Below are 112,195 nucleotides of genomic sequence, written 5' to 3'. Positions count from 1 at the left end.
GATGTCGTACCCGACAGCCCAGACGCTACAATATGGCGGGACTCTGGCGCAAGAGTCCGCGTCCGTGCGTCCACATGTTCCGGTATTTATGCATTGTAATTGGAGTTTTCCACGGCACCGGAATGCTACGGATTGCTTTATCCTGCACTGCAGGAAAGGCCTTTTTAGGCGTGTTGACACGGTCCAAAGCCAGCATAGAATGCCTGTCACGTGCCGCCCCGAAAAGGCGGCACGTTTTGTTTTCGCAAGACCGGCTGTGCCGCGTTCGCACCAATGCACGCTATGTGGCCGGTCTCTAACCGTCAGTGATGGCCATGACCAACAGCGCCCCGTCGCATCTGCTTCCCGTATTCGCGAGAGTCGATCTCGGTTTCGAACGCGGCGAAGGCGCGTGGCTGATCTCAACGTCGGGCGAGCGCTATCTCGACTTCACCTCGGGCGTGGCGGTGAATGCGCTCGGCCACTGCCATCCGCATCTGGTCGCAGCCTTGCAGGAGCAGGCCACCAAGCTCTGGCACATGTCGAACCTGTTCCGGAGCCCGGACGGCGACAAGCTCGCAGCAAGGCTGTGCGAGCAGACCTTTGCCGATCTGGTGTTCTTCTGTAATTCCGGCGCGGAAGCGATGGAATGCGCGATCAAGGTCGCGCGCCGCTATCACGCCGCCAAGGGCCATTCCGATCGTTATCGTATCGTCACCTTCGAGGGCGCCTTCCACGGCCGCACGCTGGGCACGCTGGCGGCTACGGGATCTGCCAAATATCTGGAAGGTTTCGGTCCGCCGCTGGATGGCTTCGACCAGGTCGCGCATGGCGATCTCGAGGCGGTCAAGAAGGCGATCGGGCCGCAGACCGCCGCCATCCTGATCGAGCCGGTGCAGGGCGAGGGCGGCGTGCGCAGCGCGCCGCATGCGTTCTACAAGGCGCTCCGCCAATTGTGCGACGACAAGGGCCTGCTGCTGATCTTCGACGAGGTGCAGACCGGCATGGGCCGCACCGGCGATCTGTTTGCCTATAAGCGCCTCGGCGTCACCCCCGACATCATGTCGCTGGCAAAAGCGCTCGGCGGCGGCTTTCCGATCGGCGCCTGCCTTGCCACGGCAGAGGCGGCGTCCGGCATGACGCCGGGCTCGCACGGCTCGACCTTCGGCGGCAACCCGCTGGCGATCGCCTCCGCCAACGCGGTGCTCGACGTGATGCTCAAGCCCGGCTTCTTCGACCACGTGCAGAAAGTGTCGCTGCTCTTGAAACAGAAGCTCGCTTCCGTGGCCGATCGCTATCCTGCCGTGCTCGCGGAAGTGCGCGGCGAAGGGCTTTTGATCGGCGTCAAGGCCGTGGTGCCCTCGGGCGATCTCGTCGCCGCGCTGCGCGACCAGAAGCTGCTGACCGTCGGCGCCGGCGACAATGTCGTGCGCTTTCTCGCGCCCCTGATCGTTTCCGAAGCCGAGATCGAGCAGTCCGTCCAAAGCCTCGAGCGCGCCTGCATCGCGCTGTCGGGCGACAAGAAGAAGGCGGCGGGGTGATGAGCAAGTCCCTACGTCACTTCCTCGATATCAGCGAGCTGCCGCCGAAGGAACTGCGCAACATGCTGGACCTGAGCGTCGCCATGAAGGCGAAGCTGAAGGCGCATGAGAAGAACAGGAAGCCGCTCGAGGGCAAGACGCTGGCGATGATCTTCGAACGGCCGTCGACCCGCACCCGGGTCTCGTTCGACGTCGGCATGCGCCAGCTCGGCGGCGAGGCCATTATGCTGACCGGCGCGGAAATGCAGCTAGGCCGCGGCGAGACCATCGCCGATACCGCGCGCGTGCTGTCGCGTTACGTCGATGCGATCATGATCCGCATCCTCAACCACGATGCGCTGCTGGAGCTTGCCGCCAACGCCACCGTGCCCGTCATCAACGGGCTGACCCGGCGCTCGCATCCCTGCCAGGTGATGGCTGACCTGATGACGTTCGAGGAGCATCGCGGCTCGATCGAGGGCCGCACCGTGGCCTGGACCGGCGACGACAACAACGTGCTGGCGTCATGGGCGCATGCCGCGGAGCGTTTGAAGTTCAAACTGAACGTGGCGACCCCGCCGCAGCTCGCGCCGAACAAGGCGATGAAGGACTGGATCAAGGCGACGCAGGCGCCGATCGTGCTCGGCAACGACCCGGAAGCCGCCGTCGCGGGCGCCGACTGCGTCGTGACCGACACCTGGGTGTCGATGGGCGATAAGGACGGCGAGCATCGCCACAACGTGCTCAAGCCCTATCAGGTCAACGCCCAACTGATGTCGCTGGCCAAGCCCGACGCGCTGTTCATGCACTGCCTGCCCGCCCATCGCGGTGAGGAGGTCACCGACGAGGTGATCGACGGCCCGCAATCGGTGGTGTTCGACGAAGCCGAAAACCGCCTGCATGCGCAAAAGGGCATTCTGGCCTGGTGTTTTAACGAAGTGGCGTAGGGACTGACCTTACGGTTTGCGTTCCCCGGACGCTGCGCAGCGCGAAGCGGTGCGCTGCAGAGCCGGGGTCCACGTTGATGCGCACAAATGGGTCCCGGCTCTGCGGAGCAGCGTTGCACGCTGCACCGGGTCCGGGACACGGGTACCCCTTTCGATTCACTCCTTCCGACCCCAGATAGGCGCGATGACATCACAATCCCCCGACATCAAAATCACGATCGAAGCGCCGATCCGCGCGCCATCGGCGGTTCCCATCGACGATGCGGCGTTGCCGTTCGAGGTCAATACGCTCGACCTGCGCGGGCGGCTGACCCGGCTCGGCCCGGCGCTCGACGACATCCTGACCAAGCACGATTACCCGGCGCCGGTCTGCAAGCTGCTCGGCGAGGCCATCGTGCTGGCGACGCTGCTCGGCTCGTCGCTGAAGTTCGACGGCCGCTTCATCCTGCAGACCCAGACCGACGGCCCGGTATCGTTCCTGATCGTGGATTTCCAGCTGCCGGATCGGCTGCGCGCCTATGCGCGCTTCGATGCGACGCGGCTGAAAGACGGGCAGGATTCCGGCGCGCTGCTCGGCAACGGTCATCTGGCGATGACCATCGACCAGGGCGCGGACATGAGCCGCTATCAAGGCCTGGTGGCGCTGGAAGGCGGCAATCTCGAAGACGCCGCGCATGAATACTTTCTGCGCTCCGAACAGATCCCGACCCGCGTGCGGCTTGCAGTCGGCGAGGAGTGGCGCGGCAGCGGCGACGGCCCGAAACACCGCTGGCGCGCCGGCGGCATGCTGCTGCAATTCCTGCCTCAGGCGCCGGAGCGGGCGCGGCAGGCCGACCTCCATCCCGGCGATGCGCCGGAAGGCGCCGTGACGCATGCGGTGGCCGAAGACGACGCCTGGGTCGAAGGCCAGTCGCTGATCTCGACCGTCGAGGATGTCGAACTGCTCGATCCGGATTTGTCGGGCGAGCGCTTATTGTATCGCCTGTTCCACGAACGCGGCGTGCGCGTGTTCGCGCCGTTAGCCCTGCGCGCGCAATGCTCCTGCTCGCGCGACGCGGTGTCGTCGATGCTGAAAAGCTTCCAGCCGCAGGACCGCGCGGAAATGGTCAAGGACGGCAAGGTGGTGGTGACCTGCGAGTTCTGCTCGTCGATCTATGAGTTCACGCCGGATGAAGCGGGTGTGGAATAGTACTTTTGTCATTCTCTCCTCGTCATTGCGAGCTCCGCTCGCAATGACGGTTGAGTGCGACAAAACAACCCGACGGGCAAATCAGTTCTGATTTACGGAAATTCTGTCAAGCAGAGAATTTCTGCAAATCAAAAATATTTCTGTTGCCGGCCGACCCAAATCAGTGCGCATCTACCGCCATCCCGTCCCACTCAGAGGGCGTCGGCCGTCGTCACGGACGTTGGGCGGGTTGCGGTGGACGCTGGTTCACGCCTGACGACGGCGTGGATGAGCGTACGGCAAAACCGTGTGGTCCTGGCGCCCGTTGCAGGCGTCAAGCCGTCGGCTAGGCGCAAGCTGAACCGGTGGTGACGGAGTCAACCAAGAACTCGTCTCCGGGGAGATCACGGCATAAGCCGTAAAGCCATTGCGCAGGGAAGGCCGGGTGTTCTCCGCTGCCCTGTATGCTCGTGTGCAGCCTACTTAGTGCAAACCGCACACGGGACCGCGGGTGCAGCGCGCACCCGGTCTTCCCTGCGCCCTCTATTTGAAGGGCGGGAAGTTGCTGGCAAAGCTCGGGCGCAATGCGTCGCGAGAACGTCGAGGTGTGTGTCTCACCCACAATTGTCGTCACCCGCGAAGGCGGGTGACCCAGTATTCCAGAGACCGCAATGATTGAACCGAGAAGCCGCGGCGTACTGGATCCCCCGCTTTCGCGGAGGATGACAGCAATGTGTGGCGCTATACCATCCCCGTCATTGCGAGCGCAGCGAAGCAATCCATGCCCCAGCGAGCCGAGCTATAGATTGCTTCGCTGCGCTCGCAATGACGGCGAGGACATGCGCCCCCTAATTCAACACCCGCTTGTTATCCGGGCTATCCAGCGAAAATGTCGGCACGTCGATCTCGAATTTCTCGCCGCTTTCGTTGACCATCTGATAGCGCCCGGTCATGAAGCCGGACGCGGTGGGGAGCGGTACGCCGGAGGTGTATTCGAAGCGTTCGCCGGGGGCCAGCACCGGCTGCTCGCCCACCACGCCTTCGCCGCGGACTTCCTGCTTGCGGCCGGTGGCGTCGGTGATGATCCAGTGCCGCGTCCGCAACTGCACCGTCTCGTTGCCGGAATTGGTGATGACGATCGTGTAGGACCAGAAATACTGGCCCTTATCGACCGACGAGCGCTCCGGCATGAAGTTCGGTTCGACGGTGACTTCGATCAGACGGGTGACGGCGCGGTACATGGTGAAAAGCTTCCAGAATCCTGTGGCGCAGCATAGCGAAGAAAGGCGGTGGAACCAATCGCCGGGCGGCCGGCGGGGCGGGCTGTTGAGCTATTCCATCCTCGTTTCAACATAGTTTCGCCCTAAGGCGCACCCGCGCGGTTCCGACCCCCGTATCTTGCTTGTATTGCATGCTTGCGGGCCGATATTATCCTTACGGCCGTGCAATTTGCTTGGATTCGCTGCCAAAACGGTGCCCGATGTCGTCCATTGCCGATCAGATTGCCGGACCGTCCGCGAGTGACGCCGCGGCCACCTCCGCGCCGGCGATCACGCTGCCCGCGGCCGGCGAGCGTGAATTGCGGCTCGATCTGTTTCGCGGGCTGGCGCTGTGGCTGATCTTCATCGATCATCTGCCGCCGAATATCCTGACCTGGTTCACGATCCGCAATTACGGCTTTTCCGACGCCACCGAGATCTTCATTTTCATCTCCGGCTATACCGCGGCGTTCGTGTATGGCCGCGCGATGCTGGAATCCGGCTTCGTGATCGCCACCGCGCGCATCATGCGGCGGGTCTGGCAGATCTACGTGGCGCACGTGTTCCTGTTCACGATCTTCCTGGCGGAGATTTCCTACGTCGCCACCAATTTCAACAACCCGCTGTATTCGGAAGAAATGGGGATCATGGATTTCCTCAAGCAGCCGGATGTCACGATCATCCAGGCCTTGCTGCTGAGATTCCGCCCCGTCAACATGGACGTGCTGCCGCTCTATATCGTGCTGATGCTGTTCCTGCCCGTCATCCTGTGGCTGATGAAGTGGCGGCCCGACGTCTCGCTGGGGCTGTCGGTGGCGCTCTACGCGGCGACCTGGCAGTTCGATCTGTACCTGTCGGCCTATCCGAACGGCACCTGGTTCTTCAATCCGTTCGCGTGGCAATTGCTGTTTACGTTCGGCGCCTGGTGCGCGCTCGGCGGCGCGGTGCGGATGTCGGCGATACTCTCCTCGCCGATCACAATGTGGATCTGCTTTGCCTATCTGCTGGCCGCCTTCTTCGTCACGCTGACCTGGCATCTCCCGCAGTTGAATTTCTTGATGCCGAAGCGCCTCGAACAGTGGATGTACCCGATCAGCAAGACCGATCTGGATGTGCTGCGCTTCGCGCACTTCCTGGCGCTGGCGGCGATCACGGTGCGCTTCCTGCGCAAGGACTGGCCGGGGTTGAAATCGCCCTGGCTGCGACCATTGATCCTGTGCGGGCAGCATTCGCTTGAGATATTCTGCCTCGGCGTCTTCCTCGCCTTTGCGGGGCATTTCGTGCTGGCCGAAATCTCCGGTGGAGCGGGCCTGCACTTCCTGATCAGCGTCGTCGGAATCCTCATCATGTCCGGCATGGCGTGGGTCATTTCGTGGTACAAGAATTCCGCCGACAAGAACGCGAAGAAAAAAGGCGCTGTTGGCAACGCCGATATGGCGGGAGGGGGCTGATGAAGTCCAACCCGGTGATGATCCTGGGCCTGACCTTGATTGCCGGCTTGCTGGCCGTGGCCCCCGTGCGCGCCGAGGAGGCCCCCGCCAATTGCGAGGTTCCGGCCTATCTGCTGACGTCCGAGAGCAAGCTGCCCAAGGTCGAGACGGCCATTGCGGGCGACCGCCGGCTGGAAATTCTGGTGGTGGGCAGCCGGTCGTCGAGCATCCCGTCGTCCGAAGCCAGCGCCTATCCCGGCCGGCTGCAGGCGATGTTGAAGGAGGCGCTGCCGAAGGTCGCCGTGAACGTATCCGTAGAACTACAGGTCAAGAAGACGGCCGAAGAGGTCGCTGGCGGACTTGTTAAGCTGGTCGAGCTAAAGAAGCCTACTTTGGTTATCTGGCAGACCGGCACCTACGATGCTATTCGATCGATCGATCCCGATGATTTCCGCGCCGGTGTCGAAGATGGCGTTGCTGCGTTGCAGAAGGCGGGGGTCGACGTGATCCTGATGAATCTGCAATACAGCCCGCGTACTGAAACGATGATTTCCGCGCCGCCCTACCTGGATAATATGCGCGTGGTGGCGCAGCAGCACGACATTCCCTTGTTCGACCGCTTCGCCATGATGCGGCATTGGAGCGACGCCGGAGATTTCGACCTGTCCAGCACCTCGCATGGCCCTGACCTGGCCAAGCGGGTGCACGATTGCCTCGGCCGCGCGCTGTCGAAATTCGTGATCGACGCGGCGCATGTGAACCCGGCCCAGCAGAATTGAGGAACTAGCGTAAATGAGTCGTTACTGCCCTTTTTCCCCGTCTGCATCGCTGGCAGCGTTCGCCATCGCGGCGACGGTGCTGCTGATGCCGGCGTCCGTTTTGCCGGTGCAGGCGCAGGCGACCCAGACCGCCCAGCAGGCGACGTTATCCGACACGGCCAAAGCTGAAGCCGCCAAACCGCCGGCGGCGCCGACCACGGGTGCGGGCAGCGTGGCGGCCGCCGAGCCGTCCGGTCCGGCGGCGCAGAGGAGCGTCACCGGCAAGGCGATCGACAAGGCCAAGGAAGTCGCGAAATCGGCCGCCGACATTTTCAGCCGCGTTCCCTGCCTGCCGCCGAAGGGTGGCGCCAAGAAGATGGGATCGCTGCCGCGTGTCGCGGGCAAGCTCGCCGCGGGCGAGCCGGTGGTGATCATCGCGTTCGGATCGTCGTCGACCGCGGGTTTTGGCGCGAGCTCGCCGGAATTCAACTATCCCAACCGCCTCGCGGCGCAGCTGCACCGGCAGTACCCGACCGCCGACATCACCGTGATCAATCGCGGCCAGGGCGGCGAGGACGCGCCTGAAATGATGAAGCGGCTGCAGACCTCGGTCATCGACATGCATCCGGACCTGGTGATCTGGCAGGTCGGCACCAACGCCGTGCTGCGCAATCTCGATCCGGCAGAGACCATCAAGCTGGTGGAAGACGGTGTCGCGCGCATTCAGGCGACCGGCGCCGATCTGGTGCTGATCGATCCGCAATATTCGCCGCGCGTCAACGAACGCGCGGAGAGCGCGGGCAAGATGATCAATTTGCTCAACAAGGTTGCCGAACTGCGCAAGGTCGGCATCTTCCCGCGCTTCGAGGTGATGCGCGACTGGCACGAGAAGCAGGCGATCCCGATGGACAATTTCGTCATCGCCGACGGCCTGCACATGAGCGACTGGGGCTACGCCTGCTTCGCACAACTGCTCGGCGACGACATCATCCGCTCGGTCGGCCAGATCAAGCTCGGTGTCAACGTGCCGTCGGACGTGCGGACCTACCGGCCGATGTGATTACTGTCGCGGCTACACACCGCTGTCGTCCCGGCCTTGAGCCGGGACCCATACGCCGCGGCCGTGCGGCTAAAAGGCAGTGATCGACGACTTCCCTAACTCACAAGGCCTTGTGGTTATGGGTCCCGGCTCAAGGCCGGGACGACACCTGTTGTGTGGCTACGTGTGCAGCTAGCTCACGCCTTCTCCAGCGCCTGCACAAAATCCTCGATCAGGTCATCCGCATGCTCGAGCCCGGCGGAGAAGCGAACAAAACCCTCGCTGATGCCGAGTTCGGCGCGCGCCTCCGGCGTCAGCCGCTGATGTGTCGTGGTCGCCGGATGGGTGACGAGGCTCTTGGCGTCGCCGAGATTGTTCGAGATCCGCGAGATCTGCAGCGCGTTGAGGCAGCGGAACGCGGCCTGCTTGCCGCCCTTGACCTCGAACCCGACCAGCGTCGAGCCGGCGCGCATCTGCCGCTTCACCAGTTCGGCCTGCGGATGGTCGGCACGGCCGGGATAGATCAGCCGCGAGACCTTCGGATGGTTCGCCAGCGCGTCGGCGACCTTGCCGGCGGTCTCGGTCTGCGCGCGCACCCGCACCGCCAGCGTCTCCAGGCCCTTGAGCAGGGTCCAGGCGTTGAACGGCGAGAGCGACGGGCCGGTATGGCGCATGAAGTTATGGAGGTGCTCGGCGACGAACGCTTCCGAGGACAGGATGATGCCGCCGAGGCAGCGGCCCTGGCCGTCGATGTGCTTGGTGGCGGAGTAGACGACGACGTCGGCGCCGAGCGAAAGCGGGCTCTGCCAGATCGGCGTGGCGAACACATTGTCCACGATCAGCCGTGCGCCGCCACTGTGCGCGATCTCGGCAATCGCCGGGATGTCGAGCACGTCGAGCGTCGGATTGGTCGGGCTCTCCAGGAAGAAGGACTTGGTGTTCGGCCGCAACGCGCGCTGCCACTGGTCGAGATCAAGACCGTCGACCAGCGTCGTCTCGATCCCGTAACGCGGCAGGAGATCCTGCACCACGTAAAGGCAGGAGCCGAACAGGGCTTTCGAAGCGACCACGTGGTCGCCGGCCCGGAGCGGTGCGAGGATCGCGGTCGTCACCGCGGCCATGCCGGTCGCGGTCGAGCGCGCGGCTTCCGCGCCCTCGAGCAGCATCATGCGGCGCTCGAACATCTCAATCGTCGGATTGGAATAGCGCGAATAGATGAAGCCCGGCTCCTCGCCCTTGAATCGGGCCTCGCACTGCTCCGAGGTGTCGTAGACGTAGCCTTGGGTGAGGAACAGCGCCTCGGACGTCTCGCCGAATTGGGAGCGAAGCGTGCCGCCATGGACAAGGCGGGTTTCGGGACGAAAACGCTTGGTAGAACCAGTCTCAGACATGTGACCTCCGTCGTGACCACCATTGAAAATGGTCACAAAAAACCGGCCTGGAAAAATTTCCACAGGCCGGGATCACACGTGTCCCCGGCCTGTTTAGCGACTTATTTAACGTGGCTGCAAGCCGGCCGGCTCAAATCACCACGGGATAAGTCATGCTGATATTCCCTCGCGCCCTTTTCGTCAAGCCGGCCATCGGATAACCCCTAAATGCCCATATTTATGAGGTTTGGATGACATTTGGGTCACCCTTCCGGGCCCCTTGAGGACCGCCGTGCCGTTTACGCTTCCGCCCGACGCCAACGGAATTCTGCCCGACCGCATGATCGCGGCGATGGCGGATGCGGGCCTGATCCTGCCGGCCTATCCCTTTGTCGAGAGCCAGATCCAGCCCGCCAGCCTCGATCTTCGCCTCGGCGACATCGCCTACCGGGTGCGCGCGAGCTTCCTCCCGGGGCCGGGTGCGACGGTCGCCGAGCGTATCGACGAGCTGAAACTGCACGAGATCGACCTCACTGACGGCGCGGTGCTGGAAACCAATTGCGTCTATATCGTGCCGCTGCTGGAGAGCCTCGCGCTGCCGCCGGAGATCGTCGCCGCCGCCAACCCGAAGAGCTCGACCGGACGGCTCGACGTCTTCACCCGCGTGATCGCGGACGGTACCCGCCGCTTCGACATGATCGGCGCCGGCTACCACGGGCCGCTCTATGCCGAGATCAGCCCGAAGACGTTTCCGGTGCTGCTGCGCGAGGGATCGCGGCTGTCACAAGTGCGCTTTCGCACCGGCGACGCCATCCTCAACGCGGACGAACTCGACGCGCTGCATGAGGCCGAGCGGCTGGTCGATATCGACGATGCCGATCTTGCCAATGGCGTGGCGCTGAGCGTCGATCTGAGCGGCGCGAATTCCGGCGGCTTTGTCGGCTACCGCGCCAAGCGCCACACCGGCGTGGTCGATGTCGACCGCCGCGGCGGCTATGCGGTCGATGAATTCTGGGAGCCGATCGCGGCGCGCCCGGACGGCAGCCTGATCCTCGATCCCGGCGAGTTCTATATTTTGGCCTCGAAAGAGGCGGTGCAAATCCCGCCGGATTATGCCGCCGAGATGGTGCCGTTCGACCCTCTGGTCGGCGAATTCCGCGTGCATTATGCCGGCTTCTTCGATCCCGGCTTCGGCTATGCCGGCGCCGGCGGGCAGGGCTCTCGCGCGGTGCTGGAAGTGCGCTCGCGCGAGGTGCCGTTCATCCTCGAGCACGGCCAGATCGTCGGCCGCCTGGTCTACGAAAAAATGCTGGCGCGGCCCCATGCCATGTACGGCCAGCGCATCGGCTCGAACTATCAGGCGCAGGGCCTGAAGCTGAGCAAGCATTTCAGGGTGTAGCCTCGTTCTCCGTCATTGCGAGCGCAGCGAAGCAATCCATAGGGCGGCATAACGGACGGGTGGATTGCTTCGCTGGCGCTCGCAATGACGGCTGATATATGCTCGCCCCTCAACAAGAAAATCGGCGCGGGAGAGAGCATGTCCGAAGAGCAATCGCAGCAAGCGCAATGGGCGAAGTGGCGCAGCATCGCTGATCTCTATCATGCGTTTTTCACCGGCCTCGTTCTCACGGTCGTCTCCCGCCGCGGCACGGCGGACGCCGCCGAATTCGTGTTCCGGGTGTTTCGCCGGCAGCAGCAGGAACGCTTCCTGCCGGGGCTGGAAAAACTCGGGCTCAGCCATCTGCCGCCGGCGGTCGCGGCTGCGCAGTATCACTATCTCTCCAACTGGATCGGCGGCGTCCATGTCGAATACATGTACGAGACCGATCGCAAGGCCTGGATCCGTTATCCGCCGCCGCGCTGGATCTGGCGGGGCACCGCGATCTGCGGCGTGCCCGGTGAAGTGTCGCGCGCGATGCTGCGGGGCTGGCACGGCAATAACGGCGTGGCGCTCGGCAATCTCAATCTCGGCTTCGTCTGCACCAAGCAAAGCGTCGACGGCCAGGACGGCCTCGAAGGCTATTACTGCGAATACGATCATCCGCTCGACCTAGATGCGCGGATGGTGTTCGCGCGGCATCTCGAAGCGCCGCGCTTCGATCCCGCCACCGCGCCGGCATTGCCTGTTGCAAGCTGGCCGAAGCCGCGGTTGGAAAAGGCCCATCGCAACTACGCGATGGAATATGTGAAGACCGCGGCTCCCGTGATGGTGCAATGCTTCGGCCCGGAGGATGCCCGATATCTGTTGCACCTCACCGGCAAGCTGATCGGCATGCAATATTTCGACGAGATCGCGCAAAACCTTGGGGCGAGCCGCGGCGGCGCGAGGGAATTTGCAGGCTTCCTGCGTGCGCTGTTCGAGGCGCAGGATGATGCGGTTGAGATCAGCGAGTCCGACGGCACGTTCGAAATCCGGCAGCAGAGCTGGAAGCTGATGGCCGACGTCGGCGATTATCACCCGGTCTGCGCCAGCGTGCTGCAGGGATTGTTCGAGGGCCTGGCGGCCGGCTGCGGCCGCCATATTCCCGTGCATTTGAAGCCGCCAACCGGTGGAAAGGCACCGTTCGTCTGGTCGATCGGCTAGAGGAGTGCGCCCGCCTGCAATCGCGCAGGCCCCCATTGCGTTTCGCGCACGCGGAATCAGCGCCTGCCGTGCTAGGAAACAGCTCGGCGCAGCGAGATAGTGCGCCCAAAATATTGAATGGGCGCGCGACCTTAAGGTTGCCTTTCGCGCGCGGGAGCAGAAATGTCCGATATCGGCGTTGCCGAAATTCCCGTCGACGAGGAAGAACGCCCGCTGCCGCCACCGCCGCCGCCGGCGAAGAACGCGCTGGTCGACGGTCCGATCCTGCGCACGCTGCTGTGGCTCGCCTGGCCCAACGTCATTGCGCTATCGGCCGGTACCTGTGTGGTGATCGCCGAGACCTCCTATATCGGCCGGCTCGGGGTGGAATCGCTGGCCGCGATGGCGTTGGTATTTCCCTGCGTGATCCTGACCATGACGATGTCGGGCGGCGCCATGGGCGGCGGCGTCGCGTCCGCGATCGCGCGCGCGCTCGGCGCTGGTGATACCGAGCGGGCGTCGGTGCTCGCCGCGCACGCCTTGCTGATCGGCCTCTGCTTCGGGCTCGTCTTCATGCTGGGTATGCTGATCTTCGGTCCGAAGCTGCTTGAATTGCTGGGCGGCCGCGGCAACGTGCTGACGCAGGCGATCGGCTACACGCAGATATTTTTCGGCGGCGCCGTCGTGCCATGGCTGATGAACACGATGGCCGGCATTCTGCGCGGCACCGGCAACATGAAATTGCCCTCGCTGCTGATGCTCATTTCCGCCGTCTGCCAGATCATCCTTGGCGGCACGCTCGGTCTCGGCCTCGGCCCGATCCCGCAATTCGGCATGCGCGGCGTCGCCGCCGGTTCGCTGATCGCTTACCTGATCAGTATCTCCGTGATGTCGTGGTATCTGTTTTCCGGCCGCGCGCGCATCGTTCCCAGGATCGTCGGCCTGCGGATTCGCTGGGCGATGTTCATCGACATTCTCAAGGTCGGCGCCATCGCCTGCTTCTCGCCGCTGCAATCGGTGCTGACGATCAGCATCTTCACCTACATGCTGGCGGGTTTCGGCACCGAGATCCTGGCCGGTTACGGTATCGGCGCGCGGCTCGAATTCATGCTGACGTCGATCGCGTTCGCGGTCGGCATCGCGACGGTGCCGATGGTCGGCATGGCGATCGGTGCGAAGCGCATCGCGCGGGCCCGCAGGATCTGCTGGATCGCGGGCGGCGTGGCCTTTGTCGGGGTCGGCGCGTTGGCGACCTTGATCGCGATCTTCCCCGACATCTGGGTCAATCTCTTCACCGACAATGCGGGCGTTCGCGCCGCAAGCCGGCAGTACCTGTCTACGGCGGCGCCGATGTATGCCTTCCTCGGCCTGGCCACGACCTGCTATTTTTCATCGCAGGGCGCGGCCAAGGTGCTTGGCCCCGTGCTGGCGCAGACCGCGCGGCTGGTGTTCATCGGCATCGGCGGCTGGTGGCTGTCGACGCACAACGCCACCGCCACGGACTTCTTCATGCTGACGGCCGCATCGATGATGCTGCTCGGCCTGCTGTCCTGCCTCAGCGTGATCCTGACGCGGTGGGGACCGAAGCGCGTTCCCCTTGCCAAGGCTCGCCCGGCGCTGTCGTAGCTCAGCGCCGCCGATGCCGCCGGCTGTGACGGCCGCCGCCCGCGTTGGCCATGCGCATCAGCTGCGGGATCATGCTCATCATCTCGCTGCCGCCGGCGCCGCCGAGCATGCCCATGATGTCGCCGCCGCCCATGCCGCCCATGTTGACGCCATAGCCGTGGGCCATGCCGCTGCCATAGCCGCCATAGCTGCCACCGTAGCCGCCGGGGATTCCACCGCCGCCCATCATGCCGCCGAAACCACCGCCGCCACCTTCCATCATGCGGCCCATCATCGGCCCCACGGTCTGCATCATCATGCCGAAGCGGCGCTTGCCCATCTTCGCCTTCATCATTTCCAGCATCGGCGCCATCTGCGTCATCATGTCGTCGCCGCCACCTCCACCGCCACCAAACCCGGCGAATTGCGCCTTCGCCGGCATCGTCGTCAGGGCAAACAGCAGCAACAGCGTGGCCGCCTGACACACAACCTTGTCAGCTCCAGTCATGGTTCGACCTCCCAATGCGCCGCGGCCCGCGGGGGCGGTGCCATCCGGGCGCAACTGGTGACACTAGGAAAGGGCGAACTACTGATCTGTGCGAAAGATCACGGTGCTCGGCGTCGGGCGGTGAACTCGGTATTGACACGCCAGCTCGCGCCGTTGTCCGCGGAGATCTTACCACGCCACAGGAACGAGTTCGGTGTGATCTCGGAAAAACTCCAACGCATCAATTGGCCGTCCGGCCGCGTGCCGTGCTGCACGATGTCACGGCCTTCAGCACGGCCGATCATCTGCAGGAAACTTCGCGCCACCGGATCGGTCCACTGGATGCGCCAGGCATCGATGTCAGGATCGTAGACCCGCAGCGTCGTGCCGTAGGAATTGATTTTCAACGTGGCGTCGCCGTGTCGCGCTTCGCCGCGCGGCGGCACGATCCAGACATCCTGGATTGCGCGGCCCTCCAGCGCCCAGCCGAAATGCCACTCACCGGCGCGGCGGCGCTCGCGGCCGTCGTCGGCAAATTGCCTGACGTCGAGATCCCAGGAGCCGACAAAACGTCCGTAGAGATCCATCTTGCCGGCGCGGTCGGTTGAGGGACCGACCGCGCCGAGCGCTTCGAGAAACGCGGAAATCATGCCGCGGCTTTCCCAAGCGCGTTCTGCATCGCCAGCGCCGCCTGATCCATTTGCGCATTCATGTAGGGCGCGATTTCATTCGGCAGCACGTCGACGGTCCAGGCCAGCCGGCTGCGGCCGTCGCCTTCAGCGGTCACCTGCACCGAGGCGCTGTGCTGTTTGATCCGTTCGCTGATGACAGCATAAACCAGCCGCCGCCGCGCATCGTCGCAATCGACCAGCAGTTCGCGCGCCACCGTTCCGTTGGAGAACGTCACGATCCGCGCGTCGCCGTCGAGGCGGGTGTCGAGCACGAAGCCGGGCACCAGCCGCGTATGCAACGCGCCGAAATCGCGCACCGCGTCCCAGACGTCATTGGGATTGGCGTCGATGATGATGTCCTTGTGGATGGAAGCCATGTGATTCCTTTCGAAGCTCATCTGTAGGGTGGGCAAAGCGAAGCGTGCCCACCATCACGACCGTGCTCTCGAAGGTGGGCACGCTTCGCTTTGCCCACCCTACGATCCGCGACTACGTGCAAACCGCCTCGACGTTGTTGCCGTCAGGGTCGATCAAAAACGCCGCGTAGTAGGTCGGGCTGTAATCCGCCCGTGCACCCGCGCCGCCATTGTCGCGGCCGCCGGCCTTCAGGCCCTCGGCGTGGAATTGCTTGATCGCGGCATGGTCGGCCGCGCGGAAAGCGACATGGGCGCCAGTGCCGGCGGCACCCTTGTGCAGATGCAGCCAGAGCGCGGGTTGGTCCTTGGGCCCAAAACCCGCGCCGGAATCATCGCGCGAGCACAGCACAAAGCCGAGGGGCGCGAGCGCTGCCGTATAGAAACGCACGCTGGCGTCGAGATTTCCGACGCGTAATCCGATGTGGTCGTACATTGCTGTTCTCCAGTCAAAACCGCGCGGGAATGCCGCGCAACCTGGAGAAACCCTAGCTAGTTGAGGGCAAGCCGTTCTTGGAGAATCTTGCGCTTCCCGCGCGAGGCCTGGCGGAACCGGAGCGGCGAGGCGCCGGCGGCGCGGTGGAACGTGCGCACGAAATTGGAGAGATCGCCGAAGCCGACGTCATAGGCGATATCGGTTATCGGGCTGTCGTCATCGGCCAGCCGCCGCGCCGCATGGCGCAGCCGCGAGCGCAGCAGATATTGGTGCGGGGTGACGCCGAGCACGTCGGAGAACAGCCGCAGGAAATGGAACGGGCTGATGCCAGCTTGCCCTGCGGCATCTTCCAGGTCGATTTCGCGGTGCGAATTGGCGTCGATCCACAGCGCGGTTTCCACCGCACGGCGGCGGTCGCGGGCGGCATCGGGACCAGCCTTGCGCGGCTTGCCGGAGACCACCTCGACAAAGCGGCTGGCGAACACCTGCCCGATCTCGTCGAGGCCGATGTCGCTGTTGCCATCTGCCGCCGCCTGCGCCAGTTCGCCGAGCACCATCAGTTCCGGCAGCGGCGGCGCCGAGCCGATCTGCCAGATATCCCTGGCTTCGCTGATCGCATCGACCAATTCCGGGCCTAAGAAGAACGACAGGCACTCGTCGCCGCACACGTGGTCATGGGTGCAGGTATATTCGTCGCCGGGATGGCCGATCAGCACCGATCCCGCCACCAGTTCACTGAACTTGCCGCGGCAGTGCAGGCCGAAACTGCCCTTGCGGACATAGGAAATCGAGTGGCAGCGGTGCTGCTCGGCAAAAGGCCTATCGCCGGGTCCCGCGCTGCAGCGGAAGTCGGACACCGAAATCGATTTGCGTTCCAGAAGCGTGGTCGCGGTCATCCCGTAAATTTAGGTAGGCGGGCGTGGCGGCGCAACCGGCAGCAGCACGTCGAACAGGGTCTTGCTGGCGGTCGGATGGGTGCCCTCGATCGACAGCAGCCGGCGCTTGGAGATGGCGCCGCCGTTCGGCGAGATCTTGTCGGCATAGTGCCCGGCCTCGAGCACGCGATGGCAGGGCACGATGATCATGAAGGGGTTGCGGGCAATCGCCTGCGCCACCGAATACACCGCGCCCGAGGCGCGCAACGCACTGGCGACATCGGCATAAATGCGGGTCTCGCCGCGCGGGATGGTGCGCGCGAGCTGATAGACGCGCTGGTTGAAGGCGGGAATGCCGGTCATGTCGAGCGCGACATCGGAAAGGTCGCTAGGCGCGCCGCGCAGCAACGCCACGATGCCTTCGATCGCGCTTGTGACATTCTCCGGAGGGCGAAGTTCGCGGGCGTCGGGATAAAGCTGGAACAGCCGCCGTCTGGTGTCGATCTCGCGGGCTTCCGGGAGCTGCACGCCCATAACGCCGAGATCGCCCCATGCGATCCCGCACCGGCCGATTCCCGTGTCAAAAATGCTGTAGCCCCGCCCCGCCATACGCCACCAACCCCGGCAGGATCATAACACCGTCATCAAAGCGCGCATCTGGAATCTTTGTAACCCGTTAAGGGCCTGGGACGGGGAGGCGCGGGTACCGCTTGGCGGAACGCCCGGGGTCGGCTAATCAGGGGGAGCGCAAAAGCGTTCGCGGGCGTAGTTCAATGGTAGAACGGCAGCTTCCCAAGCTGCATACGAGGGTTCGATTCCCTTCGCCCGCTCCAATTCATTGCCTTTTGCCATCGCCATTGGTGAAATTTTCAATGTATTTCAGAATGTCGCAAGGCTGGTTGCGTTTGGTTTTCTGGGCACTTATTGCGGGGCTCTTACAGATAGAGGTGGCAAGCGGCCAGCCTGCACCAGCGACCATCGATCCATTCAATAATCGCCACGCCCTGGTCATCGGTAATGGAGCGTATCGGAGTTCGCCGCTTAAAAATCCGGTGAACGATGCAACCGACATGGCGGCCGCTTTGCGGAGTGTGGGCTTCAAGGTCACGTTGGGCAATAATCTCGACATTCGGCAGATGCGGCTGACGATCCAGCAGTTCGTCGATGCACTGCCGACTGGAGCGGCTGCGTTTGTCTTCTACGCCGGACACGGCGTTCAGCATGGCGGTCAGAACTATTTGCTGCCGGTCGACGCAGTAGGTCAGGTTTCTGCACCTCGCGATTTGGACAGGGTCGCGATCACCGTCAGCGATTTGCTTCGCGATCTTGAGGGGGCCAAGCCTGCCATAACGGTCATTTTCCTCGATGCGTGCAGGGATTCGCCGTTTTCCGCGATAGCCGGGATAGAGTCGGGCTTGGCGCGAACCGTGCCTCGTGCATCAAAAGGCACGGATCAGGGAAAATCGGCCGGAGATGCACGAGCGAATCTGGAAGGGGTTCTGATTTCATATTCGACCGCTCCGAATTCTGTGGCCGCCGACGGGTCCGGTCGAAACAGCCCGTATACGACGTACCTCAAGAAATACATCGCTAGCCCGAACACAACATTAGAGACCATTCTGAAGTCGACTCGTTCGGGAGTTACAAAAGACAGTCAGGGCAGGCAGACGCCCTGGTATGAATCGTCGATCAACGGTGATTTTTTCCCTGCTGGCAGTGATCAAATTTCCATCGAAGCGCTTGTTGGCATGTTCCTGCCGGACAGGGATCAGAACTTCGTTCAAGGCGCGACCTACATGATGGCATGGGATCCGGCCGTCCGTTCCCCCATCAAATGGCATCATGCCGGGCTCAAGACTGGCTCGAACCTCAACGATGTAAAATTGGAAACCATGTCCTCGAGTTGGACTGCACCATTCAGTCGTACGGGCGACGTTATCATCACGGTGGACGGGGAACCCACGCACACCGTTCTTGAAAGGACGCGGAAGCCAGTGAGGTGGAAGGTCACCCTACTCGGAGCAAGAAACGGGGCCTTGGTCGTTGGTCTAGACAACAATGTTTGGTCGCAGGAGTTTGGCGGCTTTGGCGGCAGACAATTTTTGTCGGAAGACAAGACTTGCCGAAAAGAGACGTCGACTGTCTATGCTGTTAACTTGCAAGGCAAAATTCCCGCATGGTTGGGCGAGAGTCGGTCCTGCGGTTCGGCGGGATGCGGATACGACTATCAGCTCTTTACCGACCGGAGGGACAAGAGCCATTTTGGCTGTCGCTGACCGGGTTTGCGCAATCGCTACGGTCAAAAGTTCCTCCCAGGCTGATACGAGGGTTGGATTCGCTTCGCCCACACGGTCTGTTACCACCCTATCTTTCCCCACCAATCCCGCGTACAACCGCCCCGTCGCAAGACGATGGCGCTGAACCTTAGAATGGACTGCGGGCAGACCCGGGGGCAGTACCCGGCGCCTCCACCTTAGCAGCTTGAGCTTAAAGGTCTCATTTCGGTGAGATCGATTCTGCCGCAAGGCAAGATCCCAGGGCTGCTATGGCGGGGGCGAACCAGGATCGATGGTCGCAAAGAAGTTCTGAATTGTGCTCGGCATGATACCGCCGTTATCGGGTCAAAAACCTAAATGCAAACGATAACGTTGCATTGAACGAAGTGCGCCTCGCGGCGTAACCTGTTCGGGGTTGGTCCACCTGGCAACAGAACGGCCATGGCCGCGTCAACCTTCGGGTTGGCGCGGCTTTTATTTGTGAAACGGCCTCGTGCTGTGCGCGAGTACAATCACAACGGTTATCGTGCTAGATTGCCGCGCCGCAAAGACGAAGGTGAACGCGTTGTCCCAGGCCATCGCTTCCGACGACACCTCCAAAAGCCTGCTCATGATCGCCGCCGGCGGTCTGCTGTCGGGCCTGTTGACGCCGCTAACGCCGCAACTGATCGACAAGTTCACCGGCGGTTCCGGCAATCTGCGCATGGCACTGGTGGCGGTGCCGTTTGCGGTGCTCGTCTTCTTCGTGGTCCGGCGCTGCAGCGCCAATCCGGTTTGGGCGGCGCTGCTGGCCGGCATTGTCACCATGGTCGCTTTTGTCTGCGCGGTGAACGCCGCAATCTTCATCGATGCGCAGGCCTATGGCGCCTCCAAGATCATGCGCAACGTGCTGGCGGGCCTTGCCGGCGGTTTCGTCGGCTCCGGCTTGATGGCGCTGGCGATCGCGCTGCTGCCGGCCGGGCCGCGCGATCCGGCGTTATGGATGCGGATGCTGCTGACGGGCACGCTGGCCGGCACGCTGATGGCCGTTGACAGCGCGCTCGATCTCGATCTCACCTCGGTGCTGTATCCGGTGTGGCAGGTGGCGGTCGCGGTGCGGCTGGCGATGGTGCTGCAGCGAGGGAAGTCGGGCTGACGAGGTTGCCGGCTTACGGCGAGATCGTCAGCACCGCCTTCATGTTGGGATGGAAGCGGCAGTAATATTCGACCGTGCCGGCTTTCTTCAGCACCGACGTCACGGTCTTCTTCGGCGGCATGGCGACATCGAAATCGCCGTTTCGCGCGGTGGCGGTGTGGGCGAAGATATCCTTGTTGATCCATTCGATGGTGTCGCCGACCCTGGCGGTTACCTGCGCCGGCGACACCACGAGATTGTCCATCACGATCTGGATGGTTGCGGCATGCGCCGGGACGGCGATGGCGCCCGATAGCAGGGCGGTCACGATGAGAAACGTGCGTCTCGGCAGCATGGCAGTCTCCCTTACTTCAGGCCGGCGGCGACGTGTTCAGCATGCTGCTGGTGGCCCTGAAACAGCTTCAGGCCGGTCTGCAGCAGGCTCTTCAGTTCGGCATTGCTGGCTGACGGGATCAACAGTGTCTCCAGCGCGCCATTGACCGCCTTGTGGTAGGCAATCTCGTTGGCGATATAGGCCTTGTCGTAGTCGGCGCCTTTTAGTTTGCCGAGTTCGGCCAGCTTGTCCGCGGCCTGCTTCGAGAGCGTCTTGCTGGTGTCGTTGTCCTCGGGCGTCACCTTCAGCTTCTTGACGAGGTCGAGCGCCTGCTTGTTCACGGCTTCATGGTCGCGCACCATGCCTTCCGCGAACGCCTTGACGTCCTTGTTGCTGGCCTTGGTGATGGCTTGTTTGCCGGCGGCGACGTCGATGACGCCTGCGGTGTAGGCGATATGCGCGATCTGCGGGTCGGTGGGCTTTGCGCCCTGCGCCAGTGCGGCGCCGCCCAAAAGGCTCAATGCGGCAATCGCCGCGCTCAATCGAACGAACATGGTGTGACACTCCTGTGGCGCCGACGCGAGCGGCCGGCTTTCAAGTTGATTGCACAGGAGTTGGATGGCGCCGGTAGCCGGAGGTTCCCGAAAAAATCAGATCAAGCCGAGCCGGTTCAGCACCGCCTCGGTGAGCCGTTCGCAGCGCCTGCCGGCAAACGGAAACGCGTCCATCACGACAGGGCCGATCTTCTTCTCGACATTGTCGCGCAGCATGACGCGGGCGCGATGCAGCCTCGTCTTCACGGTCACCGGATTGAGCCCCAGAATCTCGGCGGTCTCCTCGACATTCATGCCCTCGATCACCCGGGTGATGAAGACGAGCCGGAACGGTTCCGGCAGTTCGTCGATGGCATGTTCGACGACATGCTGAATTTCACGTTGGGCCATGGATTTTTCCGGGTCGTCAGCGGCCGCGCGGGGAAACTGGATGATCTGGGCTTCAAGCGTGCCCTGCGGCAATGACGACAGCTCCACGCCCGGCCGCTGCCGGCGCAATCGTCCCAGCGCCTCGTTCATGGCAATTCGCGCCAGCCAGGTCGCCAGGCTGGAATCGCCACGAAAATTCTCCAGATGCGTGAAGGCACGGACGTAAGTCTCCTGCACGACGTCCTCGGCCTCGCCGTCGTTGCGCAGGATGCCACGGGCGAGCCGGTAGAGCCGGCGGTTGTTCGCCTGCATAATGGCGCGCGCCGCGGTCTCGTCGCGCGCCAGCACCCGGCGGACCAGGTCGAGGTCACCAGTGTCGACCGGCGGAATATGAGGCGTGTGGGCCTGACGCATGATGGTTCCACCAATAGCATTGTATTGGGGTTGGATGCGGCAAGGCGGAAGAGGTTCCCGAGAAATTTCGCGGCGGAAACTAGTTGCGGGCACCAGCCGGATCCCGCCCCGGATCGGGAACGCGAGCGGCGCGGAGCAGCAGCCACATCAAATGGCCCATCTGGCGCTCTTCCACCTTGGCGGTATCGGTTTGGTGAACCACGACGAGATCGTTGCCGGGATCGATGATGATGAACTGGCCAAAATTTCCGTCGGCCCAGAATCCGCCGGGCGACAGGTTCATGATCTCGACGCGCCGGTCCGGAAATCCGGTCCACCACATGTAGCCGTAGCCTGAACCAAGCTGCGTTCTGGAGGATGCCGTCGTACTCTCCTTGACCCATGAGGCTGGCACAGGGGACGCGTCGCGCCAGCGTCCGGAACGCAGGAACAACAACCCGAACCGTGCGAGGTCCCGCGCGCTCATGTGGAATGGGTAGGCACTGTGCGCGGAAACCTCGCTCTTGAGGTGGCGACCGTCCTGCGGCCGGTAATCCTGCATGCCGATGGGATCGCCAATGCGCCGCTGGAAGTTTGCGAAAATCGATGTCCCGACAGCGCGCTCATAGATCGTGCCGAGTACGTTGAAGTCCCAGTTGTTGTAGTACCAGAACGTCCCAGGCGGATGGCTTCCGCGGGCGGGCCTGCGCCTGACCTGGCTCGCCATCTCGTAGGCGGCAGGATGATAGACGCCGGATCGCGACTGCAGCAATTGCCGGACCGTCGCCAGTTTCTCGGCGTCGGTGAGGGCGGGCGAGTTATCGTCAATGCCGAGCGACTCCAGCGTGGCGTTGAGGTCGATCTGGCCTGCCGCCACGGCGATGCCGATCAGGGCGCTCAAGAGACTCTTGCGCACCGAATAGAGTTGCAACCGGCGCTCGATATCGCCCCAGCTATCGATGATGCGTCCGTGCTGCACGACAACGAAGCTTGCCGTGCCGATCGATTGCGAATAGGCCCGCGCTTGCGCCAACACCTGAACGTCCCAGCCGGCCTGCTCCGGGGGCGTCCGGTCCCATTCGCGGCCTGGCCAGACTGTGGCGTCGGATGCCGCCAACAACGGGGGGCAGCGCAGCGCCAGACAGGCGAGCGGCGCGGCCAGAACGCTGCGGCGGCTAAACGACAAGATGTTCTCCAGCGACCTCTTCGGCTCAAGGCTTCTGGCCGGTGCCGCGCTCGTGGTCAATGGCATGGTGGACGCGACTGCCCCGTATCATCGGAGCAGTCGCGTTGTGTCGCTCACGCCCCCGCCGGCACCTGATCGAGGAAGCCGGTGATGCTGCGGATGCGGCCGTCGCTGAGCACGGCGAAATCCGTACCCTTGATCGGGCTGTCGGCGCCGTCGGGGCCGAGGCCCCAACAGAAGCGGACGTGGTCGCCGTACCCGTTGGGCTCGCCGATCAGCTTGAATTTGCAATCCGGAAACCGCTGCTGAACGCCTGCGATCAGCGCATCGACACCGTCATGGCCGTCACCGCTCATCAAGGGGTCGACATAGCGGGCGTCTTTGGCCCAGTTTTGGCTAAGGATCTCGCGGCGGCGGGCCGGGGTTCGCTCGTTCGACAGATCGATGTAACTGGCGGCAATGGTCTTCGGGTCGGTCATGGGGCTCTCCTTCGTTGGCGCCGAATGGATCGGCTGACCTGTTATCGAAGGTTCGCGCGCGTGTTTCGATTACCTCGGAGGTCAAGGAAACGCGGTCAATGAGATACGGATCAAGGAAAGATGTGGCGCGAGGGCAGGCAAGCCCTCGCGCCGCGAAAAATCACTTCGCCGCAACCACCATGATCTCGACGTTGTATTGCGGGGACGCCAATTTGGCCTCGACCGTGGCGCGCGCCGGGGTGTTGCCCGCCGAGACCCAGCCGTCCCACACCGCATTCATTTCCGGGAAGGTTTTCATGTCGGTGATGTAGATCGTGGCCGACAGAAGCTTCGACTTGTCGGTGCCGGCTTTGGCGAGATGGCCGTCAATGGTCTTGAGCACGTCCTGCGTCTGCTTGGTCACGCTTTCGCCGGCTGCATTGTTGGCGACGACGCCCGCGAGATAGACGGTGTTGCCGTGGACGACGACCTGGCTCATGCGCGGGCCGGTTTCGAAACGCTGGACTGACATGGTGTTCTCCGTTTTTTAAAGTGGCGCGCCTCCTTAGCGCGCCGGGGCGCGATCGGCTACTGCGTTCTGCTCAGGGGAGCGTCCGCAAATTGCCGCGCACCGCCGCGAGGCAGCTATTTTTCGAACGCGTCATACACCAGCGCCTTGAAGGCCGGGGTGATGCGTGAGCGCTCCAGCTGGGTCTGCTCCATGAGGATGTAGACCATGTCCAGTTTGGGATCGACGCCGAAATATGTTCCGCTGCCGCTGTCCCATTTCAGCTCGCCGATCGAGCCTGCCGGTGGCGGCTTTGCATTTCCCGGTTCCACGCGAACCGCAAGGCCATAACCGTAACCAAAACCATCGCCGGGAAAATAATAGTAGTCGCGTCCGACGCCGGAGCCCGGTCCGATCTGGTCTGACGTCATCTGCTTGAACGCGGTCGGGCTGAGATACTGCTTGCCGTCGAGCTTTCCGCCGCCCAGCAGCATTTGCGCAAATCGCGCGTAATCCGTGATGGTCGAGAGCAGGCCGCCGCCGCCTGACTCCCATTCGGGGTGCCTGCGCCGTTCCTCCCCCGACATCCGCAGGACGGTATCGCCCGGCAGCGGCTCGGCCATGCGCGCCGCTTCAGCCGCCCCCTGCAGCACGAACTTCGTGCTGGTCATGCCAAGCGGATCGAGGATGCGCTCCTTCAGGAACTGATACAGCGATTTGCCGGAGACGATTTCGATGACGCGCCCGAGAACGTCGGTGGAATGGCCGTAGCGCCAGAGTGTGCCGGGCTGCCTCGCCAAAGGCAGGCGGGCAATGCGCTCGGCAAACTCCGCGTTGTTGAAATGTCCCTCAAGGATGTCGGCGTCCGTATAGGCCTTCATGATCAATTCGCTGCCGATGTATTCATAGGTGATGCCGGACGTATGCCGGAGCAGGTCCTCGATCGTCACCGGCCGGATCGGCGGCACGAGCTGCAGGACCGGGTTGCCGTCGCTCGGTTTGAATTCCACGCCGACTTTCGTGTCGGCAAATGCCGGAATGTACCTGGACACCGGATCGGCCAGCGCCAGTTTTCCTTCGTCGATCAGCATCATTGCCGCCACGCTGGTGATCGGCTTGGTCATGGAATGGATGGCAAAGATCGTGTCCGGCGTCATCGGCAGCTTGGTGGCGACGTCCCGAACGCCAAAGCTCTTGAGATAGACCGGCTTGCCATGTTGCTGGATCAATATCACCGCGCCGGGAAGCTTCCCGGTCGCTACTTCGTTTTCAAAGAATTGCGACACGCGTTCGAGTTTGGCGGGCGAGGGCGCCGGCGCGGCGGCGTTGCCCTGGGCGCGAGCGGGTACGCCACTCCCAACCATCACCGCCGCTGCGATGGACAGCGCCCATATGATCTTCGGCATCATGGCAAGTATTCCCCACGCAAGTAGGCCAGAACGGCCGCAGCAGCTGCTTCGATCGCCCAAGTATTCTGCTATTCTGCGGCCTTGTCAGCCGGCCGCCTTCGCCGCCGCGCGTCCCGCATTCCGCCCCGAAAACAGACACCCGCCGAGGAACGTGCCCTCCAGCGAGCGATAGCCGTGCACGCCGCCGCCGCCGAAACCGGCGGCCTCGCCGGCGGCGTACAGCCCCTTGATGATTTCGCCGCCCGTGCCGAACACGCGCGAGTCCAGATCGGTCTCGAAGCCGCCCAGCGTCTTGCGGGTCAGGATGTTGAGTTTCACCGCGATCAGCGGGCCATGCTCGGGGTCGAGGATGCGATGCGGTTTGGCGGTGCGGATCAGCTTGTCGCCGATATAGCGCCGCGCATTGTGGATGTTCATCACCTGCGCATCCTTGACGTAAGCGTTCGTCATCTCGCGGTCGCGCGCCTCGATCTGGCGCTTGATGTGATCGAGCTGCAGCAGATTGTCGCCACTGAGCGCGTTCATGGCGCTGACGAGGTCGGCGAGATTATCGCGCACGATGAAGTCGGCGCCTTTTTGCTTGAACGCTTCCACCGGCGCCGGCGCGCCCTTGTTGGTGGCGCGCTTGATGGTCATGCGCCAGCTCTTGCCCGTGAGGTCAGGGTTCTGTTCCGAGCCTGACAGCGCGAACTCCTTCTTGATGATGCTCTGGGTCAGGATGAACCAGGAATAATCGTAACCCGTCGACATGATGTAGTGCAGCTGGCCGAGCGTGTCGGAGCCGGGAAATAGCGGCGCGGGCAGCCGTCTTCCCGTGGCGTCGAACCACAGCGATGACGGGCCGGGCAGGATGCGGATGCCGTGGCGCGGCCAGATCGGCGACCAGTTCCTGATACCCTCGACGTAATGCCACATCCGGTCGCGGTTGATCAGCCGCGCACCGGCTGCCTCGGTGATCCCGATCATCCTGCCGTCGACATGTTCGGGCACGCCGGAGATCATGAATTTCGGCGGTTCACCGAGGCGCTTCGGCCAGTTCTGGCGGACCAGATCATGATTGCCGCCGATGCCGCCTGAGGCAATGATCACCGCCTGGGCGCGAAAGCTGAAATCGCCGGTGACCTGGCGCGAACTGCTCTGGCCGCGTTCGACATTGGTGGGTTCGAGGATCGACCCGCTGACACCCTCGACCGTGCCGTTGGTGATATTGAGCGCATCGACGCGGTGGCGGAACTTGAAAGTCAGCCGGCCGCTCTTCTGCGCCTCGCGAGCCCGCCGCTCGAACGGCTCGACGATGCCCGGGCCGGTGCCCCAGGTGACGTGAAAGCGCGGCACCGAATTGCCGTGCCCCATCGCGTCATAGCCGCCGCGTTCGGCCCAGCCGACCACGGGAAAAATACGGTGGCCCATCGCACGCAGCCAGTCGCGCTTTTCGCCGGCGGCGAAGCCAACATAGGCTTCCGCCCATTTCTTCGGCCAGTAGTCCTCCTCGCGGTCGAAGCCGGCCGTACCGTTCCAGTCTTGCAGCGCGAGATCAAAACTGTCCTTGATGCCGAGCCGGCGCTGTTCGGGGCTGTCGACCAGGAACAGGCCGCCGAACGACCAGAATGCCTGACCGCCAAGGCTTTGTTCGCCCTCCTGGTCGATCACGATGACGCGCTTGCCGGCGTCGGCGATTTCGCATGCCGCGACCAGCCCGGCCAGTCCGCCGCCGACCACGATTACGTCTGCGTCTTCTGCCATCACGTCCTCCCCAACCCGAATTGATTCAAACCACGGGATCCAATGCGGTCAACGGCAAATGCCGCTTGCCTGTGGCGAAGCTACCACCGTGAAAACGTTAACTTGTTCCAGTTTGGGACCTTTTCGCGCATCGGGTGCAGCGCCACTGCAACACTTAATTTGAATTTGTTTTGAGCGGCTCCAGCCGCCTAGACAAAATCACGGTCTCGAACGACGCTCGCGAAGTCTTGCATCACTAAGACAATCAGATTCGGGTTCGACGTTTCAGGACTGGGGCTGGGAAATGAAGCTGGTGACGGGGTTGCTTGCGGCGGTGCTGCTGCTGGCAGGGGTTGTGTCGAGCCAGGCGGTGGTCCGGATTGCCGATGATCGCGGCGGCCGGATCGGTACCTATGTCGATAAGTACCAGGGCCTGCGGAGTTCCGGCGAGATGGTCATCATCGACGGGCTGTGCGCGTCGGCCTGCACCATCGTTCTCGGCGCCGTTCCCCACGACAAGATCTGCGTCACCTCGCACGCCAATCTCGGTTTCCATGCCGCTTGGGATTTCGGCGCCAACGGCCGGGCGATCACCAACGCCGAAGCCACCCAGATGCTCTATTCGATGTACCCGACGCCAATCCGGCGCTGGATCGCCCAGCGCGGCGGCTTGACCCAGCGCATGATCTTCCTGCGCGGCAAGCAATTGCAGGCGATGTTCAAGCCCTGCTATCTCGACGCCCAGGCCTCCGCGATCAAGCCAGCGTCTCGCTGAAATAGCAGATATTCCTCCGCATGACGTGATCGGCCGCGCGGCCATGGCGCTTGCCTGGCCCTGGAACTGGCCCTATCTGAACCCCATGGTTCAGCCGATTTCCACCCAGCATGGGATGATCGCGGCACCCCGGCCGCAGGGCGGGGTGGCGTCCGCGATCGTCTGGGGCGCCGCCAGCCTCGGCGGGCTGGCCGTATGCGGCGCCGCAGCGCTCTGGTTCCACTACGGGACCACGGTGTTTTTTGAAATGATCGCCGCCGGTATTTCAGCCTGCTTCTGATCCGGACATAGGGAATTTTTTACATGGACCGGAGCATCCGACCGCTGGTGATTGTCGCATCCTTTGCCGTCAGCCTGCTGGTTGGCCTCCTGATCATGCTGTGGGCGCTCGGTGGTCTGCGCACCGTCACGGCGCCGGCCGCGATCGGTGGGCCGTTTCAACTGACCGACCAGGCCGGCCAGACCGTGACCGACAAGGATCTCAAGGGCCGGCCGACGCTGATCTTCTTCGGCTTCACCCATTGCCCCGATGTGTGCCCGACCGCGCTGTTCGAGATCTCCGAAGTGCTGAAGGCGATGGGCAAGGACGCCGACCGGGTCAACGCCTTTTTCGTCTCGGTTGATCCGGAGCGCGACACCGCGGCCGCGATGAAGGAATATCTCTCCAGCTTCGACCCGCATCTGAAGGGCCTGACCGGCAACCCCGAGGCGGTGGCCAAGGTGCTGTCGGCCTACCGGGTTTATTCCAAGAAGGTCCCGCTCAAGGACGGCGACTACACCATGGACCATACTGCGCTGATCTATTTGATGGATCGCGACGGCCGCTTCGTCTCGCCGTTCAACCTGAAGCGGACGCCCCAGGAAGCTGCGACCGATCTGAAGAAATACCTCTGAGCCGTACCAGAGCCCCGCAAAACGGCCTCGCATCGGATGCCGGATGGTCTATAAGGCCATCCAATTCCACAACAAAACGCCGGCAATGCCCCACCAGCCAGCCTTGTTACAAAGCGCCAGATTGCCAAAATCGGTCCGCAGCCTGCTGACCGGGTTGACGATCGCGGCTGCGCTGGCCGCCATGCTGCCCGGTGAGGCGTCCGCACAAACCGCGCCGCGGCCTGCGGTCGAGGCGGCGCCGCAGGCGGTGCCAGGCTTCTGGGACCCGAGGCGGCGTCCGGACCGGCCTGATTTGTCGCGCCTGACCGTGATCCGGTTCCTGACCGAAACCGACTATCCGCCGTTCAACTTCACCGGTCCCGACGGCAATCCGGCCGGCTTCAACGTCGATCTGGCGCGCGCGCTGTGCGACGAGATCAAGGTCACCTGCACCATCCAGATGCGCCGGTTCGAGACCCTGATCGACGCCATCACCAGCAACCGCGGCGACGCCATCATCGCGTCGATGGCGGTGACGCCGCAATTGCGCGCCCGCATCGATTTCACCGACCCCTATTACCGCGCGCCGGCGCGCTTCGTGTCGCGGCGCGACGCCGTGATGCCGGAGGTGCGTCCCGAATATCTCGAAGGCAAGAAAATCGGCGCCATCGCCGGCACTTCGCATGAGGCCTATCTGAAGGCGATGTTCACCGACGCCGAGATCAAATCGTACCCCAATGACGAGGCGCTGCGGCTGGCTTTGCGGCGGAGCGAGGTCGACTTCATCTTCGGCGACGCGATCGCGCTGGCGTTCTGGATCAACGGCACCGATTCAGGCGAATGCTGCGCCTTCTCGGGCGGGCCGTTCGTCGAGAGCCGCTATTTCGGCGAGGGCATCGGCATCGCGGTCCGCAAGGGCAACGATCTGCTGCGGCAGTCGCTTAACTGGGCGCTGTTCCGGCTCTGGGAAAAAGGCCGCTATACGGATTTGTGGCTGCGTTATTTCTCGATCAGTCCGTTCTGACGCTGGATTTGGATTCGTAGGGTGGGCAAAGGCGCGCTTGCGCCGTGCCCACCATCTTACTCGCTGAACGTTGTGGTGGGCACGCTTCGCTTTGCCCACCCTACGAGTCTATAATACCAAGCCCGTTTCCCGGCCCTTCGGAGAAAGCTCGTCTAAATGTCCACCATCGACCCTGCCGCCAGCCCGAGCGATTTGCGCGCGCTCGCCGAACAATCCAACGCCTGGCCGTTCGAGCAGGCGAAAGCGATTGTCGCGCGGCTGAAAAAGAGCCCGAAGGACGAGGTGCTGTTCGAGACCGGTTACGGCCCGTCGGGGCTGCCGCATATCGGCACCTTCGGCGAGGTCGCGCGCACCACCATGGTGCGCCATGCCTTTCGCGTGCTGACCGAGGACAAGATCAAGACGCGGCTGCTGGCGTTCTCCGACGACATGGACGGCTTGCGCAAGGTGCCGGACAATGTCCCCAATCGCGACATGATGGCGGCTCATCTCGGCAAGCCGCTGACGCGCGTGCCGGATCCGTTCTCGAACGAACACCCTTCGTTCGGCGCCGCCAACAACGCGCGCCTGCGCGCGTTCCTCGATCATTTCGGCTTCGACTACGAGTTTGCAAGCTCGACCGACTATTACACATCGGGCCGCTTCGACGCGACGCTGCTCAAGATGCTCGCCGCCTATGACAAGGTGATGGCGATCATCCTGCCGACGCTGGGGCCGGACCGGCGCGCGACCTATTCGCCGTTCCTGCCCATCAGCAAGACGTCAGGCGTCGTGCTGCAGGTGCCGATGATCCGTCGCGATATCGCCGCCGGCACGATCACCTATGTCGACCCGGACAGCGGCGAAGAGGTCGAAACCCCGGTCACGGGCGGCAATGTGAAGTGTCAGTGGAAGGCCGACTGGGCGATGCGCTGGGTCGCGCTCGGCGTCGACTACGAGATGGCCGGCAAGGATCTGATCGACTCGGTGAAGCTCTCGGGCCAGATCACCCGGGCGCTCGGCGCCACGCCACCGGAAGGCTTCAACTACGAACTGTTTCTCGATGAACAGGGCCAGAAGATTTCCAAGTCGAAGGGCAACGGCCTCACCATCGACGAATGGCTGCGCTATGCGTCGCCGGAATCGCTGTCGCTGTTCATGTACCGCGAGCCGAAGGCGGCGAAGCGGCTGCATTTCGACGTGATCCCGCGCAACGTCGATGACTACCAGCAATTCCTCGACGGCTTGCCGCGGCAGGATGCCAAGCAGCAGCTCCAAAATCCGGTCTGGCACATCCATGCCGGCCAGCCGCCGAAGGCCGACATGCCGGTCACGTTCCAGCTGTTGCTGACGCTGGTGTCGTCGTCGAATGCGGAGAACGCCGAAACGCTGTGGGGTTTTATTGGACGTTATCGTCCCGGCGTGACGCCGCAGACGCATCCGAAGCTCGACGCGCTGGTCGGCTACGCCATCAATTATTATCGCGACTTCGTGGCGCCGACCAAAAAATTCCGCGAGCCGACCGATGGCGAGCGGGTGGCGCTGCAGGATCTGCGCGACGCGCTGTCGCAATTGCCGGCGACGTCGACGGCGGAAGAGATCCAGAACGTGGTCTACGAAATCGGCCGCCGCGAGCCGTTCCTCGATCTCGTCAAGAAGGGCAAGGACGGCAGGCCGGGCGTCTCGCTCGACTGGTTCAACATGCTCTATCAGGTGCTGCTCGGTCAGGAAAAAGGCCCGCGCTTCGGCTCGTTCGTCGCGGTGTACGGTCTGGCCAATGCGGTGGCGATGATCGACGGCGCGCTGGCGCGGAGTGCGTAGCCCCGATGTCGTCCCGGACTAGTGCGCAATTGCGCACGGGGGGCCGGGACCCATACGCCGCGGCCGATGTTGTTGAAAAAGGAAGATAACGACCTGCGTGCAAAAACAATTATCGCTGGTGGTTATGGGTCCCGGCCTTCGCCGGGACGACGATAGAGTTGGGCTTCGTAACGTATCATCTCACTGTGACCGCGAACCGCAAATCCAGATGGCAGGCCCGCCGCAATTTCAACCGCGGCCTGCACCGAATTGCGCTAGACTATCCGCCATCAAGCCTCCGTGGAGAGGCGGGCAACATTGGGAGCAGACGCATGCAGTTCAGGGTTTCGCCGGACTTGCGCAATGATACCAGCGCCGACGAATGGCAGGCGCGGGTCGATCTGGCGGCCGCGCATCGTCTCGCCTTCAACCAGGGTTTTTCCGAAGGCATCTTCAACCATCTGACCTACACGGTGCCGGGCCGCAGCGACCGCTACTACCAGATCCCGTTCGGCATGCATTGGTCCGAGGTCACGGCCTCGTCCTTCATGGAAGTCGGCATCGACGACGGTGAGGTCAAGCGCGGCGAGGGCGAGGTCGAGCGCTCCTGCTATTGCATCCACGCCCCGATCCACAAGGCGCTGCCGCAGGCCAAAGCGGTGTTTCACACCCACATGCCCTATGCCAGCGCGCTGACGCGCCTCGATGACCCGCGCATCAAGGAGATCGGCCAGACCGAGGTCGGGCTGTCAGGCGCCATCGCCTATGACGACGAATATACCGGCCCGGCCGTCGATCCCGCCGAAGGCGCCCGCCTGGCGAAGGTGATCGGCGACAAGCAGGTGCTGTTCATGGCCAATCACGGCATCTCGACGGTCGGTGCGACCGTCGCCGACGCTTACGACATGCTCTATTACGTCGAGCGCGCCGCGCAGGTGCAGATCTACGCGATGTGGACCGGGCAGAGGCTGAAGCAGCTTCCCGCGCCCGTGGTTGAGAAGACCCAGCGCGAATACAAGGACGAGCGTCTCTACAAGGGACCGACGCCAGCACAGCGGCACTTCGATGCGTTGAAGCGAATGCTTGATCGCAAAGAGCCAGATTACGCGACGTAGTTCGGAGCAGGCGTAGGGTGGGCAAAGGCGCTCTTGCGCCGTGCCCACCATCTACATTCGTGATCTTGTTTGGTGGGCACGCTTCGCTTTGCCCACCCTACAATCGTCAATCCGCAGCAGCCCGCACCGCATCCGCAAACGCGTGCCACACTTCCGGTCGCCAGCTTCCATTCGCCGCGCCTGATGTGGATGGCAAAATCCAGATCCTGGTGTCGGCGATCCGCTCAGCCTGCTCGCCGTAATCGCGCTTGCCGCCGAGAAATCCCTGTCCGGCCGCCTTGCTCGTGAACGCCAGGAATTTTGGCCGGAATGCCGCAATTGAATTGCTCAGGCGAGATCTCGCATCGAGTCGGAGTTCGGATACCGGGATCTGGTGATCCATTCCCGAGTGCGTCTTCACGAGATCAGTGAGGCCGATCCGGTGCTGCAGCAGATCGCGGTACTGGTGCGGCTGCAGCAGCGTCGGCGTCAGCCCGATCTCGTAAAGAATTTTCCAGAACTTGTTCTGCTTGTGCGCGTAGTAGGCCCTTGCTTTGGCTGATGCCGTCCCTGCAGCCATCCCGCACAGAACGATGTGAAGGGAATCTTCCAGCACATCCTGCAGGACATCCGGAGCCGGGGACAAACCTACTGGCTCGCCCACACGATCCGCGCGATCCATTCGACGTCGTCGGCGTCGAGCGCGCGGTCGGCCTGCGCCGGGTTCAGCGATTGCAGCTCCAGCGTCCTGGTGGTGCGGCGCTTCAATTCCTTCACCAACACCTCGCCATCGCTGGTCTTCAACACCACGCGGTCGCCGCGCCGGATCGGTGTGCCCGGCGAGACCACGATGATGTCGCCGTCGCGGTAGGCGGGCTTCATCGAGTCGCCGGATATTTCCAGCGCGTAGGCGTGCTCGTCGCCCGCGGCGGGCAGCGCCACCTCATCCCAGCCCTTGCCGGCGGGAAAACCGCTGTCGTCGAAATGGCCGCTGCTGCCGGCTTGGGCGAGGCCGAGCATCGGCACCGATTGCTGGCTGCGCGCGCCATCGCCGATCAGCTGCACAAACGTGTCGATCGAGGAATTGGTGGCGGCCAGCGCCTTGGAAACCGATTCGGTCGAGGGCCAGCGTTCGCGGCCGTCGCCCGTAATGCGTTTGGATTTGTTGAAGGTGGTCGGGTCGAGGCCGGAGCGCTTGGCAAGGCCCGAGGGCGACAGCCCGGCGCGCTCGGCGAGCCGGTCGAGCGCGGTCCAGACCTGGCCGTGGGTGAGAATGCGGGCTTTGGTTGGCTTGGCCATGGGATCACTCAACGTCGTGTTTAGGAATTATTACCTGAAACGCGGGATTTCCGCAAATTCCAGGCTGGCCGGACGGCGCGGCGGCGCTTGAGTTCAGCCCCAGCCGCCTTTACGGTCTGCGCCGACCCGGAATCCCGGGAAAAATCCCAAGAGACTCAACGACAAACAGGGAATGCCGGCGAGTGCCCACGATCTACAAAATCAGCCCCGCCTCGGCCTGGCGCGAGGCCGAGCGGCAAGGCGTCTATCGGGGCAGCGCGGACGATCTGCGCGACGGCTACATCCATTTTTCCACAGCGTCCCAGGTCGCCGAGACCGCGCGGAAACATTATTTCGGCCAGACCGGGCTGTTCTTGATCGCGGTCGACGCCGATGCGCTGGGCGACAGCCTGCGCTGGGAACCCTCGCGCAACGACGAATTGTTCCCACATCTCTATGGCGAACTCGATCTCGGCGCCGTCACCGCCATCCTCGACATGCGGGCGCGGTCCGACGGCCATCATGACATTCCGGAGCTTGCGCCGTGATCCGCGCCTTCGACGCCTTTTCACTGCCGCTGCTGCGCTGGTTCGATCCGGAGGATGCGCATCGCATGGCCATCCAGGGCCTGCGGCTGCTGCCGCCGATCCGCTCAAAGCCGGATGATTCGAAGCTGGCGGTGCGCGCCTTCGGCCTGAACTTTCCCAATCCGATCGGGATGGCCGCGGGTTTCGACAAGAGCGCGGAAGCGCCCGACGCGCTGCTGCGGCTGGGATTTGGATTCGTCGAGATCGGCTCGGTGACGCCCAAACCGCAAGTCGGCAATCCGCGGCCGCGGCTGTTCCGGATGGAACGCGACGAGGCCGTGATCAACCGGATGGGTTTCAACAATGACGGGGCGGAGATCGTGCTGCGGCGGCTCGCCTCGCGCGCGCATCTTTCCGGCATCGTCGGCGTCAATGTCGGGGCCAACAAGGATTCGGCCGACCGCACCGCCGATTACGTCAAGCTGATCGAGACCTTTGCGCCGGTCGCGAGCTATTTCACCGTCAACGTCTCCTCGCCGAACACGCCGGGCCTGCGCAATCTGCAGCAATCGGCAGCCCTCGACGATCTCCTCGCCCGGGTGATCGATGCGCGCGAGCGGGTGCGCAAGAATGCCGGCGATTCCCCGGTGCTGCTCAAGATCGCGCCGGATTTGAGTCTGGCCGAACTCGACGATGTCGTGCACATCGCGCGCTCGCGCCGGGTGGACGGCATGGTCGTGGCCAACACCACGCTGGCACGGCCCTCGAGCTTGCGCGAATCCGGCCGGGCCAAGGAGCAGGGTGGCCTGTCGGGACGGCCGCTGTTCCGGCTGTCGACGCGGATGGTGGCGGAAACCTATGTGCGTGCCGAAGGCGCCTTCCCGCTGATCGGGGTCGGCGGCATCGACAGCGGAGGTGCCGCGCTGACCAAAATCCGCGCCGGCGCCAGCCTGATCCAGCTTTATTCATCGCTGATCTACAAGGGCCTCGGGCTGGTCGAGGACATCAAGAACGATCTGTCCTCGACCTTGCTGCGCACGGGGCGCGATTCGCTTGCGGAAATCGTCGGCGCCGATGCCGCGACCATCACCGCCGAGGAATGGCCTGTGCAGTGATCTTCCCCTCTCCCCTTGTGGGAGAGGGTGGCTTCGCGAAGCGAAGACGGGTGAGGGGTTCTCTCCTCACGGTAAGATTTCAAGATGTGGATAGAGACCCCTCATCCGGCGCTTCGCGCCACCTTCTCCCGCAAGGGGAGAAGGGAAGAAAGAATTCACGCCCCAAACGACTTCTTCAACAGCGCCGGATAACGCAGCGCCTCAAGCCCGCCGCGGGCGGCGTAATGCACCAATAGCGCGCCCCACAGTCCGGCATTGCCGAACGATCGCAGCGCCAGCCACGCGCCCAGGAATATCGCAAGCGACAGCAGCATCAGGTTGCGCATGTCGCGCGCCCAGGTGGCGCCGATATAGACCCCGTCAAAGGCAAAGGCGAACACGCCGAGCAGCGGCGCGAAGATCACGAACGGCAGATAATCGCGCGCGATGCGCCGCACGTCGGCGCTCGCCGTCATGATGTCGATCAGGGAAGGACCGAACAGGGCGAAGACGGCGGCGACGGCGAGCGCAAAGCCAAAGCCCCAGATCACGACCAGTTTGACCGCACCGGCGAATCCGCTTCTGTCGCGCCCGCCATAGGCGCGGCCGCAGAGCTGTTCGGCGGCGTTGGCAAGGCCGTCGAGGAAGAAGGCGCTGATCATCAGGAAATTGTTCAACACCGCATTGGCTGCCAGCGTCAGGTCGCCGGCGCGGGCGCCCTGCGCGGTGAAGAACAGGAAGGCTGCGATCAACGCCGCGGTGCGAATCAGGATGTCACGATTGACCGCCAATAGCCGCATCAGCTTTGTGCGGTCGAACAGCGTCGCGCGCAAGATGGCCGGTTGCCCACGGGAAAGGCGCCGCGCGATAAGTATGCCGAGCAGGAGCCCGGCCGCTTCCGCGATCACGGCCGCGATCGCCGCGCCGGCAATGCCGAAGTCGAGCACCAGCACCAAAAGCGCGGTGGCTGCCGCATTGATCAGGTTGATGGTGATCTGCGTGCCGAGCGCCAGTTTGGCGCGGGCCTGTCCGATCAGCCAGCCCAGCATGACATAATTGCCGAGCGCCAGCGGCGCCGACCATATCCGAATCGTGAAATAGGTTTTCGCCGCGCGCGTAACGCCTTCGCTGCCGCCCATCGCCTCCAGCAGGAGGCTGGCGAGCGGGATCTGCAGCAGGATGAGCGCGGCGCCGACCAGCGCGGCGGCGATGAATCCGCGCAGCAGGATGGCGCGTAGTTCCTGCGTGTCGCCGGCGCCGAGCGCCTGCGCGGTAAACGCCACCGTGCTCATGCGCAGGAATCCGAACAGCCAGAACAGGCAGTCGAACAGCACGGAGGCGACCGCCACGCCGCCGAGCAGCGTGGCGTCACCGAGCCGGCCGATCGCCGTGGTCGAGACGATGCCGATCAGCGGCGTCGTCAGGTTCGCGATCATCGCGGGACCCGCGATGGCAAATACCTGCGCCGTCGTGACTTTCGAGGGAGCGGCCGGCGAATGCATGGCTAGAGCTCAACGACCATGCCGTCGAGGAGATTTAGCGCCCGCGCGGGCTGCCGAACAGCCGCGACAACAGCCAGACCGGAATCACGATCACGGCGCCGAGCAGGAAGTAGCGCCACAACCAGTTGACGGCGTCAAAGCCGAGATCCCAGAGCCGCTGGAACAGCATGCGGATGCTTTGCAGGATGTTCCAGGGATCGAAGCCGACAGCGGCGAGCACCACGCCGACCAGAACCGACAGCAGGATCAACCGGAATGCCACCGCCAGCGGCGAGCCGCCGAGAAAGCGGTTCAGGCCGTCATTGCTGGCCGGCAAATCCCTGACGTCGTTGGGCATCGATCTCTCCTGCGGGTCACGCCCGCGCATTGTAGCGTTTTCGAGCGAAGTGGATACCGGTTCGCGTGAAGAAAACGCGTCAAAACAAGAATCCACTACCGCGGACAGCAGATGGGGAACCCATCTCAGTGCGTCAATGGCTGGCCGGATTAAGGCGCGGTAATGCCGGTCTCGCTCTTCAGCATCCGCTCCAGCGTTTCCAGCCGGTCGGCCTCGCGCGGCGGCTTGTCCCAGCGCAGCCGGCTGATGCGCGGAAACCGCATCGCGACGCCGGATTTATGCCGCGGCGAGCGCGCCAGCCCCTCGAAGGCGACCTCCAGCACCAGACCCTGGTCGGGCTCGTGCACGACGTGGCGCACGGGCCCGAATTTTTCGGTGGTGTTGCGGCGGACGAAACGGTCGATCTGCAGCAATTCCTCGTCGGTGAAGCCGAAATAGGCCTTGCCGACCGGCACCAGCTGTTCGCCGTCCTCGCCCGAGGTCCAGACGCCGAACGTGTAGTCCGAATAATAGGACGAGCGCTTGCCGTGGCCGCGCTGCGCATACATCAGCACGGCGTCGATCAGATGCGGGTCGCGTTTCCACTTCCACCATTGGCCCTTGGGGCGGCCCGGCAGATAGGCGGCGTCGCGGCGTTTCAGCATCACGCCTTCGACGGCGTCGGCATCCTCGCCGGCGCCGGCTTGGGCCGGATCGGCGCGCGCCGCGGTGAGCTGATCCCAACTGTCGAAAGCCACCGTCGGCGACAGATCAATCCTGGCATCGTCGAGCTTCTTGATGAATGCCTCCAGCCGCGCGCGGCGTTCGATGAACGGCAGCTCGCGCAAATCGTTCTCGTCGTCGCCGAGCAGGTCATAGGCGCGCAAATGGATCGGATACTCCTTGATCAGTTTTGGCGAGACGACCTTGCGGTTCAGGCGCTGCTGCAGCACGTTGAACGTCTGCACGCGGCCCTCGCGCAGCACCAGCAACTCGCCGTCGATGGCGAAACTTGAAGATCCTTGCAGATGCAGCGATGGAACGAGGTCCGGAAAACTCCCGGTGATGTCCTCACCCGTGCGCGAATAGAGCCGCGCCTGGATGTGGCCGCGCTCGTCGCGGCCGCTCACCGCCTGCACGCGGATGCCGTCCCATTTCCATTCCGCGATGAAGTCGGCGGGGTCGAGGTTGGCAAAATCCGCATCCTCGATCGCATGCGCCAGCATCACAGGGCGGAACGGTGTCGGATCGCGATTGACCGGTTTCTCGCTGCGCCCCTCCAGCCAAGCGAACAGGTCGAGATAGGGCGGGCTCAATCCCGGCCACATCAGCTCGACGTCGTGGGCGTCCTTGTCCCCGAGATTGGCCGCGGCGGTCTTGGCGAGCCGCGCCGAAATGCCGATCCGCATCGCGCCGGTAACCAGCTTTAGCAGCGCCCAGCGGCCGGTCTCGTCGAGCTCATCGAGCCAGCGCGCGAGCTGTCTTGGAAGCTCGGTCTTGCCGAGGGTGCGCAGCGTGGTGACGACTTCGGACAGCGTGGGAGGGGGAGGGTTGTTGTGGCCGATCGTCTTCTCCCCTCCCTCCACGCGCAAAGCGCGTGGCGGGGAGGGGTCGGGGGTGGGGGGTGGTGCGGCAATCGCAGATGCAGCGGTTCTTGCGGAGACACCCCCCACCCCCGACCCCTCCCCGCCGCTTCGCGGGGGGAGGGGGGAAGATCTATCGTGACTGGCCGAGACCTTCGGCCACATCAACGCCACCGTCTCGGAGAGATCGCCGACATAATCGTAGGACAGGCCGAACAGCACGGGATCGGCACGGTCGGTGATCAGGTCGCGGATCAGGCCGGGCTTGGCGTGCTTGAACGACAGCGCGCCGGTCAGCGCCGCCAGCGCATAGCCGCGGTCGGGATCATCAGTCTCGCGAAAATACGCCGTGAGCAGCCGCAGCTTGTTGTTGCGGCCGGGCTCATAGGCGAGGCGGTCCAGCAATTCGGCGAAGCGGTTCATGCCTCGGCCTCGTTGGCTGGCGGCGGCTCGTGCTCGTCCTCGTCGCCGTAGCCGACCAGATCGAGCGGCCGCGCGGCGAGGCCCTTGGTCTTGCACCAATGCACCAGCGCGTCTTCCTGGCCGTGGGTGACCCAGATCTCGCCGGCACCGGTGGCCTCAATCGTCGCGGTCAGCCCGTCCCAGTCGGCGTGATCGGAAATCACCAGCGGCAGTTCGATGCCGCGCTGGCGGGCACGGGCCCGCACCCGCATCCAGCCCGAGGCAAACGCCGTGACCGGATCGGGGAAGCGCCGCGTCCAGATGTCAGAGGTGGCCGACGGCGGCGCCAGCGTGATGGTGCCGGCGAGGTCCGCCTTCTTAACGCCCTTGGCCGGACGCAGCTCGCCGAGCGCAACGCCGCGGCTCTGATAATAGTGCGTGATCGCTTCCATCGCGCCATGCAGGTAGATCGGCGCGTCGTAGCCGGCCTCGCGCAGCAGCGCGATCACGCGCTGCGCCTTGCCGAGCGAGTAGGCGCCGACCAGATGAGCTCGCTCCGGGAACAGCGTCACGGAAGCCAATAGCTTCTTCACTTCATCGGCCGCGTTGCCATGGCGAAACACCGGCAGGCCGAACGTCGCCTCGGTGATGAAGACGTCGCATGGCACCACTTCGAACGGCGTGCAGGTGGGATCCGAAGCGTCCTTGTAGTCACCCGAGGCGACGATGCAGGTGTCCTTGCAGGTGACGGCAATCTGCGCCGAGCCCAGCACGTGGCCGGCGGGATGGAATTTGATCTTGACGTCGCCGAGCCGGAGTTCCTCGCCATAGGCGATCGCCTGCGTGGAGCCTGCGAAATTATCGCCATAGCGCAGCCGCATCATGTCGAGCGTCTCTTGCGTCGCCAGAACCGCGCCATGGCCGGGACGGGCGTGGTCGGAATGGCCGTGGGTGATCACGGCGCGCTCGACGGACCGGACCGGATCGATATGGAAGCCACCGGGCTTGCAGCACAAACCGGCGGGAGCTGGCAGCAGGATGTCTTGTGGACGCATCTTGGTTATATAGGGCGCATTGCCCCGATTTATACCTGCCCCATAGAGCCCATGCCCACGCGAATATTCCTGACCTCCGGCGATCTGATGGCCGATCGCCGTTATGATTTTGCGCGCGACCTGCAAATGAAGGGCGATCTGCCCGGCGCCGCCGACCTGCTGCTGCAGGCGACGGATCTGGCGCCGAACTTCGTCACGGCCTGGTTCACGCTCGGCGATATCAGAGAAACGCTCGGCGAGCGCGATGCGGCGGTCGCGGCGTTTCGCAAGGCGTGGGACGGTGATCGCGATGATCGTCATGGCGCCCGCCTGCGGCTGATGCGGCTCGGCGCCGAACCATTGGCCGCAATGCCGCAAGGCTATGTGCAGGTGCTGTTCGACCAATACGCGCGGCGGTTCAACGCCGCGCTGGTGGACGATCTCGGTTATCGCGGCCCGGACCTGCTGTTCAAGGCGGTGTTGTCGGTGCGCGCGGCCGCCCGCAAGCCTGCCTTCTTCAAGCGCGCCATCGATCTCGGCTGCGGCACCGGGCTCGTTGCCACGGCCTTCGCCAGGGAGGTCGATCATTTCATCGGCATCGATCTGTCGCCGCGCATGATCGAGCAGGCCCGTGCGACCGGCTCGTATGCGGAGCTTGAAGTCGGCGACATCGTGCAAGGTCTGCGCGTGAGGCCTGACAGCAGCGCCGATCTCATCCTGGCCGCCGACGTGATGATCTATGTCGCCGATCTCGCGCCGGTGCTGGCGGAATCAAGCCGCGTGCTGGCCGCCGGCGGCCTGTTCGCCTTCACGACCGAGACGCATGCCGGCGAAGGCGTCATTCTCGGCGCAGGCCTGCGCTATGCCCACGCAGCGGCTCATGTGCGCGAAGCGGTGGAAGCGGCCGGCCTCACATTGTCGTTGCTCGAAACTCGCTCGGCGCGCACCGAGGACAACCTGCCCGTGCCGGGCCTGGTGGCGGTCGCGACCACGGGCTGACTGCACTGTTCGGCCCGTGAAGCTTGCCCGCGCGGGCAGGCTGGACAAACCGGCGAGGATATACCAATCTGGTCATACCAGATTGGTAGGATCAGATGAGCGTGCCTCAGCAAGCAAGCGAAGGATCGCGAGCGGTCAAGCGGACCATCGAGTTCATTCGCCATCACCGATTGCAGAAGGGCGACCGGTTGCCGTCGGAGCGCGAGCTGTCGGATCGCTTTGGCGTCACCCGCAGCTCGGTGCGGGAAGCGCTGGCGGTGCTTGACGCGCTGCGGCTGACCGAGCGCCGGCCGAAGTCCGGCATTTTCCTGCGCAACGCGCTCGAAGACAGCGGGCTCGACTCCCTGGTCATCCAGGCCAATCTGGATCTGCCGTTTGACGAACGCACCATGCGCGATGTGAGCGAGGCCCGCGTCATATTTGAAACCCATGCGATCCGCCTCGCATGCGCGCGCAGGACGGATGCCGATCTCAACAGGTTGCGCGAGTTGGTCGCCAATTATTCCAGTCGGGTGCAGGCTGAACTCAACGTCGCCAATGAAGATGTCGAGTTTCACCTGGCAATGGCTGCGGCCAGCCAGAACGCCATCATCGTCCGAACGCTGACGCCTTTGTTTCTGATGAGCTTTCAGTGGCGGCAGAAGTATTTCTCGTCCCCGGTCATTCGCCGCCGCTCACTGGCCGATCATCAGGAGTTCGTCGCCACCATTGCCGACAGGGACGAAACCCGGGCGGCGGCTCTGGTGCAAAAGCATGTCCATTCCGCATTCGACGAAGTTCGGGCAATGGCGGAAGGAAACGAGCAGCCGGAATCTCACAACCAATGAGAAGGCCGGGACGAGTAAGTTGCCGGGAGTACCGGCTCACGCAGCGCAAGTCGAAGCCAATTTCGATCCGCACAACCTGAATGACAGATCGCTGCATTCAGGCATCGACAACAACCAATGAAGAACAACAGATGGGAGAAACAACAATGAAAAACAAGCAAACACGCCGTGAGTTCGGCGCCACCGCGCTATCCGCCCTCGCGGCTTCCGTATTGCCCGCCCCGTTCGTCTGGGCGGCCGAGAAGAAATACGATCCGGGCGCGAGCGATACCGAAATCAAGCTCGGACAGACCGTGCCGCATTCCGGTCCCGGCTCGCTCTATGGCGTGCTCGGCCGGGTCGGCGAAGCCTATTTCCAGATGCTGAACGAAAAGGGCGGCATCAACGGCCGCAAGGTGAAATTCCTCACCATGGACGACGGCTACAGCGCGCCGAAATGCGTGGAAGCGACGCGGCGGCTGGTGGAGAATGACGAAGTGCTGGCGCTGTTCGGCTCGCTCGGCACCGCGCCGCAGACCGCCGTGCACAAATACCTCAACAACAAAGGCGTGCCGCAGCTGATGCTCAACACCGGCGCCTCGAAATGGAACGATCCGAAGAACTTCAAATGGACCATGGCCGGCCTGCCGCTCTATCCGACCGAGGCGCGCATTCTCGCCAAATACGTCGTGGCGACGAAGCCGAATGCCAAAATCGGCATTCTCTACCAGAACGACGATTTCGGCCGCGATTTCCTGGCGCCGTTCAAGAAGGTTCTGGAGGAAGCCGGCGGCACCGCCAAGGTGATCATGGAGCAGAGCTACGATCTGACCGAGCCGACCATCGATTCGCAGTTGATCAATCTATCGAAGTCGGGCGCGGACGCTTTCTACAACATCTCGACCGGCAAGGCTTCGTCGCAGTCGATCCGCAAGGTGGTCGAGCTCGGCTGGAAGCCGCTGCAATTGCTGTCGGCGGGATCGACCGGACGTTCGATCCTCAGCGCCGCCGGTTTCGAGAACGCCACCGGCATCGTGGCCATCCGCTACGCCAAGGAAGTCGGCGTGCCGCGCTGGGAAAACGATCCAGACGTGATGGCGTTCGAGGCGCTGCGCAAGAAATATCTGCCCAATGTCGATCCCGACAACACCATCGCCTTCGCCGGCTACGGCCAGGTGGCGTCGATGGCGGAAATCCTGCGCCGCTGCGGCGACGATCTCACCCGCGCCAATGTGCTGAAACAAGCGACGACACTGGCCGGCTTCCACTCGCCGTATTTCCTCGACGGCGTCAATTTCAGCTACACGCCGGAGGACTACACGCCGATGAAGACGCTCTTCATCTCGCAGTTCAACGGCAAGGACTGGGATATTTCCGACAAGCCGGTGACGGAGTAGGTCTCTCTCAACTCGTCATGCCCGGGCTTGTCCCGGGCATCCACGGCTTTTATGAACGCAAGGTAAGAAAGACGTGGATGGCCGGGACAAGCCCGGCCATGACGACGGGGGCAATCCGACCTCTCCCCGCAAGCGGGGCGAGGTTGATACCCCTCGACGTGGCGGCCCTGACGGCTTAGTTCTTGTTTTGTGCCGCCCCGAATCCTGAGCCTCACACCGGCCGAGCCGGCCGCGCTGCTGCCCGACCGCTTCCTTCAATGGTTCGCGTCGCGCGGCTGGTCGCCGCGTGAACATCAGCTGGAATTGCTAGCGAAGGCGCGGGACGATCGCTCGGCGCTGCTGATCGCGCCGACCGGCGCCGGCAAGACGCTGGCGGGATTTCTGCCGACGCTGGTGGAACTGAGTGCTCTGTCATCCGCGATGCGTTCTTCTCCCCTCCACCCGCGAAGCGGCGGGGTCCGAGGCGAGCGAAGCTCGCTCTCGGGGTCGGGGGTGGGGGGTGTCTCCGCGAATTCTGCTGTCCATTTTGACACCGAAGCTGCCGCACTACCCCCCACCCCCGACCCCTCCCCGCCACGCGCTTCGCGCGCGGGGGGAGGGGAGAAGAGCGAGCTTGGCGCGGCACCATTTGCACGAAGCGCCGTCATCTCCACCGGCCGTGGGGTCAAGCGCACCGGCGGCCTGCACACCCTTTACATCTCGCCCTTGAAGGCGCTCGCGGTCGATATCGCGCGCAATTTGGAGACGCCGATCGCCGAGATGGGCCTCCCGATCAAGGTCGAGACCCGCACCGGCGATACGCCGGTGTCGCGCCGGCAGCGGCAGCGCCGCTATCCGCCCGATATTCTGCTGACCACGCCCGAACAACTGGCGCTGCTGTTGTCCTCCGACGACGCGCCGTTCCTGTTCGGTTCGTTGAAGCGCATCGTGCTCGACGAATTGCACGCGCTGGTCACCTCCAAGCGCGGCGATCTGTTGTCGCTGGGACTGGCGCGGCTGTGGCGGCTGGCGCCCGAGATGCGCGGCATCGGATTGTCGGCGACGGTCGCCGAGCCGGAATCCTTGGCGCGGTTTTTAGTGCCGCAGCGCGACCGCCAGATAGAAGCCGCCGACATTGTCGTTGCCGGCGGCGCCGCGGCGCCCGTGGTCGAGATGCTCGACACCAGGGAGCGCCTGCCCTGGGCGGGGCACAGCGCCCGCCATGCGATGGCTGAAATGTACGAGCTGATCAAGCGCAACAAGACCACGCTGGTGTTCGTCAACACCCGCAGCCAGGCCGAAATGCTGTTCCAGGATTTCTGGCGCATGAACGACGACGGCCTGGCGATTGCGCTGCATCACGGTTCGCTCGACGTCGCGCAGCGTCGCAAGGTCGAGGACGCAATGGCGGCCGGCAAACTGCGCGGCGTGGTCTGCACCTCCTCGCTCGACCTCGGCATCGACTGGGGCGACATCGACCTCGTGATCAATGTCGGCGCGCCCAAGGGGTCCTCGCGGCTGATGCAGCGGATCGGCCGCGCCAACCATCGATTGGACGAACCCTCGCGCGCGGTGCTGGTGCCGGCCAACCGCTTCGAGGTGCTGGAATGCGCAGTTGCGATCGATGCCATCGCGGAGAATGCGCAGGATACCCCGCCGCTGCGGATCGGCGCGCTCGACGTGCTGGCGCAGCACGTGCTGGGATGCGCCTGCGGCGAGCCGTTTCTCTCCGATGAGCTCTATGAAGAGGTGCTGACGTCGGCGCCTTACTCTGGTTTGTCGCGCACCGATTTCGACGACGTGGTCGATTTCGTCGCCACCGGCGGCTACGCGCTGAAAACCTATGAGCGCTTTGCGCGCATCAAGCAGGACAAGCAAGGCCGCTGGCGCGTCGCCAATCCCCGTGTGCGGCAGAGCTATCGCCTCAATGTCGGCACCATCGTCGAAGAACCGATGCTGAAAGTGCGTCTGGTGCGTTCGCGCGGCGGCGGTGCCGGTTCGACCGGCGCACTTGGACGCGGCGGGCGGATGCTCGGCGAAGTCGAAGAATATTTCATCGAAGGGCTGGTGGTCGGCGACACCTTTGCCTTTGGCGGCGAAGTGGTGCGCTACGAGGCGTTGGCCGAAGATCAAGTCTACGTGTCCCGCGCCAACGATAAAGATGCAAAAGTGCCGTCCTATGCGGGCGGCAAGTTTCCGCTGTCGACTTATCTCGCCGAACGCGTCCGCAAGCTGCTCGACGACAAGCGCGCCTGGAACGCGCTGCCGGATCAGGTGCGTGACTGGCTGTCGCTGCAACGGCATTTTTCGCGCGTGCCGGCGGTGCGGGAACTCTTGGTGGAAACCTTCCCGCGCGGCAACAAGCATTATCTGATCTGCTATCCCTTCGAGGGGCGGCTGGCGCACCAGACGCTCGGCATGTTGCTGACGCGGCGGATGGAGCGGGCGCGGGTGCGGCCGCTCGGCTTTGTCGCCAATGAATATGCGGTCGCGGTGTGGGGGCTTGGCGACATGTCGTTCATGATCCGCCAGGGCAAGCTCGACCTCAACGCGCTGTTCGATCCGGACATGCTGGGCGACGATCTCGAGGCGTGGCTCGCCGAATCCGCGCTGATGAAGCGGACCTTCCGCACCTGTGCGGTGATCTCAGGCCTGATCGCGCGGCGCTTCACCGGCGAGGAGAAGTCCCGCCGCCAGGTGTTGTTCTCGACCGATTTGATCTACGACGTCTTGCGCAAGCACCAGGCCGACCATGTGCTGCTGCGCGCCGCGCGCGCCGATGCCGCCACCGGACTGCTCGATCTCAAGCGGCTCGGTGATATGCTGTCGCGTATTCAGGGCCGAATCATCCATCGGGAACTCGACCGTGTTTCGCCGCTCGCGGTGCCGGTGATGCTGGAAATCGGCCGCGAGTCAGTCTATGGCGAAGCGGCCGACGAGTTGCTGGCGGAAGCCGCAGAGGAACTGGTCAAGGAAGCGACGGGATAGAACGTGACGGCAGCGGCGCAAGCTTCGGACGATGATCAAATGGCGCGGCTTTCGAAAGTTTCGATCGCAGATGTGAGCTTCCTCGCCGATCTCTCCGGCGCGTTGTTCTGGCAGGAACAGCGCCTGCTGGTCGTTTCCGACCTGCATCTGGAAAAAGGCTCCAGCTTCGCCGCGCGCGGCGTGCTGCTGCCGCCTTACGACACGGTGGCGACGCTGAGCCGGCTTGCCGCCGTGATCGCGCGGCACGACCCGCGCATGGTGATTGCGCTCGGCGACAGTTTTCATGATCGCGATGCGCATGAGCGGCTGTCGGTGCCCGACCGCGAGGCGCTGTCAGCGATGCAGGCGCGGCGCGACTGGATCTGGATTGCGGGCAATCACGATCCGGCGTTGCCGTCCGATCTCGGCGGTGTTGTCGCCAATGAAGTCGCGATCGGCAACATCACGTTCCGCCATGAGCCCACGGGCGCGTCAGGTGAAATCGCCGGCCATCTGCATCCCAAGGCCCGAATCGCCACCCGCGGCCGTGCGATGGAGCGGCGCTGCTTTGCTTGCGACGGCGAGCGCGCGGTAATGCCGGCGTTCGGCGCCTATACCGGCGGCCTCAGCATCCGCGATCCGGCGTTTGCAAAGATCTTCCAGACACCGGGCCTGATGGCGCATGTGCTCGGCGACAACAGGCTGCACGCGATCGCAGCGTCGCGGTGTTATTGAGCGGACGACGCTGCTGCTGTCGCTCTGTGACCGCTTCCTCGTTTCCTGTGAAGTGAACCGCGAGACGCGGCAAACTGTTCATGCGAATTCACGACAGCGAATCGTAGCTCACCTTCGATACGAGCCAACTTACCTTTTCGTAATGCGGTTGACACGTTCGTGATTTCGGCAGTCGCGGATTTGAAATCGTGAGTCAGCGCTAATTCACTATGTGGTGAGCCATTGTTGATTGGCGCAACGGCTCTGCACCAAGCATCGACAGCCGCACATGGATTTGCTGCCTTTCGCCGCCGCTTAACGAGGATTCTTGGTGCTGACTCCAAGTGCGTCGGCGAGGTCCATCGACTGCATCGAAAAACGCATAAGACCTAAGCGGGAGAGCGGGCTTGTCCCGCCGAGACAACAGGTCGATTACAAAATCAAGGCGAGCTGAGACTCGCTTAACCATGGAGCAAATACCATGAACTACAAAACACTCGTTGCCGCATCCTTGATGTCGATCGCTCTGACATCCGCAGCGACGTCCGCGGCATTTGCGCAGTGCACGGACTGCGCAATGTATCCAGAACGCGATTACCTGAACAAAGGCGTCCCAACCCCCGCCAGCAAGATGATGGCGGAGCCGGGCGGCGCAGCAGCTGCGAGCACTGCGAATTTTGAAAACGGTGCGTACAATGCACGGGCCGGAGCCAAGGTGGCTGGAACGCAGCGCCGCCACCCCCACGACGCGAACGCTTCCATGGCCGGGGGTTTTGCGCCGGCCGGTGCCCCCTCGCAGCGGGTGTACCTCAAGAACCTGCACGACTCCGGATACAATCCTGCCAGCGACGTCGATGGCGCCGGCAACATGAAAGTAAACTGATCTCGACGCACCAAAGAAAGCCGGGGTTACGACCCCGGTTTTCGCGTTATTGAGCGAACAAGGTTTTCACTGGCTACGCCGCCTTCGCCTGCACCGTATTGCAAAACTCCGCCAGCCGATCGGCGAGCCGCAACGTGGCGGGGCTGGCATCCGGTGCGGCGACCAGCGCGACTTCGGTGCGGTCGATCGGCGCAAAACCGTCTTTCGCCGTCAGCACGCGATGGTCGGCCTGGATCGCCATCTCGGACAGAATGCTCAGCCCCATGCCGGCGGCAACCGCGGCCTGGATGCCGGAGAGACTGGAGGACGTGTAGGCCATGTGCCAGGCGCGGCCGGCGCTTTCCAGCGCGTGGATCGCGCGCGAGCGATAGAGGCAGCCGGTGGGAAAGCCGATCAGCGGCACCGAGCCCGTGGTGGTATCGCGCGGCCGGCTCTTGCTGGTCACCCAATGCACGCGTTCGGGCCACACCGCGATGCCGACTTTCTCGCCAGCGGCGCGCTTGAACAGCGCCAGATCGAGTTCACCGCGTTCGAGGTCGCGCTTCAGGTAAGTGCTCTGGTCGGAGCGGACATCCATCCGCAACCCGGGATGCGAGCGCGAAAACGCCGCCAGCAATTTCGCCAGCCGGTAGGCGGCAAAATCTTCGGGTACGCCGAGCCGGATCGCGCCTTCACTGCCGGGGCGCGTCAGCACATCGCGGGCCTCTTCCGCCAGCGACAGCAGCCGCCGCGCATAGGACAGCAGCCGCTCGCCGGCCTCGGTCGGCGTGACGTCCTTGCCGCTCCGGTTCAGCAACGGCTGGCCGACGTCCTCCTCCAGCCGCTTGATCTGCTGGCTGACGGTCGACTGGGTGCGGTGGACGCGCTCGCCGGCGCGAGTGAAACCGCCGGAATCCACCACCGAGACGAAGCTGCGCAGCAGTTCCAGATCGAGCATGGCCATGGCTCGCCTCCGCTCTTCAGAAAACGAGTATTCAAAAATCCACTGGATATCAGTTTATCATTTAATTTCTAAATATCAAGGCGCGGGCCTACATCATGGGCAAAGGAGACTCTCCATGTCGCTCGCGTCCTCGATTGCCGTTCCCCGCGCCGGTTTCAACTGGCTGCCGCTCACCATCACGCTGTTCTGCCTGCTCTGGAGCTTTGCCTTCGTCGCCGGCAAGATCGGCGTCACCGATTGTCCGCCGCTGATCCTGCTCACGGCGCGGTTTTCGCTCGCGGGCGTCCTGATCCTCGGCATATCCGCACTTCGCCGCGAGGGATGGCAGCTCAGCTGGCGCGACGTGGCCGTGTTCGCCGTACTCGGCGTCGCCAACAACGCGCTCTATCTCGGGCTTGGCTACACCGGCCTCAAAACCGTATCCGCCGGCCTTGGCGGCCTGATCGTCAGCGCCAATCCGGTGTTCACGGCGGTGGCGGCCGCGGTGTTTCTCGGCGAGGCGCTGACCTGGCGCAAGGTGACGGGACTTTTGCTCGGCATATCAGGCGTCGGCTTCATCGTCTGGCATCGCATGTTGGTTGGGTCAGACAGCGTGGACGGCATCGTCTACACGCTGGCGTCGCTCGCCTCGATCGTGGTCGGCACTATCCTGTTCAAGATACTGGCGCCGAAGGGCAGCCTGTGGGTCGGCAACGGCGTGCAGAATCTCGCCGGCGGCCTGGCGCTGCTGCCGTTCGCCTTCACGTTTTCCAGCGTCAGCGACATCGTGCCGAGCGCGCGGCTGCTCGGCGCATTCGTCTTCCTGGTGCTGGGCGGATCGATCCTGGCCTATTTGCTGTGGTTCCACCTGTTGAAGGTCTGCGGCGCAACGGCTGCGAGCGCCTATCACTTCCTGATGCCGCCGCTCGGCATGCTGTTCGCCTTCCTCGTGCTCGGCGAGCACGTCGAATTCCGCGACCTGCTCGGGATCATTCCGGTGGCGCTCGGGATTTATCTGGTGACGCGGCCCGCCAAAGCCGCTGATGCTGCGGTGGCCGGTCCCGCTTCGCAGGGGAGTATGTCATGATGCTATCGCGTCCCGGCTCTGCAGCGCACCGCGAAGACGCGCTGCGCTGCGTCCGGGGCACGAACTCGTTCAATCCTTCCGGAATACGATCGACGCCATCCAGCCCGTCATCAGCGCCATGAAGGCCGTCACCAGCCCATAGGCAAGACCATTGTTGTGGGCGGCGTTGGCGATGAACTGTTCGAAACCGACCTTGACGATCTCGAACGCGGTTTCGGTGCGCGTGACCAGCGCGCCATCGGCGAACAGCTTGATCTCGACGTCGTAGGTGCCGATCGGCACTTCGCCCGGCAGCGGAATGCCGGTGCGGAACAGCGTCGGCGTCAGGAACGTCACCGCCGATTGTTCCTCGCGATACAGCCCGTGCTGTTTGCGCAACCTCACGAACGCGCTGCGGAACGGATCGTTGGGCACGACGTCGGCAAAATCAGGGCCGACGCGCTGCGTCAGCAGCACGTTGTTGAGGCCGAGTTGCTGCCGCCGCTGCACTTCGGGTGAGGCGATGTCGTCGAACGGCCGGTTGGAAAACAGCGCCAGATACGTCGGCACTTTGAGGAATTGCCGGGAGTCGGTGTTGATCCAGATGCCGAACCTGCGCTCCTTGCGCCGTGTCACCATGTCGGCGCGCGGTCCGCTGACGGTCACGACCAGATCGTAATTGTTGCGGCCGGCCGGCGTCTGCGCGTCCTTTTCGACCGAGCCGAACAGCACCAGCTCCTCGCCGGAATAATTCGGCGTCACCGTGACGCGGTGGTTCGATACCGACACGATCAGCCGCTCGGCGCAGGCCGGCGAAATGGCTAGTACGGCGCCCAGCACGAGACTTGCCACGATCAGCGAGGCGCGCGCGCTCATACCCCGCCTCCCGTTTCCCGGATCGTGAACAGATCAGCCGGCCGGATCACCAGTTCGACGGCAAAGCGGATACCGACGGCGAGCACCAGAAGCCCGAGCAGCAGCCGCAGATGTTCGCCGCGGATCTTCTGGCCGGCGCGGGCGCCGAACTGGGCGCCGGTCACGCCGCCGATCATCAGGATCAGCGCCAGCACGGCGTCGACCAGATGATTGGTCACCGCATGCAGCAGGGTAGCGAATATCATCGTCACCAGCGTCAGCACCATCGAGGTGCCGACCACGGTCGAAGTCGGCACCCGCAGCACGTAGATCATCAGCGGCACCAGGATGAAGCCGCCGCCGATGCCCATGACGGCGCCGATGAAGCCGATGATCAGGCCGATCACGACGACGGGGATCACCGACAGGTAGATCTTCGAGCGCTTGAAACGCATCTTCAGCGGCAGGCCGTGAATCCAGCCATGGCTGCCGGGACGGCGTATCGCCGCCGCACCGCCGCGCCGGGCCCGCAGCAGCGCGCGCAGGCCTTCCCAGAACATCAGCCCGCCGACCGTCGTCAGCAGGATGACGTAGGACGTCGCGATCAACAGATCGAGCTGGCCGAGCGAGCGCAGCAGCGTAAACGTCCAGACCCCGAGCGCCGTCCCGACGGTACCGCCGGTCAACAAGACCAACGCCAGAATGGGATCGATGGATCGTCGCCTCCAATAGGATATCGCGCCCGAGAAGGAGGAAGCCGCGATGTGGCTCGCGACCGAAGCGACCGCGACCGCGGGCGCGATGCCGACGAAGATCAACAGCGGCGTCATCAGGAAGCCGCCGCCGATGCCGAACATGCCGGAGACGAAACCAACCGCCGCGCCCATCGCCAGGATGAGGAAAACATTGACGGGAATGTCGGCGATCGGAAGGTAGAGCTGCACGCGCGTCTGCTTCTCGTTGTCTGCCGCTGACCTGGCCTAACGGCCGCCCAGGGCATGGTTTCGAGCATTTGCCGGCAGTGGAATCCGATTGGCGCGCAGGGTCAGCGCACGCGGACCGGTTGCCGCGTCTTTGCATAACCCAGATCAGTGGCAGGGGGGACTAAAGAATGCCCCGGAAGGCAATTATTTGCCGCACCTGCACATAGGCGTGACGGCCTAGCTGATAATTCTCGTCGTCCCGGCCTTGGGCCGGGGCCCATAGCCACCGGCCGCAATTGTTTAGCGAGCTGAGCGTTATCTTCCTTGTTGAATTAGCGTGGCCGCGGAGTATGGGTCCCGGCTCAAGGCCGGGACGACAGCAATTATGGGGTCGCGCATCACAAATGCGGGTTTGGATTCAGGGCTTCCCCACCGGATCGGTGACGAGGTTCATGGCGAGCGCCTCCTTGGGCGCAAGCCAGCGGATGTCCTTGGTCTCGGACATCGCCTGCACGACCGACGATGAAACCCCCATTTTGGTCATATAGCCCAGCACCGCGCCTGATATCTTCTGGGCTTCGGCGAGCGGATCATCCACTTGCTTTGTCGTGGTAAACCGGTGCACGCCCAGGCCTGAGCCCAACACGCCGATGCGGATCTTGCCGCCGGCATAGACCAGCACGCAGGCGCTGGCGCAATAGGAGGGTTTGACGCGGCCCGCGGCATCGGCGGTGCCGACCGCCGTAATCAGTCCGCGCGAGCGAATGAGCTCGCCCATGATCGCGGCCTGATTCAAATCGCCGCCGGGCGAAGACATCAGGATCACGTCGCCTGCGGCAAGCTGGGCCTCGTCCAGTTTCTCGCGGAACCATCTTGCGGCCCCGGGTCCGATCTCTCCCTTGATGAACAGGGCGCGCCGGTCACGCGCGGCGCCACCGAGATCGAGTTTGGCGACCACCGAGGAGGTCAGGCTCGGCGAGACATACTGGTCCTTCCAGTAATCCCAGGCATCGGGCCGCGAGAGGTCGCGATAGGCCTGGATGGCGATGCCGGCAAGCAAAAGAACAAAGATGAGAATCGAGCCGATCGGCCATTGGCTGCGCGCCGTTTGCGGCGGCTGCGGAGGAGGAGGAGGCGGCGGAGCCGATCGCCACGGCGAAGGCGCGGACTGCTCGGCCAGCTTGCGCGGCGGCGCGACCGAAGGCCCGGTCGGCGACCTCTGGAAACGGCCTTCCCCATCCTGACCATCTTCGGCAGACAATCGATCCTCACTGCAAAGCCGCGCGAGGCCACGCCGGCCCCGTCAGATCATACGGCTTTATATGGAGGGACTATCGGGTCGATGCCAGCGGCGCCGCCGCCGAGGCTGCGGCGCGCTTGGTCGAAGCCTGCTTGGCGGCGGGTTTGGTCGCAGCTGCGGGCGCAGGCGCCGGGTCCCAGCCACCGGCCGGGGTTGCGACATTGACGGCGGCGTCGGGCTGCGGCTCCGGCGTAAAGGTCTGGATCGCGAGCTTGGCCGCCGCCAGCGACTGGGCGTCGAGGCGCTTGGCGATATCGTCACGCTTTCGGCCGGAATCCGCATCGCCCTGCGCGGCTGCGAGGCTGAACCATTTGAAGGATTCGGCGAGGTTCTGCTCGACCCCGATGCCGCGGGCATAGAGGATGCCGAGGTTGAACTGGCTGTCGGCGACGCCGCGATCGGCCGCCTTGCGGAACCATTGCGACGCGACCTTGTAGTTGGCCCCCTTGCCGCCGCCATCGGCGTCGAGCACGGCCAGATTGTGCATCGCCTTGGCGTTGCCGCGTTCGGCCGCCTGCAGATAGTAACGCCGCGCGACATCGGCGTCCTTTTTGACGCTCATGCCCTTCTCATAGAAGGTGCCGAGCCGGAAGATCGCGGGCACCACGCCGGCTTGCGCCGCGCGGTCATACCATTTTGCGGCTTCGTCGAGATTGGCTGCCACGCCCTTGCCCTCGGCAAAGCGCACGCCGACTTCATAGGCTGCTGCCGGATCGCCCTTCAGCGCAGCGGCGCGCAGCATCGGCCCGCCGATGGCATCGGGCAGTTGCTCGCCCGGCGGCACCTGCACCATTCCAGGCTTGCCGTTGGCCGGCAGGGCCGGGAGCGCGCCGGTGATGTCACTGGCATTGATCGGCGACATCGCCGCCTGTGGCGGGATGGACATCGCCGCCTGCGGCGGGATGGACATCGCTGCCTGCGGCGCGATCGCGGCCTGAGGAATCGCGACTTGCGCGCCATCCAGCGTGTTCGGTGCGGAGGAGTTGTTCGATTGCCGTCCGATCGGGGCGGGCGACATCATGGAGGGCCCTGCCGGTGCCGGCATGGCGGGCTTGGCGCTGTTCTCGGTCGGGGCTTTTGAGGCCGGCGACGGATCGGTGGATTCCATCTGCGGAATTTGCGGCGCGCTGCCGGTGTCGAGCAGCGTCATCGCCAGCTGGAAGGTGCTGAGCACGATCGCGAATACGCTCGCGCCGACCAGCAGCGAGCGGATCTTGGAGGTGATGTTCGACGGCTCCTTGCCGTCGGTCTTGCCCTTGTCGATCGCGGTAACCTTGGCGGCCTTCGCGTTAGCCTTCGCAGCGGCCTTGGCCGCCTTCTCGTTGGCGGGCGCGGCGGCAGCAGCCTGCGCGGCGCGGCGCGCGGCGGCGATGAAGCTCGACGAACTGACCGGCTCCTTGGCGGCCGCGGAAATTTCGTTGATCACGCTTTCGGATGCGGCGATCCGCTCCGATGGCGACGACGCCCGTGCGGTCGGCCGTGTGCCCGGCTCCAGCGGATGATCCGGCGGCAGTTCCGGCGCGATCGCGGTGCGCGGCGCGGCTGCGTGCGGCTCGAGGATTTCGCTGATGGCGCGCGGCGTCATCGGCGGAATGGCCGGCGGCGCTACCGGCTCCGCGGCATGGAAGTCGCGCGGCGCGGCGGCAAAATACTCCTGGGAGGCTGCGGGATTCGGCAGTTCAGGTTTCGGCTGCGGCGCAAAGGCCTGCGGCTGAGCCTGAGGGACATAGGCCGGCGGTGCAAAGCTGGGCGGCGGCATCGCCGCACGCGGCGCTTCTGCCGGGGCTTCGAATGCAGCGGGGGCGGGCGGTGCGGCGCGAACCGCGCGCAGATCGCCTTCGATCATCGCCAGCCGATCGACCACATGGCCGAGCGTGCTGTGAACCGTCTCCAGCGAATCCTGGGTGCGGCGGTCGGTTTCCGACTGGCTGAAACGGAGGTCCGACAATTCGCGCTTGACGGCTTCGACGATGCCGGAATCCATCGACTGCGGCGCCGCATAGCTGCTGGTGTTGTCGGCGAGCCTGGCCAAATTCGCGTGCTGGTGTTCGAGATGGCGCAGGATGTCCTGCAGTCCTTCCTCGACGCGCCCGAGATTGCCGCTGCCAGAACCGCCCTGGCCGCCGGTGGTCTCCAGGCGTTCCAGCAGATAAGTCACGCGCTGTTCGAGATGGGTGAACGCCGAGGCGTTGTCGTTGCCGGCCGGGATCCGATCCAGGCGTTCGGACAGCGAGCGCAGCGCGCCTTCGATATATTCGGAATTGTCGCTTGCGACCGGCCGTTCGCGCGTTTCGATCGACGAGGTCAGCGCGGCAATGCGCGCTTCGAGGCTGGCGAGCGACTCGCTGTTGTCGCCGGCGCGGGACAATTGATCGACCTTGACCGACAGCGCATGCAGATCGTCGGAAACCCGTGCCAGCGCATCGTTGGACGCAACGTTGGAGGCGATTGCCCGCATCGCCGAGATCGCGTCTTCGAGCTGACGCACCGTCGACGGATCGTCGTTCGTACGCAGGATCAGGTCGAGCTTGGTGCCGAGATTGCGGATCGCGTCGTCATAGCCCGCGAGTTGCTCGGCCGGCTTCAGCGAGCGCAGCGCGTCGTAGATTTCGCCGAGCGCGCGCTCGAGGTTGGCCAGCACGTTGGCATCGGTGCCGTTCTGGCGGGTTTCGTCGATCCGGCGCGACAGCGAGCGGATTTCGTTCTCGATCGAATCGATCGCCTGGCGCGGCATCGCTTCGGTAATGGCGCGGCGGATATCGGCAAGCTCGCTGCGGAAGGTCGCAATCGACTGCTCGACATTGTCGGGGCGCTGCATCGCCTCGATCTGGCTCGTGATCTTGAGCAGATGCCGTTCCAGCGACGAAAAATCCGGACCGGCGGGCATCGGAGCAGGTGCAGGCGGCTGCATCGGTGGCGCATAAGCCATGGCAGGGGCGGCGCTCGGCGCCATCGGCGGCACACCTGCCGCCATCGGCGGCATACCTGACGCCGGCGGCGCGCTGCGCGGCGGCATCTGCCGGGACGGCACCGCGTCCAGTTCGTTCTGGCGCGCGGCGATTTCGGCGATCGCCGAATCAAACGACGCCGGGCTCAGCGGCGGCGAGGGACGATAGACTTGCGTCGCGGCGCGTTCGACCATCTCGGCCTGGCGCTGCCGCTCCTGCACCGTCGGCTGGCGTGGCGCGTGGCTAGAAATCTGCGACAGCCGCGCGTCGAGGCGCGAAATGGCGTCGTTCAGCTGCCGCGCGACGGTCGGCTCAGCGCGGGGCGCTTCGGTTCGGGGCGCGTCGCTCCGCGGGGCGGGGCGGGAAATCTGATCGATCTGCCGGGTGATCGAATCGAGCCGCTGGTGAATGTCCGCGACCTCGCGGCTCTCCGCGCTCGGCATCGCCGGCTGCTCGTCATAGGGCGCACGGAAATTTGGCGGGGCGGAATCGCCAATGGTGGAATTGAGCCAGTCGCTCAGCGACATGCCAGCGCGCCGCGCGGCAGCCTCGGCCCTTTCGCGGACCGATGGATCGATGCCCTCTACACTCCACGATACGCGCGAATTCATGCTCTCGTCCGGTTCTGACTCCGGCGCTTCCTGCGCCTTCAGCCTCCCCGCGCGTCCCATCCAGGAGACAATCGAATTTCGCGCAGGTCGTCTGCCTCAGAACCTGACTTTTTCGCGTTACGGTAAATAACCGGTTAAGGAATGCGGCCGGACGACCCGAAAGTTAACTTTGGAACCCGACCCGCCGGTTCCACCGCTCAGCTGTTGCTCTCGCGGCTGGTGTCTTCGAGCAGCAGGACGGGTGCGGGTTTCGCGACGGCGGCCAGGGTCTCGATCGCCTCTTCGCACCATTCCGCCACGGCTTGTTCGTGGCGCAGACCGATGCGCAGTCCCAGAAGCTTGCCGGTATCGGCGACGGAGGTGGCTTTGCCGTCCGGAAACAGCTTGTTCAGAATTCGCTCGTAGCGGGCGTAGCGGTCGCGGTGATGTTCCAGCCGCGCCATCAGGTCGGCGCGCAACGGCTCGATGTCGAAGCTGTCGAGCGCACACAGCCGCACCAGAAGGTCGTCCTTCATCATTGGCGGGCTGCTTGGTCGGGCGCCCCAGTGCCGCAGCGCGGCCCGGCCTTCTTGTGTCAGCGTATAGACCAGCTTGTTGGGCTTGCCGGACTGGACCACCTCGTGGCCCTGGATATGGCCGCGATCCCTGAGTTTCGAGAGTTCGCGATAGATCTGCTGGTGGTCGGCCTTCCAGAAAAACCCGATCGAGGAGTCGAACGTCTTGGCGAGCTCATAGCCCGACATCGGCCGCTCCGTCAGACAGGCAAGGATTGCGTCACCGAGCGCCATTAGGCCGATCCCTCAAAATCGCGAAAACAACCCCATGCAAAGAAAGGAAAGTGCCCCATCGCTCGACTAAATTGTCGCGTTGACTTTATGCATAAAGTTGCATATGCGTCAACGTGCATAAAGATTGGGCTAAACCCGTATCGAGCCGATCGGAGACGCATCATGACCGTGACTGCACTCGACAAATGGTACGGCTACATGAAGTCGCACGACCAAGCGGCGCTGTGGGATCTGCTGCACCCCGACGCGGTGTTTGAGAGTCCCGTGGTCCATACCCCGCAGCGCGGGCGTGACATCACCTTCAAGTATCTGTCGAGCGCCGAGAAAGTGCTGGGCGGCCCGGGATTCAAATATGTCGGCGAATGGCGCAGCGACAATGGCGCCGTGCTCGAATTCGAAAAAGAAATCGACGGCATCGTGATCAACGGCGTCGACATCATCACCTTCGCGGATGGCAAGATCACGCACTTCAAGGTGATGGTGCGGCCGCTCAAGGCGATGAACCTGCTGCATCAATTGATGGGCGCGCAGCTCGCAAAAGGGTGAGGCCGCGTCGTCCGGAACCGGATAAGGTCCGTCTCAGAAATCCGAAGCGCCTGCTGGCTTGCCGACCTTCACCTGAAACCTAATCAGCCAATTCATTCTGCCCTGCCGGGAGAACACCATGCCGACTTACAAAGCCCCCGTTGAAGACGTCACCTTCCTGCTCAACGATGTGTTCCAGATCGACCGCTACGACAATCTCCCGGGTTTCACCGACGCTTCCGCGGATGTCCGCGAAGCGATTTTGGGCGAGGCCGCAAAACTTTCCGAAGAGGTGCTGCAGCCACTCAATCGCGTCGGCGACCTCGAAGGTTGCAAACGCCATGATGACGGCCGCGTCACCACGCCGAAGGGTTTCAAGGAAGCCTTCAAGCAGGTCGCCGAAGGCGGCTGGCTCGGGCTGTCGGCTCCATCGGAATATGGCGGGCAGGGGCTGCCGGTCACGCTGAGCCAGGTCGTGACCGAATTCCAGAGCTCGGCCAATATGGCGTTCTCGATGTATGGCGGTCTCACCATGGGCGCGACCGCGGCGTTGATGGTGCACGGCAAGCCCGAACAGAAGAAGATGTTCGTGCCGAAGATGGTGGCCGGCGAGTGGACCGGCACCATGAACCTCACCGAGCCGCAATGCGGCACCGATCTCGGTCTGCTCCGCACCAAGGCCGTCAAGCAGGCCGACGGCAGCTACAAGATCACGGGCACCAAGATCTTCATCTCGGCCGGCGAGCATGATCTCGCCGACAACATCATCCATCTGGTGCTGGCGCGCATCGAAGGCGCGCCCGCGGGCATCAAGGGCGTCTCGCTGTTCGTGGTGCCGAAAGTACTGGTCAATGCCGACGGCTCGCTCGGCGCACGCAACGGCGTGTCCTGCGGCTCGATCGAGCACAAGATGGGCATCCACGGCAATTCCACCTGCGTGATGAACTATGATGGCGCCACCGGCTGGCTGATCGGCGAAGAGAACAAGGGCATGCAGGGCATGTTCGTGATGATGAACGAGGCCCGCCTCGGCGTCGCGGTGCAGGGCCTCGCGCAATCCGAGGTCGCCTATCAGAACGCGGTCAATTACGCGCGCGAGCGCCTGCAGGGCCGGTCGCTGACGGGTGCCAAGGATCCGGACAAGCCGGCCGATCCGATCATCGTGCATCCCGACGTGCGCCGCGTGCTGCTGACGATCCGCGCCTTCAACGAGGCGGCCCGCGCGATGGTGGTGTGGACCGCGCTGAAGAGCGACGTCGCCCACCGCTCGAGCGACCCGAAGGATCGCCAGGAAGCCGACGACCACATGGGCCTGATGACGCCGGTCATGAAGGGCGTGATGACCGATGTCGGTTTCTCCAATTCGGTGCTGGCGCAGCAGATGTATGGCGGCCACGGCTACATCGCCGAACACGGCATGGAGCAGTTCGTGCGCGATGCGCGCATCGCCATGCTCTATGAAGGCGCCAACGGCATCCAGGCGCTCGACCTCGTCGGGCGCAAACTGCCGCGCGACGGCGGCCGCGCCGTGATGGCGTTCTTCGGCGAGGTCGGCGCCTTCGCCAAGGAGCACGGCGCCGACGAGGCGATGAAGCCGTTCGTGACGCCGCTCTCGACCGCGCTCGGCCATCTGCAGCAGGCGACGGGATGGCTGATGCAGAACGCATTGACAAAACCCGACAATGCCGGTGCCGCCGCCACCGACTACATGCAATTGTTCGGCCTCGTCACCTTCGCCTATATGTGGGCGCGGATGGCCAAGGTGGCGCAGGACAAGATTGCGTCCGGCGGGGCCACGCCCTATCTGACCACCAAGCTGGTGACCGGCCGCTTCTTCATGGAGCGGATGCTGCCGGAAACGACGGTGCACCTTGCGCGCATCCAGACCGGCTGCGCGACCACCATGGAATTGGCGGCGGAAGCGTTCTGAAGCGTCCTGCAAGATTCTATCGTCATTGCGAGCGCAGCTAAGCAATCCATAGACCCACAAAGGAAGCATGGATTGCTTCGTCGATTCGCTCCTCGCAATGACGACCTAACGATCTGACTGTTCTGAAATTCGTCTCGCTCGATCAGAGCCTGCACCGAAACGGGAGAAAACCATGCCTGAGGCATATATCTACGATCACGTTCGCACCCCGCGCGGCCGCGGCAAGGCTGACGGCTCGCTGCATGAAGTGACCGCGCTGGCGCTGGCCACCGTGCCGCTAAGGGCGTTGAAGGAGCGCAACAATCTCGCCGTCGACGTCGTCGACGACGTCGTGCTCGGCGTGGTCGATCCGGTCGGCGAAGCCGGAAGCGACATCGCGCGCTTTGCGGCGCTCAAGGCCGGCCTCGGCCAGGCCGTCCCCGGCGTTCAGATCAGCCGCTTCTGTGCTTCCGGCCTCGATGCGGTGAATTTTGCCGCCGCCCAGGTCATGGCCGGCCAGCATGAGCTCGTGATCGGCGGCGGCGCCGAATCCATGAGCCGCGTCGGCATCGGCGCCTCCGGCGGCGCCTGGCCGATGGATCCCTCGATGGCGGTGCCGGCCTATTTCATGCCGCAGGGCGTGTCGGCCGACCTGATCGCCACCAAATACGGATTTTCGCGCGACGACGTCGACGCCTACGCGGTGCAGAGCCAGCAGCGCGCCGCCAAGGCGTGGGATGAGGGCCGCTTCAAGAACTCCGTGGTGCCGGTGAAGGACATCAACGGCCTCACCATCCTCGCCAAGGACGAGCACATGCGTCCGACCACGACGATGCAGTCGCTCGGCCAGTTGCAGCCGTCGTTCGTGGCGATGGGTCAGATGGGCGGCTTCGATGCGGTCGCGATCCAGTCGCACCCCGAAGTCGAGCGCATCAACTACGTGCACCACGCCGGCAACTCCTCCGGCATCGTCGACGGCGCGGGCGCCGTGCTGCTCGGCAGCAAGGAAGCCGGCGCCAAGCACGGCCTCAAGGCGCGCGCGAAAATCCGCGCCTTTGCCAATATCGGCTCCGAGCCCGCGATGATGTTGACCGGCCCGGTCGACGTCACCGAGAAGCTGTTCGAGCGCTCCGGCATGAAGAAGTCGGACATCGACCTGTTCGAACTCAACGAGGCCTTCGCCTCGGTGGTGCTGCGCTACATGCAGGCCTTCGACATCGACTCTTCCAAGATCAACGTCAACGGCGGCGCGATCGCGCTCGGCCATCCGCTCGGCGCCACCGGCGCGATGATCCTCGGCACCGTGCTCGATGAACTCGAACGCACCAACAAGTCGACCGCGCTGGTGACGCTGTGCATCGGCGGCGGCATGGGCACCGCGACCATCATCGAGCGGGTTTGATTTTTACCCTCTCCCCTTGTGGGAGAGGGGCAATCCGTAGGGTGGGCAAAGCGAAGCGTGCCCACCATCACAAGCACCGAATGAAATTGGTGGGCACGGCGCGAAGCGCGCCTTTGCCCACCCTACGATCAACATTCGATTTGGGAGCAACACATGACCTTCAAGAATTTCAAGCTGGAAACCGACGCCGACGGCATCGTGCTCGTCACCTGGGATACGCCCGGCCGTTCGATGAACGTGCTCGACGAGACCTCGGCCACCGAACTCGAGGAGATCGTCAAGCAGACCACGGCGGACGCCGCCGTCAAGGGCGTCGTCATCACCTCGGGCAAGGAAGCGCTGTGCGCCGGCGCTGACCTGTCGATGCTCGAAGGCATGGCCCATCAATATGCCGACCTGCTCAAGGCCAAGGGCGAAGAGGCCGCCAACCAGATGCTGTTCGACCAGAGCCGCCGTTTCTCGCAGGTCTATCGAAACATCGAAATTTCCGGGAAGCCGTGGGTCGCCGCGATCAATGGCCTCGCGCTGGGCGGCGGTTTTGAACTGACGCTGGCCTGCCACTACCGTGTCGCCGCCGACAACCCGAAGACCCGGCTAGGCCTGCCCGAAGTGAAGGTCGGCCTGTTCCCCGGCGCCGGCGGCACCCAGCGCGTGCCGCGCATCGTGCAGCCCGCCGATGCGATGCAGCTGCTGCTGAAGGGCGAGGCTGTTAACCTCACCCGCGCCAAGGCGCTCAACCTCATTCACGCCATCGTCCCGCCCGCCGACATGATCAAGGCAGCGAAGGACTGGATCAAGGGCGGCGGCAAGGCCATCGCGCCCTGGGACGAGAAGGGTTTCAAGCTTCCCGGCGGTCCGGTGTTCTCCAAGGCGGGCATGCAGATGTTCCCGGCGGGCAATGCGATCTACCGCCGCGAGACCTATGACAATTATCCGGCGGCGCGCGCCATCATGAGCTGCGTCTATGAAGGCCTGCAGTTGCCGATCGACGCGGCGCTCCGCGTCGAATCGCGCTACTTCACCCAGATCCTGCGCTCCAATGAAGCCGCGGCGATGATCCGCAGCCTGTTCCTGTCGATGCAGGAACTGAACAAGGGTGCACGCCGTCCGCCAAACGTGCCGCCGACCAAGGTGAAGAAACTCGCGGTGATCGGCGCCGGCTTCATGGGCGCCAGCGTCGGCTATGTCTCGGCACGGGCCGGCATCGACGTGGTCTTGATCGACCGCGACCAGGCCAGTGCCGACAAGGGCAAGGGCCACGCCCAGACCGTGATCGACGATCTCATCAAGAAGGGCCGCGCCAAGGAAAGCGACCGCGACGCCGTGATGTCGCGCATCAGCGCCACCGCCGACTATGGCGTGCTGAAAGACTGCGACCTCGTCATCGAGGCCGTGTTCGAGGATCGCAAGGTCAAGGCGGAAACCTACGCCAAGGCGCAGCCGCTCCTGAAGGATGGCGCGATCTTCGCCTCCAACACCTCGACGCTGCCGATCAACTCGCTGGCCGAGGAGTTCAAGGACCAGGGCAAGTTCATCGGCATCCACTTCTTCTCGCCGGTCGAGAAGATGATGCTGGTCGAGATCATCGTCGGCAAGAACACCGGCGATGCGGCGCTTGCCACTGCGCTGGATTACACGCGGATGATCGGCAAGACGCCCATCGTCGTCAACGACAGCAGAGGCTTCTACGCCAACCGCTGTGTCGGCCGTTACATCGCCGAAGGCAACGAGATGTTCCTCGAAGGCGTGCCGCCGGCGATGATCGAGAACTGCGCCAAGATGGCCGGCATGCCGGTCGGCCCGCTGTCGCTGTCCGATGAAGTGGCGCTCGACCTCGGGCTCAAGGTGATGAAGGCGACCGAGGCCGATCTCGGGCCGAACTCCATCAACCCCGATCAGAAGAAACTGATGGTGGAGCTGGTCGAGAAGCAGGGCCGTCTTGGCCGCAAGAACAGCAAGGGCTTTTACGACTATCCCGAGAAGGGCAAGGGCCAGAAGAGCCTGTGGACGGGACTTGCCGACCTGCAGCCGAAAAAGCTCGACCCCGACACGCTCGACATCGAGGAACTGAAGCAGCGCTTTTTGGTGGTGCAGGCAGTGGAAGCCGCGCGCACGGTGGAGGACCACGTCATCACCGACATGCGCGAGGCCGACGTCGGCTCGATCCTCGGCTTCGGTTTTGCGCCGTTCACCGGCGGCACGCTGTCCTATATCGACTTCATGGGCACCAGGAAGTTCGTCGAACTCTGCCACAAGCTCGAGGCCAAATACGGCTCCCGCTTCACGCCGCCGAAATTGCTCGAGGACATGGCCGCCAAGGGCGAGACGTTCTATGGCCGCTTCCCGCCGAAGAAGCAGGCGGCGTAAGGGACCAAACTCTCTCAACGTCATGGCCGGGCTTGACCCGGCCATCCACGCCTTGCTTCTCCAACGCGAAGCAAAGACGTGGATGCCCGGGACGAGCCCGGGCATGACGGAGCAAATGCAAACAGGGCCGGATCATCGATCCGGCCCTTATTTTGTGAATAGATTAGAGCGAGCTCACGCGACCCGGCGCGGCTTGAGCGTCAAGCGTCATTCTGCGCAGGGCATCCGCGCCTTTTCCACTGTCGCGATCTGCTGCAGCTGCTCGTAGATTGGTTGAAGCAGGACTTTGAAGCTGGACTTTGAAGCAGGACTTGGCGACAGGTCGCTGACGTATGCAAGGGTGATCGCGACAATGCGAAGTGTTATCGTTCTCGGCGCCGGAATGGTCGGGGTCGCAACCGCGTTGCAGTTACAGCGCCGCGGCTGGTCGGTCGTGCTGCTTGATCGCAATCAGCCCGGCCGCGAGACCAGCTACGGCAACGCCGGCTTCATCCAGGCCGAAGCGGTGCGGCCCTATCCGATGCCGCGCGATCTTGCGACGCTGGCGGCGATCGCAACAGGGCGCGCCAACGATGTCCATTACCGCGTAAAATGGCTGCCGCGGCATCTTGGTCCTTTGCTGCGGTACTGGTGGCATTCCGCTCCGGATCGGCACCAGCAGATATCGCAGGCCTACGCGCGGATCATCGCACGGGCGACAAGCGAGCATGACGTGCTGATCCGGGAAGCCGGCGCGGACAATCTGGTGCAGCGAAGCGGCTATCATTCCCTGCGCCGCACCCAGGCCGCGCTGGATGAAGTGGCGCTGGTCGCCGAGATGCTGGCGGCTGAATTCGGTGTGCGATCGGAAATCATCAGCCCGGCACAGCTTGCCGCGGCCGAACCCGGGCTTAACGAGACCGGGGCGGGGGCTGTTCACTGGCGCGACCCATGGACGGTCTCGGACCCGGGCGGGCTCGTATCCGCCTATGCCGATCTGTTCGCACGCGCAGGCGGCACCTTCGTGGGCGGGGATGCGACCACGTTGGCGCCGGGTCCTGCCGGCTGGACGGTTCAGTCGGATGATGGACCGATCGACGCCGAGGCGGCCGTGGTGTCGCTCGGTCCGTGGTCTCCCGATCTATTGCAAAAGTTTGACTATCGTTTTCCGATGCTGCGCAAGCGTGGCTACCATCGGCATTTCACCGGCGGCGGCAGGCTCAATCTGCCGCTGCACGACCCCGAATTCGCATACGCCATGGCGCCGATGGCAAAGGGATTGCGGATTACGTCGGGTGCCGAATTGATGGGACCGGAAAGGTCGTCGCAGTCGCGCCAGCTCGAACGGGCGGAGCAGGCGGCACGGCGGCTTGTCGATCTCGGCACGGCGGTGGAGGCCGAACCCTGGAGCGGGGTCCGCCCCTGCATGCCCGACATGTTGCCGGTCGTGGGGGCTGCACCAAGGCACAAGGGCCTGTGGATGCATTTCGGGCATGGTCATCACGGCCACACCCTTGGCCCCACCACAGGCCGCCTGCTCGCCGAGATGATGAGCGGCGAGGCGACATTTACCGACGCATCAGCGTTCAGTCCGGCGCGATACTGATGGCGACGCGCGCTGTAGGAAGCGGTTGCGGCAAAAGCCCCGTCATCGCGAGGAGCGTTTGCGACGAAGCAATCCATGCTTCCGCAAGGGGATAGATGGATTGCTTCGCTTCGCTCGCAATGACGAACCAAAAAAAGGGCCGGATCATCGATCCGGCCCTCATGTTTATCGCACTCCGAAAAAACCTACGCCGCTTTCAGCAGACCTTCCTTGGTCAGCGCTTCCTGGACCTTCGGGCGGGCGCCGACGCGGGCCTTGTAGGCCATCAGGTTGGAGAGATCAGCGAGATCCCATTTCATCCGTTCGGCCCATGACAGCATCGTGAACATGTAACCGTCGGCGACCGAAAACTGCTTGCCCATCAGGTAGTCTTTCCCGGCGAGCTCGCCGTCGACATACCTGAACTTGCCCATCACACGGTCCTTGAAGAAGGCCTTGGCGTCATCGGACAGCGCCGGGGCGAACTGCGGGCCGAGGTTCTTGTGCAGCTCACTGTTGATATAGGTGAGCCAGGCCTGCAGCTTGTAGCGATCGGCATGGTCGCGGCTGGGGGCAAGATTCTTGTCCGCGGCTTTATCGGCGATGATCTGGACGATGACCGGGCCTTCGGTGACCAGTTCGCCGGAATCCAGCGCCAGCGCCGGCACCTGGCCCTTCGGGTTGACCGTCAGATAGTCGTCGCCGTTTTCCAGCTTCTTGGCGCGCAGGTCGACCTTGACCAGATCATAGGGAAGACCGGCCTCCAGAAGCGCGATATGGGGAGACAGCGAGCAGGCGCCTGGCGAATAGTACAATTTCATTGGATTTTCTCCCTTTGGAAGTTCTTGCCTTTGGAAACCTTGGCTTGGGGCCGCGGAACGACTAAATGCATCTGCATGTAATAGTCAAGATTGATGCAGCTGCATTTAGTGCGGTACACTGAGCTGTGAACGACCCGGACCTGTGACGGATACGGACCAGACCATGAAACGCAAACCATCGACCGAGGCGACCAACGCCTGGATCCGCCTGATGCGGGTGCAGAGCCGGGTGCTCGACGCCGTCGAGCAGGATTTGAAGAAGGCGGGCTTCCCGCCGCTCGCCTGGTATGACGCGCTGCTGGAATTGTCGCGCGCGCCGTCCGGCGAGATGCGCCCCGTGGAGCTGGAGAAGCAGATGCTGATCCCGCAATACTCGACCTCGCGCCTGATCGACCGTCTGGTCGATGAGGGGCTGGCGGCGCGGCGCGAATGCAAGATCGACAAGCGCGGCCAGTTCGTCGAAATCACCGAGGCGGGACGCGAGCTGCAGAAGAAAATGTGGAGCGCCTATTCCGCGGCGATCGAAAAACACGTCGGCTCCAAACTATCCGACACCGACGCCATCAAGCTCTGCGGTCTGCTCGACCGGCTGGGCTGCTCCTGCAGCGAGGTCAGGGCGGCCGCTGTGCGAGACGGCGTTCCCGCCCGATGATACGCCTTCATCTTATCGTTTTTGCGGATAACGCTGTCCGCAATGCTCCCTGCCACACGGCGCGTTCGGTCGAATCGCCAAAGTTCCGGATTTTTCATGGCGCGTGACCAAATCGATATGACGCCGTTGCAATCGCGCGACGAACTCGTGGCGTGGCTGGCGGCCGGCGTGAAGCCGCCGTCGGAGTTCCGCATCGGCACCGAGCACGAGAAGACCCCGTTCACGCTCGAGGGCTATCACCCCGTGCCATACGAAGGCGCGCGCGGCATCGGCGCCCTGCTGGAGGGAATGCAGCTTCTGCTCGGCTGGGAGCCGATCATGGAGCGGGGCAACATCATCGGGCTGTACGACGTCACCGGCGGCGGCGCGATTTCGCTGGAGCCCGGCGGGCAGTTCGAATTGTCGGGCGCGCCGGTCGAGACCGTGCACCAGACCCAGTCGGAGCTGATGGCGCATCTGGCGCAGGTGCGCGAGATCGCGACGCCGCTCGGCATCGGCTTTCTCGGCCTTGGTATGACGCCGTCCTGGTCGCGGTCGCAGATCCCCGTGATGCCCAAGGGCCGCTACAACATCATGCGCAACTACATGCCGAAGGTCGGCCAATACGGCCTCGACATGATGTTCAGGACCTGCACGGTGCAGACCAATCTCGACTTCTCCTCCGAAGCCGACATGGTCAAGAAGCTCAGGGTGTCGGTGGCGCTGCAGCCGATCGCGACCGCCCTGTTCGCCAATTCGCCGTTCACCGAAGGCAAGCCGAACGGCTTCCTGTCGTTCCGTTCCGAAATCTGGCGCGATACCGATAATGCGCGTTCCGGCATGATCCCGTGGGCGTTCGAGGACGGCATGGGTTTTGAGCGCTGGGTCGACTATGCGCTCGACGTTCCCATGTATTTCGTCAAGCGCGGCGACAGCTATATCGACGTGTCAGGCTCGTCGTTCCGCGCCTTCTTCGACGGCAAGAGTAACGCGCTCCCGGGCGAGCGGCCGACGCTGTCGGATTGGGCCAATCATCTCTCGACGATTTTCCCGGAAGTGCGCTTGAAGCGTTACCTGGAAATGCGGGGCGCCGACGGCGTGCCGTGGGGACGACTGCCGGCGCTGCCGGCGTTCTGGGTCGGCCTGTTGTACGACGACGCCACGCTGGACGCGGCATGGGATCTCGTGAAGCACTGGACGGCGGCCGAGCGCCAGGCGCTGCGCGACGACGTGCCGCGCTTCGGCTTCAAGGCCCGGATCCGCGACCGCTATCTGTTCGAGATCGCCCGGGAATGCGTGAAGCTGTCGCATGCCGGCTTGCGGCGGCGCGGCCGGATCGATCACCTCGGCCGTGACGAAAGCCGTCACCTCGAGCCGCTGGAGCGGATCCTCGAATCCGGCCGCGCGCCGGCCGAAGAGATGCTGGAGAAATTCAACGGCGCCTGGGGCGGCTCCGTGGAACCGGCCTACAAGGAATACGCCTTCTAAAACAGTTCGTTGCCGCGTTTCCGGGCCGTTCATCCGCCGTACAGGTTGATGCCGCTCCAATGGCAATCTTCGGAACGCGCGCATTCGAAAGCAATCACATGGGGATAGGCCGCCTGCTCAGGGCGTGTTTGGTGACGCTCGCCTTTTTGGCGGCGGCAGCACCCGTGCGCCAGGCCGCGGCGCAGGCCAATTTCGACCGGCCCGGCGGCGATTATCTGAGCTCGCCGGTGATCACGGGCGATCCGGCCGACTGCGCGCTGGTGTGCGAACGCGACAAGCGTTGCCGGTCGTGGAGCTTCAACTATCCGACCGACCTGACCAGCGGCGCGGTGTGCTGGCTCAAGAGCAACGTCCCGGCGCGCGTCCAGGACAGCTGCTGCGTCTCCGGCGTGCGCGGCGCCGGCGTGGTCGAGCCGAGGAACAGCGCGATCGAAACCTCGATCGACCGGTTCGGCGGCGACTACAAGAATTTCGATGTCAAGAGCAAGGACGGCGACGACGCCTGCAAGGCCGCCTGCACTGCCGACAACAAATGCCGGGCCTGGACCTATGCGCGGCCGGGCTACGCCGGCAAGGAAGGCCATTGCTTCCTGAAAAAAGACATCAAGCCGCCGCGGCGCAAGGCCGGGTTTACCTCTGGCGTGGTGCGGTAGAATTATTGGACCGCGACTCTCTCATCCGTCATTGCGAGGAGCGAAGCGACGAAGCAATCCATCTATCCGTTATGCCGCGCTATGGATTGCTTCGCTTCGCTCGCAATGACGGCTGAGGAGACTATGTTGCCGCCAGCACCGTCACCTCCGGCCACAGCTGCTTCCACCTCGCGGCCTTCACCGCGTAACTCTCGGGCGAAAAATTCGGGCCCGGATTGGGCCGCACGATCAGGCCGGCGGCATCGTCGAAACCATCGGGCGCGTAGACGTCGTAGCCATCAGACGCGCGGCGGATGCCGATCTGCGTATTCTTCGTCAGAAAACGATCGATGCCCTCGGTCGAGCAGCGCAGCGGCGGGTAGGGCAGGCCGTGCTTTTCGCCGTACCAGAGATGGACGCGCGCCTGGTTGCGCGCCTCGACCTTGGCATCGAGGTTGCCGAGCGCGCTGTGCAGCGTGCGGATCACGGCGTCCTCGGCCGCCCAGGATGTATCGGGATCGAAATAGAACACGTCGTAATCGTTGATGCCGTAACCGACATCGCGCCCGGTCAGTATATTCCACACCGTCTGCACCAGGCATCCCGCCACGATCCAGGCATCCGGCAGCGCCAGATCGAAAAGTTTTTCGGCCATGATCTTGTTGGCGGGGTTGCGTAGCGCGAGGTTGAGGAATTCGTCCTGGTTCATCGCTCTGCCGTGGCCCGTAGGGTGGGCAAAGCGAAGCGTGCCCACCATTCCAGTTGTCGAACAAAGAGGGTGGGCACGGCGCTGGCGCGCCTTTGCCCACCCTACGCACCTTCGCTCGCAATGACGGGATGATCTATGATTCGTCGTACGCCTTCACCGCCTTTTTCGACGCCAGCGTGCGCCAGTGCCGGCGCAGCAGCGGCTCGACGATGGCGCGCTTGGCCTTCGAGAGGCGGATCAGCACGATCGGATAATCGCGGTAGTGGTCGGTGAAGTAAAAAATCTTCGGCTGTCTTTCGATCCGCATCTCGCGTTCGTCCAAGGGGACGCCGAACATGACGAGGCTATCGTTGTCTTCGCGCAGCCGCGCGAGCAGCTTCTTGCGCACCTTCAGCGCCGGCGTGCCGTAGGACGTGCCGTCCTCGACCTCCGGCCAGAGCAGCGCGAACGTCCTGACGTCGTCGAAGGTCACGGTGTTTCCCCTCATCCCCGCGTGAGCGCGACGCGCTCATCGCTGGAGGAGCGGCGCCTTCGCCGCGTCTCGAAGGATGTGGCCCGGCTGGTGGCCTCATGGTTCGAGACGGCGCTGGCGCGCCTCCTCACCATGAGGAATTATCAATGAACCGACGTGAAAAACCGCGCCATGCGAAAGCCGGACAGCCAGGTCCATACCGGCTGGCTGCGGATGCCGAGATCCCAGGAGCCGACCACGGCGTCGGCGCGGCCGATCAGATTGTCGATCGGCAACAGGCCGACACCGCCGTCGCGCACCGCGACGCGGCTGTCGGCGGAATTGTCCCTGTTGTCGCCGAGCACGAACAGTTTTCCCGCCGGCACCGTTACCTCCGGCGTGTTGTCGAGCCGGCCGTTGTCGCGCATCTTGAAGATCGCATGCGTGACCCCGTTCGGCAGCGTCTCGACATAGCGATAGGCCTTCTCGCTGCCGCCGCGGTCGTCTTCGGCTTCACCCACGCCGTCCGGTTTCAAGGTCGCAGCATGGTCGTTGATGAAGAGCTGGCCCTGCCGCATCTGGATGCGGTCGCCGGGCAGCCCGACCACGCGCTTGACCCAGGCCTGCGAGCGGTCGCCGGTCCAGCGGAACACGACGACGTCGCCGCGTTTGGGCGTCTCGCCGAACAGCCGGCCGGTTTCCGGCAGCGTGATCTGGATCGGCAGCGACGCCGCGCCGTAGCCATAGGGGAATTTGGACGCCAGCAGCGCGTCGCCGATCAGGAGCGTCGGCTCCATCGAACCGGACGGTACGTAAAACGGTTCGGCCAAGGCGCCCTTGGCGACGAACACCACCATCACGATGGCCGCGAGTTGCGCGACCTGCGCGCGCCAGCCTGCAGGTTTTGTCGCAGGTTTTGCGACCGTGGTTTCGTTCTCGCTGGTCACTAGCCGGTTCCTCCGACTGTTATGCGCTCCATCCGCAGCGTCGGCTGGCCGACGCCAACCGGCACGCCCTGGCCGTTCTTGCCGCAGGTGCCGATGCCGGTATCGAGCGAGAGGTCGTTGCCGACCATGGTGATGCGGTGCAGGTCGGTCGGGCCGTTGCCGATCAGCATTGCGCCCTTCAACGGCGCGCCGATCTTGCCGTTTTCGATCTTGTAGGCCTCGGTGCACTGGAACACGTACTTGCCCGAGGTGATGTCGACCTGGCCACCGCCGAAATTCGCGGCGTAGATGCCGTTCTTTACCGAAGCGAGGATTTCCGCGGGATCGCGCTGGCCCGACAGCATGTAGGTGTTGGTCATGCGCGGCATCGGCACATGGGCGTAGCTCTGGCGCCGTCCGTTGCCGGTCGGCTTCATGTTCATCAGCCGGGCGTTCTGGCGGTCCTGCATGTAGCCGACCAGGATGCCGTCCTCGATCAGCACGGTGCGGTTGGTCGGAGTGCCCTCGTCGTCAATGGAGAGCGAACCGCGCCGCGAGGCCATGGTGCCGTCATCGACCACCGTGACGCCCTTGGCGGCAACCTGCTTGCCCATCAGGCCTGCGAAGGCCGAGGTCTGCTTGCGGTTGAAATCGCCCTCGAGGCCGTGGCCAACAGCTTCATGCAGCATGACGCCGGGCCAGCCGGCCCCCAGCACCACGTCCATTTCGCCGGCGGGGGCGGGAACCGATTCCAGATTGACCAGCGCTTCGCGGATCGCGCCGTCGGCGGCATCGCGCCAGGCCTTGGTCTCGATGAAGCGCGCATAGCCCTCGCGGCCGCCATAGCCCTTGCTGCCGCTTTCCTGCCGGTCGCCCTGGCCGGCAACCACGGAAATATTGACCCGCACCAGCGGGCGGATGTCGCGGTAGCTTTCGCCGTCGGGCCGCAGGATTTCCACCACCTGCCAGGTGGCGGAAAGGCTGGCCGTCACCTGCCGCACGCGCGGGTCCTTGTCGCGCACATAGGCGTCGATTTCGGCGAGCAGCTTCACCTTGGCTTCAAAACCCGGCGCATCCAGCGGATTGTCGTCGCCATAGAGTCTCACATTGGTGTGAGCGGGCGCCGCCGCAAAGTTGCCGGAATAGCCGCCGCGGACCGCTGCGACCGCGTCCGCAGCGCGGATCAGCGCCGGCAGCGAGACGTCGGAGGAATGCGCGTAACCGACCGCGTCGTCCTTGACCGCGCGCAGGCCAAAACCCTGCGACGTGTCGTAGGTTGCCTGCTTCAGCCTGCCATTGTCGAACATCAGCGCTTCGGTCTGGCCATATTCCAGGAACAATTCGCCGTCATCGGCGCCTTCGAGCCCGCGCGCGATCTCCCGGCGGACGGAATCGCGGTCGAGGTTGGCGCGGTCGATCAGGGAGGTTGTAGCGGGGGAGTTGGTCATTACATTCAGTCCGTTGTCGGAGGGGTGCAACCAAGATAGTTGTTTCCTCGTAGTTCCGCGAGGGGCTGGATCAACACGTTGCAGGCACGATGGCTACGATCGAAATTGTTCCGATAACGCAAGGCCATATCGACAGCTTTCACCGGACCCTCGATATCGTGGCGCGGGAGCGGCGCTATCTGTCGTTCCTGGAGGCCCCGCCGCTGGAAGCGACGCGGGCGTTCATTCTCGACATCATCGAGCAGGGGTATCCGCAATTCGTCGCGCTGTCGGGCGGTGAAGTCATCGGCTGGTGCGACGTGACCCCGAAGCCAAGGCCGATTTATGCCCATAACGGCGTTCTCGGCATGGGCCTTTTGCCGCAATTTCGGGGGCGGGGCATCGGCAAGCGCCTGATCGCGCAGGCGCTGGATGCCGCACGGGATTTCGGGCTGCAGCGGGTCGAACTGACGGTCCGGGAAAACAACGTGAATGCGATCGCGCTCTATAAGAAGGTCGGCTTCGAGATCGAAGGGGTGCAGCGCGAGGCCATCCTGGTCGATGGCAGCTACGAAAACCTGATTTTGATGGGGCTGCTGTTCTAGCGGCAGGGCCAGGAAAGTCTGACGGCGAAAACCTGAGGGCGAAAACCTGACGACGCCCAATCAGATCAGGGCTGGTGCTGGCGGCGCCCGGTTGCCAATCCCGATGCCGCGTCTCGCGGGGACTTCACACTGTGCTCGACGCGCAGGATTTCAAACCATTTGCCGCCGGATACGATGTCGAGCTGCTCCCCGGTCAGCTCGCTGCTCGCAGCGTCTGCACGGGTCTCGAACGTACCCTCGTTCGTCATGATGGTCTCCTCCGCGTTGATGGGAAACCTTGGCGGGACGACCGTCGCTACGCTGTGAGCGAGATCACTCAGCTCGCCATGGCGGGAACCTACTTTGGCTGCGCCTTTTTGTCGGAAGAAGAACCCTTGTTGTTGGAAGAAGAGCCCTTGGGCTGCGTCGCGGTCGGAAAGCCGTGCTCCTGCGACCAGCGAAACAGTTCATCGAACACCGGTTGCAGGGCCCTCGCCGAGGGCGTGATCTCATATTCGACGCGCGGCGGCACCTCGGGATAGACCGTGCGCTTCACCAGTCCATTGGCCTCGAGATCGCGCAGCTGCGTCGTCAGCATGTGCTGGGTCACGCCGGGGATCGATTGGCGCAACTCGCCGAACCGGTGCTTGCGCTGGACCAGTTGCCAGAGAATGTCGCCCTTCCATTTTCCGGCCAGAACGCCCAGCGCGCGATGAAATTGCTCCAGCACCCCGCGCTCGCACGGTTCCGGGGCGGCGATATCCTTGCTTTCCGCAATAGTCATCTTTTTCATACTACCTCACAAAAAGCATCCTACTTGTGCTTTTCATCTTACTCCCGAATTTTGTGTCTCGAAAGCCTTCGCGGGGTCGGCCACGGCGCCGAACCGCTGGAATATATCGGGAGCGACCATTGTCACTTGCCGCTGCATCGGCGCCGCCGCGCTGGAAGTCCGCCGGTCTCTGGGTCGTCAGGGGATTGCTGGCCCTTGCCTTTGCAGGCGCAGGCGGAGCCAAGCTCTACGGCGTGCCGATGATGGTTGAGTCATTTCAGCACATCGGACTTGGTCAATGGTTCCGCTATTTGACCGGGGTGCTGGAAGTGCTCGGGGCCATCCTGATCCTCACGCCGTCGCTGGCTGCGGTCGGCGCCGTGCTGCTGATCTGCATCATGATCGGCGCGACCGTCACTCATCTCTTTGTGACCGGCGGCTCGGCTGTGCCTGCTCTGGTGCTGTTGGCACTGAGCGCCGTCGTCGCCTACGCCAAGCGCGACCAGATCGCATCGCTCTCCAGGCATTTGTGAAGCCGCCGCCATGCGCCTTTCTCGCCGCGAATGGACGATTGCCGCGGGCCTGATCCTGGCCTTCGTGGTACCGCTGACCGTAACCCTGTTGCTGACAGGATCGGAGGCGGCGAGCCCAAAGCCGCAGGCGAAGCCCGCTCCGGTCGCGATGCATCGGCTGGTGCTGCCGATCAACACCGATGATCCCACCACGATGCGGGCGCTGATCTCGACCGCACTCAACCTTCCAAAATACTACCAGGAGCGGAACGAGGCGTTCACGATCGAAGTCGTCGCCTACAATGCCGGCGTTCACATGCTGCGCGCCGACACCTCGCCGGTGAAGGACATGCTGCGCATCCTGAGGACGGTCAATTCGAACATCCGCTTCGTGGTTTGCGACGCCACCAAGCTCGGCATGGAGCGCCAGGAGGGGCGTCCGGTCACCCTGATCGATGGCGTCGAGATCGTGCCGAGCGGGCCGGGGCGCATCATCGAATTGCAGGAAGCCGGCTGGTCCTACATCCGATCGTGATACCTGGATTAAAACCGCGGATTCAGAACTGCACAGCGGAGTATCCGACATGACCTCGCCCCGCAGCCCGACCCGCCGCAGCTTTGTCGCGGGTATCATGGGCGCGGCCGCCTCGCTTGCGATCCCGCCCCGGCCGGGTCGCGCGGCGGCCGGCGGGCCGCCGCCATTCGCCACGGCCCGGCATCAGTTCACGCTCGTTCGCGGCGCACGGCCGGTCCCGCCGGTCCCGATCCCGCGTCTCGGCGGAGGGGTGCTCGATTTGCAGTCCTTCCGCGGCAAGGTGGTGCTCGTCAATTTCTGGGCGACCTGGTGTGCAGCCTGCCGCACGGAACTGCCGATACTGGATCAACTCGCGGAAAGCCGCCGCGCCGACCTCGCCGTCGTCGCCATCACCACCGATCGCGATCGATCGGTGGTCGCGCCGTTCGTCAAGAAGTTGAAGCTTCGTCATCTCGGAATCGGCTTCGATCCCGGCGGACTGGTGGGACGCGCCGGCGCCAGCGACGGTGTCGATACGCCCTTCGCGCTGTACGGCATGCCGATCACCTTCCTGCTCGGCGTCACCGGGCAAGTCGAGGGCTACATCACGGGTGAAGCCGACTGGCTCTCGACCGAGGCGCGCCGGTTGTTCGATTATTATGCGAGCGCCCGTGGCGCGTAACTAAGCGAAGCGGATGTTGAGGCGGCGCCCGGCGCCTCACGGCAGCTTGTCGTATCCCTCGCCGATCCCGTTCAGGCTGAGCGGGAAGCCGATGCCTTCTTCCGGGGTCTCGAAGATAATAAAGGTCGCGGTCTTGGCGGTGCGGAGCTGGCCGAGCAGCTTTTCGTCCATCACGACTTCGGCAACGCAGCCATTGGGCAGGCAGCGGACAAAACCGGCGCGGCCGACGTCCTGGTTGTCCAGTTTCAGGCCGAGCCCGGAGGGCAGCAGCACGCCCAAGGGGGCCACCACCCGCATCAGCTTGCTCTTCTGGTCGGCGGTCTTCAGCACGATCACGGTGAGGCCGGCGTTGGAGCGGTCTTCGGCTACCACGCTCTGGATCAGGGCGCATTGCTCGCCCTGGGCCCCCGGCGGGGTGTCGCAGCGGATCTGCCAGTCGCCATGGACCGAGCGCACCGCGCCCTGGGCGCTGGCAGCCTCGGTCAGGCCGAGCAGAAGTGCTGTGGCGAGTAGTCCGCCCAGCCAGCGGCCTGGCCCTGGCTTGCGTCCTGCCTGATGTTTTGAACGCCTCATCCGGGTCGATCCTCTGAATGATTACTCGGACTGATACGTAATGACGGCGCCTTGAAGGCGGTCTTTCGCTAAATCTCGAAGCAATTCCCAAGCCTGATATCAAGCCCGATGCGAAGCCGGGAAGGGTGCTTCAGCGGCGAATCAGGTCCCCGCGGCGCACCCTTCTTGTGCGTACATCCAGTAATCCGCCTGTCAAGCGGCGCAGCTGGACAAAAAGGCGGATTTTGCTGGATTCACCGGGAAAACCTGACATGCAGAGATTAGCCGGTGACGCATGGCTTTGGTCCCCACTACTGCATTGCGAGAGCCTGCGAATTATGGTTTGAGAGGCTGGATTTCGAAGCGTTCTAGCGATCTGGCCCCGGTACTTTTGAGGTGTGCTCCCAAGCCACCTCCGGCGGGCTGTTTGTAGGGGCGGATCGTGCGGCATTTCCGGCCATCCGGTGGGGATGCTTTGGGGATTTATCAAGGGAGCGCGAGCGGCATGAAGATGTCGAAGGGCCAGATTGGCCGGCGGTTGCTGGGATTTGCGGTGGCGGGCATGGCCCTTGTCGCCGGCGGTACGGCGTCAGCCGAATTGGGGCAGCCAGCGCCGTGGGAATGGACCCTGCAGGAATCGGCCTCGCCGGTGATGGACTACATCATCTGGTTCCATAACTGGCTGTTCGCCATCATCACCATCATCACGCTGTTCGTGCTGGTGCTGCTGGTCATGGTCGTCGTCAAGTTCAACGCCAAGGCCAACCCGGTCCCCTCCAAGACCACCCACAACACCCTGATCGAAGTGGCCTGGACCCTGATCCCGGTGCTGATTCTGGTGGCGATCGCGGTGCCGTCGTTCCGGCTGCTGTTTCTGCAGCTCGACGTGCCAAAGGCCGATCTCACCATCAAGGCGACCGGCAAGCAGTGGTATTGGAGCTACGCCTATCCCGATCACGGCAAGTTCGAGTTCGATTCGCTGATGGCCGCGGACAAGAAGCCCCGGCTGCTCGGCGTCGATAATGAGATGGTGGTGCCGGTCAACAAGGTGGTCAAGGTTCTGACCACCGGTGCCGACGTCATCCACGCGTTCGCGGTGCCGGCCTTCGGCATCAAGATCGACGCCATCCCCGGCCGTCTGAACGAGACCTGGTTCAAGGCCACCAAGACCGGGATGTTCTACGGCCAGTGCTCCGAACTGTGCGGCAAGGATCACGCCTACATGCCGATCGCGGTGCGGGTCGTGAGCGATCAGGAATTCGCGGCCTGGGTGGAAACCGCGAAGAAGAAATATGCGACCAATCCGGCGAATTCGTACGCCTCGGCTGGTGGCGCGGTGGCGCAGTAAGCCGCAAAGCCCAGGCAAGCTTTAAGGCTTAGGCGCAAGGGACAAGGGCGACGGGACCGCAAGGTCCGAAAAGGGCGACAGGACCGCAAGGTCCGACAAAGGGACTGCAAGGCAGGATTTGAACATGGCAACAGGCGCAGCGACACACCACGATCACGCCCATGATGACCACGCGCACGCGCATCCGACCGGATGGCGGCGCTTCGTCTATTCGACGAACCACAAGGACATCGGGACGATGTACCTGGTGTTCGCGGTCATCGCCGGCGTCATTGGCGCGGCGATGTCGATCGCGATCCGCATCGAGCTGATGTATCCCGGCGTCCAGCTGTTCCACGAAGCCCATACCTACAACGTGTTCGTGACCTCGCACGGCCTGATCATGATCTTCTTCATGGTGATGCCGGCGATGATCGGCGGCTTCGGCAACTGGTTCGTGCCGCTGATGATCGGTGCGCCCGACATGGCGTTCCCGCGCATGAACAACATCTCGTTCTGGCTGCTGCCGGCCTCGTTCGCGCTGCTGTTGATGTCCACCTTCGTCGAGGGTGAACCGGGCGCCAACGGCGTCGGTGCGGGCTGGACCATCTACGCGCCGCTGTCGACTTCGGGCCATCCGGGACCGGCGGTCGATTTCGCGATCCTGTCACTGCATCTGGCCGGCGCCTCGTCGATCCTCGGCGCCATCAACTTCATCACCACGATCTTCAACATGCGCGCGCCGGGCATGACCCTGCACAAGATGCCGCTGTTCGTCTGGTCGATCCTGGTCACCGTCTTCCTGCTGCTGTTGTCGCTGCCGGTGCTCGCCGGTGCGATCACCATGCTGCTGACCGACCGCAATTTCGGCACCACGTTCTTCTCCGCCGACGGCGGCGGCGACCCGCTGCTGTTCCAGCATCTGTTCTGGTTCTTCGGCCATCCCGAAGTGTACATCCTGATCCTGCCCGGCTTCGGCATGATCAGCCAGATCGTCTCGACCTTCTCGCGCAAGCCCGTGTTCGGCTATCTCGGCATGGCCTACGCCATGGTCGCGATCGGCGGCATCGGCTTCGTGGTGTGGGCGCACCACATGTACACGGTCGGCATGTCCTCGGCGACGCAGGCTTATTTCGTCGCCGCCACCATGGTGATCGCGGTGCCGACCGGCGTGAAGATCTTCTCCTGGATCGCCACGATGTGGGGCGGCTCGATCGAGTTCAAGACGCCGATGCTGTGGGCGATCGGCTTCATCTTCCTGTTCACGCTCGGTGGCGTCACCGGCGTCGTGCTGGCCAATGCCGGCGTCGACCGCGTGCTGCAGGAAACCTATTACGTCGTCGCGCACTTCCACTACGTGCTGTCGCTGGGCGCCGTGTTCGCGATCTTCGCCGGCTGGTACTACTGGTTCCCGAAGATGTCCGGCTACATGTACTCGGAAACCATCGGCAAGCTGCACTTCTGGGTGACCTTCATCGGCGTCAACCTGGTGTTCTTCCCGCAGCATTTCCTCGGCCTGTCAGGCATGCCGCGCCGCTACATCGACTATCCGGATGCGTTCGCCGGCTGGAACCTGGTGTCCTCGCTCGGCTCCTACGTCTCGGGCTTCGGCGTGCTGATCTTCATCTATGGCGTGGTCGACGCCTTCAGGAGGAAAGAGCAGGCGGCGGATAATCCGTGGGGCCCCGGCGCCACCACGCTGGAATGGACGCTGTCGTCGCCGCCGCCCTTCCACCAGTTCGAAGTGCTGCCGCGGGTGCAATAAACCTTATCATTCGCGGCGCGCTCCTTCGGGCGCGCTGCGGCCTAGAACCAAGCGAGATCAATCTTGTCGGTCGTCGATCACAACGCCATCGAATTGCCCCGGATTTCCGAGGCTGAGGTCGGCGACTACCTCGCGCTGCTGAAGCCGCGGGTGATGTCGCTGGTGATCTTCACCGCGCTGGTCGGCCTCGTGATCGCGCCCGGCCATATCCACCCGATCCTGGCGTTCACTTCCATCCTCTGCATCGCGGTCGGCGCCGGCGCTTCCGGTGCGCTGAACATGGCCTATGAGGGCGACATCGACGCCAAGATGTCGCGCACCGCCAACCGGCCGATCCCGCGCGGCCGCATCACGCGCGAAGAGGCGACCGCGTTCGGGCTGATCCTGGCGTTCTTCTCGGTGATGACGCTCGGCATCCTCGTCAACTGGCTCGCTGGCGGGCTCCTGGCCTTCACGATCTTCTTCTACGTCGTGATCTACACCATGCTCCTGAAGCGCTGGACCGCGCAGAACATCGTGATCGGCGGCGCTGCCGGCGCGCTGCCGCCTGTCGTGGCGTGGGCCGCGGCGACCGGCTCGCTGTCGATGGAGCCGGTGCTGCTGTTCCTGATCATCTTCTTCTGGACCCCTCCGCATTTCTGGGCGCTGGCGCTGTTCCGCAGCGACGACTATGCCCGCGCCGGCGTGCCGATGCTGCCGGTCGTTGCCGGACCCGACGCGACCCGGCTGCAGATCCTGCTCTATACGGTCGTTCTGGTCGCGATCGCCGTCGCCCCCTGGCCGCTCGGCTATTTCGACGCGATCTATGGCATCACTTCGCTGGTGCTCGGCGCCGGCATGATGGCGCTGGCGATCAACGTCTACCGCCGCCGCGAGGGTACCGAGGCGCTGCGCGCGACCAGGCGGCTGTTTGCTTTCTCGATCCTTTACCTGTTCGCGCTGTTCGCGACGCTGCTGCTCGAAGTCGTCGTGCGCGGCGTCATGGCTTTGATCGGGTAGGGGGCGCATGGGACCGGAATGGACGACAAGCGGATGCCAGATGGAATCGTCCTCACCGAGGCGCAGAAAAGAAGCCGGCGCCAGCGGTCGGTCGCGATTGCGCTCGCGCTCCTCGTGCTCGTCGTGCTGTTCTTCGCCGTCACCATGGTCAAAGGGCCGGCCGTTCTAGTTCGGCCCATGTAATCTGGAAACTGTAGACTGGAATCTGGGCAGGTGGACATGGCAGACCAACCGATCGCGCAAGGGGAACCGGAGGCAAGCCGCAAGGCTTCGCGCCGCGGCCTGACGCGCGATGCGATGGTGGCCTCGATCTGCGGTTTCGTCGTGGTGTTCATGGTCGGCGCAGCCTATGCCGCCGTTCCCTTCTATAACTGGTTCTGCCGCGCCACCGGCTTCAACGGCACCACCCAGGTCGCCACCTCGGCGCCTTCGCAGGGCCCGCTGGCGCGCAAGATCTCGGTGCGGTTCGATGCCAATGTCGGCGCCGGCCTGCCGTGGAAGTTCGAGCCGGAGCAGAACGAGATCGAGGTCAGGATCGGCGAGGTCGTCACCGTATTTTATAAGGTGACCAACCAGGCGGCGCGGCCCACTGCCGGCCAGGCCGCGTACAACGTGACCCCGCTGACGGTCGGCGCGTATTTCCAGAAGATCAACTGCTTCTGCTTCACCGAACAGACCATGGCGCCGGGTGAGAAGCGCGAGATGCCGGTCGTGTTCTACGTCGATCCGGCGCTGATCGCCGACAGCGAGAATGACGGACTGAACACCATCACGCTGTCCTACACCTTCTATCCCGTGCGCGATCCGGCGCCGAAGCCGGTGGCTTCGGGCGAGTCGGACAAGCGCAAGGGAAGCCTGTAACTTTGGGAATTTCGGCCTTCCGAAATTCCCGACTTTGAATTTTGAGACGAAGATGTGCCGAAGGATCCGGCACCGCTAACGGAGAGACCGCAATGGCTACGGCGCACGCGAAGCATCACGACTACCACCTCGTCGATCCGAGCCCGTGGCCGGTCGTCGGCTCGATCTCGGCCTTCATCATGGCCGTCGGCGCCGTCGGCTGGATGCACCATATGTACGCGGCGGCGCCGATCGTGTTCGGCGTCGGCACCATCGGCGTGCTCTACACCATGGCGAGCTGGTGGGGCGACGTGATCCGCGAAGCCCAGTTCAAGGGCGACCACACCCGCGTGGTGCAGATCAGCCACCGTTACGGCATGATCCTGTTCATCGCCTCCGAGGTGATGTTCTTCGTGGCCTGGTTCTGGGCCTTCTTCAATTCCGCGCTCTTCCCGGCCGATGCCATTCACGCCACCCGCGACGCCGTGTTCGGCTGTGGCGCCGGCACCGCGGCGGGCGCCTGCAGCGTGCCGGGCACCTGGCCGCCGAAGGGCATCGAGACCTTCGACCCCTGGCATCTGCCGCTCCTCAATACGCTGCTGCTGCTGACCTCGGGCACCACGGTGACCTGGGCGCATCACGCGCTGCTGGAAGGCGACCGCAAGGGCCTGAAGTACGGCTTGATCCTCACCGTCGTGCTCGGCGCGCTGTTCACTTGCGTGCAGGCCTATGAATACGCCCACGCCACATTCCACTTCTCCGGCAACATGTATGGCGCGACCTTCTTCATGGCGACCGGCTTCCACGGTTTCCACGTGCTGGTCGGCACCGTGTTCCTGCTGGTCTGCCTGTTCCGCGCCTATGCCGGACACTTCACGCCGACCCAGCATCTCGGCTTCGAATTCGCCGCCTGGTACTGGCACTTCGTCGACGTGGTGTGGTTGTTCCTGTTCATCTGCATCTATGTCTGGTTCCGCGGCGCTGGACCTGTCGCCGGGCATTGAACTGACGTCATTGTGTTACAAGGGGCGGTCGTGCGACCGCCCCTTTTTCATTTTCTACGAAGTGAATCCGATGCCAAATGATGCTCTTCCCACGCTGACCGAGAGCGCGCTGCGCGGCATCGCCTGCCGCTGCCCGCGCTGCGGCAAGGGCAAGCTCTATGCGGGCTTCATCGACCTTCGGCCGAACTGCGAGGCCTGCGGGCTCGATTACGCCTTCATCGATACCGGCGACGGGCCGGCGATCTTCATCATCATGATCGCGGGCGCGATCGTGGTTGGATCGGCCCTGGTCGTGGAGATCAAATACCAGCCGCCGTTCTGGCTGCATGCGGCGTTGTGGCTACCATTAATTCTGGCGACCACGCTGTTGCCGCTGCGCTCGATGAAGTCGCTGCTGATCGCGCTGCAGTACCATCACAAGGCCGCGCCCGGCCGCCTGATCGATCGCGAGCCGAAATGACCGGCGTTGTTGCGCGGCGGCGCGGTACGCTCGGCTTTGCCATCTTCACGCTCGTGATGATCGTGACCTGCCTCGGCCTCGGGATCTGGCAATTGCAGCGGCGCGTCCAGAAGCATGCGCTGATCGCGGCCCTGAACGAAAGGCTGGCCGATGCGCCGAAGGCGCTGCCGGAACAGGCGCAATGGGGCACGCTGACACCAGCCAAGGACGAATTCCGCCGCGTCAGTTTCACCGGAACTTACGCGCGGCTTCCCGATGTGATGGTCTATAGCTCCGGCTCTTCGGTCCGCAACGACGTGTCCGGCCCGGGGACCTGGGCGTTCCTGCCGGCGCAAACCGCCGATGGGGCAATCGTCGCGGTCAATACCGGCTTCGTGCAGAACACGATGCAGGACCGTGCGCAGGAAGACCGCGCGGTCGGCCGTCTCGTCACCGGCCAGCCGGTCAAATTCACCGGCTACCTCCGCTTCCCCGAAGCCGCCGGCACGCTGACGCCGTCAGAGAATATCGCCAAGCGGCTCTGGTTCACCCGCGATCATCTGGCGATGGCGCGCGCGCTCGGCTGGGGCGAGGGCGGCAAGGCGGTCGCGCCGTTCTATATCGATCTGGAATCACCCGTGCCCGAGAGCGGCATCCCGAAACCGGGGCCGCTCATTGTCCATCTCAAGGACGACCACATGCAATACGCCATCACCTGGTTCAGCCTGGCGGCGGCCGTCGTGATCGCCTTCGGCGTGTGGTGGCGCGCGCAGCGGCGAAGCGCCGCTTCGTAGCTTCGTGGAGTCGCAGGGTGGGTTAGCGTAGTGTAACCCGCCGTATTCGTCCTTGCTGTGTGGAACTTGTCGGCAGAGATTCGATGACCATGACCGAGACGTTGAAAGCTTCCCTCGCGCACCTGCCGGTTACCCTTCGCGATATCGAGGCGGCGGCAGGCGTGCTCGCCGGCTTCGTGAAGCGGACGGGCTTCGAGCCCAGCCGTACGTTGTCCGACATCACGGGCGCGAACATTTGGCTGAAATTCGAAAACCTGCAGTTTACGGCGACGTTCAAGGAGCGCGGCGCGCTCAATCGGCTGTCTGCGTTATCGGCCGACGAACGGCGGCGCGGCGTGGCAGCGGCCTCGGCGGGTAACCACGCCCAGGGCGTGGCCTATCACGCGGCCCGCCTCTCGATCCCTGCGACCATCTTCATGCCGGTGGGCACGCCGATGGTGAAGATCGAGAATACCCGCCGGCATGGTGCGACCGTGATCGAGGGTGGGGCGACGCTGGAGGACACCGCCACGCTCGCCACCGACTATGGTCGAAAACAGGGTTTGACGTATATCCATCCCTATGACGATCCGCTGATCATCGCGGGTCAAGGTACCATCGCGCTCGAGATGCTGGCTTCAGTGCCTGATCTCGACGTCCTGGTTGTTCCAATCGGCGGCGGCGGCCTGATATCCGGCATCGCCGTTGCCGCCAAGACCCTCAAGCCGGACATCGAGATCATCGGCGTTCAGGCCGCGCTTTATCCCTCGATGTACAACCTCATCAAGGGGGAACATCTTGCGATGCGCGGTGACACGCTCGCGGAGGGCATTGCCGTCAAGGCCCCCGGTCAGATCACGTCTGACATCGTGCGCGCGCTCGTCGATGACATCGTGCTCGTCACCGAACAGCAGATCGAGCACTCGTTGAGTCTTTTCATCACCATCGAGAAGTCGGTGACCGAGGGCGCGGGGGCGGCGGGCCTGGCGGCCGTACTCGCCGATCAGGCCCGCTTCAAGGGCCGTTCGCTCGGCCTGGTGCTGAGCGGAGGCAATATCGACACGCGGCTGCTGTCCGGTGTGCTGACGCGCCAGCTCGCGAGGGAAGGCCGGCTTTCGAAGCTGAAGTTCGACATCGTGGATCGGCCCGGACAGCTCGGCATGGTTGTCGCCGTCCTGGGCAAGGCAGGCGCCAATATCGTCGAGGTGTCCCATCAACGCATCTTCACCGACCTGCCAGCCAAGGCGGTGGTGCTCGAGGTTGTCATCGAAACCCGGGACCGGACCCATCTTGAGGCGACCGTCGCCTCGCTGAAGGCCGCCAGCCTCGATGTCGATGTCGGTGGCGACTAGGGGGTCGAAGCGTTGCTGCATGCATGACATGCAAGGGCTGGCTGGACCGTGGATTTCAAATGATGGATCATTCGCTATCCGCAGTTCACGCCACAGGCCACCGATGTCCGACGCGCTCCCCGCCGATCCCGCACGCCCCCTGCTGTTCCAGCCGTTCAGCATTCGCGGCCTGACGCTGAAGAACCGCCTGGTGGTGCCGCCGATGGTGCATTACCGCGCCGATCCCGGGGCGACCTGCGGCATGTTTCATCAGGTGCATCTCGGCCGTTACGCGCTCGGCGGTTTTGGTCTTGTCTTTGTCGAGGCCACCGGCGTCGAGGAAGTCGGCCTGATCAACGAGTTCGACCTCGGCATCTGGAACGACGCCCAGGTCGAAAGTTTCAAGCCGCTGATCGCTTTCATGAAGCGCGAGAACACCGCGATCGGCCTTCAGCTCGCGCATGGCGGCCGCAAATCGTCCTCGCAAAAGGCGATGAACGGCATGGGGCCGCTCACACCAGAAGAGATCAAGGCGGGCGCCAAACACTGGCAGCCGGTCGGCCCGACCAGCGAGCCGGTGGCGCCGGGATGGCTGACCCCGCGCCAGCTCACCGCCGAAGACTGCCGCGCCATGGTGAAGACCTGGGCGCACGCCGCCAAAAACGCGGTCAAGGCGGGCTTCGACGTGATCGAGGTCCATATGGCCCATGGCTATCTGCTGGCCTCGTTCCTGTCGCCGATCTCGAATACCCGCAACGACGAATATGGCGGCGACCGAAAGGGGCGGATGCGGCTGCCGCTCGACATCGTCGAGGCGGTGCGGCGCGAAATGCCGGATACGATGCCGCTGTTCGTGCGCGTGTCCTCGGTCGACGGCGCGCAAAACGGCTGGAACATGGACGACACGGTGGCGCTGGCGCATGAATTGAAAGCGCGCGGCGTCGACGTGGTCGACTGTTCCTCCGGCGGCATTTCCGGCTCGGCGACGGCAGCCCAAGTGCCGCGCGGCCTCGGCTTCCAGGTGCCCTATGCCGAGCGTGTCCGCAAGGAAGTCGATATCGCGACCATGGCGGTCGGCATCATCCTCGAAGCCGAACAGGCCGAAGCGGTGCTTGAAAAAGGCCAGGCCGACCTGATCGCGATCGGGCGGCAATCGCAGTACAACCCCAACATCGCCCATCACTGGGCGCATGATCTCGGCATCAACCGCAGATTCGAGGACTGGGCGCCCGAATATGGCTGGTGGCTGGAAAAGCGGATTCGGACCATGGAAGGGTTTGCCAGCCCGACGGGTGCGGTGAAGCGGTGAGCGGAGGCACGTGTAGTTGTTTGTAGGGTGGGCAAAGGAGCGTTAGCGACGTGCCCACCATCATGAGCAACGCAAGGAGTGGTGGGCACGCTTCGCTGTGCCCACCCTACGAAGCTACGCAGCCGTAATCGGCAATTCCGTCTCCGGATCGAAGAAATGCAATCGCCCGGGCTGGCCTGAGACGCGGACCCGATCGCCGCTCGCGATCACGGTTTCCGCTGGCACCCGGGCCACCGTGATGCCGTGGCTCCCCACGCGCGTCTCGAGCAGGATCTCGGAGCCGAGCTGCTCGACAACCTCGACATGGGCGTCGAAGCTGGCGCCCGGCGCGCCTTCGCCGAGCGCGAGATGTTCGGGCCGCGCGCCCATGATCGCGGGCTTGCCGTTGTAAGCCGCCAGCGCGCGCGCATCGGCGCCGCCGACCGTCAGCTTGAGGCCATCAGCCTCGACCGTCGTCGCGCCGCCATCGCTGCGCACGGTAACGTTGACAAAATTCATCGCGGGCGCGCCGATGAAGCCGGCGACGAATTTATTGGCGGGCTTGCCGTAGACCTGCAGCGGCGTGCCGACCTGCTGCACCCGGCCGTCGCGCATGATCACGACGCGATCGCCCAGCGTCATGGCCTCGACCTGGTCGTGGGTCACGAAGACAGACGTGGTCGGAATGGCGGCGTGCAGTCGCTTGATCTCGATCCGCATCTGCGCACGCAGTTTTGCGTCGAGGTTCGACAGCGGCTCGTCGAACAGGAACACCTCAGGGTTGCGTACGATGCAGCGGCCGAGCGCCACGCGCTGCTGCTGGCCGCCGGACAATTGCTTCGGCTTGCGCGCCAGCAATTCGTGCAGGCCGAGCATGCCCGCGGCACGGTCGATCGCGGCCTTGATCTCGGCTTCGGAGGTCTTCTTGTTGCGCAGGCCGAAGGCGAGATTGTCGTAGACGCTCATGTGCTGATAGAGCGCGTAGTTCTGGAACACCATCGCGATGTCGCGGTCGCGCGGCGGCAGGTCGTTGACGACCCGGTTGCCGATCCGGATGTCGCCGCTACTGATGTCCTCCAGCCCTGCGATCATGCGCAGCGTCGTCGACTTGCCGCAGCCGGACGGGCCGACCAGGGCCACGAACTCCTTGTCGGCGATCTCGAGATCGACGTCCTTTACGGCGTGGAACAGCGAGCCATAATGCTTGTTGAGCTTGCTGAGTGAAATCGCTGCCATTTACCCGCCGTTACAGATTCAAAGTTGACCCAAAAATAATCCCGCCGCAGCGAGCATGATCCGGAAAAGTGTGAAGCGGTTTTCCGAAAGATCATGCTCAAATAAAAGGCTTCCCGCGGCGGGATCTTGCCTATCGATTACTGCGCCGCCTTGCTGACCAGCGGTGCGCCCTCGGCCAGCACCTTTGCGATATCCTCGCGCTTGCCGGTGACGGCCTTGGTGACGGTGTCGTTGAACGCCTTGTGCACGGCGGGCCATTGCGGGAAGTAATAGGCGCCGCGCACCTTGTCGGGTGAATCAAGCACCGATTCCTTCAACAGCTTCATGAACGCATCTTCCGCCGCGATTTCCGCCCAGAACTCGGTGTTGGGCGGCGGCGCGCCGGTCGCCTTGAACAGCTTCTTCTGGCCTTCCTTGTCCAGCATCATCGCGTTGAGCATTTCCTTGGCCTTCTTCTTGCGCTCCGGCGAGATCGACTTCGGAATCGCCCAGCCCCAGATGTCGTCCCAGGCGAACGGCTTGGCGCGGTCGGGACCGAGCGGGAAGCGCGTGGCAGCGACCTTGCCCGATATCTTCGACTTGGCGGGATCATTGAACGTGCCCCACCATAGCGAGTCCGCTACCGTGAACGCGGCGTCGCCGGCCATGAACACGGCGTTGGCTTCGTTGCGGTCATAGGCCGGCATGCCGCGCGGCACGATCTTGTGGGTGTTGATCGCATCCCACCAGTATTCGACGTTCTTCTGCATGCAGGACTCGGTCATGCCCGATTTCCAGCCGTTCGCGGCGAGCTTCTTGTTGTCGCGCTCATAGGGCGGCAGCAGCACGTCGCAATTGTTGCCCCACATCGACCAGAACCAGGTGAACCAGGAGTTGTTCATCGACGCGCCGGCGACATAGCCGAACTTCACCTTGCCGTCGGCCTGCAGCTTCTTGCTCACGGTGACGAGTTCATCCAGCGTCTTCGGCACTTCCTCGGGCTTGACGAGGTCGGAGCGGTAGAAGAACACGCTGAAGGTCTGGCCCATCGGCACGACGGTGTTCTGGCCCTTGTCGTTGCCGAACACGATCGGTGACATGCTCCACTTGGAGGCAAACTTGTTGGCTTCGACGTCATCCATCGGCTCGAGCAGATGCGCCCAGGTCTGGCCCCAATCGTCATTGTGCCAGATCACGTCATACTGATCGGAGTTCGAGGTCAGCGACGCCGTCATCTTCTCGACATAGACGCCGTAGGAATTCGGCACCTTGACGATCTTGACGCCGTTCTTGGCGCCCCAGGCCTCGAACATCGCAATCGAATTGTCCTGGATCGGGCTCGGCTGGTAGCCGATCCGCAGTTCGGTCACCTGGGCGCTCGCGCTTCCCGCGGCCGCCCACAGGGCCACCGTCGTTGCGACAGCCAATTTTGTTAAGTGCTTCATCGCTTCCCTCCCTCGTTTTTGGTGTTGTTTCCTCGTCGTATTCAGCGTCCTCGCTTCTAGATGCGCAGTCCCCGGATCACATATTTCTGCCCGAACAGCGCGACCAGGAACGCCGGCACCAGCGCCATCACCGCGGTCGCTGCCATCAGATTCCAGCGCAGCCCCATCTCGGTGACGAACTGCGCCATGACCACCGTGATCATCGGCACGCGGTTGCCGGTCAGGATCAGCGCGAACAGGAATTCGTTCCATGTGAACAGCCAGCACAGCACCGCCAGCGCCGAGATCGCCGGCAGCGCCGACGGTATGGCGACGCGGATGAAGGCGCCCCACCGCGTGCAGCCGTCGATCATCGCGGCGTATTCCATGCTGGGATCGATGCCGTCGAAAAACCCCTTCATCAGCCATGAGAAGAAGCAGATATGCACCGCGACATGCGGCAGCAGCAGCCCGGTATAGGTGTCGTAGAGGCCCCAGCTCTGGGTCACGAAGTACAGCGGCAGCACCCAGGAAATATAGGGGATGCAGCGGAACACATAGATGGTCCCGAACCAGATCCGCGAGGCCGGTCCGGTGAAGCGCGACAGCATGTAGCCGCTGGAGACGGTGACCAGCAGCGAGAAGATGGTCGCCAGCGTCGAGATCAGCGCGCTGTTGAGGAAGGCCGACACGATGCGGTCGTCGGTCAGCACCTCGGCGAAGCTGGCCAGCGTGAATTCGGTGCCGCGATGGACGTAATAGACGCCGGATTCCGGCCGCAGCGAGGTCAGGATCAGCCACAGCACCGGAAACGCGAACGCAAAGCAGATGCCGAACAGCGCCAGCGCGAACAGCGTCTTGCGGCTCCACTTCGGCAATCCGGGCAGGAAATCGGGGCGGCTTACGATCGGCATCTGATTATGCCTTTGCGATGCGGTCGACGAGGCGGTAGAGCACCACGCCGATCACGAGGATGATGAGCCCGCCGATGATCGCCGCCGCCGAGCCGCGGCCGAGATCGAGGTTCAGGAAGGCGTGCACATAGGCATAGAGGCTGAACAGCTCGGTCGAGCGGCCCGGCCCGCCGCCAGTCAGCGTCCACACGATGTCGAAGGTGCGGAAGGCGTCGATGGCGCGGATCACCACGCACACCACGATGACCGGACGCAGCATCGGCAGGGTCAGGAATCTGAACACGCGCCAGGTCGTGGTGCCGTCGATCGCGGCCGCCTCGAACGGCTCCTTCGGCAGGCTCTGTAATCCCGCGAGCAGCAGCAGCGTGAACCACGGCGTCCACAGCCAGATGTCGGTCAAAAGGATGATGCCGAAGGCGCTCCAGCGCTGCACCAGCCAGGGCTGGCCTTCCAGCCCGATCGCCTCCAGCACCGTGTTGACGATGCCGAACTGGTCGTTGAACATCCAGCGGATCATGATCGCGGCGACGACCGGCGCCACCATCAGCGGCACCAGCAGGATCGTCTGCACCAGCTTTTGCCCGCGAAACGGCCGGTTGAGCAGCAGCGCCAGCGCCAGCCCCGCCACCAGCGCCCCGGCCACGCTCAGGATCATGAACAGGAAGGTGTTCGGCAGCACCACGTACAGAAACGCCGGATCCGACAGCACCGCGTAATAGTGACTGAAGCCGACCCAGATCTTCTTCGGGTTATAGAGCGCCCAGTCGCGGAAGCTGGCATTGGCGCCGATCACGATCGGCAGCACCTGAAACAGCAGCATCAAGAGTGCCGCCGGCGCAATGAGAAACAGCATGAACCGCTGTTGCTCGCCGAACATTGGACGCCGCGATGCCGACAAGCCTGTTACCCCCGCCTTTGCACTGATTGGTCACGACTCTTGTGGTCGCTACGTGCATAAAGCCCCTTGCATCGGGATTATGGGCGCGGCGTCGGAGGCTAGTCAATCCGCATTGTGGCGCAGGCAGACGCGGGACGTATGCAGGCGATGGGGCTGCAAGGTGCGAACGCGCTGCCACGCTTGAATCCGCGTGCTCACCGTTTGCACGGATTGCCGCTACCAGAGATTGCTGGTTCGCTAGCGCGGTTGTCTTGAATCCGCTGATCGCGCCTGGAACTTCCATGGACACAAATTGTTTTTGGTTCCAAACTGAATGGCGGGTAACCGGTGGTTCAGTGCCCGTTCACGACGTTCGCCTTACCTCCGTTGCCTTTCTCGACCCATCGAGCCAGGTGCAGCCAATGGACATGTCGAACCTGCCCAAGAATACTGCCAAGGATGTTGCCAAGGATATCGTGAAGGATATCGATCAGGTGGCTGTTGTCGTCGATTGGCTAGATGCCTGCCGGCGACATGAGCTTGGCCCGCTGCTCGACCTGTACGCGTCCGACGCAAGCCTCGAATGCGACTGCGACGGCGCAAACACCTATGCGGGCCGGGCTGCGCTGGAATCATATTGGCGGCCCCGGCTCGAGGCATTCTCGCCCAATGCCTTTGGACTGGAAGAGATCACGCCGTCCGCCGACGGGGTCATGCTTGACTACCTGAACTGCGAAGGCATGCTCGTTCGCATCGCCTTCACGTTCGACGCTTCCGGGAAGATTTTGCATACCCGCTGTGGCCGGTTCGCGCCGGCAGCGGCGCTGGATGGCGTTGGTGTGCCGCATCGCGCTTGGTGACGACGCGGTCGCCATTCCTGCTTGCAACCTGATGTTCTTTCGCGCTGTATCCTTCGCTGCATCGCTGGGGCAGCGGCGCGCCTCACACGCCAGCCGGCAAGCGGCACCGGACATAGGTCCGACTGTTCTGCCGCTTGAATTCGAATGTCCCGCTCAGGGCCCGGACGCGCTCGTGCATTCCCGTCAGTCCACGGCCAAAGGGCTGGTTCGGCGTAAATCCAACGCCATCGTCGGAAATTTCCACCAATACCTGGTTTCCTTCGATCGTCGCCTCGACGCTTATCGCGCTGGCATTGGCGTGTCTGAGGACATTGGTCACGCCCTCCTGGATAACCCGGTAGATGGTTTGGGATAGCAGCCCATCGACGTCGTTCAGAGCGGGATCGATCCGCACATCTAGCTTGAGGCCGGGCGCCTGCGATCGCGCATACTGCAGCAGGGTCTGGACACTTTTCTCGAGCCCGATTTCCTGGATATGAAGCGGCCGCAATCGGTCGAGGATACGGCGGTTCGCCAGTTGCAGCGCCTCGACCGATCTCAACATCGCCTCGACCGAAGCGCCGAGTTTCTTGTTCGATGCCGCGCCATCCTGTAGCGCCACCGCGTTGGCCCGGATCCCGAACAACAATGGCCCGAGTTCGTCATGAAGGTCGCGCGCGATGTCGCGGCGCTCATCGTCCTGCAGCGAGACGACCTTGCGCAGCAGGCTGCGATTGTCCTGGCTCAGCTGGTTCAGCGTGCGTGCGAGTTCATTGGCCAGTTCGGAACTCTTGCGGATCTCCGGCGGACCCGTCGCCGCGATCAGGTGCTGGTAGTCCCCGGTCCGCATCCGGGTCAGGCCTTCACCCAGATTCCGCAGCGCGTCGACCACGGTTCCTGCGGTCAAATAGGCGATAATGCCGGTCACGAGCATCAGGGCGACGATGGATGAAACGAGGACGAGAAAGCCGACCCATTTCTCGTAGATGTCGGCTGAAAGATCGGGTGAAGACAGGATGTCGCCGACCTGCTTTCCATCGATCCTCACCGGAAACGAGGCGCCGATCTCCGGCGGGCCGAGAAGATCGACGAACCATTGCGGCGCGCGTCCAAGGGGAGGGCTTGTCGCTGCCGGCGAAGGCGTGGCCGTCTCGATGCCGGCACGGCGGAACCGGATGGCTTCGGAGGAGCCCAGCGCCTGCACAAATGCGTCGAGCGTTTGCTGCGGGTTGGCGGACGTCAGCAGCGCGCTGTTGAGCGCTTCGGCAACCACCTTGGCCGATCGCGCTGCCGGCTCGCTTTCATCCACCAGTTGGGCCGGCGCGAAAAGCTGCAGCGAGACGGCCCCGAGCAGCAGCGCGGCCACGAACATGGTGCCGAGCGCGAAAATCAGCCGCATGCGAAGGGAAAGATTCTGCCACATTCGGACTATTCTAACTCCCGTAGCGCAGGTATCTCTTTTCAATTACCGCGAAATGCCTATTTATCCCATAAGAGGCTGCAAGGATGCAGAACATCGCCAAATCGACAACCAGGATCCTGATCGTCGACGACCATCCGGTGGTCGTTTCCGGATGCCGTTCGCTGTTCGCTTCGGACGCGACGGTGAAAATTGACGAGGCCGCGGACGCAAAATCCGGTCACAAGGCCTTTCTGACGCGACGGCCGGATGTCACAATCATCGATATCAAACTTCCCGACGTCTCGGGGTTTGAGCTTATGCGACGGATCCGCAAGGGGGATCCGGACGCCAAAATCATCATGTTCAGCATGAATGACGACCCGGCCTTCGTGGTTCGCGCGGTGGAAATGGGCGCGCAGGGTTACGTCGCCAAGGGTGACGATCCGCGGACGCTGGTAAAGGCCGTGCGCAAGGTGGTCTCGGGAGAAAATTTCATCTCGCCGCAACTGGCGGAGGCGGTGACGTTCTCGGGCGCTTCCATCAAGGCCAATCCGGCCTCGCAAATGACCGCGCGCGAACTGGAAATCCTGCGCCTGCTGGGCCGCGGCGACAAAATCGTCGAAGTCGCCGACGCGCTCGATATTTCCTACAAGACCGTGGCCAACACCACCTCGCTGCTGAAGCAGAAACTCGGCGCCAAGAACCATTCCGACTTGATCCGGATCGCCGTCGAGATGGAGCTGGGCTGACCGGCGCCAGAAACCTGAACAGGCCGCGCCTGTCGGCGCGACCGTTCATACCGCCGGTGCCTGCTTTCGTCGGGGCAATGGGTCGATGAAAGCAGCACAAGACCAATCAGAGTTTCAGTAGAAGCGACGGTGATGACGCCAGCCGTAATGGTGTCCGCGACCCCGGCCCCAACCACGGTGGTGACCTCGACCCCAACCACGGTGGTGACCCCGGCCTCCGCGATGTCCGTGACTGTGCCCGCGTCCGTGCTTGACCTGGGTCACCCCGTCATCCGGAACGGTGAGCGGCGCAATCCCCAGCCTGGCGGAAGCGGATGCGGTCATTGCCAGCAGCAGGGCGCAGCCAATCAGTGCAATGCGTCTCATTCAGTCGTCCTCCATCGCATGATCGCGATCACGTCTATAAGTTCCCGATCATATGTTTGTTCCGCTCGCGGGAAAGACGGAGGGCTATGTTGGGCGTTATTGCCGACTATTCCCGATCTGCTACCGGGCGGTCCCGTTATGCATAGGCCGGAATTGAATCCGGGAAGTGCAAACCATTCGGGAAAAAATGGAACATCCGGTTTCTCCGCGGGTTGCTGATGGCATCACTGAGAACTCGGAGGAGGATACATTGAAGAAATTTCTGATGATCGGCGCAGTAGCGTTTGCCGCAACGAGCGTGGCCGGGACCGCGATGGCTGCCGAATATTACGTGGTTCGCGACAGCACCACGAAGAAGTGCACGGTGGTCGAAACCAAGCCGACCGGCACGACCACTACCATCGTCGACAACGGCATCTTCAAGACCAAGACGGAAGCCGAAACCGGCATGAAGACGACCAAGGTCTGCACGGAGTAACGACAGACCCTTCCAAGAGAAAGTCCAAGAGAAAGTCCAAGAGAAAGTCCAAGAGAAAGGGCCGCGGTGTTGCCGCGGCCCTTTTTTGCGTTTCGATTTGGCTGCGCGCGCCCGTCAGTTACGGTCGCTCGACGTTGGTGATGGTCTTGCTGCCACCCGCGTCGGTGAGCGTAAACTTGACCCGGTCGCCGGCGTGCAGGACGTTCAACAGATTGCCCTGGATCTTGGTCTTGAGCTCTTCGGCAGGTCCGTCTGTTTTGGCAGTGCCAGTGTTGGCGCCGACGGTGCCGCTCTGTGTTGGAGTCCGGTGCAACTGGATTGCGATCGTCCCGTCGGTCCGGTCAATTCGCGTGACCGTCCCCGTCATCGCTTGCTGGGCTGAGGCCGCCGAAACGAGGGTGAGGGTGGCCAGTCCAGCCAGCATGATCTTTGCCGTTTTCATGGAAGTCTCCCGGAAATTCGAAGCGTTGACGATAATGCCGACAGGGCCGGATTGTTCCCGCCGCATTTTCGCTGGTACGTGCAATCTGACTTGTTTGTGTGTTCTTAATCTGATGGGTTTGTGTGTTTTTTGATGCGAGCGGGCTCATTCCGTTCACGTTGACGGCTGGCCGCGACAAAACGACCCGACGGGCAAATCACTTCGGATTGTCGGAAAACGTGTCAAGCCCCGAGATAAGAAATATTTCTGTTTACCAGAATGACAAATCAGGTGCATATGTTTGCCATCCCGTCCCACTCAGAGGGCGTCGGCCGTCGTCACGGACGTTGGACGGGTTGCGATGGACGCTGATGTTGCGAAGACGTAACGCGACAGAGGCGTACGGCGAAGTCGTGTGGTCCTGGCGCCCGTTGCCGGCGTCAAGCTGTCGGGTAGGCGAGAGCCGAACGGCAGCGACGGAGTCAACCAAGAACTCGTCTCCGGGGAGAGCGCGTTATTAAGCCGTAAAGCCATTGCGCAGGGAAGGCCGGGTGTTCTCCGCTGCCCTGTATGCTCGTGTGCACTTTGTTTTGTGCAATCCGCACACGGGACCGCGGGTGCAGCGCGCACCCGGTCTTCCCTGCGCCCTCTTGATGAGAGGGCGGGAAGTTTCTGGCAAAGCTCGGGCGCATCGCGTCGCGAGAATGCGAAACTGTTTTCACCGTCGTCCCGGCGAAGGCCGGGACCCATACGCCGCGGCCTATCCGTGAGAGCGCTGGCGTCAGATACCTTCTTAAAACAATAACTGCCGCGGAGTATGGGTCCCGGCCTTCGCCGGGACGACGAGTGGAGAGAGCTGAGAAGCGCAATGACAACGGAATGGGTTTGCCACAACCCGGCTGTCATCGTCCGCGAATGCGGACGACCCAGTATCCAGAGACGCCAATGATAGAACCGAGCAGCCGCGGCGTACTGGATCCCCCGCTTTCGCGGAGGACGACAGCGATGGGGGAGGCGAGAGCGGTGCGCAAATCGCGCCAAAGCCCTTACCCCGCACTCACCTTTTCGCCATTGCGGCATTTCACAAGGAGCGAAAACGCTTTATGGTGCCGCGCGCTTTGTCGTTGGCGAAGGGTAATAATTCACAGATATCAAAGGGTTGGCGGAAGCTAACGCCTTTGGAGGGCGGTTTGACGCGGTATATTTCGACGCGGGGGGAGGCTCCCACCCTGGGTTTTTGCGACGTGATGCTGACCGGGCTTGCCCGCGACGGCGGTCTCTATGTGCCTGAAACCTGGCCGCAGCTTTCGCCCGAGACCATCGCCGGATTTTTCGGACGGCCCTATTGGGAGGTCGCGGTCGAGGTGATCAGGCCGTTCGCCGGGGGAGAGATCTCGGACGCCGATCTCGGCCGCATGGCCAATGAAGCCTACGCCACCTTCCGCCATCCCGCTGTCGTGCCGCTGCGGCAGACCGGCTCCAGCCAGTTCGTGCTCGAACTTTTCCATGGCCCGACGCTCGCGTTCAAGGACGTCGCGATGCAGTTGATCTCGCGGCTGATGGATCACGTGCTGGCCAAGCGCGCGCAGCGCACCACCATCGTCGTGGCGACCTCAGGCGATACCGGCGGCGCGGCCGTCGACGCCTTTGCCGGTCTCGACAATGTCGATCTGATCGTGCTGTTTCCGCATGGCCGGATTTCCGACGTGCAGCGGCGGATGATGACGACGACGGGCGCGGCCAACGTGCACGCGCTGGCGATCGAGGGCAATTTCGACGACTGCCAGGCGATCGTGAAGGAGATGTTCAATCATCACGGCTTTCGCGATGCGGTCTCGCTGTCGGGTGTCAATTCGATCAACTGGGCGCGGGTGGTTGCGCAGGTCGTTTATTATTTCACCTCGGCGGTGGCGCTCGGCGCGCCCGCGCGCACGGTTGATTTCACGGTGCCGACCGGGAATTTCGGCGACATCTTTGCCGGCTACGTCGCCAAGAAAATGGGCCTGCCGATCCGTTGGCTGCGCATCGCGTCGAACATCAATGACATCCTGCCGCGCACGCTGAAGACCGGCATCTACGAGGTGCGCGAGGTCCATGCGTCCGCGTCGCCCTCGATGGATATCCAGGTGTCTTCGAATTTCGAGCGGCTGCTGTTCGAGGCTGGTCAACGCGATGCCGCCGGCGTGCGGCGGCTGATGGGTTCGCTGAAACAGTCCGGGCGTTTCGTGCTGCCGGATGCGACGCTGGCCGCGATCCGCGAGGAGTTCGACGCCGGCCGGGCCGACGAGACCGAGACCGCGGCCACGATCCGCGCCGCCTGGCGCGAGGCCGGCGACCTCGTCGATCCCCATACCGCGGTGGCGCTGGCGGTGGCCGATCGCGACACCTCGGATTCGAGGATCCCCAATATCGTGCTGTCGACCGCCCATCCGGCCAAATTCCCCGATGCGGTCGAGGCCGCCTGCGGCGTGCGCCCGCAATTGCCGGCCTGGCTCGACGGCCTGATGACCAAATCTGAACACATCACGGTGATGAAAAACGATTCAGCCGAAGTGGAGCGATTCGTGCGCTCGGTGAGCCGTGCCGCGAAGCAGGGAGTTACCGGATGAGCGTTGACGTCACCAAGCTAGCATCCGGCCTCACCGTCATTACCGACAGCATGCCCCATCTGGAGACCGCCGCACTTGGCGTGTGGGCCGGCGTCGGTGGCCGCGACGAAAAGCCCGACGAGCACGGCATCTCGCATCTGCTCGAACACATGGCATTCAAAGGCACCACGCGGCGCTCCTCGCGCGAGATCGTGGAAGAGATCGAAGCGGTTGGCGGCGACCTCAATGCGGGGACCTCGACCGAGACCACCGCCTATTACGCGCGGGTGCTGAAGGCCGACGTGCCGCTGGCGCTCGACGTGCTCTCCGACATCCTCGCCAATCCGTCCTTCGTGCCAGACGAACTCGAGCGCGAGAAGGGCGTCATCGCCCAGGAAATCGGCGCGGCGCAGGATACGCCCGATGACGTCGTGTTCGAGCATCTCAACGAGCTCTGCTATCCGGACCAGCCGATGGGGCGGTCGCTGCTCGGCACCACCAAGACGCTGAAGAAATTCGATCGCGACATGCTGCGCGGCTATCTCACCCGGCATTATCGCGGCCCGGACATGGTGGTGGCGGCGGCGGGCGCCGTCGATCACAAGCGCGTCGTCGAGGAAGTGACGGAGCGCTTTGCGAGTTTTGAAGCAACGCCGGCGCCGAAGCCGCAAGCAGCGATGTTCGGCCAGGGCGGCTCGCGCGTGGTGCATCGCGACCTCGAACAGGCGCATATGACGCTGGCGCTCGAGGGCGTGCCGCAGACCGACCTGTCGCTGTTCTCGCTGCAGGTGTTCACCAACACGCTCGGCGGCGGGATGTCGTCGCGGCTGTTCCAGGAAGTCCGCGAGAAGCGCGGCCTGTGCTACTCGATCTACACCTTCCATGCGCCCTATAGCGACACCGGGTTTTTCGGCCTCTATACCGGCACCGATCCGAACGATGCGCCGGAAATGATGGAAGTGATCGTCGACGTCATCAATGACGCGGTGGAAACCCTGACCGAGGCCGAGATCGCCCGCGCCAAGGCGCAGATGAAGGCGGGGCTATTGATGGCGCTGGAAAGCTGCTCCTCCCGCGCCGAGCAGCTGGCCCGCCATATGCTGGCTTACGGCCGCCCGCTGACGGCGGAGGAACTGGTCGCCCGGATCGACGCGGTCAGCGTGGAATCGACCCGCAATGCCGCGCGGGGCCTGCTTTCGCGGAGCCGGCCGGCGGTCGTGGCGCTCGGCAGCGGCAGGGGTCTGGACACGGCGGTGACTTTTGCGGAAGGATTGACCAAGGTGAAGGCAAAGACGCTGCTACATTAAATCCTTGTTGCTTTGAGACCTTGCTACATTGAGACGCTGCTGCGCTCGAGCATGATCCGGAAAAGTGGGTACCGGTTTTCCGAAAAGATCAGGCTCAAGACAGATAAGAGGATGCTTGGGAGTTAGGGCATGGCCCTGTTTCGGTTGCCATCCAGCGGACCGGCCGCACTCGTGCCGCGCGGCCACGGCCTGTTGCTGCGCGCGCCGCAGATGGCGGATTTCCTGCAATGGGCGCAATTACGCGAATCGAGCCGGGCCTATCTGACTCCGTGGGAGCCGATCTGGCCGTCGGACGACCTCACCCGGGCCGGGTTCCGGCGGCGGCTGCGGCGCTATGCGGAAGATATCGCGGCTGACCGGTCCTATCCGTTCATCATTTTCCGCGAATCCGACGGCACCATGATCGGCGGCATCACGCTGGCCAATGTTCGCCGCGGCATCGTGCAGGCCGGCACCATCGGCTATTGGGTCGGCCAGCCCCATGCCCATCGCGGTTACATGACGACGGCGCTGCGGGTGCTGCTGCCGTCGCTGTTCGGCGAGCTCAATTTGCACCGTATCGAGGCGGCCTGCATTCCCACCAATACGCCCTCGATCCGGGTGCTGGAGAAATGCGGCTTTACCCGCGAGGGGCTGGCGCGGCGCTATCTGTGCATCAACGGCGTCTGGCAGGATCATCTGCTGTTCGGCATGCTGCATGAGGATTTCCGCGGTTAAACCGTGATTTCAGGGCCCTGCCGGGTGCCTTACGCGCCTTTAGGTGGCCTTGGGTTCGCCGCCATTGGCCTGCTATAAGGCCGCCGGGAAGATGACTTCGAGATGACATGGATGCCAGGGACGTCGCATGGGTAATGATCGGTTGTTCAGGGTAGCGCTCGCGGCCACGGTCGTGGCCGGGCTCGGCTGCGGCCTCACGCAGCCTGCGTCGGCGCAGTCGCTGAGCGACCGCTTCAAGGGCCTGTTCGGCGGCAAGTCGGACGAGCCGGCCCCGACGCCAGGCGCTGCGCCGAAAGCCGAAGAGGATACCGGCGACCTCACTTGTCCGGAGGTGAGGGTCAGGGCCGGCGCGTCGACCTATGCCGTGGCGGCGCCCGGCAAGCAGCCGGTCGGCAACGATTTGCGGTTCCAGGCGACCATCGGCAAGACGGCGCGGCAATGCAGCCTCAATGGCGGCGTCATCACCGCGCGGATCGGGATTCAGGGGCGCGTCATCGCAGGTCCTGCCGGCGCGCCGTCGTCGGTGCAGGTTCCGCTTCGCGTCGCGGTGGTGCAGGGTGGGATCAGCGAAAAGACCATCGCCACCAAGGCCTATCAGACCACGGTCACCATGACCGAGACCGGGAGCGAGCCCTTTACGCTGGTGGCCGAAGATCTCGTCTATCCGGTGCCTGCGCCCGGGACCAGCGACAACTACATCTTCTACATCGGCTTCGACCCGCAGGCCCTGAAGCCGGAGCGGCCGGCGCCGCGCAAGAAGGCGGCGCCTACGCAATAAAAAAACCGGCGCGAAATGATCGCGCCGGTTTTTGTCTCTTGATTTGAAACCGCTCAGTTCAGCTTGGCGCGAACCTCGGCGATACCCTTGGCCAAGAGGTCATCGGCCACCGAGCCCTTCACCGACTGCGACAGGATGGTCGACGCTGCGGCCACTGCGGCATTGGCGGCGGCGGAACGGACGTCGGCGAGCGCCTGCGCTTCGGCGAGGGCGATCTTGCTCTCGGCGGTCTTGGTGCGGCGGGCGACGAAGTCTTCCATCTTGGCCTTGGCTTCGACCGCGATCCGCTCGGCTTCGGCCTTGGCGTTGGAGATGATTTCCTCGGCCTCACGCTCGGCGCTGGTGCGCTTGGTCTTGTATTCCGCGAGCAATGCCGCGGCCTCGTCCTTCAGGCGGCGGGCGTCGTCGAGTTCGGCCTTGATGCGTTCGGCGCGATGGTCGAGCGCCTTGAGCACCGTGCGATGGATGCCGAGATAGGCAAACAACGCCATCAGGATGACGAACGCAATGGCAACCCAGGTTTCTGGCAGGGCGAACATCATCTATCCCTTCAACGAAGCATCGACGGCGCTGTTCAGCGCGCCGCCGTCGGGCAGCACGCCGGTCAGCCGCTGCACGATCGCGCCGGCCGCATCCGCGGCGATGCCACGGACGTTGCTCATGGCGGTCTCACGCGTTGCCGCGATGGTTTTCTCGGCCTGGGCGAGCTTGGCGGAGAGCTGGTCTTCCAGCGTCTTGCGCTCGGCTTCCGAGGCCGCGTTCAGCTTCTCGCGGGTCTCGGCACCGATCGCCTGGGCGCGGGAGCGCGCCGAAGCCAGGTCGGCTTCATACGCCTTCAGCGCCGCGGCCGACTCGTCCTTCAGCTTCTGCGCTGCGGCCAGATCGCCTTCGATCGCGTTCTGACGTGCATCGATCACGCCGCCGACGCGCGGCAGCGCAATGCGCGACACGATCAGGTAGAGCGCGACGAACGCGATGACCAGCGACACCAGCTGCGAAGCGAAGGTACTCGACTCGAACGGAGGAAATCCTCCGCCGTGATGGCCACCATCGGCTTCGGTGTGGGCGCCGGTCTTCTGGCCCTTGGCGGGGGCGCCCTGACTCTTTTCAGCCACGGGGTACTCCTGTTGCTGTCATGCGCGCCGCCGGAGGGCGGCGCGGGAAGGTGCAGCTCAGAGCGGAACGAACAGCAGCAGCAGCGCGATCAGCAGCGAGAAGATGCCGAGCGCTTCGGTCACGGCGAAGCCGAAGATCAGGTTGCCGAACTGGCCCTGGGCTGCGGAAGGATTGCGCACCGCTGCGGCGAGGTAGTTGCCGAAGATGATGCCCACGCCGACGCCCGCGCCGCCCATGCCGATGCATGCGATGCCCGCGCCGATGAGTTTTGCTGCTGATGCTTCCATTTTCTTGAGCTCCTTAGAGGGATAGACAGACTTGTGGGTGGGAATTCTCCGGACCGCTTAGTGTCCCGGATGAATGGCGTCGTTGAGGTAGATGCAGGTGAGGATCGCGAACACGTAGGCCTGCAGGAATGCGACCAGCAGTTCCAGCGCGGTCAATGCGACGGTGAGCGCCAGCGGCAGGATGCCGCCGATCCAGCCGACCGCGCCCAGCGAGACGCCGAGCATCGCAACGAAGCCCGCGAACACCTTCAGCGCGATGTGCCCGGCCAGCATGTTGGCGAACAGACGCACGCTGTGCGAAACCGGCCGCAGGAAGAACGACAGGATTTCGATGAACATGACCAGCGGCAGGATGTAGATCGGAACGCCGGAGGGGACGAAAATCTTGAAGAACTTGAGGCCGTTCTTGTAGATGCCGTAGATCAGCACGGTGAAGAACACCAGGAACGCCAGCGCGGCGGTCACGATGATGTGGCTCGAAATCGTGAACGTGTAGGGGATGATGCCGACGAGGTTCGACACGCAGATGAACATGAACAGCGTGAAGATCAGCGGGAAGAACTTCATGCCTTCCGAGCCGGCGGTGCTGCGAATGGTGCTGGCGACGAACTCGTAGGAGATTTCGGCGACCGACTGGAAACGGCCGGGAACCAGCTGCCGCCCGCCACCGAGCATCAGCACTGCCGTCAGCGCCACCGCGATGAACATGTAGAGCGACGAGTTGGTGAAGGCGATCGTCTGATTGCCGATATGGCCGATCGTGAAGAGGGGCTCGATGTTGAACTGATGAATCGGGTCGATTTTCATCCGCGCGGGCCTTGGTCCGCCGGCCTAGCTTGCCGGCAATCGAATTTCAAATGTCGTGACTTCCCGTCGGCGCTCAGCGTTTGGCTACGCCCGCGTATCTCACCACGTTGACCACGCCGGCGACGAAGCCGAGCAGCAAAAACACGATGAAACCGAACGGCGATGTCGACAACAACCAGTCGAAACCCCAGCCAATCCCTGCCCCGACGGCAACGCCCGCAACCAACTCCGAGGAAAGGCGGAAACCAAGCGCCATCGCCGAAGCTCTGGCCGCCCTGTCGCCGCTTTCAGTACCGGGTTGATCAGTCCTGATTTTTCGGCTGTCGCGAATTTCGGACAACCGGTGATCGAGACTTCCGAGCCTTGCGGAAAGCGCAGCTTCATCGGACGACGATTGATCGCGATTTCCACCTGCGTTGTCGCTTTTGTCTTCGGCCATGCCCAAGACATTAAACGATGCTGCGGTTGATGGAAATTACGCCCGTCACCCTTAAAAGCCGCGCGGACCATACTTACCGCGTCTAATCAAGTCAAGATTGCGCCGTAACCAGTTAGTGCATTGATTTCGCTGAATTTATTTAGAGATATTCCACGAGCCTGTGGACCCGTCATCGCAGTGCAGCAGCAAAAGCGTTTTGAAGTGGAGCAGAGGACGGTTCGCGCCCGGAAAACCCGTTCGAACAAAAGGTCCTGGCGCGGCAAGGGGCGATCTTGCGCCGATTCAGCTGACCTGTTGGGATGCCGCTAGCGCCTATCATCAGCCGTTCCCGGAGCCCGCATGCCGCGCCAGGTCGATTACTATTTCTCGTTTCAATCGCCGTGGGCCTATATCGGCCATGGGCCCTTTAGCGCACTCGTAAGTGCCTATGATCTCAAGGTAAATTACAAGCCCGTGGTGCTGGTCGATCTGTTCTCGGAAACCGGCGGGTTGCCGTTGATGAAACGCCATCCGGTGCGGCAGCGCTACCGGATGGTCGAGCTGCAGCGCTGGCGCGACAAGCGCGGCCTGAAATTCCATCTTCAACCCGCGAACTGGCCGTTCAACGCACGGCTCGCCGACGGCGTCGTGATCGCGGCGATCGAGGCTGGGCTCGATCCGGATCGGTTTCTGCGGCGGGGCTTTGCCGGCGTGTGGGAGGATCAGCTCAATCTGGCCGATCCTGCGACGATTGCGCAACTGGCCGACGAATCCGGGCTGCCCGGCAAGCAATTGGTCGAGCGATCCGCCGTCGAGGCGATCAGCACGGCCTATGAGCAGAATCGCCAGGATGCGCTGGCGGCCGACGTGTTCGGCTCGCCGGTCTATGTGCTGGATGGCGAAGTGTTCTGGGGACAGGACCGGCTAGAATTGCTGGGAGACGCGTTGAAGTCCGGCCGCGCGGCCTATAGCTCAAAGGTCCAGGGTGTTGCGTGAAGAGGCGTCGTGTGATGCGCCTCTGTGTGTGTCTTGGCGGTTGAGGAAACCGGTACTGTCTTTAAGGCGGAGCAAGCCCATGAGCACAGCGTCGTCCTCCAGAAAGTTTCTCTGCAGAATGTTTCTCTGCAGATTGTCTCTCTCCGTTGTTGCCGTGCTGGCGCTGGGTGTTGCCGGGGCCAGCGCCGCGCCTCCGAAGGCGATGCCGGATACCGAGAACGGCCGTTATGCGCTGTCCTCGACGCCGGATGGTGTGCTGCGGCTCGATACCCGAACCGGCGCGATTTCGACCTGCAGCAATTCGGGCGCGGGCTGGGCCTGTTACGCGGTGCCCGATGAGCGTGCGGCGCTGGATGCGGAGATCGGCCGGCTGCAGGCCGACAATGAAAAGCTCAGGAGCGACCTTGCTTCGCGCGAACCGACCGTTGCCGGCAAGATCGAAGAGCCGATGCCGAAATCCGACTCACTGAAGAAGAGCGAGCCCAAGAACGAGCCCAAGATCGCGGAGGGCGAACGCAAGATTGAAATTCCACTGCCGAGCGATCGCGACATGGATCGCATGATGTCGTTCCTGGAACGGGCCTGGAAGCGGTTGATCGAGATGGCCAACCGCGTGCAGAAGGACGTCAACGGCAGGATTTAACGGCTGTCGTCCCGGCCTAGTGCGCAATTGCGCACGGGGGCCGGGACCCATAACCACCGCTGTCGGTTGTTTGCAAAAGATATCAACTCCGACTGCCTCAAATCGAGAGGCCGCGGAGTATGGGTCCCGGCCTTCGCCGGGACGACGGAGAGAATAGTTCAGATGTCCCAACCTAAATCGCTCTCCCGCACGCCAACCTCCCACGTCACCGCGACCACCATCGTCTCCTCGCTGCTGACTGTGCAAACCCCGGGAGCGGGCTTTACCGACCTCACGGCCGAGATCGCAAAATTTGTGCGCGAGGCCGGCGCGCGCGAAGGGGCGGTGACGCTGTTCATCCGTCACACCTCGGCGTCGCTGACGATCCAGGAAAATGCCGACCCGACGGTGCTCGACGATCTCTTGACGGCGCTGAACCGGGCCGCGCCCGAAAATGCCGGATGGCGCCACGACACCGAAGGCCCCGATGACATGCCCGCGCACATCAAGACCATGCTGACCGCGACCTCGCTGCAGGTCCCGGTGCTGCGCGGCGCGCTGGCGCTGGGAACATGGCAGGGGATCTATCTGATCGAGCACCGGGCGCGGCCGCATCGGCGCGAGATCGTGTTGCAGTTTATCGGCAGCAGCGCCTGACGCGCGCCGGCCAGACTCTTGTTTTGACGCGTTTTCTTCACGCGAACCGGTATCCACTTCGCTCGAAAACGCTCTAATAACAAAACCGGCCGCGGATTGCTCCGCGGCCGGTTCGTGTAGTGATCGTCCGCCGGCTTCCCGACGGACGAAATCCGGTTACTTCGTGATGTCGACGTCCTTGGTTTCCGGCAGGAAGAAGAAGCCGACGACCGCGGTGATCGATGCGAAGATGATCGGGTACCAGAGGCCTGCGTAGATATCGCCGGTCGAAGCCACGATCGCGAACGAGGTCGCGGGCAACAGACCGCCGAACCAGCCGTTGCCGATGTGGTAGGGCAGCGACATCGAGGTGTAGCGGATCTTGGTCGGGAACAGTTCGACCAGCATCGCCGCGATCGGCCCGTACACCATGGTGACGAAGAGCACCAGAATGAACAACAGCCCGATCACCGCCGCGACCCGCGGTTTGAAGATGTCGAACGGGTGCGCCATCTTCACGATCTGGGCGTCGCCGGCCTTCGGATAGCCTGCAGCCTGCACCGCGCCCAGCACCGCCGGGTTCGAGGTCTTGGCATCCGTGTAAGGAACGTCCTTGCCGTTGACGACGACCTTCACGCCGGTGCCTTCGTAGCGGGTCGAATACTTGACCGACTGCTGGGCGAGATAGGCGCGGGCGGTGTCGCAAGGTGCGGTGAAGACGCGGGTGCCGACCGGGTTGAACAGATCGCCGCAGGCCTTGGGATCGGCGACCACCTCGACCTTGACCGTCTCGATGGCCTTCTCCAGCGCCGGGTTGGCGTTGGTGGTGATCATCTTGAAGATCGGGAAGAAGGTCAGCGCCGCGATCAGGCAGCCCGCCAGGATGATCGGCTTGCGGCCGATCTTGTCGGACAGCGCGCCGAACACGATGAAGAAGCCGGTGCCGAACAGCAGCGACCAGGCGATCAGTAGGTTGGCGGTGTAACCGTCGACCTTGAGGATCGATTGCATGAAGAACAGCGCGTAGAACTGGCCGGTGTACCAGACCACGCCCTGGCCCATCACGCCGCCGATCAGCGCGATAATGACGATCTTGGCATTGCTCCAGTTGGCGAAGGCTTCGGTCAGCGGAGCCTTTGAGCTCTTGCCCTCGTCCTTCATCTTCTGGAACACTGGCGATTCGTTCAGGCGAAGCCGGATCCAGACCGAGATGCCGAGCAGCAAGACCGACACCAGGAACGGAATACGCCAGCCCCATGCGGCGAAGTCAGGCTCGCCTAGCGCCGTACGGGTAAACAGGATCACCAGCAGCGACAGGAACAGGCCGAGCGTTGCCGTGGTCTGGATGAACGAGGTGTAATAGCCGCGTTTGCCCATCGGGGCATGTTCGGCCACGTAGGTCGCCGCTCCGCCATATTCGCCGCCGAGCGCGAGGCCCTGCAACAGGCGCAAGCCGATCAGGATGATCGGCGCAGCAATGCCGATGGTCGCGGCATTGGGCAGGATGCCGACGATGAAGGTCGACAGGCCCATGATCAGGATGGTGACGAGGAAGGTGTACTTGCGGCCGACGATGTCGCCGACCCGGCCGAACACGATGGCACCGAACGGGCGAACAATGAAGCCCGCGGCGAACGCCAGCAGCGCGAAGATGTCGCGGGTGGCCTGGTTGAACATCGGCAGGTTTGTTGCGGGATCAATGACGCCGAAGAATTGCGCGCCGATGACGCTGGCAAGCGAACCGAACAGGTAGAAGTCATACCATTCGAAGACGGTGCCGAGTGACGAAGCCAGAATGACGAAACGTTCGTCCTTCGTCATTCCCCCAGTTCTAACTTTTTCCGTTGCCGCCATTGTGGACATTTCGATCGCTCCCAGTTTTTTTTGAATCACGAACACGTGCGTTGCGTCTGTTCGACGCGCAATTAATTGCGAGCCTAACTACATGTTCGAGAAGCGTGCCCCAATAGTACTTTAGTACTTTTGGATGGCATCGATCAGCCGCACCTGCGGTCAGGTTGCCGGACGTGGTTGCTGCGATGGCACGATTGCGCCTGCCGAATCGCGGCGGACAATGCTGATTTTACCGCGACATATGAGCTTCGCGTTCCAGGCCTAGGTCTTTGGAAATGCCCCAGCTCATGCTCAAAACTGCAAACCACTTAGACAAAAGTCGGGACCCTTGTTGCGCCGGAATCCTGCCCACTATTGATGCAGTTTCCAAACTAAAGTCCAATAACAGAGAAGAACAGCGCGATGCTCCACATCACAATGGAGATGATCGCGGTCCAGCTCGCGAACAGCAAATAGGTCTCGCGCATGACCGTCGAAATCGTCCTTTGAGCGAAGGCCTGGGGCGGACGTTTCTCCTTCGGAAGATAGAGCCACATCTCGGTCCGGCGGTGGTCCTTCGTTCGGGCTTCACGGGCCTTCAGAACGAGGACAAGTGTCATGGCCATGCTCAGAAACCCTCCCGCCTGAAAGGCAGAACGCGGCAGGAAGGACAGGCCGATCATGACGCAGAAAATGGCCAGCGACGCGAACCCGCATGCGCGCAGCACCGTTTCATAGGCAATACGGCGCATCTCTTCCATGATCCGCCACGCTCCGTCGCCAGCAAGCACCTGACGCTCAGCGTAGCGCCAAGGTCCCTCGCTCTCAACCTCAGGACTGTTCGGCTAGAGGCCGATCTTGAGAAAATTGCCGGCGGCGGGCAGCGCTAGTAGCGCTGTTCCGGCAAGCCAGATCCAGAGCGAGACATTGTTCGATTCCGGTGCGCGGGTGGCCCGTTCGTAAACTGCCGCCGGAATCCCGCCGAGGATGACGGTTGCGGTGGAAACCATCAGCGACGCGAACATCAGCGTCAATGACAGGCTGCCAAACAGCAGGGGGCCGATGAGCGGCTGAACGTACAGCAATGCGAAAATCAGCGCGAGCTGATTGAATATCCCGTTGATCATTCCGAAGAACGCAATTCCGATGAAATAGAAATTGCGGTTCATGGCGCGGCTCCGCCGAACCTGGGTGCGAGATTCAACACCAGTAACGTGTAGTGAAACAGCACGCGCAGCCAGAACATCCAGACGAAGCCGAACAGCCACAGCACGGGGGGAGGGGTAATCTTCGGGGTTACGATCGCGAGGACGGCGATCACGGGATCGGTAATCCGGCAAAAGAATCGCCAGATATAGTTCGGCGAATCCGCGTCAACCATCAGGCCGAGCAGGAGCCGGCCAAGCATCGTGTACATCAGCGCCGCCAGCATGAAATTCGGCAGGTGGAAATACCAATAGCTGGCGAATGAAGTTGCCGTATCCACAGTCCGATGCTCCCGCAGTGCTTCAGCAATCGACGAACCGAGATGTGTCACGGCACCACGATCGTGGTCAACAATGGCAAGTGGCGACTTTCCCGGCAAGCGATGTCGTGGCTTCAACGAAAACAAAACGGGGCCCTGATGGCCCCGTTTTGCCGATATCAGTTGTTGCGCTCTTAAGTGGTCCTCTCTTCGAGCACCGTCCTGCCACGCGGTTTGCGGATATCGTCCACGTAGGCCTGCATTTCCTTCGACGGCTCCTTGCCGAGCAGGCTGACGACGTAGATGACCGCGAAGCCGAGCGGCGTTCCCAGCAATCCGCAAGCGATATTGTTGAGGTCGAACCATCCGACCTTGTTCGCCATCGGGTGGGCCAGTGTCGGGAAACTCTCCATGGCATTGGGTAATGCCATGGCTTTCGCGATGTCGACCAGCGGAAGTCCGGTCAGTGGGTTGGTCAGCGAAGTCATGCCGAAATACGCCACGCCGGCGCCCGGGAAGTAGCGGGTGGTCACGAGATAGAACAGGCATAGTCCAAAGCCGGCAATGATGCCGCAGATTGCTCCCGTCGCCGTCGTGCGTTTCCACCAGACGCCCATCACGAGCGCCGGGAAGTTGCCCGCCATCGCCAGTGAGAACGCCCAGCCGACCATGGCCAGGATATCTGCCGGCTTGGTAGCTGCCGTCGCGGCCGCAATCACGGCGACGACGACCAGCAGGGCGCGCGCCACGGTGAGCCGGCGCATGGTTGGTGCGTTGGGGTCGATCATCTTGTAGTAGACGTCGTGCGACAACGCGTTGGCGATGGCGAGCAGCAGCCCGTCAGCGGTGGACAACGCGGCGGCAAGGCCGCCCGCCGCCACCAGACCCGAGATCACATAGGGAAGTCCCGCGATCTCCGGGGTGGAGAGCACGATCACGTCGGTGTTGATCACGAAGTCCTGCAGTCTGACCACGCCGGGATGACCGGCAATGGCCTTGCAGGCTGCAACGATGGCGTCGATATTGGCCGCGTTCTTGCCGCAGATCTGGATCAGCCCGAGTTCACCCCAGTTGAACAACCATGGGCGGATGGACGTCAGGTCCCGCCCGATGATGTTGGTGTAAACTTCCAGCTTCGAGAACGCCGCGTAGGCCGGCGCCGAGAAGTACAGCAGGAAGATGAACAGCAGCGACCATGCCACCGACTGGCGTGCCTCACGTACCGACGGGGTGGTGAAGTAGCGCATCAGGATATGCGGCAGCGAAGCCGTTCCGACCATCATGCACATGATGATCGCGAAGAAGTTCAGCGGACTGTAGTTGATGAAAGGCTGAATATGCGGCTTGAGGTTTGCCACCGTCGCAAGGCCGGTCGCCAGCATCTGCTGCTCCCGCGCCGTGATCTCCGCGATTGCCTGCCCATAGGTGAGCTCCGGAAACGGAATTCCGTATTTCTTGGTAGACAGGATCACGATGGGGGTCAGATAAGCGATGATCAGCACGACGTATTGCGCGATCTGCGTCCAGGTCACCGCCCGCATGCCGCCCAGCATAGCGCAGAGCAGAATGCCGACCAGGCCCGCAAACACCGCGATCTCGAAATTCATCCCGAGGAATCGCGAGGCAATGAGACCGGTGCCGTAGATCTGTGCCGTCACATAGGTGAAGGAGCAGCACACCAGCACGATCACGCCGAGCGCGCGCGCGAAGTTTCCGCCGTACCGGAACGACAGGAAGTCGGGCACCGTATAGGCGCCGAACTTGCGTAGATATGGCCCGATCAGGATCGATACCAGCACGAACCCGCCGGTCCATCCGAGCACCCATGCGAGGCCGTCGTAACCCAGCAGGAACAGGGTGCCGGCCATGCCGACGAATGACGCCGCCGACATCCAGTCGGCGCCTGTCGCCATTCCGTTGTAGAAAGCCGGGACGCGCCGTCCGGCCACGTAATACTCCGAGACTTCGGCGGTTCGCGTCATCACGCCGATGATGGCGTAGACCGCGAGCGTGAAGAACACGAACAGGTAGCCCAGGATCTTATTCGGAACACCCATCTGCTCCATAACCGCGAGCAGCAGGATGAATGCGATGAAGCCGCCGGTATAGGTGCCGTACATCTTGCCCAGATTCTTGATGAAGTCCGAGCTTTTGGCAGAAGCTTCTGTGGCCATGGTCTCTTCCTCCCTCAATCTTCCTCGGCAAAGCCGAACTCGCGGTCAATCTTGTCCTGCTGTTTCGCGAACACGAACAGCATGACAACGAACACGATGAGCGAGCCCTGCGCGGCCATATAGAAACCGAGCGGGAAGTTGAGGATCGGAATGGTGATCTTGTTGAGCGGGACCACGAACATGTGGATGACGAAGCCGAAGAAGAACCAGACCCCGAGATGCGTGAACATCAGACGCGAGGTCTTCGCCCAGTGCGCTTCTTCTCTCTCTTTCATGCTTGCAGAGTCAGGCATCGTTGCAAATCCTCCCCAAAGCACCGGCGCATCAATGCACCGGATAAATGATCGAGGGGAATGCAAATCCCTTCAGTGCGGCGCCCCCCTTGCCGCTTATTCAACCGGTCTTGTGCCAGTTTGGAGTCGTCTGACGCTAACACTACGACCGGTCAGGTCTTCATTATACTTTCGGCGGGTGTGAAATTGTTGCAACTGCTAACAGCGATGCGCTGAGAACATTGGACTTGTCGTGAACCAGATGGGGTAAGCTGACGAAGCAGCCTGGGCCGATCGGGCTGGATGAGACCGCGATGAAGCTGTTCGAAAAACTGTTTCGCCCCCGTCCGCCGATTCGCGACCCGGACGCGCTTGCGGAATTCATCGATGCGCAATCGGCTTTCATCGTACAAAAGGGCATCTACGAATACTCGCGCGCCCGTGCAGGTCACTACGCCAAGGTGTTATTCGCCGAAGAGGGATTTGCGCAATCCGTCGAGCGCGCGCGCTGGAAAGCCTTTCCGCTGGGTCTTGCGATGGTGGGCGAAATGATCGAGGGGGTGCTGGCTGCTCAGGCTGGGACCCAGCGCCGGGCCATCCTCGACCAATTGACGCTTGTGGTTCTTTCGGTTTTTGACCGCTATCCGGTTCCTCCGTCGATCGGCGAAGAAGCCTGGCTCGAAGCGCGGCGCGAACTCGCGCATCGTCTCGATCTGGTCGGCGGCTATGCGCCGAAGCGCGTGATGGACATTCCCGAACCGCTGGCGGAAAGCTATTTCTCGATGATGCCGATCCACGAAAAGCTGCGCGGACGGGATTTCCAGACGACGCGCAATTACCTCCGTGTCAGCCTTTGCAACATCCATGACGAATTGATTGCGCGGATGGACAGGGCCGCCCTGGAACGGGCACTGATCGTGGGGGCCGCGGCATAGGCCGACCAGGTGCCGTCGCAAACGTCGATGACCTGACCCGCGATCTCCTGTTCCGCGTTTGATGTGCGCCCGAGCCGGAAGCCTTGTTGCGATGCACAAATTGGAAGATTAACCGCTTTGCGGCGTGCCGGTATTGCGCGCTTGCATGAAGCCGCCGGGCAGGGGACAATTGCAAAACCGCTTGGCAGGCCTACAGAAAACGGTCGCCAGCTTGCCGCAACGCTTTTCGCAAGAAGTAAATGACTGCCGCTACCAGCACCCATCTCGTCATCGCCGACGACCATCCGCTGTTCCGCGACGCCCTGCGGCAAGCGGTCGCGAGTGTCGTCAGCTCAGCCGTGATCAGCGAGGCGGGCTCGTTCGACGATCTCACGGCGCTGCTGGAACGGGACTCCGACGTCGATCTGATCCTGCTCGATCTGACCATGCCGGGGATCTCGGGCTTCTCCGGCCTGATTTATCTGCGCGCGCAATATCCGGCGATTCCGGTCGTGATTGTTTCCGCCAGCGACGATGGCGCCACCATCCGGCGGTCGCTCGATTTCGGCGCCTCCGGCTTCATTCCCAAGCGCTTCGGGGTCGAGACGCTGCGCGACGCCATCATGAAGGTGATGGAGGGCGACGTCTGGGTTCCGCAGGACATCGATCTGACTGCCGCCGTCGATCCGGACATGACCCGGCTGCGCGACCGGCTGGTGACGCTGACCCCGCAGCAGGTGAGGGTGCTGATGATGCTGTCGGAGGGGCTGCTCAACAAGCAGATCGCCTATGAACTCGGCGTCTCGGAAGCGACCATCAAGGCGCATGTCTCGGCGATCCTGCAGAAGCTCGGCGTCGAAAGCCGCACCCAGGCCGTGATCGCAGCCGCGAAAATCTCCGGCGGCCAGTGGCGCCAGGGTACGCCGACGGCGTAACGGCAAAGACATCCGAATGCCGCCAGGACCGGGGAAAGCGCTGCTGTTCGACATCGACGGCACGCTGGCCGACACCGATGCGCTTCATCTGGAAGCGTTCAATCAGATCCTCGGCCCCCGCGGTCACAC

114 protein-coding genes, 1 tRNA gene, 1 other RNA gene and 1 riboswitch (1 of these 117 only partly in view) are annotated in these 112,195 nt (G+C 63.3%); of the genes, 63 read left to right on the top strand and 53 right to left on the bottom strand.

What is annotated here, in order from left to right:
• Positions 1-314: 314 nt before the first annotated feature.
• The 3 genes from JQ641_RS21560 to JQ641_RS21550 all read left to right on the top strand — a co-directional run bounded on the left by JQ641_RS21560 (position 315) and on the right by JQ641_RS21550 (position 3,635).
• A complete protein-coding gene (locus tag JQ641_RS21560) occupies positions 315-1,520 on the top strand; it encodes an aspartate aminotransferase family protein (RefSeq protein WP_211997948.1) in 1,206 nt (401 codons plus the stop codon).
• A complete protein-coding gene (gene argF / locus JQ641_RS21555) occupies positions 1,520-2,446 on the top strand; it encodes an ornithine carbamoyltransferase (protein WP_192735460.1) in 927 nt (308 codons plus the stop codon). The genes JQ641_RS21560 and argF overlap by 1 nt, the downstream gene beginning before the upstream one ends.
• Positions 2,447-2,630: 184 nt before the next feature.
• Positions 2,631-3,635: an Hsp33 family molecular chaperone gene (locus JQ641_RS21550; protein WP_211997947.1), complete on the top strand. Its 1,005-nt coding sequence runs from the start codon at positions 2,631-2,633 to the stop codon at positions 3,633-3,635.
• Positions 3,636-4,462: 827 nt separating this feature from the next.
• On the opposite strand, the gene apaG is transcribed toward JQ641_RS21550, so the two are convergent.
• Complete coding sequence (gene apaG, locus JQ641_RS21545) at positions 4,463-4,855, bottom strand: Co2+/Mg2+ efflux facilitator ApaG/CorD (protein WP_192735458.1); 393 nt, start codon at positions 4,853-4,855, stop codon at positions 4,463-4,465.
• A 239-nt stretch (positions 4,856-5,094) separates the two neighbouring features.
• Here apaG and JQ641_RS21540 point away from each other — a divergent pair, with 239 nt between their 5' ends.
• Genes JQ641_RS21540 through JQ641_RS21530 form a run of 3 tightly spaced genes read left to right on the top strand, consistent with a single transcriptional unit; the run spans position 5,095 to position 8,121 of the window.
• Positions 5,095-6,324, top strand: coding sequence for an OpgC domain-containing protein (locus JQ641_RS21540; protein WP_211997946.1), 1,230 nt, complete (start codon positions 5,095-5,097; stop codon positions 6,322-6,324).
• Positions 6,324-7,082 carry an SGNH/GDSL hydrolase family protein gene (locus JQ641_RS21535; protein WP_211997945.1) on the top strand — a complete coding sequence of 253 codons (759 nt, stop codon included), beginning with the start codon at positions 6,324-6,326 and terminating at the stop codon, positions 7,080-7,082. Before JQ641_RS21540 ends, JQ641_RS21535 begins: the two co-directional genes overlap by 1 nt.
• 13 nt (positions 7,083-7,095) lie before the next feature.
• Entirely contained in the window at positions 7,096-8,121 is a 1,026-nt protein-coding gene (locus JQ641_RS21530; RefSeq protein WP_211997944.1) for an SGNH/GDSL hydrolase family protein, read from the top strand.
• A gap of 176 nt (positions 8,122-8,297) precedes the next feature.
• Here the strand turns inward: JQ641_RS21530 and JQ641_RS21525 are convergent, their stop codons facing one another.
• Positions 8,298-9,491 (bottom strand): O-succinylhomoserine sulfhydrylase, encoded by a 1,194-nt coding sequence (locus tag JQ641_RS21525; RefSeq protein WP_211997943.1) that lies wholly within the window; start codon positions 9,489-9,491, stop codon positions 8,298-8,300.
• A 72-nt stretch (positions 9,492-9,563) separates the two neighbouring features.
• Positions 9,564-9,643: riboswitch (SAM riboswitch) on the bottom strand.
• A 119-nt stretch (positions 9,644-9,762) separates the two neighbouring features.
• Between JQ641_RS21525 and JQ641_RS21520 the strand changes: the two genes are divergently transcribed.
• The 3 genes from JQ641_RS21520 to JQ641_RS21510 all read left to right on the top strand — a co-directional run bounded on the left by JQ641_RS21520 (position 9,763) and on the right by JQ641_RS21510 (position 13,659).
• Positions 9,763-10,869: a 2'-deoxycytidine 5'-triphosphate deaminase gene (locus JQ641_RS21520; RefSeq protein ID WP_192735453.1), complete on the top strand. Its 1,107-nt coding sequence runs from the start codon at positions 9,763-9,765 to the stop codon at positions 10,867-10,869.
• Between the two features lie 138 nt (positions 10,870-11,007).
• Entirely contained in the window at positions 11,008-12,054 is a 1,047-nt protein-coding gene (locus JQ641_RS21515) for a hypothetical protein (RefSeq protein ID WP_211997942.1), read from the top strand.
• A 162-nt stretch (positions 12,055-12,216) separates the two neighbouring features.
• The gene (locus JQ641_RS21510; protein WP_211997941.1) at positions 12,217-13,659 is read left to right on the top strand and encodes an MATE family efflux transporter; all 1,443 of its coding nucleotides are present in this window, start codon (positions 12,217-12,219) and stop codon (positions 13,657-13,659) included.
• A gap of 1 nt (position 13,660) precedes the next feature.
• Here the strand turns inward: JQ641_RS21510 and JQ641_RS21505 are convergent, their stop codons facing one another.
• The 6 genes from JQ641_RS21505 to JQ641_RS21480 all read right to left on the bottom strand — a co-directional run bounded on the left by JQ641_RS21505 (position 13,661) and on the right by JQ641_RS21480 (position 17,129).
• Complete coding sequence (locus JQ641_RS21505) at positions 13,661-14,146, bottom strand: hypothetical protein (RefSeq protein ID WP_211997940.1); 486 nt, start codon at positions 14,144-14,146, stop codon at positions 13,661-13,663.
• 98 nt (positions 14,147-14,244) lie between these two features.
• Positions 14,245-14,775, bottom strand: a complete 531-nt coding sequence (locus JQ641_RS21500; protein ID WP_211997939.1) for a hypothetical protein — start codon at positions 14,773-14,775, stop codon at positions 14,245-14,247.
• The gene (locus tag JQ641_RS21495) at positions 14,772-15,173 is read right to left on the bottom strand and encodes an SRPBCC family protein (protein ID WP_211997938.1); all 402 of its coding nucleotides are present in this window, start codon (positions 15,171-15,173) and stop codon (positions 14,772-14,774) included. Before JQ641_RS21495 ends, JQ641_RS21500 begins: the two co-directional genes overlap by 4 nt.
• A gap of 112 nt (positions 15,174-15,285) precedes the next feature.
• Positions 15,286-15,645 (bottom strand): VOC family protein, encoded by a 360-nt coding sequence (locus JQ641_RS21490; protein ID WP_211997937.1) that lies wholly within the window; start codon positions 15,643-15,645, stop codon positions 15,286-15,288.
• Positions 15,646-15,701: 56 nt separating this feature from the next.
• On the bottom strand, positions 15,702-16,541 hold the full coding sequence (locus JQ641_RS21485; RefSeq protein ID WP_211997936.1) for a helix-turn-helix transcriptional regulator: 840 nt from the start codon (positions 16,539-16,541) through the stop codon (positions 15,702-15,704).
• Positions 16,542-16,550: 9 nt separating this feature from the next.
• Positions 16,551-17,129 carry a methylated-DNA--[protein]-cysteine S-methyltransferase gene (locus JQ641_RS21480; protein WP_211997935.1) on the bottom strand — a complete coding sequence of 193 codons (579 nt, stop codon included), beginning with the start codon at positions 17,127-17,129 and terminating at the stop codon, positions 16,551-16,553.
• 150 nt (positions 17,130-17,279) lie between these two features.
• On the opposite strand from JQ641_RS21480, the gene JQ641_RS21475 reads away from it, so the two are divergent.
• From JQ641_RS21475 to JQ641_RS21460, 4 genes are all read left to right on the top strand, one after another.
• A tRNA-Gly gene (locus tag JQ641_RS21475) sits at positions 17,280-17,353 on the top strand.
• A gap of 39 nt (positions 17,354-17,392) precedes the next feature.
• Entirely contained in the window at positions 17,393-18,796 is a 1,404-nt protein-coding gene (locus JQ641_RS21470) for a caspase family protein (protein ID WP_211997934.1), read from the top strand.
• An 85-nt stretch (positions 18,797-18,881) separates the two neighbouring features.
• Positions 18,882-19,243: a transfer-messenger RNA gene (ssrA, locus tag JQ641_RS21465) on the top strand.
• A 118-nt stretch (positions 19,244-19,361) separates the two neighbouring features.
• Positions 19,362-19,931 (top strand): hypothetical protein, encoded by a 570-nt coding sequence (locus JQ641_RS21460; RefSeq protein ID WP_211997933.1) that lies wholly within the window; start codon positions 19,362-19,364, stop codon positions 19,929-19,931.
• A gap of 13 nt (positions 19,932-19,944) precedes the next feature.
• Here JQ641_RS21460 and JQ641_RS21455 read toward each other — a convergent pair whose 3' ends face one another.
• The 8 genes from JQ641_RS21455 to JQ641_RS21420 form a co-directional block, all read right to left on the bottom strand.
• Positions 19,945-20,265, bottom strand: a complete 321-nt coding sequence (locus JQ641_RS21455; protein ID WP_211997932.1) for a cupredoxin domain-containing protein — start codon at positions 20,263-20,265, stop codon at positions 19,945-19,947.
• Positions 20,266-20,276: 11 nt separating this feature from the next.
• Positions 20,277-20,798: a DUF4142 domain-containing protein gene (locus JQ641_RS21450; protein WP_211997931.1), complete on the bottom strand. Its 522-nt coding sequence runs from the start codon at positions 20,796-20,798 to the stop codon at positions 20,277-20,279.
• Positions 20,799-20,894: 96 nt separating this feature from the next.
• Positions 20,895-21,581: an RNA polymerase sigma factor gene (locus tag JQ641_RS21445; protein WP_211997930.1), complete on the bottom strand. Its 687-nt coding sequence runs from the start codon at positions 21,579-21,581 to the stop codon at positions 20,895-20,897.
• A 79-nt stretch (positions 21,582-21,660) separates the two neighbouring features.
• Positions 21,661-22,746 (bottom strand): serine hydrolase domain-containing protein, encoded by a 1,086-nt coding sequence (locus JQ641_RS21440; protein ID WP_211997929.1) that lies wholly within the window; start codon positions 22,744-22,746, stop codon positions 21,661-21,663.
• A 113-nt stretch (positions 22,747-22,859) separates the two neighbouring features.
• A complete protein-coding gene (locus tag JQ641_RS21435) occupies positions 22,860-23,225 on the bottom strand; it encodes a nuclear transport factor 2 family protein (RefSeq protein WP_211997928.1) in 366 nt (121 codons plus the stop codon).
• Between the two features lie 160 nt (positions 23,226-23,385).
• Entirely contained in the window at positions 23,386-23,736 is a 351-nt protein-coding gene (locus JQ641_RS21430; protein ID WP_192735438.1) for a RidA family protein, read from the bottom strand.
• Between the two features lie 113 nt (positions 23,737-23,849).
• Positions 23,850-25,076, bottom strand: coding sequence for a serine hydrolase domain-containing protein (locus JQ641_RS21425; RefSeq protein ID WP_249150598.1), 1,227 nt, complete (start codon positions 25,074-25,076; stop codon positions 23,850-23,852).
• Between the two features lie 129 nt (positions 25,077-25,205).
• Entirely contained in the window at positions 25,206-26,864 is a 1,659-nt protein-coding gene (locus tag JQ641_RS21420; RefSeq protein ID WP_211997927.1) for an FAD-binding dehydrogenase, read from the bottom strand.
• A gap of 283 nt (positions 26,865-27,147) precedes the next feature.
• Between JQ641_RS21420 and JQ641_RS21415 the strand changes: the two genes are divergently transcribed.
• The 6 genes from JQ641_RS21415 to JQ641_RS21390 all read left to right on the top strand — a co-directional run bounded on the left by JQ641_RS21415 (position 27,148) and on the right by JQ641_RS21390 (position 32,409).
• Positions 27,148-27,618, top strand: coding sequence for a hypothetical protein (locus JQ641_RS21415; RefSeq protein WP_192735435.1), 471 nt, complete (start codon positions 27,148-27,150; stop codon positions 27,616-27,618).
• A gap of 43 nt (positions 27,619-27,661) precedes the next feature.
• Positions 27,662-27,898, top strand: coding sequence for a hypothetical protein (locus tag JQ641_RS21410; protein WP_249150600.1), 237 nt, complete (start codon positions 27,662-27,664; stop codon positions 27,896-27,898).
• Positions 27,899-27,921: 23 nt separating this feature from the next.
• Entirely contained in the window at positions 27,922-28,512 is a 591-nt protein-coding gene (locus JQ641_RS21405; RefSeq protein ID WP_211997926.1) for an SCO family protein, read from the top strand.
• Between the two features lie 181 nt (positions 28,513-28,693).
• Positions 28,694-29,515: an ABC transporter substrate-binding protein gene (locus JQ641_RS21400; protein ID WP_249150597.1), complete on the top strand. Its 822-nt coding sequence runs from the start codon at positions 28,694-28,696 to the stop codon at positions 29,513-29,515.
• 156 nt (positions 29,516-29,671) lie between these two features.
• Entirely contained in the window at positions 29,672-31,315 is a 1,644-nt protein-coding gene (locus JQ641_RS21395; protein ID WP_211997924.1) for a lysine--tRNA ligase, read from the top strand.
• A 311-nt stretch (positions 31,316-31,626) separates the two neighbouring features.
• Positions 31,627-32,409 (top strand): class II aldolase/adducin family protein, encoded by a 783-nt coding sequence (locus JQ641_RS21390; protein WP_211997923.1) that lies wholly within the window; start codon positions 31,627-31,629, stop codon positions 32,407-32,409.
• Between the two features lie 106 nt (positions 32,410-32,515).
• On the opposite strand, the gene JQ641_RS21385 is transcribed toward JQ641_RS21390, so the two are convergent.
• Both JQ641_RS21385 and JQ641_RS21380 read right to left on the bottom strand, forming a co-directional pair.
• Positions 32,516-33,034 (bottom strand): mismatch-specific DNA-glycosylase, encoded by a 519-nt coding sequence (locus tag JQ641_RS21385; protein ID WP_211997922.1) that lies wholly within the window; start codon positions 33,032-33,034, stop codon positions 32,516-32,518.
• Positions 33,035-33,036: 2 nt separating this feature from the next.
• A complete protein-coding gene (locus tag JQ641_RS21380) occupies positions 33,037-33,687 on the bottom strand; it encodes a S24 family peptidase (RefSeq protein WP_211997921.1) in 651 nt (216 codons plus the stop codon).
• Between the two features lie 182 nt (positions 33,688-33,869).
• Here JQ641_RS21380 and JQ641_RS21375 point away from each other — a divergent pair, with 182 nt between their 5' ends.
• Entirely contained in the window at positions 33,870-34,214 is a 345-nt protein-coding gene (locus JQ641_RS21375) for a DUF952 domain-containing protein (protein WP_211997920.1), read from the top strand.
• On the top strand, positions 34,211-35,308 hold the full coding sequence (locus JQ641_RS21370; RefSeq protein WP_211997919.1) for a quinone-dependent dihydroorotate dehydrogenase: 1,098 nt from the start codon (positions 34,211-34,213) through the stop codon (positions 35,306-35,308). The genes JQ641_RS21375 and JQ641_RS21370 overlap by 4 nt, the downstream gene beginning before the upstream one ends.
• 155 nt (positions 35,309-35,463) lie before the next feature.
• Here JQ641_RS21370 and JQ641_RS21365 read toward each other — a convergent pair whose 3' ends face one another.
• The 4 genes from JQ641_RS21365 to JQ641_RS21350 form a co-directional block, all read right to left on the bottom strand.
• A complete protein-coding gene (locus JQ641_RS21365) occupies positions 35,464-36,789 on the bottom strand; it encodes an MATE family efflux transporter (RefSeq protein ID WP_211997918.1) in 1,326 nt (441 codons plus the stop codon).
• A 34-nt stretch (positions 36,790-36,823) separates the two neighbouring features.
• Positions 36,824-37,126: a DUF6460 domain-containing protein gene (locus JQ641_RS21360; protein ID WP_211997917.1), complete on the bottom strand. Its 303-nt coding sequence runs from the start codon at positions 37,124-37,126 to the stop codon at positions 36,824-36,826.
• 149 nt (positions 37,127-37,275) lie between these two features.
• Positions 37,276-39,111 carry an ATP-dependent DNA ligase gene (locus JQ641_RS21355; RefSeq protein ID WP_211997916.1) on the bottom strand — a complete coding sequence of 612 codons (1,836 nt, stop codon included), beginning with the start codon at positions 39,109-39,111 and terminating at the stop codon, positions 37,276-37,278.
• Positions 39,108-40,145: a ligase-associated DNA damage response exonuclease gene (locus tag JQ641_RS21350; RefSeq protein WP_211997915.1), complete on the bottom strand. Its 1,038-nt coding sequence runs from the start codon at positions 40,143-40,145 to the stop codon at positions 39,108-39,110. The genes JQ641_RS21355 and JQ641_RS21350 overlap by 4 nt, the downstream gene beginning before the upstream one ends.
• Before the next feature lie 51 nt (positions 40,146-40,196).
• Between JQ641_RS21350 and JQ641_RS21345 the strand changes: the two genes are divergently transcribed.
• The 6 genes from JQ641_RS21345 to JQ641_RS21320 all read left to right on the top strand — a co-directional run bounded on the left by JQ641_RS21345 (position 40,197) and on the right by JQ641_RS21320 (position 47,869).
• Entirely contained in the window at positions 40,197-41,123 is a 927-nt protein-coding gene (locus JQ641_RS21345; RefSeq protein WP_211997914.1) for a class I SAM-dependent DNA methyltransferase, read from the top strand.
• A gap of 95 nt (positions 41,124-41,218) precedes the next feature.
• Positions 41,219-41,950, top strand: coding sequence for a FadR/GntR family transcriptional regulator (locus tag JQ641_RS21340; protein ID WP_211997913.1), 732 nt, complete (start codon positions 41,219-41,221; stop codon positions 41,948-41,950).
• Between the two features lie 146 nt (positions 41,951-42,096).
• Complete coding sequence (locus JQ641_RS21335; RefSeq protein WP_211997912.1) at positions 42,097-43,326, top strand: ABC transporter substrate-binding protein; 1,230 nt, start codon at positions 42,097-42,099, stop codon at positions 43,324-43,326.
• Between the two features lie 189 nt (positions 43,327-43,515).
• The gene (locus JQ641_RS21330) at positions 43,516-46,293 is read left to right on the top strand and encodes a ligase-associated DNA damage response DEXH box helicase (protein ID WP_211997911.1); all 2,778 of its coding nucleotides are present in this window, start codon (positions 43,516-43,518) and stop codon (positions 46,291-46,293) included.
• A gap of 39 nt (positions 46,294-46,332) precedes the next feature.
• Positions 46,333-47,007 carry a ligase-associated DNA damage response endonuclease PdeM gene (gene pdeM / locus JQ641_RS21325; protein ID WP_211997910.1) on the top strand — a complete coding sequence of 225 codons (675 nt, stop codon included), beginning with the start codon at positions 46,333-46,335 and terminating at the stop codon, positions 47,005-47,007.
• Between the two features lie 460 nt (positions 47,008-47,467).
• Complete coding sequence (locus tag JQ641_RS21320; protein ID WP_211997909.1) at positions 47,468-47,869, top strand: hypothetical protein; 402 nt, start codon at positions 47,468-47,470, stop codon at positions 47,867-47,869.
• A 73-nt stretch (positions 47,870-47,942) separates the two neighbouring features.
• On the opposite strand, the gene JQ641_RS21315 is transcribed toward JQ641_RS21320, so the two are convergent.
• The gene (locus tag JQ641_RS21315; protein ID WP_211998010.1) at positions 47,943-48,806 is read right to left on the bottom strand and encodes a LysR substrate-binding domain-containing protein; all 864 of its coding nucleotides are present in this window, start codon (positions 48,804-48,806) and stop codon (positions 47,943-47,945) included.
• A gap of 121 nt (positions 48,807-48,927) precedes the next feature.
• Here JQ641_RS21315 and JQ641_RS21310 point away from each other — a divergent pair, with 121 nt between their 5' ends.
• Positions 48,928-49,878 (top strand): DMT family transporter, encoded by a 951-nt coding sequence (locus tag JQ641_RS21310; protein WP_211997908.1) that lies wholly within the window; start codon positions 48,928-48,930, stop codon positions 49,876-49,878.
• A gap of 69 nt (positions 49,879-49,947) precedes the next feature.
• Here JQ641_RS21310 and JQ641_RS21305 read toward each other — a convergent pair whose 3' ends face one another.
• From JQ641_RS21305 to JQ641_RS21285, 5 genes are all read right to left on the bottom strand, one after another.
• Complete coding sequence (locus JQ641_RS21305; protein WP_211997907.1) at positions 49,948-50,733, bottom strand: TIGR02186 family protein; 786 nt, start codon at positions 50,731-50,733, stop codon at positions 49,948-49,950.
• A complete protein-coding gene (locus JQ641_RS21300) occupies positions 50,730-51,656 on the bottom strand; it encodes a sulfite exporter TauE/SafE family protein (RefSeq protein ID WP_211997906.1) in 927 nt (308 codons plus the stop codon). The genes JQ641_RS21305 and JQ641_RS21300 overlap by 4 nt, the downstream gene beginning before the upstream one ends.
• Positions 51,657-52,053: 397 nt before the next feature.
• Entirely contained in the window at positions 52,054-52,896 is an 843-nt protein-coding gene (locus JQ641_RS21295; protein ID WP_211997905.1) for a COG3904 family protein, read from the bottom strand.
• Positions 52,897-52,966: 70 nt separating this feature from the next.
• Positions 52,967-56,494, bottom strand: coding sequence for an SEL1-like repeat protein (locus JQ641_RS21290; RefSeq protein ID WP_211997904.1), 3,528 nt, complete (start codon positions 56,492-56,494; stop codon positions 52,967-52,969).
• Between the two features lie 197 nt (positions 56,495-56,691).
• Positions 56,692-57,282 (bottom strand): PadR family transcriptional regulator, encoded by a 591-nt coding sequence (locus JQ641_RS21285; RefSeq protein WP_211997903.1) that lies wholly within the window; start codon positions 57,280-57,282, stop codon positions 56,692-56,694.
• Between the two features lie 162 nt (positions 57,283-57,444).
• On the opposite strand from JQ641_RS21285, the gene JQ641_RS21280 reads away from it, so the two are divergent.
• The 5 genes from JQ641_RS21280 (at position 57,445) to JQ641_RS21260 (ending at position 65,070) form a co-directional block, all read left to right on the top strand.
• A complete protein-coding gene (locus tag JQ641_RS21280) occupies positions 57,445-57,828 on the top strand; it encodes a nuclear transport factor 2 family protein (RefSeq protein ID WP_211997902.1) in 384 nt (127 codons plus the stop codon).
• A 118-nt stretch (positions 57,829-57,946) separates the two neighbouring features.
• Positions 57,947-59,737: an acyl-CoA dehydrogenase C-terminal domain-containing protein gene (locus tag JQ641_RS21275; protein ID WP_211997901.1), complete on the top strand. Its 1,791-nt coding sequence runs from the start codon at positions 57,947-57,949 to the stop codon at positions 59,735-59,737.
• A gap of 172 nt (positions 59,738-59,909) precedes the next feature.
• Positions 59,910-61,118, top strand: coding sequence for an acetyl-CoA C-acetyltransferase (locus JQ641_RS21270; RefSeq protein ID WP_211997900.1), 1,209 nt, complete (start codon positions 59,910-59,912; stop codon positions 61,116-61,118).
• Positions 61,119-61,271: 153 nt separating this feature from the next.
• The gene (locus JQ641_RS21265; protein ID WP_211997899.1) at positions 61,272-63,485 is read left to right on the top strand and encodes a 3-hydroxyacyl-CoA dehydrogenase NAD-binding domain-containing protein; all 2,214 of its coding nucleotides are present in this window, start codon (positions 61,272-61,274) and stop codon (positions 63,483-63,485) included.
• Positions 63,486-63,837: 352 nt separating this feature from the next.
• Positions 63,838-65,070: an NAD(P)/FAD-dependent oxidoreductase gene (locus JQ641_RS21260; RefSeq protein ID WP_211997898.1), complete on the top strand. Its 1,233-nt coding sequence runs from the start codon at positions 63,838-63,840 to the stop codon at positions 65,068-65,070.
• Between the two features lie 185 nt (positions 65,071-65,255).
• Here JQ641_RS21260 and gstA read toward each other — a convergent pair whose 3' ends face one another.
• Positions 65,256-65,870, bottom strand: a complete 615-nt coding sequence (gstA, locus tag JQ641_RS21255) for a glutathione transferase GstA (protein ID WP_211997897.1) — start codon at positions 65,868-65,870, stop codon at positions 65,256-65,258.
• A 163-nt stretch (positions 65,871-66,033) separates the two neighbouring features.
• Here gstA and JQ641_RS21250 point away from each other — a divergent pair, with 163 nt between their 5' ends.
• From JQ641_RS21250 to JQ641_RS21240, 3 genes are all read left to right on the top strand, one after another.
• A complete protein-coding gene (locus tag JQ641_RS21250; RefSeq protein WP_211997896.1) occupies positions 66,034-66,522 on the top strand; it encodes a MarR family winged helix-turn-helix transcriptional regulator in 489 nt (162 codons plus the stop codon).
• Positions 66,523-66,618: 96 nt separating this feature from the next.
• Positions 66,619-67,989 carry a glutamate--cysteine ligase gene (locus JQ641_RS21245; RefSeq protein WP_211997895.1) on the top strand — a complete coding sequence of 457 codons (1,371 nt, stop codon included), beginning with the start codon at positions 66,619-66,621 and terminating at the stop codon, positions 67,987-67,989.
• A gap of 98 nt (positions 67,990-68,087) precedes the next feature.
• Positions 68,088-68,642: a PAN domain-containing protein gene (locus JQ641_RS21240; RefSeq protein ID WP_211998009.1), complete on the top strand. Its 555-nt coding sequence runs from the start codon at positions 68,088-68,090 to the stop codon at positions 68,640-68,642.
• 121 nt (positions 68,643-68,763) lie between these two features.
• On the opposite strand, the gene JQ641_RS21235 is transcribed toward JQ641_RS21240, so the two are convergent.
• The 4 genes from JQ641_RS21235 to tldD form a co-directional block, all read right to left on the bottom strand.
• The gene (locus tag JQ641_RS21235; protein WP_211997894.1) at positions 68,764-69,330 is read right to left on the bottom strand and encodes a nucleotidyltransferase family protein; all 567 of its coding nucleotides are present in this window, start codon (positions 69,328-69,330) and stop codon (positions 68,764-68,766) included.
• Positions 69,331-69,463: 133 nt separating this feature from the next.
• On the bottom strand, positions 69,464-69,802 hold the full coding sequence (locus JQ641_RS21230; RefSeq protein WP_211997893.1) for an MmcQ/YjbR family DNA-binding protein: 339 nt from the start codon (positions 69,800-69,802) through the stop codon (positions 69,464-69,466).
• Positions 69,803-69,945: 143 nt separating this feature from the next.
• Positions 69,946-70,728, bottom strand: coding sequence for a signal peptidase I (lepB, locus tag JQ641_RS21225; protein ID WP_349628597.1), 783 nt, complete (start codon positions 70,726-70,728; stop codon positions 69,946-69,948).
• Positions 70,728-72,155, bottom strand: a complete 1,428-nt coding sequence (gene tldD, locus JQ641_RS21220; RefSeq protein ID WP_211997892.1) for a metalloprotease TldD — start codon at positions 72,153-72,155, stop codon at positions 70,728-70,730. The genes lepB and tldD overlap by 1 nt, the downstream gene beginning before the upstream one ends.
• Positions 72,156-72,244: 89 nt before the next feature.
• Between tldD and JQ641_RS21215 the strand changes: the two genes are divergently transcribed.
• The gene (locus JQ641_RS21215) at positions 72,245-72,739 is read left to right on the top strand and encodes a GNAT family N-acetyltransferase (RefSeq protein WP_211997891.1); all 495 of its coding nucleotides are present in this window, start codon (positions 72,245-72,247) and stop codon (positions 72,737-72,739) included.
• 65 nt (positions 72,740-72,804) lie between these two features.
• On the opposite strand, the gene JQ641_RS21210 is transcribed toward JQ641_RS21215, so the two are convergent.
• Positions 72,805-72,987 carry a hypothetical protein gene (locus JQ641_RS21210; protein WP_211997890.1) on the bottom strand — a complete coding sequence of 61 codons (183 nt, stop codon included), beginning with the start codon at positions 72,985-72,987 and terminating at the stop codon, positions 72,805-72,807.
• Between the two features lie 89 nt (positions 72,988-73,076).
• Complete coding sequence (locus tag JQ641_RS21205) at positions 73,077-73,502, bottom strand: winged helix-turn-helix transcriptional regulator (RefSeq protein ID WP_192735714.1); 426 nt, start codon at positions 73,500-73,502, stop codon at positions 73,077-73,079.
• A 128-nt stretch (positions 73,503-73,630) separates the two neighbouring features.
• Between JQ641_RS21205 and JQ641_RS21200 the strand changes: the two genes are divergently transcribed.
• From JQ641_RS21200 to JQ641_RS21190, 3 genes are read left to right on the top strand one after another with little or no spacing between them, the layout of a single operon-like run.
• On the top strand, positions 73,631-74,023 hold the full coding sequence (locus JQ641_RS21200; protein ID WP_211997889.1) for a DoxX family protein: 393 nt from the start codon (positions 73,631-73,633) through the stop codon (positions 74,021-74,023).
• 10 nt (positions 74,024-74,033) lie between these two features.
• On the top strand, positions 74,034-74,537 hold the full coding sequence (locus JQ641_RS21195) for a DsrE family protein (protein ID WP_211997888.1): 504 nt from the start codon (positions 74,034-74,036) through the stop codon (positions 74,535-74,537).
• A 49-nt stretch (positions 74,538-74,586) separates the two neighbouring features.
• Positions 74,587-75,198 (top strand): TlpA family protein disulfide reductase, encoded by a 612-nt coding sequence (locus tag JQ641_RS21190; RefSeq protein ID WP_211997887.1) that lies wholly within the window; start codon positions 74,587-74,589, stop codon positions 75,196-75,198.
• A gap of 36 nt (positions 75,199-75,234) precedes the next feature.
• Here the strand turns inward: JQ641_RS21190 and JQ641_RS21185 are convergent, their stop codons facing one another.
• Positions 75,235-75,771 carry an invasion associated locus B family protein gene (locus JQ641_RS21185; RefSeq protein ID WP_249133544.1) on the bottom strand — a complete coding sequence of 179 codons (537 nt, stop codon included), beginning with the start codon at positions 75,769-75,771 and terminating at the stop codon, positions 75,235-75,237.
• Positions 75,772-76,255: 484 nt separating this feature from the next.
• Between JQ641_RS21185 and coxB the strand changes: the two genes are divergently transcribed.
• The 10 genes from coxB (at position 76,256) to JQ641_RS21135 (ending at position 85,537) form a co-directional block, all read left to right on the top strand.
• Positions 76,256-77,098 (top strand): cytochrome c oxidase subunit II, encoded by an 843-nt coding sequence (coxB, locus tag JQ641_RS21180; RefSeq protein WP_192735388.1) that lies wholly within the window; start codon positions 76,256-76,258, stop codon positions 77,096-77,098.
• 124 nt (positions 77,099-77,222) lie between these two features.
• Entirely contained in the window at positions 77,223-78,842 is a 1,620-nt protein-coding gene (gene ctaD / locus JQ641_RS21175; protein ID WP_211997886.1) for a cytochrome c oxidase subunit I, read from the top strand.
• 63 nt (positions 78,843-78,905) lie between these two features.
• Positions 78,906-79,841 carry a heme o synthase gene (locus JQ641_RS21170; RefSeq protein WP_192735386.1) on the top strand — a complete coding sequence of 312 codons (936 nt, stop codon included), beginning with the start codon at positions 78,906-78,908 and terminating at the stop codon, positions 79,839-79,841.
• 18 nt (positions 79,842-79,859) lie between these two features.
• Positions 79,860-80,024, top strand: a complete 165-nt coding sequence (locus tag JQ641_RS21165; RefSeq protein WP_192735385.1) for a cytochrome c oxidase system small membrane protein — start codon at positions 79,860-79,862, stop codon at positions 80,022-80,024.
• Between the two features lie 36 nt (positions 80,025-80,060).
• Entirely contained in the window at positions 80,061-80,702 is a 642-nt protein-coding gene (locus tag JQ641_RS21160) for a cytochrome c oxidase assembly protein (protein ID WP_211997885.1), read from the top strand.
• Positions 80,703-80,794: 92 nt separating this feature from the next.
• Positions 80,795-81,685: a cytochrome c oxidase subunit 3 gene (locus tag JQ641_RS21155; protein WP_192735383.1), complete on the top strand. Its 891-nt coding sequence runs from the start codon at positions 80,795-80,797 to the stop codon at positions 81,683-81,685.
• A 70-nt stretch (positions 81,686-81,755) separates the two neighbouring features.
• Complete coding sequence (locus tag JQ641_RS21150) at positions 81,756-82,145, top strand: DUF983 domain-containing protein (protein WP_211997884.1); 390 nt, start codon at positions 81,756-81,758, stop codon at positions 82,143-82,145.
• The gene (locus tag JQ641_RS21145) at positions 82,142-82,918 is read left to right on the top strand and encodes an SURF1 family protein (protein ID WP_211997883.1); all 777 of its coding nucleotides are present in this window, start codon (positions 82,142-82,144) and stop codon (positions 82,916-82,918) included. Before JQ641_RS21150 ends, JQ641_RS21145 begins: the two co-directional genes overlap by 4 nt.
• Before the next feature lie 89 nt (positions 82,919-83,007).
• Positions 83,008-84,249 (top strand): threonine ammonia-lyase, encoded by a 1,242-nt coding sequence (locus JQ641_RS21140; RefSeq protein ID WP_211998006.1) that lies wholly within the window; start codon positions 83,008-83,010, stop codon positions 84,247-84,249.
• 103 nt (positions 84,250-84,352) lie between these two features.
• The gene (locus JQ641_RS21135) at positions 84,353-85,537 is read left to right on the top strand and encodes an NADH:flavin oxidoreductase/NADH oxidase (RefSeq protein ID WP_211997882.1); all 1,185 of its coding nucleotides are present in this window, start codon (positions 84,353-84,355) and stop codon (positions 85,535-85,537) included.
• 114 nt (positions 85,538-85,651) lie between these two features.
• Here JQ641_RS21135 and JQ641_RS21130 read toward each other — a convergent pair whose 3' ends face one another.
• The 4 genes from JQ641_RS21130 to JQ641_RS21115 all read right to left on the bottom strand — a co-directional run bounded on the left by JQ641_RS21130 (position 85,652) and on the right by JQ641_RS21115 (position 89,922).
• Positions 85,652-86,752 (bottom strand): ABC transporter ATP-binding protein, encoded by a 1,101-nt coding sequence (locus JQ641_RS21130; RefSeq protein WP_211997881.1) that lies wholly within the window; start codon positions 86,750-86,752, stop codon positions 85,652-85,654.
• Between the two features lie 137 nt (positions 86,753-86,889).
• Positions 86,890-88,176: an ABC transporter substrate-binding protein gene (locus JQ641_RS21125; RefSeq protein ID WP_211997880.1), complete on the bottom strand. Its 1,287-nt coding sequence runs from the start codon at positions 88,174-88,176 to the stop codon at positions 86,890-86,892.
• A 56-nt stretch (positions 88,177-88,232) separates the two neighbouring features.
• A complete protein-coding gene (locus tag JQ641_RS21120) occupies positions 88,233-89,069 on the bottom strand; it encodes a carbohydrate ABC transporter permease (protein WP_211997879.1) in 837 nt (278 codons plus the stop codon).
• Between the two features lie 4 nt (positions 89,070-89,073).
• A complete protein-coding gene (locus JQ641_RS21115) occupies positions 89,074-89,922 on the bottom strand; it encodes a carbohydrate ABC transporter permease (protein ID WP_249150582.1) in 849 nt (282 codons plus the stop codon).
• 446 nt (positions 89,923-90,368) lie between these two features.
• On the opposite strand from JQ641_RS21115, the gene JQ641_RS21110 reads away from it, so the two are divergent.
• Entirely contained in the window at positions 90,369-90,806 is a 438-nt protein-coding gene (locus tag JQ641_RS21110) for a nuclear transport factor 2-like protein (protein ID WP_249150581.1), read from the top strand.
• Between the two features lie 82 nt (positions 90,807-90,888).
• Here the strand turns inward: JQ641_RS21110 and JQ641_RS21105 are convergent, their stop codons facing one another.
• Entirely contained in the window at positions 90,889-92,208 is a 1,320-nt protein-coding gene (locus JQ641_RS21105) for a histidine kinase (protein WP_211997878.1), read from the bottom strand.
• 83 nt (positions 92,209-92,291) lie between these two features.
• Between JQ641_RS21105 and JQ641_RS21100 the strand changes: the two genes are divergently transcribed.
• Positions 92,292-92,936, top strand: a complete 645-nt coding sequence (locus tag JQ641_RS21100; protein WP_211997877.1) for a response regulator transcription factor — start codon at positions 92,292-92,294, stop codon at positions 92,934-92,936.
• 616 nt (positions 92,937-93,552) lie between these two features.
• Positions 93,553-93,780 (top strand): hypothetical protein, encoded by a 228-nt coding sequence (locus JQ641_RS21095; RefSeq protein ID WP_211997876.1) that lies wholly within the window; start codon positions 93,553-93,555, stop codon positions 93,778-93,780.
• A gap of 118 nt (positions 93,781-93,898) precedes the next feature.
• On the opposite strand, the gene JQ641_RS21090 is transcribed toward JQ641_RS21095, so the two are convergent.
• Positions 93,899-94,222: a hypothetical protein gene (locus tag JQ641_RS21090; RefSeq protein ID WP_211997875.1), complete on the bottom strand. Its 324-nt coding sequence runs from the start codon at positions 94,220-94,222 to the stop codon at positions 93,899-93,901.
• A gap of 1,169 nt (positions 94,223-95,391) precedes the next feature.
• Between JQ641_RS21090 and thrC the strand changes: the two genes are divergently transcribed.
• The 4 genes from thrC to JQ641_RS21070 all read left to right on the top strand — a co-directional run bounded on the left by thrC (position 95,392) and on the right by JQ641_RS21070 (position 99,591).
• The gene (gene thrC / locus JQ641_RS21085; protein ID WP_211997874.1) at positions 95,392-96,810 is read left to right on the top strand and encodes a threonine synthase; all 1,419 of its coding nucleotides are present in this window, start codon (positions 95,392-95,394) and stop codon (positions 96,808-96,810) included.
• A complete protein-coding gene (locus JQ641_RS21080) occupies positions 96,807-98,096 on the top strand; it encodes a M16 family metallopeptidase (protein ID WP_211997873.1) in 1,290 nt (429 codons plus the stop codon). Before thrC ends, JQ641_RS21080 begins: the two co-directional genes overlap by 4 nt.
• A gap of 129 nt (positions 98,097-98,225) precedes the next feature.
• Complete coding sequence (locus JQ641_RS21075) at positions 98,226-98,813, top strand: GNAT family N-acetyltransferase (protein WP_192735366.1); 588 nt, start codon at positions 98,226-98,228, stop codon at positions 98,811-98,813.
• A 127-nt stretch (positions 98,814-98,940) separates the two neighbouring features.
• Positions 98,941-99,591 carry a hypothetical protein gene (locus JQ641_RS21070; RefSeq protein ID WP_211997872.1) on the top strand — a complete coding sequence of 217 codons (651 nt, stop codon included), beginning with the start codon at positions 98,941-98,943 and terminating at the stop codon, positions 99,589-99,591.
• A gap of 53 nt (positions 99,592-99,644) precedes the next feature.
• On the opposite strand, the gene JQ641_RS21065 is transcribed toward JQ641_RS21070, so the two are convergent.
• The 5 genes from JQ641_RS21065 to JQ641_RS21045 all read right to left on the bottom strand — a co-directional run bounded on the left by JQ641_RS21065 (position 99,645) and on the right by JQ641_RS21045 (position 102,240).
• Positions 99,645-100,130, bottom strand: a complete 486-nt coding sequence (locus JQ641_RS21065) for a F0F1 ATP synthase subunit B family protein (RefSeq protein ID WP_211997871.1) — start codon at positions 100,128-100,130, stop codon at positions 99,645-99,647.
• 3 nt (positions 100,131-100,133) lie between these two features.
• Positions 100,134-100,706, bottom strand: a complete 573-nt coding sequence (locus tag JQ641_RS21060; protein ID WP_192735363.1) for a F0F1 ATP synthase subunit B family protein — start codon at positions 100,704-100,706, stop codon at positions 100,134-100,136.
• Positions 100,707-100,763: 57 nt separating this feature from the next.
• A complete protein-coding gene (locus JQ641_RS21055; RefSeq protein WP_192735362.1) occupies positions 100,764-100,994 on the bottom strand; it encodes a F0F1 ATP synthase subunit C in 231 nt (76 codons plus the stop codon).
• Between the two features lie 57 nt (positions 100,995-101,051).
• Complete coding sequence (locus JQ641_RS21050) at positions 101,052-101,801, bottom strand: F0F1 ATP synthase subunit A (RefSeq protein ID WP_211997870.1); 750 nt, start codon at positions 101,799-101,801, stop codon at positions 101,052-101,054.
• A gap of 73 nt (positions 101,802-101,874) precedes the next feature.
• Complete coding sequence (locus tag JQ641_RS21045; protein WP_211998004.1) at positions 101,875-102,240, bottom strand: AtpZ/AtpI family protein; 366 nt, start codon at positions 102,238-102,240, stop codon at positions 101,875-101,877.
• A 339-nt stretch (positions 102,241-102,579) separates the two neighbouring features.
• On the opposite strand from JQ641_RS21045, the gene JQ641_RS21040 reads away from it, so the two are divergent.
• The 3 genes from JQ641_RS21040 to JQ641_RS21030 all read left to right on the top strand — a co-directional run bounded on the left by JQ641_RS21040 (position 102,580) and on the right by JQ641_RS21030 (position 104,494).
• Positions 102,580-103,215: a 2-hydroxychromene-2-carboxylate isomerase gene (locus JQ641_RS21040; RefSeq protein ID WP_211997869.1), complete on the top strand. Its 636-nt coding sequence runs from the start codon at positions 102,580-102,582 to the stop codon at positions 103,213-103,215.
• 118 nt (positions 103,216-103,333) lie between these two features.
• Positions 103,334-103,858: a hypothetical protein gene (locus tag JQ641_RS21035; RefSeq protein ID WP_211998003.1), complete on the top strand. Its 525-nt coding sequence runs from the start codon at positions 103,334-103,336 to the stop codon at positions 103,856-103,858.
• A gap of 162 nt (positions 103,859-104,020) precedes the next feature.
• The gene (locus JQ641_RS21030) at positions 104,021-104,494 is read left to right on the top strand and encodes a secondary thiamine-phosphate synthase enzyme YjbQ (RefSeq protein ID WP_211997868.1); all 474 of its coding nucleotides are present in this window, start codon (positions 104,021-104,023) and stop codon (positions 104,492-104,494) included.
• 156 nt (positions 104,495-104,650) lie between these two features.
• Here the strand turns inward: JQ641_RS21030 and JQ641_RS21025 are convergent, their stop codons facing one another.
• The 6 genes from JQ641_RS21025 to JQ641_RS21000 form a co-directional block, all read right to left on the bottom strand.
• Positions 104,651-106,294, bottom strand: a complete 1,644-nt coding sequence (locus tag JQ641_RS21025) for an MFS transporter (protein ID WP_211997867.1) — start codon at positions 106,292-106,294, stop codon at positions 104,651-104,653.
• A 404-nt stretch (positions 106,295-106,698) separates the two neighbouring features.
• A complete protein-coding gene (locus tag JQ641_RS21020) occupies positions 106,699-107,067 on the bottom strand; it encodes a hypothetical protein (RefSeq protein ID WP_211997866.1) in 369 nt (122 codons plus the stop codon).
• Positions 107,068-107,151: 84 nt separating this feature from the next.
• The gene (locus JQ641_RS21015) at positions 107,152-107,475 is read right to left on the bottom strand and encodes a hypothetical protein (RefSeq protein WP_211997865.1); all 324 of its coding nucleotides are present in this window, start codon (positions 107,473-107,475) and stop codon (positions 107,152-107,154) included.
• Positions 107,472-107,792, bottom strand: a complete 321-nt coding sequence (locus JQ641_RS21010) for a hypothetical protein (protein ID WP_211997864.1) — start codon at positions 107,790-107,792, stop codon at positions 107,472-107,474. Before JQ641_RS21010 ends, JQ641_RS21015 begins: the two co-directional genes overlap by 4 nt.
• Before the next feature lie 173 nt (positions 107,793-107,965).
• Entirely contained in the window at positions 107,966-109,945 is a 1,980-nt protein-coding gene (locus JQ641_RS21005) for a sodium:solute symporter family protein (protein ID WP_211997863.1), read from the bottom strand.
• Between the two features lie 14 nt (positions 109,946-109,959).
• Complete coding sequence (locus tag JQ641_RS21000; protein WP_249150580.1) at positions 109,960-110,238, bottom strand: DUF4212 domain-containing protein; 279 nt, start codon at positions 110,236-110,238, stop codon at positions 109,960-109,962.
• A 293-nt stretch (positions 110,239-110,531) separates the two neighbouring features.
• Here JQ641_RS21000 and JQ641_RS20995 point away from each other — a divergent pair, with 293 nt between their 5' ends.
• From JQ641_RS20995 to JQ641_RS20985, 3 genes are all read left to right on the top strand, one after another.
• On the top strand, positions 110,532-111,152 hold the full coding sequence (locus JQ641_RS20995; protein ID WP_211997862.1) for a hypothetical protein: 621 nt from the start codon (positions 110,532-110,534) through the stop codon (positions 111,150-111,152).
• A 239-nt stretch (positions 111,153-111,391) separates the two neighbouring features.
• Entirely contained in the window at positions 111,392-112,066 is a 675-nt protein-coding gene (locus JQ641_RS20990) for a response regulator (RefSeq protein WP_211997861.1), read from the top strand.
• 16 nt (positions 112,067-112,082) lie between these two features.
• On the top strand, positions 112,083-112,195 hold the 5' portion of the coding sequence (locus JQ641_RS20985) for an HAD family hydrolase (RefSeq protein WP_211997860.1). The gene runs 562 nt beyond the window's last position; only the first 113 of its 675 coding nucleotides appear in the window; its start codon is at positions 112,083-112,085; the stop codon falls past the right edge of the window.

The sequence above is a fragment of the Bradyrhizobium sp. JYMT SZCCT0180 genome (genome assembly GCF_018130165.1).
Taxonomy (GTDB): Bacteria; Pseudomonadota; Alphaproteobacteria; order Rhizobiales; family Xanthobacteraceae; genus Bradyrhizobium.
Note: the sequence above shows the minus strand (reverse complement) of the source record. Positions and strands in the feature narration are given on the sequence as shown.

Coding starts and splice junctions, on each gene's coding strand:
- argF (WP_192735460.1), top strand. CDS start 1,520: ATGAGCAAGTCCCTACGTCACTTCCTCGATATCAGCGAGCTGCCGCCG.
- JQ641_RS21445 (WP_211997930.1), bottom strand. CDS start 21,581: ATGCGTCAGGCCCACACGCCTCATATTCCGCCGGTCGACACTGGTGAC.
- JQ641_RS21415 (WP_192735435.1), top strand. CDS start 27,148: ATGAAGCTGGTGACGGGGTTGCTTGCGGCGGTGCTGCTGCTGGCAGGG.
- gstA (WP_211997897.1), bottom strand. CDS start 65,870: ATGAAATTGTACTATTCGCCAGGCGCCTGCTCGCTGTCTCCCCATATC.
- JQ641_RS21390 (WP_211997923.1), top strand. CDS start 31,627: ATGCAGTTCAGGGTTTCGCCGGACTTGCGCAATGATACCAGCGCCGAC.
- JQ641_RS21290 (WP_211997904.1), bottom strand. CDS start 56,494: ATGAATTCGCGCGTATCGTGGAGTGTAGAGGGCATCGATCCATCGGTC.
- JQ641_RS21210 (WP_211997890.1), bottom strand. CDS start 72,987: ATGACGAACGAGGGTACGTTCGAGACCCGTGCAGACGCTGCGAGCAGC.
- JQ641_RS21140 (WP_211998006.1), top strand. CDS start 83,008: ATGACCGAGACGTTGAAAGCTTCCCTCGCGCACCTGCCGGTTACCCTT.
- JQ641_RS21425 (WP_249150598.1), bottom strand. CDS start 25,076: ATGGTTGGGAGTGGCGTACCCGCTCGCGCCCAGGGCAACGCCGCCGCG.
- JQ641_RS21510 (WP_211997941.1), top strand. CDS start 12,217: ATGTCCGATATCGGCGTTGCCGAAATTCCCGTCGACGAGGAAGAACGC.
- JQ641_RS20990 (WP_211997861.1), top strand. CDS start 111,392: ATGACTGCCGCTACCAGCACCCATCTCGTCATCGCCGACGACCATCCG.
- JQ641_RS21105 (WP_211997878.1), bottom strand. CDS start 92,208: ATGTGGCAGAATCTTTCCCTTCGCATGCGGCTGATTTTCGCGCTCGGC.
- JQ641_RS21110 (WP_249150581.1), top strand. CDS start 90,369: ATGGACATGTCGAACCTGCCCAAGAATACTGCCAAGGATGTTGCCAAG.
- JQ641_RS21455 (WP_211997932.1), bottom strand. CDS start 20,265: ATGCTGCCGAGACGCACGTTTCTCATCGTGACCGCCCTGCTATCGGGC.
- JQ641_RS21485 (WP_211997936.1), bottom strand. CDS start 16,541: ATGACCGCGACCACGCTTCTGGAACGCAAATCGATTTCGGTGTCCGAC.
- JQ641_RS21115 (WP_249150582.1), bottom strand. CDS start 89,922: ATGCTGTTTCTCATTGCGCCGGCGGCACTCTTGATGCTGCTGTTTCAG.
- JQ641_RS21540 (WP_211997946.1), top strand. CDS start 5,095: ATGTCGTCCATTGCCGATCAGATTGCCGGACCGTCCGCGAGTGACGCC.
- apaG (WP_192735458.1), bottom strand. CDS start 4,855: ATGTACCGCGCCGTCACCCGTCTGATCGAAGTCACCGTCGAACCGAAC.
- JQ641_RS21315 (WP_211998010.1), bottom strand. CDS start 48,806: ATGCTCGATCTGGAACTGCTGCGCAGCTTCGTCTCGGTGGTGGATTCC.
- JQ641_RS21125 (WP_211997880.1), bottom strand. CDS start 88,176: ATGAAGCACTTAACAAAATTGGCTGTCGCAACGACGGTGGCCCTGTGG.
- JQ641_RS21245 (WP_211997895.1), top strand. CDS start 66,619: ATGGCGCGTGACCAAATCGATATGACGCCGTTGCAATCGCGCGACGAA.
- pdeM (WP_211997910.1), top strand. CDS start 46,333: ATGGCGCGGCTTTCGAAAGTTTCGATCGCAGATGTGAGCTTCCTCGCC.
- JQ641_RS21280 (WP_211997902.1), top strand. CDS start 57,445: ATGACCGTGACTGCACTCGACAAATGGTACGGCTACATGAAGTCGCAC.
- JQ641_RS21360 (WP_211997917.1), bottom strand. CDS start 37,126: ATGCCCAACGACGTCAGGGATTTGCCGGCCAGCAATGACGGCCTGAAC.
- JQ641_RS21045 (WP_211998004.1), bottom strand. CDS start 102,240: ATGGCCGAAGACAAAAGCGACAACGCAGGTGGAAATCGCGATCAATCG.
- JQ641_RS21380 (WP_211997921.1), bottom strand. CDS start 33,687: ATGGCCAAGCCAACCAAAGCCCGCATTCTCACCCACGGCCAGGTCTGG.
- JQ641_RS21250 (WP_211997896.1), top strand. CDS start 66,034: ATGAAACGCAAACCATCGACCGAGGCGACCAACGCCTGGATCCGCCTG.
- JQ641_RS21345 (WP_211997914.1), top strand. CDS start 40,197: ATGCCCACGCGAATATTCCTGACCTCCGGCGATCTGATGGCCGATCGC.
- JQ641_RS21350 (WP_211997915.1), bottom strand. CDS start 40,145: ATGCGTCCACAAGACATCCTGCTGCCAGCTCCCGCCGGTTTGTGCTGC.
- JQ641_RS21205 (WP_192735714.1), bottom strand. CDS start 73,502: ATGACTATTGCGGAAAGCAAGGATATCGCCGCCCCGGAACCGTGCGAG.
- JQ641_RS21040 (WP_211997869.1), top strand. CDS start 102,580: ATGCCGCGCCAGGTCGATTACTATTTCTCGTTTCAATCGCCGTGGGCC.
- tldD (WP_211997892.1), bottom strand. CDS start 72,155: ATGACCAACTCCCCCGCTACAACCTCCCTGATCGACCGCGCCAACCTC.
- JQ641_RS21135 (WP_211997882.1), top strand. CDS start 84,353: ATGTCCGACGCGCTCCCCGCCGATCCCGCACGCCCCCTGCTGTTCCAG.
- JQ641_RS21035 (WP_211998003.1), top strand. CDS start 103,334: ATGTTTCTCTGCAGATTGTCTCTCTCCGTTGTTGCCGTGCTGGCGCTG.
- JQ641_RS21130 (WP_211997881.1), bottom strand. CDS start 86,752: ATGGCAGCGATTTCACTCAGCAAGCTCAACAAGCATTATGGCTCGCTG.
- JQ641_RS21450 (WP_211997931.1), bottom strand. CDS start 20,798: ATGTTCGTTCGATTGAGCGCGGCGATTGCCGCATTGAGCCTTTTGGGC.
- JQ641_RS21015 (WP_211997865.1), bottom strand. CDS start 107,475: ATGAACCGCAATTTCTATTTCATCGGAATTGCGTTCTTCGGAATGATC.
- JQ641_RS21240 (WP_211998009.1), top strand. CDS start 68,088: ATGGGGATAGGCCGCCTGCTCAGGGCGTGTTTGGTGACGCTCGCCTTT.
- JQ641_RS21435 (WP_211997928.1), bottom strand. CDS start 23,225: ATGACCGACCCGAAGACCATTGCCGCCAGTTACATCGATCTGTCGAAC.
- JQ641_RS21405 (WP_211997926.1), top strand. CDS start 27,922: ATGGACCGGAGCATCCGACCGCTGGTGATTGTCGCATCCTTTGCCGTC.
- JQ641_RS21065 (WP_211997871.1), bottom strand. CDS start 100,130: ATGTTCGCCCTGCCAGAAACCTGGGTTGCCATTGCGTTCGTCATCCTG.
- JQ641_RS21270 (WP_211997900.1), top strand. CDS start 59,910: ATGCCTGAGGCATATATCTACGATCACGTTCGCACCCCGCGCGGCCGC.
- JQ641_RS21005 (WP_211997863.1), bottom strand. CDS start 109,945: ATGGCCACAGAAGCTTCTGCCAAAAGCTCGGACTTCATCAAGAATCTG.
- JQ641_RS21145 (WP_211997883.1), top strand. CDS start 82,142: ATGACCGGCGTTGTTGCGCGGCGGCGCGGTACGCTCGGCTTTGCCATC.
- JQ641_RS21340 (WP_211997913.1), top strand. CDS start 41,219: ATGAGCGTGCCTCAGCAAGCAAGCGAAGGATCGCGAGCGGTCAAGCGG.
- JQ641_RS21215 (WP_211997891.1), top strand. CDS start 72,245: ATGGCTACGATCGAAATTGTTCCGATAACGCAAGGCCATATCGACAGC.
- JQ641_RS21030 (WP_211997868.1), top strand. CDS start 104,021: ATGTCCCAACCTAAATCGCTCTCCCGCACGCCAACCTCCCACGTCACC.
- JQ641_RS21530 (WP_211997944.1), top strand. CDS start 7,096: ATGAGTCGTTACTGCCCTTTTTCCCCGTCTGCATCGCTGGCAGCGTTC.
- JQ641_RS21075 (WP_192735366.1), top strand. CDS start 98,226: ATGGCCCTGTTTCGGTTGCCATCCAGCGGACCGGCCGCACTCGTGCCG.
- JQ641_RS21430 (WP_192735438.1), bottom strand. CDS start 23,736: ATGTCAGTCCAGCGTTTCGAAACCGGCCCGCGCATGAGCCAGGTCGTC.
- JQ641_RS21155 (WP_192735383.1), top strand. CDS start 80,795: ATGGCTACGGCGCACGCGAAGCATCACGACTACCACCTCGTCGATCCG.
- JQ641_RS21120 (WP_211997879.1), bottom strand. CDS start 89,069: ATGCCGATCGTAAGCCGCCCCGATTTCCTGCCCGGATTGCCGAAGTGG.
- JQ641_RS21020 (WP_211997866.1), bottom strand. CDS start 107,067: ATGGAAGAGATGCGCCGTATTGCCTATGAAACGGTGCTGCGCGCATGC.
- JQ641_RS21550 (WP_211997947.1), top strand. CDS start 2,631: ATGACATCACAATCCCCCGACATCAAAATCACGATCGAAGCGCCGATC.
- JQ641_RS21365 (WP_211997918.1), bottom strand. CDS start 36,789: ATGCATTCGCCGGCCGCTCCCTCGAAAGTCACGACGGCGCAGGTATTT.
- JQ641_RS21495 (WP_211997938.1), bottom strand. CDS start 15,173: ATGGCTTCCATCCACAAGGACATCATCATCGACGCCAATCCCAATGAC.
- JQ641_RS21395 (WP_211997924.1), top strand. CDS start 29,672: ATGTCCACCATCGACCCTGCCGCCAGCCCGAGCGATTTGCGCGCGCTC.
- JQ641_RS21410 (WP_249150600.1), top strand. CDS start 27,662: ATGGCGCTTGCCTGGCCCTGGAACTGGCCCTATCTGAACCCCATGGTT.
- JQ641_RS21310 (WP_211997908.1), top strand. CDS start 48,928: ATGTCGCTCGCGTCCTCGATTGCCGTTCCCCGCGCCGGTTTCAACTGG.
- JQ641_RS21150 (WP_211997884.1), top strand. CDS start 81,756: ATGCCAAATGATGCTCTTCCCACGCTGACCGAGAGCGCGCTGCGCGGC.
- JQ641_RS21500 (WP_211997939.1), bottom strand. CDS start 14,775: ATGATTTCCGCGTTTCTCGAAGCGCTCGGCGCGGTCGGTCCCTCAACC.
- JQ641_RS21025 (WP_211997867.1), bottom strand. CDS start 106,294: ATGACGAAGGACGAACGTTTCGTCATTCTGGCTTCGTCACTCGGCACC.
- JQ641_RS21080 (WP_211997873.1), top strand. CDS start 96,807: ATGAGCGTTGACGTCACCAAGCTAGCATCCGGCCTCACCGTCATTACC.
- JQ641_RS21305 (WP_211997907.1), bottom strand. CDS start 50,733: ATGAGCGCGCGCGCCTCGCTGATCGTGGCAAGTCTCGTGCTGGGCGCC.
- JQ641_RS21285 (WP_211997903.1), bottom strand. CDS start 57,282: ATGGCGCTCGGTGACGCAATCCTTGCCTGTCTGACGGAGCGGCCGATG.
- JQ641_RS21090 (WP_211997875.1), bottom strand. CDS start 94,222: ATGAAAACGGCAAAGATCATGCTGGCTGGACTGGCCACCCTCACCCTC.
- JQ641_RS21165 (WP_192735385.1), top strand. CDS start 79,860: ATGGACGACAAGCGGATGCCAGATGGAATCGTCCTCACCGAGGCGCAG.
- JQ641_RS21490 (WP_211997937.1), bottom strand. CDS start 15,645: ATGTACGACCACATCGGATTACGCGTCGGAAATCTCGACGCCAGCGTG.
- JQ641_RS21320 (WP_211997909.1), top strand. CDS start 47,468: ATGAACTACAAAACACTCGTTGCCGCATCCTTGATGTCGATCGCTCTG.
- JQ641_RS21560 (WP_211997948.1), top strand. CDS start 315: ATGACCAACAGCGCCCCGTCGCATCTGCTTCCCGTATTCGCGAGAGTC.
- JQ641_RS21050 (WP_211997870.1), bottom strand. CDS start 101,801: ATGAAAATCGACCCGATTCATCAGTTCAACATCGAGCCCCTCTTCACG.
- JQ641_RS21515 (WP_211997942.1), top strand. CDS start 11,008: ATGTCCGAAGAGCAATCGCAGCAAGCGCAATGGGCGAAGTGGCGCAGC.
- JQ641_RS21275 (WP_211997901.1), top strand. CDS start 57,947: ATGCCGACTTACAAAGCCCCCGTTGAAGACGTCACCTTCCTGCTCAAC.
- JQ641_RS21185 (WP_249133544.1), bottom strand. CDS start 75,771: ATGAGGCGTTCAAAACATCAGGCAGGACGCAAGCCAGGGCCAGGCCGC.
- JQ641_RS20995 (WP_211997862.1), top strand. CDS start 110,532: ATGAAGCTGTTCGAAAAACTGTTTCGCCCCCGTCCGCCGATTCGCGAC.
- JQ641_RS21000 (WP_249150580.1), bottom strand. CDS start 110,238: ATGCCTGACTCTGCAAGCATGAAAGAGAGAGAAGAAGCGCACTGGGCG.
- JQ641_RS21055 (WP_192735362.1), bottom strand. CDS start 100,994: ATGGAAGCATCAGCAGCAAAACTCATCGGCGCGGGCATCGCATGCATC.
- JQ641_RS21355 (WP_211997916.1), bottom strand. CDS start 39,111: ATGAACCGCTTCGCCGAATTGCTGGACCGCCTCGCCTATGAGCCCGGC.
- JQ641_RS21335 (WP_211997912.1), top strand. CDS start 42,097: ATGAAAAACAAGCAAACACGCCGTGAGTTCGGCGCCACCGCGCTATCC.
- JQ641_RS21420 (WP_211997927.1), bottom strand. CDS start 26,864: ATGGCAGAAGACGCAGACGTAATCGTGGTCGGCGGCGGACTGGCCGGG.
- JQ641_RS21480 (WP_211997935.1), bottom strand. CDS start 17,129: ATGGCGGGGCGGGGCTACAGCATTTTTGACACGGGAATCGGCCGGTGC.
- JQ641_RS21400 (WP_249150597.1), top strand. CDS start 28,694: ATGCTGCCCGGTGAGGCGTCCGCACAAACCGCGCCGCGGCCTGCGGTC.
- JQ641_RS21070 (WP_211997872.1), top strand. CDS start 98,941: ATGGGTAATGATCGGTTGTTCAGGGTAGCGCTCGCGGCCACGGTCGTG.
- JQ641_RS21470 (WP_211997934.1), top strand. CDS start 17,393: ATGTATTTCAGAATGTCGCAAGGCTGGTTGCGTTTGGTTTTCTGGGCA.
- JQ641_RS21260 (WP_211997898.1), top strand. CDS start 63,838: ATGCGAAGTGTTATCGTTCTCGGCGCCGGAATGGTCGGGGTCGCAACC.
- coxB (WP_192735388.1), top strand. CDS start 76,256: ATGAAGATGTCGAAGGGCCAGATTGGCCGGCGGTTGCTGGGATTTGCG.
- JQ641_RS21160 (WP_211997885.1), top strand. CDS start 80,061: ATGGCAGACCAACCGATCGCGCAAGGGGAACCGGAGGCAAGCCGCAAG.
- JQ641_RS21525 (WP_211997943.1), bottom strand. CDS start 9,491: ATGTCTGAGACTGGTTCTACCAAGCGTTTTCGTCCCGAAACCCGCCTT.
- JQ641_RS21535 (WP_211997945.1), top strand. CDS start 6,324: ATGAAGTCCAACCCGGTGATGATCCTGGGCCTGACCTTGATTGCCGGC.
- JQ641_RS21265 (WP_211997899.1), top strand. CDS start 61,272: ATGACCTTCAAGAATTTCAAGCTGGAAACCGACGCCGACGGCATCGTG.
- JQ641_RS21190 (WP_211997887.1), top strand. CDS start 74,587: ATGACCTCGCCCCGCAGCCCGACCCGCCGCAGCTTTGTCGCGGGTATC.
- JQ641_RS21235 (WP_211997894.1), bottom strand. CDS start 69,330: ATGAACCAGGACGAATTCCTCAACCTCGCGCTACGCAACCCCGCCAAC.
- ctaD (WP_211997886.1), top strand. CDS start 77,223: ATGGCAACAGGCGCAGCGACACACCACGATCACGCCCATGATGACCAC.
- JQ641_RS21100 (WP_211997877.1), top strand. CDS start 92,292: ATGCAGAACATCGCCAAATCGACAACCAGGATCCTGATCGTCGACGAC.
- JQ641_RS21195 (WP_211997888.1), top strand. CDS start 74,034: ATGCGCCTTTCTCGCCGCGAATGGACGATTGCCGCGGGCCTGATCCTG.
- JQ641_RS21505 (WP_211997940.1), bottom strand. CDS start 14,146: ATGACTGGAGCTGACAAGGTTGTGTGTCAGGCGGCCACGCTGTTGCTG.